This window comes from Microcoleus sp. PH2017_08_TRC_O_A, from assembly GCF_020738665.1.
GTDB lineage: Bacteria > Cyanobacteriota > Cyanobacteriia > Cyanobacteriales > Microcoleaceae > Microcoleus.
Genome location: NZ_JAEQCE010000001.1, coordinates 36,896 through 152,238, shown reverse-complemented (window position 1 = coordinate 152,238; position 115,343 = coordinate 36,896). Strand labels below are relative to the sequence as shown.

Sequence of the window (115,343 nt, the reverse complement as noted above, 5' to 3'; positions counted from 1 at the left end):
CAACCGGATATCGCTATACGGGTTCAGCATGAAGGAATATCGAGGTTTTAATTTGCCAATGTAAGTTTTAGACTTAGCCATCGCAGTAATCCCTGGAAAAATCAATGATTTAATGTTAGCAGCAAGACATTCGATCGGAGATAAGATGCAATCTTTGTTGCTTTTTGTATAGGCCCGATTGTCGATCGCGTTGCTCCTGATAAATACGATTTACTAGGAGGGTGGATTGCATTGCTGGGCGTTTTGGTGATTATGTACGCACCTCGCCGCTAGCAGCCGGAACCCGGGGAATCATACCATTTTCAATTATTGTAGAATGCAGCGGTATCGAAAAGTCGATCGCGCTCTGGACTTGTTCGCAAAGTCGATCGGCTAAAATTAAACTTGAACTCGGGCGCAGGAGTAGCTATGCAAAAAGTAGCAGTATTTGGCAACACCGGAGGCGGTAAATCCACTCTCAGCAAGAGATTATCGGACATCACTGGATTGCCCCTTCACATCTTAGACAAGATTCAATATCGATCGGGCGGCGCTGAGGTTCCAAAGGAAGATTTTAAGCGCGCCCATCAAGAAATTTTGCAGACTGACAGATGGGTTATTGACGGGTTTGGTTGCATAGAAACCCTCTGGCTGCGACTTGATGAGGCGGATACCCTGGTTTTTATCGATCTACCGCTATACGTGCATTTCTGGTGGGTGACTAAAAGACTGATGTCGGGTTACTTTAAACCACCCGCAGGCTGGCCGGAAAACACCCCAATATTAAAGAGTTCGCTTACCAGTTACCGCGTGCTTTGGTTGTGCGACAAATATTTGAACCCAAAATATCGCGAATATATCGATCGGGCACGAAGTACCAAAAATGTTTATCACATCACATCGACTGAGCAGATTTCGCAATTTTTTGAATCAATTGAAAATGAGTTTAACTTTGAAAATGGTGCAGCAGCCTCACAAGCGGACTAAAATTCTATCATCGTCGATCGAACTTGGAAATTATTGGCGAACTTCCTCGATAGTTTGTGCTTTGAAAGTCACTACATAGGCATAGAAAGCTTTGCGATCGTCTCTGTAGGTGAGAATGTATCGCTTTAATTTGCGATCGCTAATTCCAGCATAATTGACGTTATTCATGGCTCAATATTCCCATCTATTTATAATATAGTATCAAGGGCGATCGCTCTGCGAAAATACTCCTCTTTCGTTCGATCGAAGGCAAATCGAGGGCGATCGTATCCTATTTTTCTCACCTCCTCACTCAGGCGGGCCAAAGCGATCGGGCAAGTCATCAAGAGTTAACCCACGCGATCGCAAAAAATTTGCCAAAGCTTTCATTTGGGCAATTGTGAATGTCGGCACGTTATCTCCGGCTTAAGAGCGACTCACAGTCCGTACCGATGTCCCAATTTGCCGAGCAAATTCTTCTTGGGACATTCCTAACTCATCTCTCAGTTTTTTAAGCAGTGATTCGCCAGCTTCTTCTTGAGGTTGTCTTCGCTTTGTCATTACAAAATCTGACATTGTGTCTAGACCGCTTGACAAGACAATTTTGTCCAGACACTATGTCTATATAGACAGCAAAAGGGCAGAGTACGGGAAATCAGCCCTGCCTTTCTAGTGTCTCATTTTGCCCGCAATCTATGGCAGAACTAGGATGAACTACAAACAACAACTTTACCCGTGGGTGATTTACCGTCACCTGCCCAACCTGCAACGCCTGACTGTGGCGCGTTTTCGCCGCCGAAACGACGGCGAGGAACACTTGCGGATTATCAAAAGATTGCTGCCGCAAGTGGAGTTTGCGATCGCCTTTGAGGTGAATTCGCAGCAGCCAACAAATTGTGCAAGATAGTATAAGAGCGATCGCACTTTGGGAATAAAAGGGCGATCGCATTTCCCAGAATTGTAAATTGAGATATAATAGAGAGCAAGCAAAAACTCTTACAACCAAGTCTATGTTTACTTATAGCAAGGTACTGAATCAAGTTAAAAGCCTCACGCTTGCAGACCAACTGCGGTTATTAGAAGACTTGAAAAAAATGATTCAGTTACGAGAAGAAGTTGCAGAAGATGATGAAGTGATTTCAGCAGAAGAAATAGCAGAGAGTGAAGCTGCTTGGCAAGATTATAAAGCTGGTCGCGATCGGGGGATATCCTCCCAAGAACTCAAATTGAAGCTGTTGGTAGAAAAAATTGCAGCAAGTAATGTCTTTGAGGATATTAGCGATCCGGTGGAATGGCAGCGAGAGTTGCGTCAAGATCGTCCACTTCCTGGTAGGGATGAATAATATCGCACTTTGGAAAGATAAAGGCGATCGCGCTTCCCTAGCTCCTAAATTGCTATAATAACAATCAGCCAAAAAATCTCAACATAAAGCCTATGTCTACTTATAGCGAGGTACTGAGTCAGGCTCAAAGTCTCACTCCTGACGAGCAACAGCAGCTTTTAGAAGTATTGTCAGCTTTGATGCGCGATCGCCTAACAACCCATATTCAGGGTAGCAGTGAAAGATTGTCCAGGAAAAATTTAAAGAGATGGCGCGGTTTTTTGCCGTATCGTGTGGATGCTTTGGAATTCCAGTTGCAACTTAGAGCAGAATGGGATGAGTAAGAGAGGAAAGAAAAGGGGCGAGGCAGTCATCAAGAGCTATAATAATAAAAATAAAGAATAGTTGATATTAGCTATGCAGCGAATATTTGAGGCTATATTGAAGGGAAACCTTTTAGAATGGGCTAATGAGGTTCCAAAACAGGGCGATGAGCCTGTCAAAGTTTACGTTACTTTGCAAGAAGAGCGATCGACTTTAAGTGCTGAGCTTCGCCGTCAGAGAATAGTTGAAATATTGGAAAAAATTGCAGCAAGTAATGTCTTTGCTGATATTATCGATCCTGTGGAATGGCAGCGAGAATTGCGTCAAGATCGTCCACTTCCCTGGTAGGGATGAATAATATCGCACTTTTGGGAAAAAATGGCGATCGGCTCGCTGGTGAAAAGAGACAAGTTGCGATCGCCTATCTGATGACTTAAAATAGAAGAGACATATAGCTCTGTGGTCAAAATGGACAGAATCTCCGTCAACCCTCAAATTCACTTCGGTAAGCCTTGCATAGTGGGTACGCGCATTACTGTACAGAGCGTTCTCGAATTACTAAATGAAGGGCTTTCTTTTGGAGAAATTATCCGAGACTACTATCCCGATCTGGAAATGGATGATATTCGGGCGTGTTTGCGTTATGCGATCGCACTGGTGGCGGCGGTCGATGTGCATTTGGCATTAGCTTAAATTATGAAATTTCTGATTGATCAAGATGTGTATGCTGTTACCATAAAGTTTTTGATTGATGCAGGACATGATGTAATTGTTGTTGCTCAAATGGGTTTAGCGCAAGCAAGTGATGAAGAAATACTGAGAATAGCCCAAGCAGAAAATCGCATCCTGGTTACGCGAGACAGAGATTACGGAAATCTTGTTTTTGTGAGGGCGATCGGAACAGGTGTAATTTACCTTCGAGTCTTACCTAAAATGGTAAATGAAGTTCACAAGGAACTAGCAGGAGTTATAGAAAATTACTCTGAAGTAGAACTAAAAGGGTCATTTGTCGTTGTAGAACCTGATGGACATCGGTTCAGAAAACCTCTGAGATAGGGAGTTAATTAGTTTGGTCTTGGAATAAAAGGGCGATCGCACTTTGGTGAATTTCAGACTATCTGGTATAATCAGGCAAGTAGCTCTAATAATTTTCAATAGCTATGAACTATGAAAACTCAAGAACTTCGCCAGAACCTTAAGCAATCGATAGATAGCTTATCTCCTGAACGGCTGCTCGTTGTGGCTGATTTTTTAGCTTATTTAGCAGAACGTGAAAGCAATGAAGCTACGGTGGAATTATTGAAAATTCCAGGCTTTGTTGAAGCATTTAATAAAGCCAAAAAGGATGTAGCAGCAGGTAAGGTGACGACCGTTGAGCAACTCAAACGAAAATACTGATGAAAATCTGAATTTTTATTCAGTGGTTCTTAGCTTTGATGCTCAGGAGTTTTTTGAAGAAGCATCAGCTTCTTTACAACGCAAGCTAGATCGATGTTTTGAAATGTTGAAAACTGACCCTCGCAGTCATCCAAATATTAAGCAATTCAAAGGCGACTTAGCTGGATACTATCGCTATCGCGTTGGAGATTATCGGGTTGTTTATGACATTGATGAGGAGCAAAAGCGGGTGGTTGTGACTGTTATTGCTCATCGTCGTGAAGTGTATTAGGGCGCAATGCAGGGAAGATAAGGGCGATTTCCTACGGGATAGCTGCGATCGCGCGCAGTCCCCTCGATCCTAAATTGCTATAATGACAATCAGCCCAAAAATCTTAATGCAGAGTCTATGTCTACTTACAGCACGGTACTGAATCAGGTTCTCAAACTTGCACCAGATGAGCAAATGCGACTCATCTCTGAATTGTTTACACATATTCGTCAACGGGTGATTCTATCACCCAAGCGCAGTATTTTAGAATTATCAGGTTTGGGTAAGGAAATTTGGCATGGGATTGATGCTCAAGAATATGTCGATCGGGAACGAAATTCATGAAATGGATAGCTCAGTTACAGAGACAACTGTACTAAAGTTGCTATTATTTATTGATAATCCCACAGACTAGGAGATTAAGATGCAAGTCAAAGATATGACAGTTGAGCAACTGCGGGACTTGATTCGACATACCGTTGAACAGTGTTTAGAAGAATATTTGGGCGATGCTGATGCAGGTTTAGAAGTTAAGGAAGAAGTTAAGCTGAAATTGTTAGAGTCAATGAAGCGTAAACAATCAGGAGAAAACAGTCTTGAACCTGTGGAAGTTCATCAAAAACTCGGCATGAAGGCGATCGCACTTTAGGAAGATAAGGGCGATTCCCTACGGGATAGCTGCGCTTCACTCACTTCTCTCGATACTAAATTGCTATTCTGATGTACTACTTTAATGATGAACTGAAAGTATAGCCTATTTTTGCTGCCACACTGCAATTGTACTATCCTTACTGCCACTAATCAGAGTACGCCCGTCGGGACTGAAAACTACTGAAGTAACTGCTGCGGAATGTACGCGCTCCTTAAAAATATCTTTCTTACTTTGGAAATCCCAAATTTGGATATTACCGCCGTAGTCTCCAGTTGCAAACAAATTCCCATCAGAGCTAAAAACTACTGATGTAATGTCATAATCGAATTCCAAAACATTAGAATTATCGCCTGTTTTTACATTCCAAAACTTGATTGTGTGGTCATCACTTCCACTAAGAAGCGTTTGACCGTCTGGACTAAAAGCTAGTGAATTAACAGGCAGTGAATGTCCTTGAATAAGTATAACTTGTTTGTGAGTTCGTAAATTCCAGAGTCTAACTTCTCCCTTGCTGTCCCCACTAGCAAGAAACCAATTATTCAAATCAACAGCCAGACATTTTACCTGCCCAGCATGGCTTGACAGTGTACCAATTTCTAGCCCTTCTGCTCTAGCATCTAACAACTTAATCCTACTATCAGCACTCCCAATAATAACTGTTTTACTATCGGGGGTAAAGGCTACTGATGTAACTCTATGAGCCAAACCTATTCCTAAGTTTCCTATATCTTTATGTTCCCTTGCATCCAAGTCCCACACTTTGACTTTATTTTGATCGATGTTCTCAATCATAGCAGTTGTAAGGAAATGCCCTGTGGGGTCGATCGCGATCGGAGTGGGATACCCTCCTGTCAGCCCCCTTAAATTTGACAAGGAATAGAGTTCTTGTTTGTCCTGCACACTCCAAACAACAATTTTGCGATCGCCATATCGGATAGCAATATTTTTTCCATCTGGAAAAATTGCAATAGAGTGAATTGCACCTTCAAAACGTTGTGGTTCTGGATACAGGCGCTCCCACTTAGTAGCTGCAACCTTATTACCTGCGACGTAAGGCTTAAGTTTGTTATATTTTAAACCCGTTTCTTCTCCTTTGATCTGCAATGTAAAAGAGTCTGAAGCAACAGCAGAAACCGAATCCTCAGCCTCCCAAAACTTACTATAATCTCCTAAAACCCGCTTGTGAGCTTCTTCCAGATTGTTCGCAGTCGTCACAATATTTGGCACTATTCCTTTTAGAGCGATGCCTTCTATTAAATAAATTTCTCTACCAAAAAGGTCTTTGAGAACGCCGTTACCTGAAATGCCAGTATCTTCTGCTATTGCCTCTATTACTCGGAAAATCAAAGTTATATCTCCGACTTTAGAGTTATGAATTTCTCGGTAGAATGCTGTTCCTTTTTCCGTCAAGTCTCCTTCTGTTACTCTAGCAAGTAAACCAGCTATACCAGACTCACACATGAAATTTGGGGCGACCACTGTTCGGTAGTCAAGAGACTGATTACAACCAACCAAAAAACTCCAAGCTGTAGTATTTTTCATGGCAATTTTAAATCTGATTCTGGAAATTTGCGATAAAGGTCATTTTGAACAGATAGGAAACAATTAAGAGCGTATTTGAAAGCCGTTTCTTCATCCTCTACTTTCTTAAATAATTCTTCTCGTTCCTTACTTAATTCTTCGGATCTTCTATCTGCTGCTTCTTGCTTTTGCTTGGCTGGTGCTTCCGCATATTCACTAGCAAATTCAACCATCTTTAGGACTACATCCTGCAAGGCTGTATATTTTCTAGGTAGGAATAAGTCCCCTAGGATAGGTAGGATGTCTTGCGCTGCTTTTAGCCCTCCGCCAACAACTTGACCCACTTGCTCCCACCATTTTAGATTTGCCTTAACTTCGATCGGACTGTTAAGTTCTTCTCTCATTTTGTCTATGGCCTCTTTGCAATCAGCTTGAATTAAATCGGGCAGGATGCAAGCTAAAGGAATTTCTACTTGAAAGGGTTGGGGCAATATGTTCAGATTTTTTTCCATACTGCCATCTGGTTTCATAGTAACAAAGTCTTTACCCACTGCACTCACAGGAATTAATCTAATTGGTTTTCCAGCCTTGTTATAATTAAAGACTAAATTTTTAAAATGTGGAATTTCTTTCAGCAAACAATCCCGTATCTGTTCGAGGGTGTATTTCTTTTCTACAATATCCCACTTGCTGATTATAAAATGGATCGGTTTGCCAGTTTTTTGCATGATGCTGAGAATTCTAGGTAGCTCGTTGACTGCCCACTTTTGGCCTAGTTTTTCATTTTGCATCAACGCACAAAGTCTTTGACCATCCAGCAAGCCAAGTAAAGCATCTGCTTTCTTGACTTGCTCATCAAATTTCGGATCATCTTCGTCTGTCTGGTCAGTTAACAAACCACCTGCATAATCTAAATAGGTGAACTTGCAAGCTGGATAGATAGGCAGATCCTTCGTTTGTACGCGACAAGTGAAAGTCCATTCTGATACTTCGCTGCGTCGTGTTCCAAGTGGCCACTTTTCTTCAAAAGCTATTTGTGTATAAATATCGTGTAATTGTTTGCTTTTTTCTACACTTTCAAGCTCCAGAAAAAAGCCTCCTTCCCCTTGGGTACATAACTGATTGTACATACTAGCTAAAAATACCGTTTTGCCTGAGCCGCGTGGCCCTAGCATGATGACTGTATAAGTATTCATACTTGACCAATTAGAGGAATAATGAAGAATTATTAAGTATTTGTATATATTGTCTAGCAAAAGGTAACTCTTGTATATCGGTAATGTCGGGACTTTCCTCAGACAAGCAGATCGGAAATGTCGGAATCTTGTCGGAAATGTCGGAAAGATCGGATATAATACGACAAATCCCAGCACACGACTGACTTATGGACATCGCAGAAGTCTTAAAACTCGCCGACGAACTAATCTTCGCGAAGACGGGAGAACATATAGACTATCTGCAAAAAGCTATCCTTGAAGGGACATTCCAAGGTCGGACATACCCACAAATTGCTGAAGAGACTCATTCCAGCGAAGGTCATACCAGAGATATTGGTTCGGAATTATGGAAAATACTCTCAGAGGGATTCGGAGAAGATATTACTAAAAGAAATTTTCGAGCAATATTAGATAGTGGTAAAATTTACAATATTTCATCACCTATAGGCAAGAATTTTGTAGAAATTAATAACGTCAATATTTGCCAAGAAAGGGCGAGAAGTCCAACAAATTCCCAAAACTCCCCACAAACTCCTAAACAACTCCACATAGACTTAGGCGACGCACCGGAAATATTCACCTTTTTCGATCGCACTTCTGAACTCTCCACCCTCGAAAACAGGATAACGCGCGATCGCACACGCCTCATTGCACTCCTCGGAATCAGCGGAATCGGCAAAACAACCCTCTCCCTAAGCCTAATCGATCGCATCAAAACCCAATTCGATTACGTCATCTATCGCAGCCTCCGCTTTTCCCCAACCCTAGACGCAACCCTCACCAACCTGCTGCAAATCTTTTCCCAACCATCCGAAATTCCCCAAAACATCGAAACCAAAATTTCCCAACTCCTCGATTACCTGCGAAAATATCGATGTCTGATTGTCCTCGATGACGTACAGATGCTTTTTAGCAGCGGACAACTCGCGGGACAATATAAAACTGGATATGAAGATTATCAGTTATTTTTTAAACTTATTGCCGAAGTTTGTCATCAAAGTTGTTTGATATTGAATAGTTGGGAAAAACCCAGAGAAATTGCCAGATTATCAAAAGATAATCGTCCCGTGCGATGTTTTGTATTGGGAAGTTTAGGAGTAGCAGCTAAAGAGATTTTGAACTCCCAAAAGTTATCCGATGAGGAAACATGGGAAACTTTGATTGATATTTATCAAGGCAATCCTCTGTGGTTGGAGTTGACTGCAACCCTGATTCGAGAGTTATTTGGGGGGAGAGTTGCGGAGTTTTTGCAGTGCGAAATGCCGATTTTAGATGAATCGCTGCAATTTCAATTATCTCAACCTTTTGGGCGTTTGACTCCGGCAGAGTTGGCAGTGATGATTCACCTGGCTAATCAACCTGAACCCGTTGGTGTGTCGCAATTTTTCAACAAAATACCATTTTCCCCGTCAGAAATAGTCAATGCAGTGCGATCTCTGGGAAATCGGTTTTTATTGGATGCAATAGAAGATGAAAAGATAACTTTGTTTAGTTTGAATCCCGTGATGAAACAGTATGTGCAAAGATGAAACGGCGGTTGAAACCGCGTCTACACAAACGAAGTCCGCCTCCGCGGACTGAAGAAAATAAGATAATTTCAACTGCCCGGTCTTCTTCAACCCGCGGAGGCGGGTTTTGTCTGTATAGACGCGGTTTCAACCGCCGGGTATTATGCCGTGTTCGTATCCGTGCTCGCGCCGGAGGTGGCACTACCGTTTCCCTAGGGTAGCTGATTCTGTAAGCGCGATCGTACCCACTCTCTAAACTCTCTAATTCTCGCATTCTCTCCCTTTTCTGAGTCTAAATTCATAAACTGTGCGAGTTCTTTGACAGGAAACGAGGCAAATGCCAAACTCGTTTCCGACTCGGCATAACCCGTATCAGTTAAAATGTTAATTATTAGTTTTCCTTTCTTCCAAATCCAAACTTCCGGCACTTTAAGTTCCGCATAAACCGCCATTTTATTAATAGATGAGCTAGTCAAATCCATTTCCACAACTAAGTCTGGCGGCGGGTCATTTTTGAGATCGATAGTTAACTTTCCCCGCATTAAAGCTTCATTTTGGATATAAAAACATTCATCAGCTTCGTTGCCAGCTTTTTTCGGTTCCGAACGCCAAGTAGATGATTTTAATCCGATAATTTCAATCCCAATTTCCTCAGAAAGTGCTACAATTAGCCGCCCGAGAGTCCAGCTATACCTCTCATGTTCTGGTAAAGGTACCATGAGTTCTAAAGTTCCCTGATAGTAAGTCATGCGCGGCGTTGAACGTTCCGCAAATATTTCTAACAAGTGTTCGTAGGTTTCCCAACTGATATCATGTAAAACGAGGTGAGAACCTGCAAGCTCTTCTTTACTGTACGTCAGGGTTTGAACCATTGCCAATACTCCACGAGAACTTTAACTCTATTTTACTCTATTGAACATTGGACAGGTGCGATCGCACTTTACCAAATCGACTCAAGATTCAGCACAAATCCGGGGAGAACATCTTCACCTGATACAGTGACTGGAGATTCTAACACTTCAACTTCTTGATTCGGACGATAAATTTCTACTTGTCGAGACTTGCGATTAATTAACCAACCTAAAACAGCACCATTATCTCGATACTCTTTCATCTTATCCTGAGTTTCTTTCAAACTATCACTGGGAGACATTAACTCGACGACGAAATCAGGACAAATTGGGGGGAATTTCTTTTGTTGTTCGGGAGTCAAAGCATCCCAGCGTTCTAATTTTACCCAAGAAGCGTCAGGCGCTCTATTTGCATTATTAGGAAGTTTAAAACCTGTTGAAGAGTCAAACACTTTACCCAGTTTTTTTTGCTGATTCCAAATCCAAATCTGTGCCGTTAATCCTGCATTGCTGCTTCCAGTTTCTCCTCCTGCTGGTGACATGATAATTAATTCTCCCTTAGCCGTGCGTTCCAATCTAATATTTTCATTCTCCTGACAGAGTTGAAAAAACTGCTCGTCTGTCAGCTTGATAATGGGGTTTAGGTTGAGGGTGAGGGTAGTCATAGCGGTATTTTATCGTGGCTAAACGACCTTTATTAAGGATTGTAGCATTATTGAGTGAGTTGTGAGGGCGATCGTGCTTCGTAAGTAATGCTTTTGCTAAATGGTAAACCACAGGAATTGATACAGCATGATCCAGAGGATAATCCACATTTATTCACTGCTTTTTACGTGATGTTCAACATAAGACCGCAGCACAGCATTCATTAAAGATTGATAACCTTTCCCTTGACTTTTAAACCAATCTAATACATCGCGATCGACTCTTAAAGAAATAGCTTGTTTTGTTAGCGGTTTTACCAGTTTAGCTGTTTCCCAAAAACTCGCATCTAACTCAGAAATATCAGAGGTATCGATCGCAGATTCTGGAATATTTTCTAATTCTTCAAGTCGTTTGGGCGAGATAGTCATATTCAAACGGCAGAAATTGTATATACAAAACGTATCTACTTATAGAATAGCATAAAGGGCGATCGCTTCCTACTCATCTGCCTCCAATCCTGAAATGTCCGTGGCATAAGCGATCTGACAAGCGAACGCTAGCTTCAGCAACTCGATCTTAAAGTCCCTTGACACTATCAAATAGTTTGATATACCATTAGACATGAGATGAACATCAAATGACAGGAGAGTATGAAAAACAATCAAGATAGCATTTTTGATTTGTCGCCAAAAGAAGAAGCTGTACTCACATCAGTCTTTCACCGCGAACGTTACGGCCTGGAGATTATTGAGGCGGTGAAGGAGGCGAGTGGCGGGAAAATTAAACTCGGCTTTGGTTCCCTGTACCCAACCCTCCACAAGCTAGAGGAGAAAGGCTATTTAGAAGCACGCTGGGGTGATGAGACACCGGAAGAAAGAGGAGGTGCGCGGCGGAGGTACTACAGAATTACAGGGTTAGGTATGAAAGTTCTGGCAGATAAAAAGCAATTTCTCAACGATGTGGCTGGGTGGGAACCAGCTTGGGGAGGGGTATAAGATGAACGAGAAAACGTTGTTAACCAAAGACCAACTTATAATCGCCAGCATAGGTATCATCTCATTAATTTTCTTCAGCTTTATTATTGGTGATATGCTGGGTATAGTCTGCCTTTTATCTAATCATACCCTAGCAAAGACGCTATTTGGAATATTTCTGTTTTTTCCTGCCACTTTTATACTTGTTGTGGCACTTCTTTTTATGTCTTATGGAGTTTTTCATTATTTTTATGATGGTCGAGATACAGCGCTAGAAAAAGGCAGTAAAATGATTCTAAATTCCGTAGTTGCCATTTTTTTTCCTGGTATCTTCATTCTGGTGACTGATGTTATTTTTCTCAAAGTTCCGTTTGGCATCCATCTGTTGTTTAGTTACTGCTTCTTACAGCTTTTGCTATTTGGAACGAAGGTTTACATAGCACGGTCAGCCATACTAGAAGAAGATACGAATGCTCGGTTCATTGCTTTTATTGAAAATATCGTTCCAATACAATTTCAAGAAGAGTGGCTGGGTGATTTGCAAGAGCAGCATTATCAGTTAATCAAGGATGGCACTCCGCTGTGGAAGGTATATTTCATAACCTTACTCACAGGTTTAGGTTTAATTCAGTCTTATCTCTGGTTGGAATTCGATAAATTCGTTTCACGATGGATTACCAGAGCAAAAAAGGTTTTCTTGGGATAGACATTACAGCTAACAAGCAACGGTGAAAATTCTAGAAAAAAGGCACCGATAACTAACCTGGTGCCTTCATTGAAATTAAAACACACAATCATTCTAACATATGCCACAGATCAAACGTTTTAATGGTGTCAGAGTTCCCAACTCCCAACGCCGTCAGTTTTTAGCTACCCAAATTCTACTGGTCAAGATGGCAATTATTTGCTTTGCAGGTGGTGTGACTATTTACTATCAACAAAGTGTAATAGTAAGTACGTTTGCGTCAATGATTGCAGGTTGTACTGTAGAAATAATTGACGCTTACCGCGAACAACACAACGATCGCAAACCGCAAAAAAATGTGACTAGGGTGAAGTAATTTTGTGTTAGGGGTAAGGCACACCCTACCCCTATCCAAATAAGAAGTTGGCTATAAAGGTAGGTACTGAACGCGGTTAACTAAATCTTCTGGTTCGCTAACCTTAGCAACAATTTCTAAGTCACGAATGCAATCACCAAAAGTTACATTCTGTTGATGGGCATAGATAACGCCAGCAAAATTTACTGCTTCTTGCTGGCGGCTGTTACCTATGGCTAAAAAATCGTCGTCTTGTGTAAAAATAACACGCTGAAGATCCATTGCGCGATCGAGTATAATATGGTCTGGCGTGTTTTGATGGTTATCTTCTTGAGCTCTCAAAACATCTACATCTCTTTGTCTCAATCCCTTTGCAATCGGTAGAGGCACATTCTCATCCATGTACAAAGCTATAGTCATTTAATTAATCCTTGGGCGCGGAGTTTTTTAGCCAAAGGAGATTCGCCCGCTTCTAATCGCAACTTTTCGGCATAGTCGAATCGGCGCTGCATATCTGCATCAAGCTCTTGTTTATGATCCCAGTAGTAGGCTAAAGCAGAGTAAATTTTACTCAAAGTTAGGTGAGGATAGCTTTCCAGTAATTCTTCAGGACTCAAGCTGTAAGCTTTTACCGAAGTCATTAATTCAACTACTTTCATCGTAGTCCCTGTGATGATAGGCGTATTCTTCTCGTCTAATTCTACATATTTATATTCGGTTACAGTTAGTGACATAGTTTACCTCGTTAATGGAGCTAACTTAATTATAGGGTCGATCGGGTTCCTGTCCCAATTCTTTGCAAAACTCCAAATAATCATCGATCGAGTTTTGAAATTCTTGGCGCGCTTCTTCAATAGTTTGTGCTTGAAAAGTCACTATGTCATTAATGTCAAGCACTCGCCCGAAAAGAATTTCCGCTTCTAAATCTACTTCAATGTTAGCACTGTAACCTTTGTAAGTCATCATGGCTGTACCTGTTTTTTCTAGAATACTCCCTAAAGTCCGATTACGGGGAAAGCCGAGCAGCGATCCCTATACAAGCAAACATGAGGTTACTCTATGCTAAGATAATGGTTATTCCTTCAAAGGTTAACCAAAAATTATTATGGCAACTGCACCCAGAATTGAATCTCACAATTTAAGTATAGCCGATCTCTTTAAAGAGTTTTATGCAGTACCAGACTTTCAGCGGGAGTATGTATGGGCTGATGAAAATGTTGAAAAATTGCTTGTAGATATTATTGATGAATTATATGATAATGACGAACCACTAGAGGATAGCGAGTATTTTTTAGGCTCTCTTGTTGTCTATCCAGATAACGGAACTTTTCAATTAATTGATGGTCAGCAAAGGCTAACAACAATATATTTGCTTTTCTGTGCCATTCGAGATTTTGTGATTATTGAATCAGGAAAGACATCAAAAGCGATAGAAGGTTTAATAGCAGGAGTCGATCAAGATACTAAGACTGGTCTAGACATAGATAGATATCGACTAACTCTTCAATATGGAGATGGGGGCAAAGTTTTAGAAATTATTGCTGACAGTAAAAGTAATATTTCAAATATTGATAAAACAGCCTCTGAATCAGCTACTAAGCTGGTCGAGGCTTATGAAACAATTAGGGAATTCTTGTTGTCCCGTTTTGGGTCTAGTGTTGAAAAAAGGCTACAATTTTCTGGTACTTTTACCAGTCGAGTTAAATTAATTAGAATTGGAACGTTAAACTTGAAGAGTGCTCTTAAAGTTTTTGAGACAATCAACCATCGTGGAGTTGGGTTAAACTCTATGGACTTACTTAAAAACTACTTATTTATCAATACATCTAAACAAGAAAGTAAAGATTTAAAACTTCATTGGAAAGAGTTAAAAAAACGATGGGATAAAATGATTAATACGATTCATGATTCTAAAGAAGATCCTATGCGCTTCTTGCGTTACTATATTATGTCTCACTATGCAGTTAATTTGCAGAATAACTTTCCTGAAGAAGCTGTATATGATTGGTTTACTAAGGAAGGTAGCAGATATAAAATAGATAAATTTCCTTTGAAGTTTGTGGATACTTTAATCAAAGCAAGTGAAGACTTCAGCAACTTTACTAAATGTAAAAATGTTGATGGTTCTGATAATCAATTCTTGAAGAATATTAAAAAGCTACAAGGAAGGTATAGTCAACACTTTATCTTACTTCTTGCGGCAAGAGAACTGCCCAAGGATTTATTCACAGAATTATGTTATCACATTGAAAATCTTTTATTTACTTACACTATTACTCGTTCGACTCGTAAGGACATCAATATGATTCGTGATTTTTCCCAGTGGAGTCAAGACCTACTGCAAGTAAAAAATCGAGAACAATTTGAAGCTTTTATTGAATTTTATTTTATAGATAAATTCGTATCTTTATCTAATGAGTTTAATTCTGCTTTCCGTGAATTAACAGAATCTAAAATAGCTACATATCGTATTCGCTATGTACTAGCTAAAATAACTCAATTTGTGGACAACCAAGCTTACAGTAATGCTAGCCAGTTAGATAGATACTTAGATAAATCAATAACTATTGAACACATACTACCAAAATCAGTCAACCCTGAGCTGAGAAGTAAATTTGACAAACCGAATGAGTATGGTTCTTATGTTGAAAAGCTTGGTAACTTGGTTCTTTTAGAGAAGACAATCAACAGTTCTCTTTCTGACTCGACCTATGATGCTAAGAAAAGCGGTTATAAGCAGTCACAGCTTTTGCTCCCTCGTTCCCTTGTTGAAAAGCCTGGTGTAGGGAATAACACGCAATTAAACCGTACTGTAAATCATCTTAATCTTACTCAGTTTGATGTTTGGGATTCCAAAGCCATAGACAAGCGTCAAGAAATGCTCGTTAACTTAGCTAGGCTAGTATGGGGATTTGAAACACAAAATAAGTAGTTTATAGAGAATGTAGAGGCAGGCCCGAAAGCCTGCCTCAAACTATCCTATTCTACCCCCTCAATCCGATCCTCCACCTCCTGATACAACTCACGCAACCTGTCCAAATTACTCTCCGAAGTCTCCCAATAACCCCGGCCATTCACCTCAAGCAAAGTGCTCACAATCTTGCGGAATGAGTGAGGATTTAAGTTAAGCAAACGCTTCTGCATCTCCTCATCTTGGATAAACGTACCGTTCACATCCTCATACACCCAATTATCCACAGCGCCCGCAGTCGCACTCCATCCAGTCGTATTCACCAGACGCTTAGAAATCTCCCGCACGCCTTCATATCCGTGCGATAACATCCCCTCGTACCACTTCGGATTCAGCAGCTTTGTCCGCGAATCTAAACGCACGGTTTCTGATAGCGTCCGTACCTGGGCGTTGGCTGTTGTGGTATCAGCAACGAAGGATGTTGGTTGCTTACCGTCGGCGCGCAAACTGCCGATTAATTTGGTTGGATCGGAGTCGAAATAGTGCGATACGTCGGTTAGCGAAATCTCCGCAGAATCTAAGTTTTGGAAGGTGACTTCAGCAGTTTTTAAGGATGATTCAAAAATCTGCCTGTCTTGTTCCATTGTTCCGGGATTGTCGGAAGAAAAGGCGAAGGATTTGCGGGTTAAGTACATTTCCTGCAACTCGGCTTCGGTTTCCCAAGTGCTGTTTTCTACCGCTAAGTTGACGTTAGATGAATAGGAACCGGAAGCGTTGGAAAAGACGCGGGTGGCTGCTTGGCGCAGGTTGATTCCCATTTCTTCGGCTTGCTTCAATGCGTGTTTGCGGACGAAGTTCATTTCTAAGGGTTCGTCGGCTTCCGCTGCCATTTTCACTGCTTTATCTAACAGGTTCATTTGGTTGATGAACAAGTCGCGGAAGACGCCGGAACAGTTAATTACTACGTCGATTCGAGGCCGTCCCAACTCTTCTAAAGACAGCAATTCCAGTTTGTTTACCCGGCCTAAAGCGTCGGGTACTGGCTTCACTCCCACCATCCACATTACTTGGGCGAGGGATTCGCCGTAAGTCTTGATGTTGTCGGTTCCCCAGAGCACAACGGCGATGGTTTCGGGATAGTTGCCGTCGTTATCAGTGCGCTGTCTTTCTAATAGCCGATCGACTACAACCTTAGCAGACTTGATCGCCCCAGTCGTAGGGATTGACTGCGGGTCCAAAGCGTGCATATTCTTGCCAGTCGGCAAAACATCCGGGTTGCGAATCGGATCGCCGCCTGGGCCGGGGATAATGTATTCGCCCTCTAACGCGCGTAACAGTGCGCCTAATTCGTTGTCGGCGCAAACTTGCTGTAAGCAGAATTCGAGATACTCAAAGAGCGGTTTAATTAGCTCTACATCGACTTTTTTGTAACCGGCTGCGTGTAAGGATTCAATCCAAGGTGTTTTCTTGCCCATGTTGAAGAAATTCAACTTGGAAACTAGGGAAACTCGACCCTCAGCATCGGTTTGTTCTTTCACTAAAGCGCTAACAGCATCGCGACAGGCTAAGGTGATATTTTGCAGCAATTCGACATCTGCTAAAATGCCTTTGTCGTTGTTGGTGTAGATATCGTCAATATTCCGATCGCAACTTAGAGCAATAATCCGCGACAAACTGACTAATCCGTCTTCTTCCCGGTCTAAATTAGCGATATTGACGAGTGTTGCGATCGCCTCTTCCGCAGTCGGTGGCTTCCCAACAACGTGCAAACCACAAGGTAACAACCGCGATTCAATCTCCATCAACTTGCGGTAAACCAAGCCAACTAAATTGTCCCGATCCTCCGCAGTCATGCCCGCAGCAACGCCTCTTTCCTGTTCCGGAGGTAAGGTGATATCCTTGTCCAAATTGACCAAACGGCATTTTTCGACGATCGCATCCACGATCGGCACACCCCGGCCCGTATCCTTCAAAGTTTGATAGGAAGCAATCAACTCGCTGAGTTCCTGCAAACCTTTGTACAAACCAGCATTTTCTGCCGGAGGAGTCAGATAGCTGATGGTTTCAGCATAACTGCGGCGCTTAGCAATTGTTGCCTCGCTGGGATTGTTGGCGGCGTAATAATAAAGGTTAGGAATCTTGCCGATCAAACTGTCGGGATAACAATCGATAGACATTCCCATCTGCTTACCAGGCATGAATTCTAGGGAACCGTGAGTGCCAAAGTGCAGCACCGCATCCGCACCCCAAATGCGCTCTAAATAAGTGTAGTAAGCAGCAAAACCGTGGTGCGGACTTGCAGAACGAGAGAATAACAACCGCATCGGATCGCCTTCATATCCAAAGGTAGGTTGCACTCCGATAAATACGTTGCCGAAATGTTTGCCGAAAATCAGCAAATTTTGTCCGTCGCTGTTCAAATGCCCAGGAGGCGGGCCCCAATTTTCTTGCAAACGTTCCGAATAAGGAGTGAATTCTTCGTATTCAGCTACGGACATCCGGTAAGCAATATTTAATTCCGGACTTTGGTATTGGGCTGTTGCGTCGTGGATGACTTCTTGCATCAGTTTTTCGGCGGAATCCGGCAGTTCTGGCAAGTCGTAACCGTTACCTTTTAGGGCTTTCAATACTTCGTAAATTGAGCCGAAAACGTCCAAGTAAGCGGCAGTTCCCACGTTGCCTTTGTCGGGCGGAAAACTGAAGACTGTGATCGCAACTTTTTTATCTAATTTTGGTTTGCGCCGCAGCATTGCCCATTTCATGGCGCGCTGGGAAATTGCCTCAATTCGATCTTGTAGCGCGATCGCCTTTCCAGTTGCGCCATCTCTACCCGACAAAATAATTGGTTCGATCGCACCATCCAACTCAGGAATCGCCACTTGCAAAGCAACTTGAATCGGGTGCAAGCCCAAATCGCTATTTTCCCACTCTTCCGTCGTTTGGAAAACCAGCGGCAAAGCCACCATATAAGGGCAGTTGAGCTTTTTCAAAGTCTCGATCGCCTTTGGGTGATCTTGTTTCGCCGGGCCGCCAACCAACGCAAAACCAGTCAGAGAAACTACCGCATCTACGATCGGCAGCGGTGCCACACCTTTGGGCCCAACTTCCAAGAAAAAGCTTTCAACCGGTTTCGAGAAGTCCAAACCGCCTGCAAAAATCGGTAACACCCGCGCCCCCATTGCCTCCAATTCCTGCACAATTGCTACGTAGTGTGCGTCATCTCCAGTAACTAAGTGAGTGCGCTGCAACACTAAACCAATGCAAAGTGCGAGGGGATCTTTGAGATCTGCGGAAATATCTTTGCGGGCATTATACCAGTTCAGATATCCTTTGACATCCTCAAACATGGACGGTGCTAAAGGATGCCAAATCCCCATGTCGGGGTAGACAACAGGTTCTTGAAAAGTTAACTGTTCCTGGCCTTTGAATACATATTTATGTGACAGCATCAGCAAGAAGTTTTCCAAGTTTTCTTGGGAACCGCCCAGCCAATACTGGAAACTCAGCATGAAGTTGCGGGCATCTTGGGCTTTGTCGATCGGCAAATATTTCAGCACTTTCGGCAAAGTTTGCAGCAGTTTCAGCATTCCGTCTTGGAAGGAACTACCGGATTTTTCCTTCCGTTTTTTCATGAATTCGCCGATCGCGCTTTTGCTTTGTCCCAACTGCGCCATCGAGAAACTGCCCATTTTATTGAGTCGCATCACCCCAGGCATCGACGGGAAGACGACGGCGACATCCAAGCTGTCGCGCAGCGGTTCCACAGCCGCTACCACTTTTTCGGCCAAATCTTCGATAAAAATTAGAGAAGCAATAAATACATTGGCATCAGCCACATCCCGCTTGAAGGCCTCGTAATTTTCCGGGCTGCGGAGTTCTTCGATCAGATAGCCGCTGATTTCTATTGCCAGATTCGGATTTTTGTTATTTATCGCTCGAACCGCTGCGGAGAGGGCGCTTTGATACTGCGGTTCTAGTACGACATAGACCACCTTCATGAGCGATCGCCCCTGCAAGTTTTCCGGCACGACGTGGCGAATGGTGGGCTTGACGTGAGTGAACATCCGGTTAGGCTCCTTTAAGATGCTGTTTTCGGCAATCGGGAATTTTTTTGTCCCCTAAGCATTTTTACCAGAAAACGCTTGCCATTAGGCGATTCGATCCTGCTAATTACACAATTCGACAAATTTATTGCAATTTTTAGTTACATTATTTTACAAATTCCTTGAGCAAATGCTCCAAATTATCTTTACAAAAATTTACTTGACATATCTTATAAAATATGTTTAAAGCAAGCTATCATAAAAAAATCCCCAAAAATCAACAAACCTTTGAGAAAAAAAATCCCGAAACAAGCTCGAACTTTTGTATAACAGATCATACTTGCGATAGAGCAGTTAATTGAGGGGGAAAAGGCATAATCTATGAAGATAGAATAAAAAATTCTAGTAATTTGTATGTCACAAAACTCAATATTTGCCTAGGAACTTAAAACCATTTTATAACTTCTGAATTCTATACAGTATATGCCAGGTTTATGAAGTGCAGTAGGGACAAGGCAATGCCGTGTCCCTACCGGAATTTCTCGATCCGAGGCGTACTTCATAAACCTGGAATCTGCTGTAAGTTCCCGATCCGCGATCGAGTCAATGAAAAGCTAATTGGTATTCACAATCAAGCTCATCAAAACCATAGGTATAAAACATGGCTAACTACGCAATTTTCGACGAAAAATACTACCTCGCCCAATATCCTTGGGTCAAACCGGCCATTGATGCCGGAGTAATCGCATCTGGCAAAGAACACTTTGAAAAATTTGGTAGAGCAGGTGGCTTAACTAAAGTATCGCGTTATTTTGACGAAGCTACTTACCTTGCAGGCAACCCAGATCTCGCACCCTTTGTCAAAACTGTCAACCCAAACGCGCCTTTTGCCACCGGCCTCGATCACTTTATTCAGTTCGGTTACGATGAAGGACAGCGCCGCACTAAAGTATCGCCTGAGTACAACGAAGATTTTTATTTGGCAAATAACTCAGAATTGCGATCGTTTATCGGGGCTAATGCACCTTTCAAATCAGGATACCAGCATTTCATTCAATTCGGGGCCAAAGAAGGCCGTTTTGGGACTTCGTTTTTTGAACCGGAATACTTAAAGAAAAATCCTGATATTGTGCCATTTGTCAACTCTGGAAATTTGAAAACTGGTCGGGAACACTACTTCAATTTCGGGAAAAACGAGCCAAGCCGCGACGCAACTTTTGTTGGCAGCCGTAGCAACGACATTATCACAGGCGTTGGCGTGGGGAATACCGAACTTGTGGGAGTAGAAGTAGGTATCGATCGCAACGGAAACCGGCAGTATGAAAGCTTTGGAACTAATGAATTCGATGTCCTAATTGGCAGCCCGGGAGTTGATACATTCGTCCTCGGAGTTCCTGCATCAGCCGGGAATCCCTCCGCCGCAGCGCTGTATACAGGTAACGGTCAAGCTACGATTCGCAACTTCGACATAGAAAATGATTTGATCCAACTGCAAGGAAATTCTTTAAGCGGTTACAGCCTGACTCCTGTTGGTGGCAATTTGTCAATCCAGCGTTTTGGAGATGTACTCGGCGTGATTGAAGGAGGTGCAAACTTGAATTTGAGTTTCATCCAATCTAATGGTAACGGTACTTTCGCGATCGGTTAGTCATTGGTCATTAATCATTAGTCATTAGTCATTAGTCATTGGTCATTAGTTGATACTGATGATTGATGGCTTTTGAGTTTTCTTGCGATCGCCCTTTTGTGTCTACCAGCAAAAAAAATGCTGCTAGATAATACTTAACTTGACATAATGAGCTAGTAGAGTTAGTAATAGTGGGTTGATTTTAACAAACAAATCTGTAGACTAAAAATCAGGTAAATGGCATGACAAACTATGACATCTTCGACGAACAATACTACCTTTCACAGTATCCGTGGCTGAAACCAGCACTTGATGCAGGAATCATCAAATCTGGCAGAGAACACTTTGAAAAATTTGGTCAAGCTGGTGGCCTCACCGCAGTATCGCGTTACTTTGACGAACAAACCTATCTAGCTCAAAATCCAGATATTGTTCCCTCAATCCGCAACTCAAGCAATCCAAACGCGCCTTTTGCTTCTGGTTTAGACCACTTTATCCAGTTTGGTTACGAAGAAGGTCGCACGCGAGTATCGCCTGACTACGACGAAGCATTTTATGTAGCAAATAATCGAGATTTGTTACCGTTTATTCAAAATGGAACCTTTAAAAATGGTTACCAGCATTTCATTAAATTCGGAATCAAAGATGGTCTGTTTGCGACTTCTTTCTCTGAACCGGATTATTTCACTGGCGATATCAGGTCACTTGTCAATTCAGGAGTGTTTAAAACTGGCAGAGAACACTATCTGAAATTAGGACAATTTGATCCTAATCGTACTGCGACTTTTGTCGGAACTTCTGGTAATGATATTGTTACTGGTTTCGGGGCGGGGAATACCAGACTCATTGGAGTTGAAGTAGGTAGAAGTGTCCCTAATGTTCTCACAAGTGGGATCTTCACGGTTTATGAAAGTAAGGGCGACAATGAATTTGATACTCTGATTGGTGGTACAGGTCAGGATGAATTCCTATTGGGTACGACTACGCCAATGGGTATTAGATCTGCATTGGTCAACATTGAGGTTTTCTACAATGGGCCTGGTTTTGCTACAATTCAGAACTTTACACAAGGTCAGGACAGTATCCGGCTGGGAGGATATTTAGATTGGTACATTCTGTCTCCTATCAACAATAATCTAGATTTACAAATTCAAACAAAATTCTCAGATAGCTCATCTGGTGCGATAGTATTGGACACGATCGCCGTAATTAAAGGTGGCGGCAATTTGAACTTGAATCGATTGCCAGAATCATTAAATAGTTTTTCATACTTTTTATTAGGCTAAAAATCCAGAAGCGATTAATGAGTGGGTGTTGAATTTGATGGGTGGAATCGCCCATTGAAACAAAATGGCGATCGCGCTTTGCTATTCCGGCAACTCGCCAAAGCGATCGCGATATTGAGCCACCAATTCTTCAGCCGTCAAATACCTAGTACCTCGTTCGTCAAACCAGTACAAAACCTCCAACTGTCGTTCCCCATCGCTGTACCGACCTCGACCAATTCCTAAACCCACTTCCGGCATCCAAAAAGGTTCACCAATTTGCTGTTCGTACTCGCCATTTACCAAATGATAAACTTCAAAGGGTTGATGTTGGTCTCGCCGCCAGTAATAGGGATTGTAAATTACGTAGTAAAGCACGCCCAACTTCGCGTAAATATCAATCTTTTTATCGTATTCACCGCCGTAAGTTTGAGAAACAATCTCTAAGGCAAATATCGGGGGAATATTATTTTCTTCCCACAGGACGTAACTGAGGCGCAAAGTATCGCCTTTGAATCTTTCGACACCCAGACTTAGAAAGCCGTCAGGAACGATTGGAACTAGATGACTTACTCCCGTCGTGTGATAAACTCCCATATCCACCGCAAAAAACCAGTCATTCCGCTCGCGCCAGTGAAATTTGAGCAAGAATAACAGTAAGTTGGGAAGAAAGTTTTGATTTTCGTTATCCACGGGAGTATCATCCGAAGAAGGGAGTTCGGCGCTGGTTGGCAAACGCATTTCTCGATCGAATAGTACCATGATATAAAAATGGCAAATTTATTAATTAATTATATCATCCAGAAACCGGGTTTATTTGATAAACCCGGTTGCTAAGTTGTTAATGGCGATCGCGCGCCAGCTTCAAAACCTCAACCACATCTTGGTGCTTTTCCGAAGATGCCCAGATTAACGCAGTCCAAGTATTATTATCCTTGGCTTTGAGATCGGAACCTCGATCGATCAAAACCTGCACAACATCAGCGCGCCCGCTACCCGCTGCACTCATCAAAGCCGTCAAACCAAAAGCAGTTTTAGCATTCACATCCGCCCCCGCATCCAGCAAAAGCTGTACAATCTCGGTATGTCCGGCAGCAGCAGCACTCATTAACGGCGTCCAACCGTCATTATCCTGACTCTTAGCATCCGCCCCTGCTGCGAGCAATTTTTTGACAATATCAGCATTGCCAACCTCAGCCGCAGCCGTCAAAGCCGTCGCGCCTTCCTCATCTTTGGCGTTGATATCTGCACGTTGTTCGATCGCACATTCCACAGCCGCCACATCACCCATCTTGACGGCATCCATTAAATCTGTCATAGAATTCTCCCTTGTATCCTTTTAAATCTTAAATGCTATGACAGTCGATATTTTAATCCTTTCCAACGGGCCCGGAGAATTAGCAACTTGGGTGCGTCCCGCCGTGCAAGCATTGCGCCAGCAATTGGCAAACAGGGGCACAGAAGCGCGCATCTCCGTGGTGCTGTCCCCCTGTCCGCACGCCACGGGAAAAGAAGCAGAAATCGCATTGAGCTACCCAGAAGTGGATAGAGTGCAAGCACCGGAGCATTTTTTTCGATTTTTATTATCGGGCAAAACTGCCCAAAATTGGGATTGGTATGAAACGGGAGTTGTTTTGTTTTTAGGCGGCGACCAATTTTTTACGGTTGTTATTGGCAAAAGGCTAAAATATCGCACTGTTACCTATGCGGAATGGGACGCGCGGTGGTATCGCTGGATTGATAGGTTTGCGGCGATGAAACCGGAAGTTTTGGCTAAAGTTCCGCAAAAATATGCTGATAAATTTACAGTTGTGGGAGATTTGATTGCGGAAGTAGGCGATCGCAAATCGGAGACAAAAGACGGCGTACAACCCCGACGGGAAATAGAGTTAATTGGATTGTTACCGGGTTCTAAGGCGGCAAAATTAGCTTTAGGTGTACCGTTGTGTTTGGCGATCGCCCAATCGATCCATCGAGTCCGCCCTGAAACGCGCTTTGTAATTCCGGTTGCTCCGAGCTTAGATGTGCAAACTCTAGCACGTTTTGCCGACGCTGAACAAAATCCCTGCTTGCATTTATTTTCCAACGCTAGCGCGGAACTTCATTTAACAGAATCGCCGTTTTTGCAGACAGCAAATGGCTTACAAATAGAACTTTGGACGCAAACTCCTGCCTACGATTTGCTATCAGAATGCAGCCTGTGTTTGACTACTGTGGGGGCGAATACTGCGGAATTGGGTTCGTTAGCTGTACCGATGATTGTGTTGATTCCGACGCAGCAGTTGGATGCGATGAAAGCTTGGGATGGTTTGCCGGGATTGTTGGCAAATTTGCCGTTAGTCGGTTCTGTTTTTGCGACGGGGATTAATTGGCTGATTCTGCAATTGGGGAAGGGAAAGCTTTATGCTTGGCCGAATATCTGGGCGGGCGAGGAGATTGTGCCGGAGTTGATCGGGCGGCTGGAAGCGGATGTTGTGGCTGATTTGGCGATCGACTATTTGAGCCATCCTGATAAATTAGCACGGATTGGCGATCGGCTCCGCAGTGTGCGCGGCGAGTCTGGGGCGGCGCGGAAAATCGCTGAATTGGTTTGTGAAGAAGTCGATTTTTGCGATCGTTAATTGTGGTAGGGGCCCTTTCACCAACAATATCTAACGCCAACCAACAATTTACATAAACCCGCCCCCACCCCACAGAAAATATCAACCTGCATTATCTTAGCAATTTTCCTGATTTTCCCAAATATCGTAGGGGTGGGTTAACCAACAATATCGAACACCAACCAACAATGTAAATAAACCCACCCCCACCCCACAGATAATATCAACCTGCATTATTCCATGATAATCAAAATTGATGCAGCCTGTTAGTTATTTGTTGGGTTGGGGCGGGTTTATATATCCCTGCGCTGCTGACAGATATTGTTTGTGAACCCGCCCTTACAGGTCTTTTTGATATCAACCTAGCCCCGATCGTGCTTGGCAATTACCCAAATAGCGTGAACAACGCCGGGAATAAATCCCAAAAATGTCAGAACCAGGTTGATCCAAAAATCACCTCCAATTCCGACGGTCAAAAATACGCCCAGCGGGGGAATAAAAATTGCAGCGACTATGCGGATTAAACTGCCCATGTGAGTTACTCCAAACGACTTTTCTCTTTCAATTTAACTTCACTGACCGACAGACCCTTTCCCGAAAAATTTAGGCGGTGCTGCGATCGTGTAAACTTCGGTTTCCTCGGCGATTACTTTTCGTAAGTGACCGGGAACTTGCATCAGTCCCAACAGTGTAATCCCGTCTAACATCCGCAACCCACCAATTGTTTTGTCGGCGAGCAATTTGTCGGTAACTTCAGGTTCTGGCCGCGTGTTTATTTCTTGGCTGGAAGCTACCGCAAAACCCCAAGGAGCTCCGTAGGTAGAAATAAAGCTGGTGCAGGATTGAACGTTGGGGAAAACCGATTTCAGGGTGTTGACAATGCGGGCGTGCATTTTCATTTCTGCTGGAGAAACTGGGCCCGCTTGCACTACGAAATACCCGTTAGGTGACAGTATTTTGCGGACTTTCTCAAAATACTCCTTGGTAAACAACTGGAAAGATGGCCCTTCTTCAATGGGATCGGATAAGTCGGAAATCACAATATCCCAATCGTTATCTGTGTTGTCTAAATAGTCCAAAGCGTCGCCGATTACTACTTCGGAACGGGGGTCGTCAAAGGCGTTTTGGTGCATTTCTGGTAGGTGTTCGCGGCAAGCTTCTACTACTTCGCCGTCAATATCTACCATCACTACTTTTTCAACACTTTTCCAGCGCAACACTTCTCTAATTGTAGCTCCTTCGCCACCGCCGAGAACTAGCACTTTTTTGGGCGAACCGTGAGCAATCATGGCTGGGTGCACGAGGGGTTCGTGGTACAGAAACTCGTCGCCCGTACAAGATTGCCATTTCCCGTCCAAAACTAAGCCTTTGCCGTAGGTGCCGGTTTGAACTACGTACATTTCCTGATAGGCTGTTTTTTTGTAAGCGAGCACGCCGATGATGCCGTGAACGTAAATATCCCAAGGGGTAATGTACTCGCTCATCCAAAAGTCTGCACGGACTTCGCTACCTGACATTCAATACTCTCCCAATGTGAACTGCTGTGTCGATTTTCTCGCAAGTATTAATTCCTACCATAAAATGGCGCTGGTGTGTAAGTGCGATCGACACATGGGAGTTATAGCCTTTCCATCTCCCATATGAGGTACTCATGGGCATTGGGCAAACAGGGCATTTGGCAAACAGGGCATTTGGCAAACAGGGCATTTGGCATTGGGATACCTCAACTTGCATATCCACAATCTCACCGCGACGCACCTGACAAACTCTCTGCGGTGTAAATAATCATCCGTTTCACTCTTTCCCAACACTTCTTTTATCGCAAAACTCGATCGCAATGCTATTCATATCATTTATAACAAATCGTGCTACAAAACAATTGTTGGGCTTGCTCTACCCGATGGGTAAGGTGCGTCGCTATCAGATTTGCAATTCAATGCCAGTAATTTATCGCAAGCGACACATCCTACGAATACTTTTATCGCAAAACTTTATAAAACTGGTGTTAATACTTGTACCCACGCAGGTTGGCTACAAAGTTGTTGGTCACAGGTTATTTGTTGCAGGGCAATTATTCACTTTCAAGTCGCTGCTAGAAGTTGGCGATCGGTGTTTATATTGAATATATTGGTCAATATTGGCGATCGCACCACCTGAACTTAAGTGCTGACCAACAAGTATAATTTACTAATCAATAAGCAGGAGCTTACCTAAGTATATGCTGAAAAATCTTCTGATGTTTGACCTCAAGTTTTGGAAAAAAGTGAGCCGGAAACTAAAAAGCTTTATGCTTGGCATTGCGACAGTCACCCTGTGTACAGTGATATTAGCTAGTTGCACGAAAGCAGAAGCCCCTTTGCGAGTCGGTGCCAATGTTTGGCCTGGCTATGAAACTCTGTACTTGGCTCGCAGTTTAGGGTACTATGACAATACTCCTATTCGATTAGTAGATTACCCTTCAGGTACAGAAGAGGTACGAGCCTATCGAAATGGAGAAATTGAAGCAGCGGGCATATCCATCGACCAAGCTTTGGTATTGGCAGCAACCAATCCCGACGTAAAGATTGTAGTTGTAATGGATTTTTCTAACGGTGGGGATGTGATTCTCGGCAAACCAGAGATTCCAAATTTGCAAGGCTTAAAAAACCGACCAGTAGGCGTCGAATCTACTGCACTAGGAGCATTCATAATTACCCGTGCCTTAGAACAAAAAGGTATGTCACCTAAAGATATCAAAATTGTTTCTTTAGGAGTATCGGAACATGAACGAGCTTTTAAAGATGGAAAGGTAGATGCTGTTGTTACCTTTGGATATGCTCGGACAAAGCTGCTAGCAGTAGGCGCAAAACAACTGTTTGATAGTTCGCAAATCCCCGGTGAAATTGTCGATGTTCTGATAGTACGCGACGATGTAATTAACAAGCAGCCCAAGGCTTTGCAGGCTTTAGTTGACGGTCGGTTTCGTGCCCTAGATTACTTGACAAAAAATCCCCAGGATGCTGCTATTCGCATCGCTCCCCGCACAGGAGTGACTCCAGAACAATTCTTAGAATCTTTAAAAGGGCTGAGCAGTCCAAGCCTCCAAGAAAATCAAAAGTTACTAGGGAAAACAGATCCGTCATTGCTGAATGGCGTCAAGCGATTGTCTCAAGTGATGCTAGAAAACAAGTTGCTGCCAAAAGCTGTAAATCCTGCTCCTTTGTTGGACGACAGATTGGTCAAGAAAGTGAAATATTGATCGATTATAATTCTAGTTAGTCGGGAACAAATATGAGTTTTAAGTGACTATTGATTTGCATATTTTGGGTTGAAATTAGCAACAACAATCTAGGAACTCAAATTTATATCATTTCTAACTATGAAACAATTCCCTTTTTCTCTACGTTTATCAATTCCTTTAATCCTGTTGACTTTCGGCAGTTTGCTGGGTTTATTTTCTTTTGAACGAGAGGTACATCAGTCGTATCGGCGGCAAGAAGAAAAAGGAATTAACGATTTAAAGTTTTCTGCAAATCAAATCTCAGGAATGCTGGAATATTTGTACCGCAGAGGAGATGTTGAGCAAGTGGAAATCGCAATTAGCAAGTTGGGTAGCGAGCGAAATATCCGCTTAGCGTTGCTTTGTGATGAAAATAACCGAGTAATTTTGGCAACCCGTTACGAATTGCGGAATCACCCGATCGCCGAAATCTCGTTACCTAACTATTTGCCAGAAGAATTTTTCAAAGTTCGGGAAAAGATGTCAGGAGAAGTCAAGCTTGCTCAAAATAAAGAGAGTACCTGGGCAATTTATCCGGTTTTGTTGGGGGCCCAGCCGGGAGAAGTTCGCCCTTCGAGAGTCGGCATTCTTTTGGTAGAGTATGATATTTTGTTATTCAAGCAGCAATCTTATGCAGATACTTTGCAGCGATCGGCCGAAACGAGTATTGGGTTAGCTGTATTTTGCATAATTGTCTGGTTGTTTTTCGATCGAACCTTGACAGGGCGGGCTGCGAGGCTGGTAGCAGCGAGCAATAGCTTCAGCCAAGGAAAATTGGACGCGCGCGCGCAACTGGGAGGATCTGATGAACTTGCTCAGATTGCGGCCGCTTTTAACCAAATGGGCGATCGCATTCAGTCTGATACGGAGGTGCTCCAAGACAGCGAGAAACGTTTCAGAAGCTTGGTTTCCAATCTCCCGGGTGCGGTTTATCGATGGGTATTCGATGCCGACTGGACGATCGAGTTTATCAGTGATGCGATCGCAGATATTTCGGGCTACTCCGCCACCGATTTTATTGACAATCGAGTGCGAAGTTTTAACAGTATCATCCATGCTGAAGATGCAGCAATGGTACAGAAGATTATCGATAAAAGAATCTTGAAAAAACGGGATTATATCATCGAGTACCGCATTATTAGAGCGGATAAGACTGTGAGATGGGTGTCAGACAAAGGTCAAGGCATATTTAATGAAAACGGCGATCTTCTCTGGCTTGACGGAGTAATCTTTGACATCACCAAGCGCAAGCACGCTGAGGCAGAAATGCGTCAAATTTTAGAACTTAAGGATAAACTTGCGGCTACTGCTACTGCTCAATCTAAACAACTCAAACAAACTCTGCAAGATTTACAGAAAACCCAGGCTCAACTAATTCAAACAGAAAAAATGTCTTCCCTCGGTCAAATGATCGCTGGTGTAGCCCACGAGATTAATAACCCTGTTAATTTCATTCACGCCAATCTTTCTCACGTTAGTACCTACAGTCACAACCTATTAAGTTTAATCGATTTGTACCAGCAGGAATATCCGAATCCTAAGGCGGAAATTGCAGATTTGATTGAAGATAGCGATCTGGAGTTTGTCGGCGAGGATCTGCCGAAAATATTGTCTTCAATGAAAGTGGGTACTAATCGCATTCGTGAAATTGTACTAAGTTTGCGAAACTTCTCTCGCTTGGATGAATCAGACCTCAAACCAGTGAATATTCATCAAGGACTTGATAGCACGCTTTTGATTTTACAGAGTGCTGTCAAAGCCAAACCCAATTTTAAGGAGATTGAGATTGTCAAAGATTATGGAGATTTGCCACTCATTGAATGTTATGCGGGGCAGCTAAATCAAGTATTTATGAATATTTTGAGTAATTCTATATATGCTTTGCACAATCCCGAAAATCACGATTCCCAAAAACATCAAGCTCACTCTCAAGGTCAGATTATAATTAGTACATTTATTTCAAAAAACAATTTGGTAAAAATCAGTATTAAGGATAATGGGCCGGGAATAGATGACGCAGTGAAAACAAAAATTTTTGACCCTTTCTTTACGACAAAACCAGTGGGTACAGGTACAGGTTTGGGGCTATCAATTAGCTATCAAATTGTGGTGGACAAACACGGCGGGAGGTTGGAGTGCATATCGACAGTGGGAGAAGGGACTGAATTTGCGATCGAGATTCCGATCGCCAAATCCCGCAGTTAATCTAAGCTGTAGCCTTTCTCAGAAAGATGAGGTACTAATGGGCATGGGGCATAGGGCATAGGGCATAGGGCATAGGGCATAGGGCATAAGAGGGTGCATCTGGCGCAAGGCAAATATATCCGTAGGGGCGAAGCATGACCTCCGTCAATATGGGATTATAACTAATAACTTATATGCGGTCATGCTTCTTCAGGCTTCAAAAACCAGATGCACCCGCATAAGACTAGCGGGCATACCTCACTTTTTTGAGAAAGGCTATATTTTTAGTTGACTAATTTACAGATATCGGCTAATGAAACGGCGCCGCGAGCAAAGTGTGTCAATTTGAGCTGCGAATGTATTATCACTCTGCTGTCTGACTATTAGGATCTATATCCCCTCTAACCCCCTTAAAAAAGGGGAGTAGGGGGTGGGACAGGAGTATTCTCAAAGTCCCCCTTCTTAAGGGGGATTTAGGGGGATCTAGACTAAGTTAGAAGCGAGATTTTTCAGGGATTTTAGTCTTAATAAGCTAAACTGAGGGATAATAAAAACTCCCTATGACCGCGGCTCCTCCTAGTTTGATGTGAAACCCTATGTCTACTGTCACTTTTGGTTTATTAACCCCCTCCGCGGCAGAGGCCGGGGCATCCTACGGTAGCAGCCAACCGCCGCAACGCCCCACCACATCGGCACAGTGGATCGAGGTGTTGGTGGACTCTCCTTTCAGGGGCGCGGGGGACTCGCCGGGGGAGGAAAACAAGTTATTTACCTATCGCTTACCTGCGGAATTGAACGTGCAGCCGGGGGATATTTTGAGTGTACCCTTTGGCAGCCAACAGGTAGGGGCGATCGCAATTCGGTTCGTTTCTCAACTGCCGGCAGACTTAGATCCGGGGCGGGTGAAAGATGTCGAAGATGTTGTCAGTACGGGCTTTTTTCCGCCTACTTACTGGCAATTGCTCGAACGAGTATCTGCTTATTATTGTACAACATTAATTCAAGTAATTAGAGCTTCGCTGCCACCCGGTTTGTTAAGCCGTTCAGTGCGCCGGATTAGGTTAATTAAAGATGCTGTTTCTCCAAATGCCGAAACATTTTTGAATCCCGCCGCCAGTCAAATTTTGCAATTGCTGCAAGCTCAAAAAAAGGGCGATTACACTTGGCAATACCTTCAGCGCCAAGTCAAGGGAAGTTATCGGGGATTGAAAGATTTATTGCAACGCGGTTGGGTAGAAAGTTATTTAGAACCGCCCAATCCTCCGAAACCACAACTCAAACCGGCAGTGATATTAATCCCCAGCGCCTTTGTCACGGATTTAACTAAGCGCCAACAAGAAGTATTGGAAGTTTTGCGGCGCGGCGGCGGTGAAATGTGGATGAATGATTTGCTGAGAATTTGCAGCGCGGGTGCTTCGGTTGTCAAAAATTTGGAACAGAAAGGTAGCGTTGTCATCGATCAAAGGGAAGTTCTCAGGGGCGATCGCGGAATTGCTCAATTACCCGATGCACCGAAAAAGTTAACTCGTTTTCAAGCTGACGCTTTAGGGTTTATTAACAGTTTTTCGGGATTCCGTCAAGTGCTGTTGCACGGCGTTACCGGTTCTGGTAAGACTGAAGTGTATTTGCAGGCGATCGCCCCAATCCTCGCCAGTGGCAAATCCGCCCTCGTGCTCGTCCCGGAAATCGGGTTGACACCGCAACTGACAGACAGATTCCGCGCCCGGTTTGGCGAGCAAATTTGCGTGTACCACAGCGGGCTATCCGACGGCGAACGTTACGATACATGGCGGCAGATGCTCACAGGAACGCCACAAATTGTCATCGGCACGCGATCGGCCATTTTCGCACCATTACCGCACCTCGGCTTAATTATCCTCGACGAAGAACACGACAGCAGCTTCAAACAAGACCAACCAGCGCCCTGCTACCACGCCCGCACCGTTGCCAAATGGCGCGCCGAATTAGAAAATTGTCCGTTAATTTTAGGTTCCGCAACGCCAGCTTTAGAGACGTTGGTAGGGACGCGCCGAGATTATCACTCGTTACCAACTATCCATTATTTATCATTACCAACGCGCGTTTATTCCCGCCCGATGCCGCCCGTGGAAGTAGTGGATATGCGCCAAGAATTGCGGCAAGGGAACCGCTCAATTTTCAGCACTTCTTTGCAAAATGCCCTGGAACAATTGCAAGCAAGACAACAGCAAGGCATCCTATTTATTCACCGCAGAGGACACAGCACGTTTGTGTCTTGTCGGAGTTGTGGCTATGTGATGGAATGCCCGAATTGCGATGTTTCTCTATCTTATCACCAGGTCGGCGAAGGCACAGCAGAAATCCTGCGCTGTCACTACTGCAACCACACGGAAAGACATCCTCAAAATTGTCCAGAATGCAGTTCTCCTTACTTCAAAAACTTCGGTAGCGGCACTCAGCGAGTGGAACAGGAATTAACGAGATTGTTTCCAGAATTGCGGGCGATTCGGTTTGATAGCGATACTACTAGAAATAAGGGCGATCACCGCCGATTGTTAACTCAATTTGCGAATGGGGAAGCTGATATTTTACTTGGTACGCAAATGCTGACGAAGGGGTTAGATTTAGCTCAAGTTACATTGGTGGGAGTTGTGTCTGCTGATGGATTGCTGAATTTATCGGATTATCGCGCCAGCGAACGGGCTTTTCAAACTTTAACTCAAGTTGCGGGCCGTGCGGGTAGAGGCGACGATCCGGGGCGGGTAATTATTCAAACTTACACTCCCGAACATCGAGTGGTTCAAGCTGTGAAGCGGCACGAATATACAAGTTTTGTGGAAACAGAATTAGCAGAAAGGGCGGCGCTGAATTATCCACCTTCGGGGCGGTTGATTTTGTTGCGGTTGAGTAGTGTGGATGCGGCGGAGGTGGCGGTGACTGCGGTACAATTGGCGTCTGTTTGTCAACAGTATATCGATCGACTTTCGGTGACTGGCTGCGAGATGTTGGGGCCTGCACCGGCGGCGATTATGCGGGTGGCGAACCGCTATCGGTGGCAGATTTTGCTGAAGTTACCTTTGGATGAGTCGCTGGATTTGTCGGATTTAGTCGGGTTGCGCGATTCCCTTCGGGATAGCTTCGCTTCACGTACGCCGCGTTCTGTTAGTCTAACTATTGATGTCGATCCGTTGAATTTTGGTTGATTGGGGATGGAAAAGCGAGAGATGCAAAGATCAGACGGCGGTTGAAACCGCGTCTACACAAACAATGTCCGCCTCCGCGGACTCAAGAAAACAACATAAATTTTAACGGTAGCCTCTTCAACCCGCGGAGGCGGGTTTTGTCTGTATAGACGCGGTTTCAACCGCCCGGTATTCTTTTCCCAAGCGTATCAGATTATGAATAATTTTCCCCCGCGCCAGATTAATTGTGAAGCTGACTTAATTGCTACCCAAAATCGGATTAATTCTATTTTGGATCGCCGAAAACTGACACAAGATGACCGAGATTACTTAAATGTGCTGGGTATTCTTGTCTATGATTACGAACAAAAACATGAGCCAATGCCTGTGCTGAAGGGGATTAAATTGCTCAAGGCTTTGATGGTTGAAGCTGAGCTTTCAGAAAAAGACTTGGTTGATATTTTTTCTACTGAGTCTCTGGTGGCTGAGGTTTTGAATGGTAACAGGGAACTGACGGTGAGTCAAATTCAGAAATTAGCTGAGTTATTTCATTTATCGCCTGGGGCATTTTTTGAGTAAAATTAATCCGATTCCCACTCTCGATCGATTCTTTCTAAGTCTTTCACGGCTCCCAATTGTTGAAAGATTTGATGGGCTGTATTGTAATATTGTTGGGCAAGTTCTGGGTTGTTGCGCTGGCGTTCAAGTCGTGCTAAATCGTAGTTAGCCTCAGCAATTTTTGCAGATTCTCCCAGTTCTTGTAATTTCGATAAAGCATCTTTGATCAGCGGTTCTGCGGTTTCAAAATTGCCTCTAAGCATCTCAATTTCTCCCAAACAACCGATCGAAGTTGCCATCCCTTCGCGATCGCCCAATTCTGTCCTTAATTCCAAAGATTGTCGATACAACCTCTCTGCTTCATCCCAATTGCCACGATCTCGCTCTATATCTCCCAATAATCCCCAACTATTTGCCATCTGTTCGCGATCGCCCAATTCTATCTCAACTTCCAAACATTGCCGATACAGTCGTTCTGCTTCATCCCAATTGCCACGACATTGCTCGACATATCCCAATACTTTCCAACTATATGCCATACCAGAAAGATCACCCAATTCTATCTCAACTTCCAAAGATTGGCGGTACAATCTCTCTGTTTCATCCCAATTGCCGCGACATTGCTCGATATATCCCAATTCTTTCCAAATATATTTTATACCAGAGCGATCGTTATATTCGCTGAAAATTTCCAAAGCTTGTTGATAGTAACGCTCAGCTTCAGTCAAATTCCACATTTCTTTTGCCACCCATCCTAACTGCTGGTAGGTGCTTGCTTGAGAATATATATCTCCGATTGCTTGTTCAATGTCTAAACATTCCTGATAAAAAACAGTCGCCTGTTGCCAATCTCGCAAATCCTTACAGACATTCCCCAAATAATACAAAGCATTAGCTTCACCGCGACGGTTTCCCAGCGTGCGGCTAATTTCCAGCGATGCTTGATAGGCACTCATTGCTGCCAAAAATTGTCCCTCTTGCCGATAAGACGCACCCAATTCATTGTAAACTTCAGCTTGCAACGATAAATTTTCACTTTCCTTTGTTAACTCCAAGGCTGATTCTAAATACTCCCTCGCTTTAACCAGATTTCCTTGACTGAGATAAGCAACTCCTAATTGATGTAAAATATTGCTGCAACCACTAGGATTTTTTTCTGTTCCAGAATGACTCGGCTTGTAGTCCATCAACAAAGACTCTAAAAGTTCAATGCGTTCTTGCTTTTCAGGCGTTTCTAATGTCCTAAAACTTCTTTGCGAATCGAGAGTCCTAGCAACGGCATCATCTCTAGTAGCTTGAGTAGTTTTAAACAGAAATACTCCCGATCTCCACGCCCAAAAATCCGCTGCAAACTTCGCCAAACGAGTAATCGCATAGTCCGGCAAAACAAACAGCATCGGATGGGGAACGCTTTTCTTATAAGCATCTCGCACCCAATTAAGGTCTTGTAAAACCGGAGGATATTCGCCAAATTTGCCGATCGACTTTTCCAATCCCCGCACAATTAAAACTAATTTTTTATTGGGTTCTCGCTGAATAGTAGGTAAAATTTTGATAATTTCATCTCGGAGGAAACGCAAATTCTCATCAAAATTCAAAACTTCAAATTGAGTTTCTTGAGAAATCGGATGATTTTGCAATCCCTCAATTAGAAAATCAGCTTCCGTATTAAAATTAACTTCTACAAACCCAATTGTAAACTTATCCGAAAAATCAACAAACGTCAACAGTTGAGTAAATACCTGCGGATTTCGCGATATAAATTGCCTAATTTCTAAATCTCTATTATTCTGGGTTGACATTAGATTCTCTCGCATCTCGAAGAGCTTTTTTGAATTCTTCACTTTGCTTGACTACCGGATTCGGATAGTTCCATCGATTTTTGCCGTTGTATTCCAAAACCGAAGTATTGAATAACATTAATTGACCGACATCATCTTTAGTAATATTTTTTGTCAAACAAACTTCAGCTAAAACTGGGTAGTGACTTTGCGGAATAAACCGCTCAAAATTAAATTGCTCTTGTTTAATTGCATAAATAACATCTTCAGCATTTATTTTATCATGCTCGTTAGTGCTGGCAGTTAAACAAGCCGTCTGCATCATCTGCATGAGTTGGCGAACGTGCCCACCGCTGGCTTTTGCCAATTCCAGCAATTGTTCGCGAGACTCAAAGATTTTATCAACTTCAACCCGGCGCTCGATTAAACTAGCAATAGTATCTAAGCCTGTTTGGTTGTAATTTAAGTCACAATCATCTCGATTAAACTCATAGATATTGACCATCGGGACAATGTGAGGATTGCCAAAATTATTATTGAGGTTTTTAGTAGAAGAAAGAACTGAAAGGGGTACTGTGTAAACGATAGTACAATCTAGTTGTTGAAGTTGAGCCGCATAATCAAAAAATAAATGATTCGCTACCTCTGGAGGAACGCGGTCTAAATTGTCAAATATAATCAGAAATCCTTTATATCTGGGAAACTTTTTCCGCATTTTTTTGACAGCATCATTTAACAGTAAGTTGATATCTGCTTTTAAGCGAGAAATATCTTTTTCTAAAGTTTGGCGAATTGTTTTCTTCTGCTTATCAGAACCTTTGATTTGTGCCAGTAACTTTACTAACAACTTTGCTAAAAATGGAGCTTCTGGCCCCAAAGTTACTTCTCCTTCGACACTTACGGAACTTTCAACACTTCGTTCTGTTTCTTGGGTGACATCCTTAAACCAAGCCTCAAAATTCTCCATCAGCCTAGTATCTAATTTCAGTCCCAGCCGACGCATTTCAAACTCAACTTGCTTAATGGTGATCAAATAAAAATCTGTATAACCGACATCATTAATATCTGTCTCTTCGTTGACCTCCAGATAAATGACGCGATAATATTTTTCCCACTCCTTTTGAATTAGCTTCAATTCGGTACTTTTGCCGCAGCCCCGATGTCCTGTAAACAGAATTGTGGTATACTTTCCGGCTTCTTGAAAATCTAAACGGGTATTCACACTTGCGATCGCTGTTGTTTTGCGAACGCCTGATAAGTTAACATAATAGCGATCGAGGTCATCGCCTTCTAAGGGTTCGACATTACAAAGTTGATAGGCTGTTTTGAGGGTAGTGGCGCGGTTTATAGGAAGAGTAGTCATAGGTGTTTAATTTAGTAGATGTATTGCAGGCAACCTGAACAATGTATCAAAATTATGTTATTTATCTAATTCGATTTTATCACAATAGGTTCGTAGTGAGGACTTTAGTCCGCAAGCAAAGAAAGGACTGAAGTCCTTACTACGAACCTATCGATCGCATCAATCAACTACGGCAAATCGGTTTCACCCATCAAATAAAGGTCGCACTCCCGGGCCACGCCGCGCCCTTCATTAATCGCCCAAACCACCAAACTTTGTCCCCGGCGACAGTCCCCAGCCGCAAAAACTCCCGGAATACTGGTTGTATACTTTTCGTGCTCGGCTTTCACATTGCTGCGGGCGTCGCGTTCCAATCCCAGCGCATCCAACAGCGGCTGTTCCGGGCCCAGGAAGCCCATCGCTAGCAACACAACCTGCGCCGGCAACACTTTTTCAGTACCGGGAATTTGCTTGGGAATAAACTGCCCTTTCTCGTTTTTCGCCCACTCCACCTCAACAGTGTGCACGGCTTTGACGTTGCCGTTTTCGTCGCCCTCGAACTTCGTGGCGGTGGTGAGATAGCCGCGCGGGTCATCGCCGAATTTGGCTGCGGCTTCTTCTTGGCCGTAATCCAAGCGGTAGACTTTCGGCCATTCGGGCCAGGGATTGTTGGCTGCCCGTTCCGAGGGCGGTTTGGGCAGGATTTCTAGCTGTACCAGGCTTTTGCAGCCGTGGCGGATGGAGGTGCCCACGCAGTCGGTGCCGGTGTCGCCACCGCCGATAATCACCACATCTTTGCCTTCGGCGGAGATGAAGTTATCGTTGGTGCTCTTGTCTAATACTGCTTTGGTGTTGGCTGTCAAAAAGTCCATCGCGAAGTGGATGCCTTTTAATTCCCGCCCTTCGATGCCTAAGTCGCGGGGTTTGGTGGCGCCGGTACAGATTACAACTGAGTCGTATTCTTTTAGCAGTTGTTCGGCTGGTAAGTCTTTCCCGACTTCGGTGTTGCAGACAAATGTTACGCCTTCGTCTTCGAGGACTTTGAGGCGGCGCATCACGACTTGTTCTTTGTCCAATTTCATGTTGGGGATGCCGTACATTAACAGGCCTCCCGGTCGATCGGCTCTTTCGTATACAGTTACCAAATGACCGGCTTTGTTCAATTGCGCCGCAGCCGACAAACCAGCGGGCCCGGAACCGATAACAGCGATTTTTTTGCCGGTGCGTTTAGCTGGTGGTTCGGCGGTAATCCAGCCTTCATCCCAGCCTTTATCGATAATCGACGCTTCGATATTTTTAATCGTGACAGGCGGGTTGTTGATGCCGAGCACGCAAGCGCCTTCGCAGGGTGCGGGACAGACTCTGCCGGTGAATTCGGGGAAGTTGTTGGTTTTGTGCAGTCTGTCTAGGGCATCTTTCCACAATCCCCGATATACTAAGTCGTTCCATTCGGGGATGAGGTTGTTAATCGGGCAGCCGCTTGCCATGCCGCTGATGATGCTGCCCGTGTGGCAAAATGGGATGCCGCAGTCCATGCAGCGCGCGCCTTGGCTGCGGAGTTTGTCTTCCTCCATCGGTAGGTGAAATTCGTCCCAGTTGTGGATTCGATCGACTGGTGAGAGTTCGGAGGGCAATTCGCGCAAGAATTCGATAAAGCCTGTTGGTTTTCCCATAGTGCTGTTTTTGTTAGAATTTACTATTCTGATAATTTGTCAAAGCTGAGGCCTGTAGGCTTCTGAAATAACTATTGTGATATAAATTGCGGGCGATCGCACCTCAGATAGATCAATTCGTACCTTACATCTTCTATATTGCCCTAGCTACACATCATCTGGCCCAAAAACGCTGTTTGTTCTTTAGTCTGCTTGGCCTAGACGAGAGTTTGACTCTGACGTGGTTTCAAGCGTCGAGTTCGATTTTTTGGATATATGGCACTATTCTCAACAACAGGCGTTTTGCCTGTTCCACAAAGAATTAATTTGATTGTGGGCTGTCCCGCCCGCTTTTCAATAACTTATTGAGAATAGTGCCATATCTCAAATATTGCTGATACTCCCACATCTGGCAACTTTTCAGCGCAGTCCCATCGTGCTGCTCTCTAAATACTATAATACCAGTAGTTTTTATAATAAAAGTGGTTCTTAAGGAGGACTAAAGTCCTCAGGAAGAAGGACTAAAGTCCTGACTACGAACCTTTTTTGTGACGGGTGATTTACTAGAGATGGTATCAATGCTTTGTGCAATCAATTGGGGATAACAAAACTGCGCGAACTTACGGCGGCTGCAAAAATAAAAAAAATTACTCCCATCCCCAATAACCCAACAGCTAAACTGAAGAGAAATATCAACCCATCTGACGGTTCGTAGGTATTCTCATCAATTTGGCGGCGCACAATAAAGTATTGTTTAGTTGAGATTAACACGGTTGCTAAACCCACCAGAGAGAAGACTAAACCCAACTTCCAACCCGTGCCGTGACGGTGCTGTATGGGGATTTGCACGACGCGAAACCGCACGATCAGGACGCCAAAACCCATGAGGGCGATCGCACTTCGCATCCACGAGAGAAAGGTTCGTTCGTTTGCAGAGCGATCGATCGCCTTTGACAGATTTTCCTGCTTGAGTTTTTCCTCGTCTACTGTCATCGGCTTGAAGGAAATATCTGGGGCGATCGAACTTTTGGATATATTTAGGAAACACTCGGATTATTCGGGACTCATGAAACTAGCTGCGGTACCGGGAACTGAAAAGATAAAATAAATTACTCCCATGCCCAAAAGTACGATCGCCAAACTAAACAGCAGTACCCACCTGTCCGTAGGTTCGTAAGTATCGTAATCGATATCGTGACGCACAGCAAAGTAGTGCTGAGTGGAAATTAACACTGTCAGCAAACCCACCACAGAAAACAGCAAACCCAACTTCCAGCCATTACCCGGAGTCGGCAAAAGAGGCGGGTGGAAGGCTCGCAGGCGGACGATGACGACGCCAAAACCCATCAGGGCGATCGCTGTTCGCATCCACGCTAAATAAGTGCGCTCGTTTGCTAAATGATCGCGCACCCGCGAGGGATTGTGTCGCTTGGTTTTTTGCGTATCTGCTTTTGGCGATTTAAATGGTAACAGCATAGATCGAACTCTTAATTTTGGCTGGAAACCTGGAGGAATATTTATTTTTTTAGCTTCTTTTCTGGTTGTATCGGAATGATTTAACCACAGAGAACACAGAGGGCACAGAGAGGGAAGATAGAGATGAATACAGAACGATGGAATCGGATTTGATATCAGGGGGAACTTGTATGCGCTAAAGCAGAGATTTTATGTTAGCATTTTAAGTCAGTTTATCTCAGCTTAAACCATAAAATCTTATTAAAATTATCATAAATATTTATTACCCAAAACTCGTACATTATCTGTCTTGATAGAAAGCAAATTACAAAGGTTTTATTGATATTTATCGAGACACAAAGAGCGGCAGTAGCCGATAAGTAAGCTGTACTGAATTTAAATTGTATATTGCGATGACCATCAAAAATTCTCTCCTCCTTTCTTTACCCTCCGAGCGAAGCAGTTATAGTCCTCTCCCTCTCGAACAGCATACACAATCTAGATGCAGTACAGCTTATTTCCCCTCTACTAGCAACTCCTCAAAATCGGCGGCCGGCACGGGAGGGCTGAACAAATATCCTTGCATAGCATCGCACTCGTAGCGCCAGAGAAAATCTCTTTCTGCTTCTGTTTCAACTCCTTCGGCAACTACTTCAAGACAGAGACTGTGCGCCATTTCAATAATCGCTTTCACAATCGCTGCATTTGTGCAACCATCGGTAATGTTGCTGATAAAACAGCGGTCAATTTTTAAAACATCGAAGGGATATTGTGTCAGATAGCTTAAGGAAGAATAGCCTGTGCCGAAATCGTCAATAGATATAGAAACTCCTAAATCTTTCAATTGTTGCAAAGTAGCGATCGCACTTTCGGCATCCTTCACCATCATACTTTCGGTGAGTTCTAATTCCAAACTGCTCGGTGCTAAACCAATTTCTGCTAAAATTTCGGCAACTCTGCTGCTGAGATTCGCCTGGTTAAATTGGCGCGGCGACAGATTTACCGCTACTTGCTGCAAGGAAAAACCAGCGTTTTGCCAAAGTTGCATTTGCCTGCAAGCTGTTTGCAAAACCCACTCGCCTAATTGTACGATGAAACCAGTTGCTTCAGCATCTGGAATAAATTCGGCGGGCGAAATCAGCCCTTTTTCTGGATGCAGCCAGCGCACTAAGGCTTCGGCGCTCATAATTTGACCCGTCTGAACATCGATCTGCGGCTGATAGTAAACTTGGAATTCTTCTCGATCGAGGGCGCCGCACAGATTTGTTTTTATCTGCTCTAATTTATCTGCGGCTTCTTGCAGCAATTCGTTGCTTTCCGATCGCAAATTACTCTGCTGTTTGGCCAAAGCTGCTTGTTTTTTCAAGCGGCTCGATACGGCGCCCACAAGTTCAGCTTTAGTAAAAGGCTTAGTCAGGTAATCATCAGCTCCCAATTCCATGCCTTGGCGCATTTCAGAGCGCTCGGCTTTACCAGTCAGAAACACAAAAGGTACTGTAGCAGTAACAGGATGCGATCGCAATGCCGCCAGCACCCCATAGCCGTCAAGTTGCGGCATCATTACATCGCAAAGAATCACGTCAGGAAGATTTGACACCGCCGCATTTAAGCCGATCGCTCCATTTTCTGCACCCGTCACGTCGAAACCTTCAGCTTTGAGGAGTTTGAGAATATTCTCGCGAATTACTCTATCGTCCTCAATCACTAGAATCTTGTTCATATGTCATTCCCTGAAAGCGATATAATTGACCCTGTAGTTGAACCCGATCGGTGTGAGAATAGCTGAGAACGCACAGCTCGATCGACTTCACAGCGGAATATTTTCCGACAAAAATAGCAGACGCCCCTGAAAAACCCTCATTTTCCAAGGACAACTTGATTAATGTTTCTCTGCTTACTTAGCGCCGTCCGTATTATTACGAGGTTAGTTAATAAATCTCTAAACTTAATTTTAGGCGATCGACAGTTAGCAGCACCCTGAATAACTGCTAAACTGATTGTGCCACTAGAGCGATCGTCTGCAAACAATCTCAACCTATTTATAACAGTTGCCAAAAACAATGCAACTGCCCGCAAGTTTAAAACCCTTGCGGAGTAAGTCTTTCCTCATTGTTTAGTGTAAAACCTCAAATCAAACATCAAAAATGGTATTACCAAGTGGATTTCCTGAACCCGCAAATATTGGCGTCATAGAAGTTAAGCAATATCCTCAGTACCGCGCTGTCACCTACACCCACGCGGGCGATTTGCGACAAGCGACAGGAATCGCATTCAATCCTTTGTTTCAACACATCAGCAACAACCAAATTGCGATGACAACGCCAGTAGAAGCGCGCTACACTGCAACTTCCGAGCAAATCGATGCAATTCCTGTTGCAGAAGTTTCATTCCTGTATCCCGCACCAAATATCGCCCCCAGCAGCGTTAACCCTGCTGTGGAAGTCACGGATACTTCACCGATGACAGTTGTCAGTATCGGCGTGCGCGGCGCCTACACTTGGGAAAGCTACGAAAATAACCTCTCCCAACTCAAAGATTGGCTTCAACAACATCCCGAATACGAAATAGCCGGGCCGCCGCGCCGCTTTTTTTACAATTCGCCCATGACGCCGGAATCCACTAAAATCAGTGAAGTACAAATTCCTATCGAACGTTCTAATAAATAAAGTCAGCAGTCAGCAGTCGGTAGTTATTTGTTATTTGTTATTTGTTATTTGTAAGGGGATACCAATCACAAATGAGTAGCAACCAATTACCAATTACCAGTTACCGATGCCCCATGCCCCATGCCCCATGCCCCATGCCCATCCTGTCAACTGCCGCTGATGTGAACCACGAGTTCGCGAATGTGGCCCCGCTGGCGGTGTTCCCAAAGGTAAATTCCCTGCCAAGTTCCTAACAATAATCTACCGCGTGCGATCGGGATTTGTTCAGAAGTATGAGTCAGTACAGTGCGAATGTGCGCCGGCATATCGTCTGGGCCTTCCGCATCGTGAATGTAACTTGCGCCCTCCGGTACCAGTTTCGCCAAAAAATTAGCCAAATCCGTCAGTACATCCGGATCAGCATTTTCTTGAATCACCAAGCTAGCAGAAGTGTGGCGCAAAAACAAGCTACAAAGTCCTGTTTTAATACCTGAATTTGCTACCACATCTTCTATCTTAAGACTGATATTGTACAGAGACTTGCCTGTAGTTTTAATTTTGAGTATTTCTTGGTGATGAAGCATTCGATTTTAGATTTTAGATTTTAGATTTTAGATTTTTTGCATCAATCTTTAATTGATATGTCAACCGCAGATGTCAGGCAGATTAACACAGATAAACGCAGATAATTTCAAGATAGCAAAGCTTGGGAATGCAATTGTTCGTCTATTGTTGGTGTAGACGAGATTTCAATCGCCGTCATCCTAATCCTCATCTTTAAAATAGTCTACAACAGCTTGGGCGATCGCCTCCGTACCGTGCTTATCCAACTTATCCGACAAACGGGGCGGGTGCAGCGGCTTGTGCAAAAACCCCCAATCCCCCTCAAAAAACTCCGCCGCAGTCACAACTTGGTGTTCCGCATACTTTTCCAGCCACTCCAACAAGACAGCAGCTTCGGCAAAACCATCTCTCATGATAGAAACAACAGGTATTTCCAAGCGCAAAGCTTCCGAAAAAGTGCTGTATCCCGGTTTAGAAACCATGCGGCCGCAGACAGGCATCATATCGACCGGGCGCGGTAAAATTGGGAAAGATTGTGCAAACTGCTGATGTTTGACTCTAATCAAATTCGGCAAATCGGGAGCTCCCGCATCAAAAGTGATAAATTGCCAATCGCTAAATTGCTGTAAATTGTGATAAGGAATTGCCTCTAAACCCAGTCCGCCAAAAGTCAGCAACACAGTTTTTTCCGGCGGTGATTCAATTCCAAATACTTCCCGAATTTTATCATTACTGTAGCGAGGATTGCCGCCAGTCAAGCCGACATCTTCAATATTAGGAAAAGCTGGCATCGGTTCGTGTAAAGGAAGACGAAAAAGCCGATCGCACTTTCCGAAGCATTCACCAATCCAATCCGCCATTTCGTCAAATTCTCCGCCCCAATCTCGATAGATAAAGTCCCACCCAAAATTGCTCATCATCCAGCAAGGAACCCCAGCCGCTGCGGCCATTCGCGTTGCTAAAGGAGGAATATCTGCCAGCACCAAACCCACGCGATTTTGCTTAAGAAAATTCACTTCGCCTGCAATTAGTGAATTTTGCTTTTCCCGAATTTCCCGCAATTTTTCGAGAGTCGCCTCTTGATCCATATGCAAACTATCAGCCTGCACAACTCCGACATCAAAAGCGCGGGGACGGAGGATGAAATCACCAGTAATATAACATTCTAGCAGCCAACGAGGTGCAGTTGTGGTGATAATTAGTAAGATATCTGGGTTTAATTCTTGGATTTTTGCAGCTACGGAGGAAACTCGGACGGCATGGCCGAATCCATGATTGGTGATGGCAATATATAATGTTGGTCGAGACATTGGTAATGGGTAATGGGTAATGGGGAATGGGGAATGGGGAATGGGGAATGGGGAATGGGGAATGGGGAATGGGGAATGGGGAATGGGGAATGGGGAATGGGGAATGGGGCATTGGCCCGCGCAGGGCATCGGGCATCGATCCGAAGAGAATTTGTAGCAACTAACTAATGACTAATAACGTTCGCGAGCGGGGACGCTCGCACTATGACTAATAACTAATAACTAATGACTACTGCCAACTGCCAACTGCCAACTGCCAACTGCCAACTGACTACTGACTCATTACTCGATCGATAATTTCGCGTGCCATGTCTTGTAAGGATACCACTCGATCGGCAAAACCAGAATTAACCACACTTCCCGGCATCCCCCAGACAACGCTGCTAGCCTCATCTTGAACGATAATCTTACCCCCAGCCTCCCGGATATTCTGACAGCCCAGCAGCCCATCCTGCCCCATTCCCGTCAGCACCACACCCAAAACTCCAGCACCGTAAATCTTAGCAGTCGATCGAAACAGCACATCAACCGCAGGGCGGCAAGAATTTTCTCGCGCCTCTTGATGCGTGCGAATACGCACCCCAAAACCCTGTTTTTCCAAAACCAGATGGTAATCACCGGGCGCTATCCAAGCAACTCCTGGCTCAACAATACTTCCCGTCACAGCTTCCTCCACTCTAATCTTGCACTTTTCGGTCAGGCGATCGGCTAAACGCTTCGTAAAAACCGGCGGCATATGCTGCACAATCACAATTGGTACAGGAAAATTAGCCGGCAAATCCTGCAAAATAGTTTCCAAAGCATTTGGCCCACCCGTCGAAACCCCAATCGCTACAATTTCGATTTTAGATTTAAAATTGACCGCTGAATTCGACGAAATCAAACCCGATATAATTGGCAATTCTGTGGTATTATTGTGACCTTTAGCTACTTGAATATTCCCCACTTTTGGCATCTTGCCACCATTGCAAAAAACCTTAATTTTCGGAATCAATTGCTCGCGGATGTGTTCTAGCGCCGCTTCCTTGCTCTTCATATTATGAGGCTTAGTCACGTAATCCGTAGCACCCAGCGCCAGAGCATTTAAAGTAGCAACAGCGCCCAACTCTGTGAGCGCGCTAAACATAATTACAGGAATATTTTTGTCAAGTTTTCGGATTGCCACTAGCGTCTCCAAACCATCCATTTCCGGCATTTCCACATCCAGCACAATCAAATCTGGATTCACCTGAGAAATCTTGGCTAAAGCAATTCTACCATTGGGTGCAGTCCCCACAACCTCCAGTGCTGCATCGCCGTCGAGTACGTTACTTAACAATCGGCGCACCACTACCGAATCATCAACAATTAAAACCTTGATCTGGGACATTTTCTATTAAACTCGAAATAACAGATCGAGCAGTAAGCGAGCTTGAAAAAACAGAATTAAATCGCCTTCTACGCCAAGATCGATAATTTTAAAATGAGACATAAATAGTAGAATAGTTGAGCGCATATTAAAATTCATAGCGCTAAATATTTCCTCCGCCGAACCTTCTATATAGTGGGGAACTACATAACCGAGATTGTATTTTAAGGTATTACTAAAAGTGCCGACAATACCGCTAATAGCTAAATTGCCAATTTCCCCCAAGATGTCAGCCTTATCTTGCTTGAATTCCTCGCTGGTTACATCGCCGCCGCCGTTGAGAGCTAAAACAAGAGCATCAGCAGCCTCGCAGGAAAACAACATCTGAGCCGAACCTGATAAATTGCCGTTAAAATCAAGCTGCGCTACAGCTATTAGGTTTTTTCCCAAGGTTTCAATTAGGTTTTTTTGCAAAAATATCGGGGACAGCGCTTGAGATGAAGGCATTTCACATTCTACCTCACACGCAATCATTTCGCTCATCTGAGAAACTGCTGTGCCGATGGCTTTGTTGACAACATCCTGTAATTTTGTGTGTTTTCCGGTTTCGAGCTTGGCTAGGTTGAAATTCCGCAGTTGACTGTGAGAATTAATTGGATCGGCGTTATTTGGATAAGCCGCAGTTGCCACGGTGTGCCGCAATTCTAATTCATTGTTAGTTTTTTTGAGAGTTGCGAATATTCCTGCCAGCGACAAATACTGAATCATATTCCTTGCTAAGTCGTCGCTGAGAATTATCGTGGGTATTTGTAATAATTGCAAGAATTGGATAATTGCTAAATAATTGTGTTCTATGGCTGCAAAATTTAGGATGACAGCTTTGGGATGGTGGCACTCAGCAATATCTAAACAATTGTATAAATCTGTAGTTGCGGCAAATACATATTCGTCTGCTTTTAACGTTTCGCGCAATGTCTGATTTTCTGAATCCGAAAAGCCTCCAATCAGAATTAATGAAATTGGTTTTGAGTAGGTTTTCATTTGAGGAAATTGAGAATTGAGAATTGGTAATTGATATTAAGCAGTCTTGGACTAATCGTGTAGGGTTCGCAATGTGTACCTTAACTTTACCGTTGATGTTGATGTTATTCTGTCTCCTCCGTCTCGAATACAACGGCTTCATAAATATCGCTCACAGACATTTGTAGTCCCACAGAAGCAAAGGAAACTGTAGAAGTTTCTCCCTGATACTCCTGAAATAACCATTGTCCTGATTCATTCTTAATATACTGCTCAACCAAAAACTCATATTGATCGACTAAAATATACTCGCGTAACTCAGGAATCGATCGATAAAATCGAAACTTGTTCTCTCTATCAAAATCTTCTGTAGATTTAGAAAGCACTTCCACAATCAGCACAGGATTGAGGATTTCATCTTTACGTCCTTCGCTAAAAACTGGTTGTCCAGAAATTACCATGACATCGGGGTAAGTTCCCCGTCGGTATCGAGGAATCCACAACCGCAAATCGTTCATAAATGCTTCGGCATTATTTCCGCGCAAAGCATATTTTAAGAAGGCATAGATATTACCTGTTATCCGGTTGTGATTAATCGTGCCGCCTGTCATTGGTACAATTGCTCCATCGCGATATTCACTTCTGAATTCAGCAGTTTTTTCTAACTGCCGATACTCATCGGTCGTAGAAAATCGGTGCCGTGTCTCGGTTAACATTTCGATATCCTGCTCGTTGACTTTTGCTTCATGTTTAACTGGTTTCGAGGCAGAGCCTGGAAAGCATATCTTTCGGAGAGTAAAAAGCATTTTTGGGAGTGCTGTCCCCGCTCGTGTTTATATATAAACGCGAGCGGAGACAGCACTCATACAAAAGCAAAACTGAGAGGCTCCCAAGCCGGGAAACGAGAATAGCAACTGTCAACTGTCAAGTGTCAACTGACAAAATCAATACTTAAACTGATTGACAAGTCCTTGCAATTGAGCGGCCGTTTTCGATAGTTCGATCGCAGAATTTTGAGTATTGCTAGCACTGGTGGCGGTACTTCCCGCTGCATCGGCGACGCTGGTAATATTGCGGGCAATTTCGGAGGAACCGATCGCAACTTGGTTGACATTGCGCGCAATTTCGGTAGTTGTAGCCGTTTGTTCCTCCACTGCACTGGCGATCGTCGTTTGGAAATCGCTGATTTGGTTGATAATAGAAGTAATTTGGGCGATCGCCTGCACGGAGCTTTTAGTATCAGCTTGAATAGCCTCCACCTTCTTGCTGATATCCTCAGTCGCCGCCGCCGTTTGTTTCGCCAACTCCTTCACCTCATTCGCCACCACCGCAAAACCCTTGCCCGCTTCTCCAGCCCGAGCCGCCTCGATTGTAGCATTCAGAGCCAGCAAATTAGTCTGTTGGGCGATCGAAGTAATCACCTTGACAACATTACCAATCTCTGCACTACTAACGCCGAGTTTAGTAATAGTTTGATTCGTAGTTTCCGCCATCCTCACCGCCGAATTAGCAACCGTCGCAGCTTCCGAAGCATTCTTAGCAATTTCCTTAATACTCACATTCATCTCCTCGATGCCGGTAGCCACCGATTGAGTATTGCTATTAACTAAATCCGCCGCCGCAGATACCATCCCTGCTTGAGCCGAAGTTTCTTCAGCCGCCGCCCCCATATTTTGACTTTCGCTAATCAATTCCTCCGAAGCACTGCTAACTGCGATCGCAACTTGAGAAATTTGCTGCACCTGAGCGTTCAAATTAGCCGCCATCAGATTAACATTATCCGTCAAATCTTTCCAAGTACCGCTGATATCAGGAACAGTCGCCTGCCCTCCCAACTGTCCTGCAACTACCTGTTTCGCCAGCCCCGTTACTTCATCTGCAAAAGTATTAAGCTGGTCAACCATAGTATTCAACGTATTTTTCAGTTCCAGAACTTCTCCTTGAACTTCCACAGTAATTTGCTTCGACAAATCTCCCTTAGCCACAGCAGTAGAAACTTCCGCAATACTCCGAACTTGCTCCGTAAGATTAGCCGCCATAATATTCACATTACCAGCCAAACTCAGCCAAGTACCCGACAAACCATCAACAGTTGCTTGACCTCCCAATTTGCCCTCAACGCCAACTTCTCTAGCAACTCGCGTAACTTCTAAAGCAAACTCATTAAGCTGAACAGTCATTTCATTAATCGTATTCTTCAGATCCAGAATTTCCCCTTCAGCTTCTACAGTAATTTTTTTAGACAAATCTCCCTGAGCTACCGCCGTAGTAACTTCCGCAATATTGCGTACTTGATTGGTAAGATTGCTCGCCATTAGATTAACATTTTGCGTTAAATCTTTCCAGACGCCAGCTACTCCGTGAACTTGTGCTTGACCCCCAAGTTTCCCCTCAGTTCCCACCTCTTTTGCTACCCGCGTCACCTCTTTGGCAAAATCGTTGAGACTGTCAACCATTTGATTTAGAGTATCTTTCAATTGCGAAATTTCCCCTGCGGCTTCAACGGTAATTTTTTCATTCAAATCGCCGACGCTAATTGCCGTTGCAACCTTAGTAATATTTCGTACTTGATGAGTCAGATTTGCCGCCATCAAGTTAACACTTGCCGTCAGTTCTTGCCAAATACCCGATAGCCCTTCTACCTCTGCTTGGGTTCCCAATTTGCCTTCGCTACCAACTTCGCGGGCGACGCGAGTTACTTCTAAAGCAAAACTATTTAATTGGTCTACCATTTTGTTGAGAGTAGTCCCAATGCGGCGGAACAATCCTTTGATTGGTTTGCCTTCAAACTCTAAGCTAAATTTTTCGGACAAATCGCCTTTAGCTACAGCGTGCAGCACTCGCGCTATGTCTATTGTCGGCGCAACTAAGCTGTTTAGCGTTGCATTCACCGCGTCAATACTGCTAACCCAAGAACCTTTAAATTCTTTGATTTCTCTTGATTTTGGTACTTTGCCTTCTTCGGCAACTGCTTGGCTGACGCGCTCTATTTCGTCAGCAAATTTTTCATTGACACTCACCATTTCATTAAAGACTTTGGCAATTTCACCCAAGCCGTTGTCGGCGGGTAAACGAACGCTAAAGTCGCCATCTCTGACTGCTGCCAGAGCGATAATCAGTTGCTGTTGGTACTGGTTGCTGAAACTCTCTGCTGTTTCTGCAATTGTTGTCGCTACCAAATTGCTGGGTTCCGAGTCAATTTCGGAAGATTCTGAGGCTGTTGATTGATTTTGTGTATCCATGTTTTAGGTAGTTTTATACAATTTATCAGGGAGGGCGATTCCCTACGGGATAGCTTCGCACGCGCGTACTTTTACGTCACACATTCTCGGTACTGGCAGCCCGAAACCCGCTCTGTGCTTACCAGAAAGAATTGGTTGAAAGCCGTAACCCCGATCGGGAGAAATTAAAATCACACTATTCATTACTCCAATCCTCTTCCTTCTAGGTAGAGATCGCTCTCAAACTGTCAACTGTCAACTGTCAACTGTCAACTGTTGAAAGTCTGGGACACAAAACATCCGGTTTGCATGAGGAATATTTGCGGTATTTAAGATGCCGCGGCGATCGCCTTCAGCAGCATTTGAAACGAACCCACATCGAAAAACAGCAAAATGTCTCCTTGAATTTGCAGTTCTTCAATACTAAAGTGAGCTGGAGCCAACAGCACGCTCCCGGTATCGAGAGACTTTTCTTTTAACAGTAAATCCTCAATTTCTTCCTCTGCGTAATAGGGAACCTCATAGTCTAACGGTTGGTCTAGAACGTTGCCAATTGAACCCATGACACCGTTAATGATCATATTCCCCACCTCACTGAGGGTACTAATTTTGAGAGAATCAAGGTCAGGACTTCCCTTTTCTTCACCAGTGAGAACAGAAACTAAATTCACTGCACTTTCGGTAGGAAAAAGTAGCTGGGCGCTGCCGCTAAATGAGCCGTTAAAGCCTAGCTGCACCGTGGAAAGAGGCTCTATACCGAAGCGTTTTTTTAATTCGCTTCGCAGCTCATTGGCTGATACAAGGTCAATATCTGGAATCTGCAACTGGATGGGAAATTGAATCATTTCATTCAACATTCCAGCGGCACTTCCCACACCAATATTGATTAGCTCCTTCAAAGCATCTATTTCATCTGCTGTTAGCTCCACTCTGATATCTCCTATTTGCTATCCAGAGCTTTTTGGATTGCAGCCTGAATCTCGGGAGCTTTTGGGGGCTTTTTCAGCATCATAAATGCTCCCAATTCTTCGCACTTCTGCCTAGCGCTGTCTTGAATATCTGCTGAAAGTACGATGACTGGAATTTTAGAGCCTTTTTCGCCCAGGGCTTTTAGCAAGGCGAAACCGTCCATTTCTGGCATTAACAAATCTGTCATCATGCAGTCTGGCGACTTGGATGCAGCCATATCTAAGCCTTCTTGTCCGTTGGCTGCTTCTATCACTTGATGTCCGGCTTCTTCAACAGCTTTGCGAATCATCCGCCGAGAGAATGCTGCATCATCTACAATTAAAACTAAACCCATTTTGGCGCGCTCCTTAATAATTGGGAATTGGGAATTGGGAATTGGGAATTGGGAATTGGCTGAAAACCTTTGTATCTCTGGTTTATATCAGAGTCTAGATCTCCCTAAATCCCCCGATCGAAGCAGGGTAGTTTTATTGTCGGGAAAAGACATCTGAAACTACCGAAAACATCGCTCAAAGGTCGGATGGCCGATTAAACCCAACTGTCATATTAATCAAGGTACGTAGTTGGGCTTTAGCCCTCTTTAAACAGGGAGCATCTCAGTTTTGTGAAAAGCATTTTTTTTATTATAGTGCTGTCCCCGCTCGCGTATTCTACAAATCGCGAGTGGGGACAGCACTATAAATGCAAAACTGAGATGCTCCCTTTAAACATACCTGTATAGAGGGCCCAAGCCCAACTACGTACCTATTTCTATGATGACAATAAAACCGCCCTGCTTGTTAAGGGGGAGTAGGGGGCAAGCTAAGGGGGCATCTAGACCTAAGTATCAAACCGTTGATTGATACTACGTTTGAGGTATTTTTTGACCCTCATGTACGACTTCACATTAACCATTATTGATTACCAATTCATGCAGTACATCTGTTGAGATGTTCTGAACAATCTAAGAGGTAAGTTTTCATCTTACCTTTGCCTTTAACATCAATCATTCCTCTTTCTGCAAACAAATGTTTTGTTGACAACTGCTTGTAAGTGTCTTCTGTCACTTGAATGCAGCCGGGAAAACTATATTGTTCCATGCGGCTTGCCGTGTTTACCGTGTCGCCCCAAAGGTCGTAACTAAACTTTTTAGTTCCGATGACCCCTGCAACCACAGGCCCGGAGTGAATGCCAATTCGCAGGCTGTGAAATTCTTTTGTTTGTGTGTTTAGCCGCGTCATAGCTTGCTGCATGGCTAGGGCCATTTGCACGATCGCGTCAGCATGATCGTCCCGGAGGATGGGCAATCCAGATGCTACCATATAGCCGTCCCCAATAGTCTTAATTTTTTCTAAGCCGTATTCCTGAGTTAGCTGGTCAAATTCTGAGAAAATAGAATTGAGTTTGACAATTAATTCAATAGGAGGCATTTCTGAGGCAAGCTTGGTAAAGCCTACCATATCAGCAAATAAGACGCTGACATTGGGGAAGTGATCGGCAATTACTAAGTCTGGGGCTGATTCTTCTTGGAGCCGGAGTGCGATCGACTCTGGTAAAATATTCAGTAATAATTTTTGAGTTTTCTCTTGGCTTTCCATCAACTGCTGATACAGTTGAGACTGTTGAATCAAGCGCCGCACTCGCTGAATCAGCACTGGCCAGTGAATCGGCTTCGTCACATAATCTGTTGCTCCTACTTCAAAAGCTTGATTGACAGATTTTTTATCATCTAGTGCTGTAATCATCAGCACCGGGATTTTTTGCGTTTGGGGATTAGCCTGGAGTTGGGCGCAGCAAGTAAAACCGTCCATTACAGGCATCATCGCATCCAATAGGACAATATCTGGGAGAGTTTCTTGACAAATGTCCAAACATTCTTGTCCGTTTGATGCCTCAATTACCCGATAGCCTTCTTTTTCCATAATCCGGCGGGTAAATAGCTGCTGGGTTGCTTCGTCATCGACGATCAGAATTTGGGGCGTGGTTTGCGAGTTGATTCTAAAGTCAGCACTAATCATATTCTTGTGAAAATAGCATCAAGTTCTTAGTCAGCAGCAGATTTAATTTCTGCGTTGAAATGGATGAGTTCACTGTAGATCGATCGCACTCTGATGATTTTTAACAACTGTATAATCTCATACTCCATGGAATACTTAACTTTCGGCAACGGATAGGATAATCTGTCACTTTTTATACTGACATTTTGTTACAGTATCTGAAAAGTTAGCAATTGAGCCGTCACGTTGCTATTGAGATCGTGTTGAGAATTCTATCAGATTATGTCAGAACTTTTAAATTTTCGCAATTGGCTAAATGGCCTAAATGTTGAACATTTTGCGGAAAACGGGCGATCGATCGTCCCGCGCCACCGACACACCATATCGGGTTGCTTTTGTCAATTATTTTTGCTTTTTACACTCACACTCCTGGAGACAAGTGGCACTTTAAAAAAGGTACGTTGTTGCGCTTGAGCGCTCTATCGCAATAACGTACCTAAAAAACCTTTAAGTATTGTGATACTTGCGTACACGATTGACTCATTGAGATGCTGCAAATAAATCCGTTGCCGAACTTCCTTCTGCTATATCAATCAACTAGATGGCAAAGCCGCTTTTACCCGCTGATATTCGGCTGCAATTTTGCACATCAGAACCTCGCTACCTAAGAGAGTTTTCTTCCGGGCCATCTCTTCGAGCTGCGCGCACAATTGAAACAAAGGCATGGCTCCGACTGTCGTACAAGCACCTCTAAGAGCGTGAGCCGAGGCTTGAATTGCGGGAGCATTTAATTGATTGACAGCATCGGCGAGTTCCTGCAATTTTGGCGGTGCAACTTCCAGAAATTTCTCTACTAGCTCGATCCAAAATTCTTCAGCTTCTTCTCCCAGTAACTCCGTCAATTCTTCAAAAGTTTGACTGTCAAGAGGTGGCAATTCTATTTCCGATTGTGCTGTTTCGGGGAGAAAATTTTGCGGTGTGGCTGGCGGTAAAATTTGGGAGTTTTCTTCCTCTAATTTAGGAACTGTCACAGCAGGTAAAGTCGGAAATTTAATGTGATCAGTACCGACTACAATTTCCCCAGAATTAGGAGGAAAATTTCCCACTCCCGATTGACTTCCACCTTCAATTTGTGAAATCAAAACACCTGCGCGGGCGATTAAATGCTTTAACTCTTCCAACGCAGTTTCATCAACTGCGGGTGCAACATTTTTCATTTCGTTTCCAGGCTGAGCTTGGGAAGCAGAGTCTGTCGGCTGAGTCTGCCAATTGTTAAGCTCTGAATAGGATTTGGATCGCCCGGTTTGTCGATCGTACTGCGCGATCGCCTGAACGATCGCCTGGACTCGCACCGGCTTACTGATATAATCATTCATGCCAGCATCTAAACAAAGTTCGCGATCGCCCTGCATCGCATTAGCCGTCATCGCAATAATCCAAGGAGAAGTCGATTTTGGATTGGGAGATTGCTCGTCTGTTGCTGAAAATCCAGATTCTGGAGCGAGATTTTCTAATATTAAATTTCCCGAAAATCGCTGGCGGATCAGGCGAGTAGTTTCCAAACCGTCCATTTCTGGCATCTGCATATCCATAAACACAATATCGTATTCCGAACGCTCCAAAGCATCCAAAGCTGCTTGTCCGCTGCTGGCAAAATCTGCACTGTAACCTAACTTCTGCAACATCTGCCCTGCTACCATTTGATTGAGTTCTACATCGTCTACCAACAGCATTTTCAAAGGCAGTGTTTCGGCTAATTGTGAATTAAATTGAGGCTGCGAAAAACACGGTTGAATTGGGGTACATTCCCCGCCCAAGATGCGAAGCAAAACTTCATGGAGCTGTGCTTGCTTAATTGGTTTGTATACAAAAGCTGCGAATTCAACTCGCCCTTGAACTTCGCGGCGAGATGGCCTCCCCCCAGAACTCAAAATCATTAAAGGTAAATTTTTACCTTGAGGAAATTCTCGAATTTTTTCAGCTAAAGTAATGCCGTCCATTTCTGGCATATGAAAGTCTAGAATCGCTATGTCAAACATAGTTTCATATTGCAGCACTTTCAGCGCTTGCGCGCCAGATTTTGCTGCGCGGACAACCATTCCCCAAGACATAGCTTGCAGGGTAAGAATTTTGCGGTTTGTGGGATTATCGTCAACTAGCAGCAGTCGCAAACCTGCTAGTTGAGGCTGGGGTACATTCAGGTTTAATATTTCTTCATTAGCCGGTGCTGGCTGAGCTTTGATGCTAAAAGAAAATTTAGAACCTTTGCCGATTTCGCTTTCTACCCACATAGTGCCGCCCATGATTTCGCTGAGGCGTTTGCTGATGGCTAAGCCTAAGCCAGTACCGCCATATTTGCGAGTTGTGGAACTGTCAACTTGACTGAAGGCTCTAAATAGTATGTTTTTGCGATCGGGCGAAATTCCGATGCCTGTATCCCTCACAGTAAATTGAATTTCGTAGTTACTAATTTGTGATGGTTCTAGATATTTAGAATCGGCAGCATCAGAGTCTGACAGAGAAGAATTTAAAGCTGGTTTATGCCTGAATTTTTCGCTGTCAAGCCCAATATTTATTTGAGAAATTGAGTTAGTTTGCGTAACTTCTACAGCATTGTCGGCAATGGGTTTTGCTGTTACTTTAACTACCACTTCACCTGCTTCGGTAAATTTGGTAGCATTGCCGAGCAAATTTATCAATATTTGGCGAAGTCTGGTGACATCTCCGTACAGGAAGGCGGGAACACTGGCATCCAATTCGCAAGCTAAGTCTAGCTGTTTTTCCGCAGCTTTCATCGCGACTAAATCTAAAGCTTCTTCGACACAGTTTCTGAGATTAAACGGTTCTTGTTCTAAATCCAGCTTGCCTGCTTCTATCTTAGAAAAGTCGAGAATGTCGTTAATAATTGCCAGCAAAGAATCGCCGCTGGTACGAATTGTATTCACAAAATTGCGCTGGTTTGGCGAAAGTTGCGTATCTAGCAACAGCTCAGTCATGCCAATGACTCCGTTCATCGGCGTGCGGATTTCGTGGCTCATCATTGCCAAAAATTCACTTTTGGCTCGGTTGGCAGCTTCGGCGTCAGTTGTGGCGCGTTTAAGTTCTTCTTCTATTACTAATCGGTGTTTAATTTCTTGCTGATAGGTTTGGATGCGCTGCGTTACTTCGGAAACATCTTGAACCGCTATTAAAGCATAAAAACCTTCTCCTTTGATGGCTGGTATGGGAGTGACGTTTGTGTTGTGAACTCTCGGTTTGCCGTTGGGTAAATTTGATGAAATTAGGGGCTGGTGGAGTTGGGGAGAAAATACGGTGGGCAAGCCATTGTTAAATACTTGTTTTAAGCGAGTTTGATATTTAGGTTCTTCGAGTTGGGGAAAGTGAGTTTTGAGGTTAGTTCCGATTATTTCTTTTTTGAGCAGCTTTGTCCACTGCTCTAATGTGCGGTTCCAAAACAGCACGGTAAAATCGCGAGCGATCACGCACAATCCGATGGGAACGCGATCGAGGACGTTGAATCTTTGTTGCGCTTGTTCTATTTGTTCTAGCATTTTCTGTAGGTGGAAAAGTGACGAAATTTATGTATACTTCAGAAGTTATCAAAAAAAAGCTTGGGAGGCAACAATCCTGAAAAATTATATTCATTTATTCTGCCAGCTTCTATCCGATGGCTGGCTCAAGAAACCCGGTTTATACGATAAATAAGAGGTTTGGGGACAGGCCTTTAGGAAGAAACGGGGTTTGGGCGCGCTAAGAGTGTGTAAGTCGTGCATTTTCCTTGGCAGTTGCGGTAAACCCTGATACAGATTTTTTTGCCAGAGTTCAAAAACACGACTGCGGGGCTGCGATGTTAATAATTTTTGCTAATTCGTATAGATATAGTATACTTGTGAGGTCAAGTTGGCAATGATTTAGCTACGATCGCACGATCGCGAATAAAGCTGACCCCGCCCAATAACGGGTACCGTGCCACGTACACTCACGAGGGTCGAACTCAAAATTTTAGACAATAGTTCAAGCTCCCAGATCCATCTAGAGGAGTCGATCTAAAATCTAAAATCTAAAATCTAAAATCTAAAATCTAAAATCCACTGACTGGGGCACACTACAGTTTTCAACTATTCGATAATTTATTTTAAGAGTGCATTTGGTTTTTGAAGAGGGCGAAGCATGACCGCATATAAGTTATTAGTTATAATCCCATATTGACTACGGTCATGCTTCGCCCCTACGGATATATTTGCCAAAACCAGATGCACCCTATTTTAATCCAGCGTCAAACCGATGAATAAGGAACTGGCTCGATGGAAATTGATGAAGATGTAAAGGAATTTCTGATTGAAGGCTACGAATACTTAAACCAAATTGAGGAGGATTTAGTAGCTTTAGAAAAAAATGATGCCGATAGAGAGGTGATGAATCGGATTTACCGCGGTTTGCACACGATTAAAGGCAATAGCGGTTTTTTGGGGGTGGAAAAACTGGAGTCTGTGGCGCACGCAGGAGAAAATTTGCTCAGCCTCTTGCGCGATCGCACTTTGACGATGACTCCCGATATTACTAGCGCTTTGCTGGAGACAATCGACGCGGTACGATCGCACATGGAAGCCCTGGAAAAGACGGGAGAAGAAAGCCCCATCGCCCACACGGCATTGCTCGATCGACTTTTGCAACTCCAAGAATCCGGCGGTACTGCATCTGAATTGTCGTCGAGTGCGATCGCCGAATCCAACTCAGTAACTCCAGAAGTTGCGATCGAGGAACCAGAAGAATCAGAGTTGACACGAGAGCATTTGTATGCAGATGCTTTATTGTCGATCGAGCAATTGCTAATTCCCTCTGCTACGAATACTACCAGCCAACAGGTAAATGCTGCGGATACCGAGGGTGACAAATTCAAAATTTCCGATACTGCAATCCGAGTAGATGTCGGCTTGCTGGACAAACTAATGAACTTAGTAGGCGAACTCGTTTTGTGCCGCAACCAAATCTTAGAATTTGCCAATACCCAAACAGCAAACACCCAAAATGACGATACATTAAAATCAGTATCCAGCCGCTTAAACTTAGTTACTTCCGAACTGCAAGAAGGAGTAATGAAGACCAGAATGCAGCCAATTCGCACTATCTGGAACAAATTCCCCCGGGTAGTGCGGGACACAGCATTCAGCTTGGGCAAACAAGTACAGTTAGAAATGGAAGGCGAAGAAACAGAATTAGACAAAACCTTAATCGAGGCGATCGCCAATCCGCTAACTCACTTAGTCCGTAACTGCCTCGATCACGGCATTGAAACATCAGAAGTGCGAGTCGCCAAAGGCAAGCCCGCCTTCGGTAAACTGCTACTGCGAGCCTATCACGAAAGCGGTCAGGTAAACATAGAAATCTCCGATGACGGCGGGGGAATCGATCCAGAGCGGATTAAAAGTAAGGCAGTGCAAAAAGGAATGTTTTCTGCTGTTGACGCAGCGAAAATGAGCGATCGCGAAGCCCTAAATTTAATTTTCATGCCCAGTTTCTCAACCGCCGAAAAAATCACCAATATCTCCGGTAGGGGAGTAGGGATGGACGTGGTGCAGACACATATAGAAAAAATCAGCGGCACGATCGACGTTCAAAGTCAAGTCGGCAAAGGCACAACTTTTAAGTTAAAAATTCCTTTAACTCTGGCGATTATTCCGACATTAATTATTACTACCGGAGGATCTCGCTACGCAATTCCTCAAGTCAATTTGCTAGAACTGATGCGTTTGGAAGGAGAACAAATTAAAAAAATCGAAATGTTTCACGGAACGCCAGTCTATCGGTTGCGGGGGCGACTGCTGCCACTGATTTATTTGAATCGGGAATTACAGTTAGAAACAGGAATTGTAGAAAACGGCAAAAAATCGCAATTCGACACAGATGAGGCTTTAAATATTGTAGTAGTGCAAGCGACAGACAAACCTTTTGGGTTGGTGGTAGATGCCATCAACGACACGCAAGAAATTGTGGTTAAGCCTTTAGGAAAACAACTAAAATCTCTAGCTTGTTTTGCCGGAGCAACTATCATGGGCGACGGTAAAGTTGCTTTGATTTTGGACGTGCACGGGATTGCTCAGAAAACCCACATGACGGAGGCTCAGGAAAAGGCGATTTTAGCTGACGAAAACAGCCGCCGGGAATCTTCAGAACCTCCACAACAGTTGCTAGTATTTCAGGGCCCAGACTGTCGGCGGATGGCGATTCACCTATCGCGAGTTTGTCGCTTAGAAGAGTTTCCCCGCCATCTTTTGGAGCGAGTCGGGAAGCAGAATGTGGTGCAGTACCGCAACCAAATTATGCCGGTGATTTATTTGACGGCGGTGTTTGGTAGCGGCAGTGAGTCGGCTGATTGGGGGCCCAACGGTCTGGACGGGCGATCGCGCGCAGCAGATGATAAACTGCCGTTAGTCGTAGTGTCGATCGGCTCAGAACACCAAGTCGGTCTGGTAGTCGATCGCATCCTGGATATTGTAGAACAGGCGATCGACATTAAAGGTGCAGCTACCCAAGCAGGAATTTCATATTGTGCTGTGATTCAGGGTCAAGTTACTGAAATCCTCGATGTTGATGCAGTAATTAACAACAATTTATTCGGAGTCGAGCAGATGTTAGCAAGCGCCAGCTCGGGCTATTAAAGGAATAATTAAACAATGCCTGAAGAAACTCTACTTTGTACGTTTTTCGTTGACAGCTTATTTTTTGGCATAGAGGTTGAGAAAGTTCAAGAAATTATCCGCTATCAGGAGATGACGCGAGTGCCGCTAGCGCCCGCAGTAGTCGGTGGATTGATAAACTTGAGGGGACAAATTGTCACGGCGATTGATTTGCGGAGGCGGTTGGATTTGTGCGATCGGCCTGTGGAACAATTGCCTTTAAATGTGATAGTGAGAACTGGCGATGAAACAGTCAGTTGGTTAGTTGACGATATTGGAGATGTGCTAGAAGTATCTCAAGCTGATTTTGAAACTCCTCCAGATACTTTTACTAGCAAAATACGCCCGCTAATTCGAGGAGCGTACAAGCTACAAGGGCAGTTACTGCTATTTTTAGATGTTGATAAAGTTGTAGATTTTAGCAGTCAGTAGTCAGTAGCGCGAGCGTCCCCGCTCGCGGACGTTATCAGTCATTAGTCATCAGTCATTAGTCATGTTTTGCGAGAACTTAAGCTCGGAAACGTGATTCGTCATTAGTCTCTGCTCGCGAACCTTAGTCATTAGTGCGAGCTTAAGTTATCACTAACAGTAGTCATTAGTCAGGGATGCACGAATAACTGTTGGGAGCATCTCAGTTTGGCATTTATAGTGCTGTCCCCGCTCGCGTATTCTACAACTCGCGAGCGGGGACGCTCGCACTATAATAAAAAAAATGCTTTTTGCAAAACTGAGATGCTCCCTAACTGTTTTTCCCTCTTCCTTCTGTCAAGTGTCAACTGTCAACTGTCAACTGTCAACTGTCAACTCTTCCTTCAATTACCATGCCGATAAGTATTGCAGATTTTGATTATATCCGAAAACTTGTATACGATCGCACAGGTGTATTCCTATCCGAAGAAAAGATGTACCTCGTTGAATCGCGTTTAGGGATGGTAGCTAAAGAAGCCGGAGCAAACTCCATCAGCGGGTTAGTTGCAGAGTTAAAACAAATCAAACAACAGCGTTTTAACCAACTTCACGAATCGACAGTCGAAGCAATGATGACCAACGAGACATTTTTTTTCCGAGATATCAACCCCTTCGAGATATTAAAAACATCAGTATTTCCCGAATTGTTAAAACAGATCCAGGGCGATCGCACTTTGAATATTTGGTGTGCTGCTTGTTCCAGCGGCCAAGAACCCTACAGTATTGCGATGCTGCTGCGCGAATACTTTCCGCAGTTAGCGAGAAATCAAGTACAGATACTTGGTAGCGACATTTCTACAGCCATGCTGAAGCGAGCAAATTCTGGATGCTACGCGCAGCACGAAGTAGTGCGCGGTTTACCAACAGCATTGTTACACAAATACTTCCAGCAGTGTGGCAAGGAATGGCAGATTAAAGAACACCTCCGCAAGGCGATCGAATTTCGCCAGATTAACTTGACAGAACCCTTTGGATCGATGCCTCAAATGGACATTATTTTTCTGCGAAACGTCTTAATATATTTTGATGTTCAGACAAAGCAATCGATTTTAGCGAGAGTGCGGCGGGTGTTGCGCCCCAAGGGCTACTTATTCCTAGGGGGAGGAGAAACAACTGTAAATCTTGACCCGGCTTTTGAGTTGGTGCAATTTGAAAAAGGTATATGTTATCGATTGAGATGATGTGCGGTCGATCGACTATCATAAAATTGGTTCGTAGTAAGGACTTTAGTCCTCTCTTGATTAATAGACAAGATTGCAAAAGTCTTTTTAATCAAAATTTAGGACGGGCTAGAAGCCCATCCCACAAAAAAAATGTGGGATGGGCTGAGTGCATCTGGCTTTGGCAAATATGTGTGTAGGGGCGAAGCATGACCGCAGTGAATATGGAATGATAACTAATAACTTATATGCGGTCATGCTTCGCCCTCTTCAAAAAGCAGATGCACCCGATGGGATCTGAGCAGCGTCCTAATTATTTTTGCAATTCAAGTCTAATCTTTAGGAATTAAGAAGCAATACGGTTAATTTAAGAGATGACAACAGGGAAAACTCATAAAAAATAGATACGGAGATTGCTTCGTTCCTCGCAATGACCATCTTAAGCCAAGCGTATTGAATTAAGAAGGACTTCAGTCCTCTCTTTTGGCCGCACCCTCAGACCAAACAGGCAATTGATTAATCTTTTCCAGCGTGATATCTACATATTTTTTACCGTTCCCCGCCACATTTTCTCCAAAATATCCATCATCGCCGTCGTGCTTGTGAGGGCCGCTGAAAGCTTCTGCATAGCGGCCTTGCGAACGCGCTTGATTGAAAGGTGAAGTCGCGTACCAGTACCAGCGAGTCGGAAAAACGATGCCGCCAATATCCTCAATTGCATCGCGAGTGCCGCGAAAATGAAAAATGCGATCGGCTTCTGCAAAACCATTTTCTCCCGAAAACACGCCCCCAACCGAAACAACTGTAATTTCTGCATTCAGCCATTCTTTAAGATAGCGAGTAGCACCTAAAGCAACTTGTGCGCCCCCGCTAGTGCCAATTAAAATAACTTGCAAAGGTTTTTGAGGATTAGCTGAAATGGGAGATTGAGCATTCATGCGATCGATAATTACATTAGCAATTCCCTGATTGTATGCAAAACCGTAGCGATAATCTAGAGAAATTGCAAACCTCCAGAGATTGCGAATTTTGATAAATATATCGCCCGCAATTGGCCCGCTTTTTGCGTGTTCTGCAAACCGCCAAAAAGGAGCTAGCAACCGCTGTCCTCCTAAACTTTTGTTAGAAGCTGAATAAGGAAAAATATCCCCCACTGCTACGCACTGCGGGTGACTTTTAACTAAACGCTTGAGAAAAAACTCTTCTCCCGGCGTTAATTCGTTCCCCGAAAAATCGCCAACTCCCGGTAAAAAGATGATATAACAATTGATCGGCGAAGACTTGCGCGCTTCTAGATTGCCGTTGTTTGAGGGCAATATCCCCGGCGGACTTTTCTTGATACCCAAGGTTTCGGCACTTTGACCCAGCCACCAGATCACAGTTCCGATCGGCGAAAGAATGCCCCAAATTATCAGGATTACACCTGCGATGGTCAACAAATTTAAACTTCCCCCGCGCAGCCACGCAAGTATCTGCAAAATCAATCTTAGCATTTAATAAAATCTGGTAGAATGCCTGTTAATTACCTAATTACGTAGAAATAGTTCGGTGATTCTGCTGTATTAGAGCTTATTTTATCCAACTTGTCAACTATCTAGAGGAGCAGGGATTAAAGGTGAAGGGAGAAGATTCAATTACAGGTTTGCGGGCAACGCTTTGGAACGCACTTTCTTTGAACGGCAATTTTTATGAAAAAACTCCCTACACTGGCAGAACTAAGCGGATAGCTTTAACAATTGTAATTTTAGCAGCGGTGTCTCGGGTCTTGGGAAATGCCGTTATTTTGTTAATCAATCGAACTGAGCTATCTGTGTTATTTTTAGCACTTTGGATAGATGGTTTGGCAGTCGTGGGTGGTTATTTTTTTTGGAGTTTCACTATCTCGAAAATTGGGGACTGGCTGAAACCGGGTCACGTAACTTATGGGGAGTTGCTGGTGCCGATCGGATTTGCCTACGCCCCCCAAGTGCTAAATTTCTTAACGTTAATTCCGTTGCTGGGAGAAGGCATAGAGCGGATATTAGCTGTGTGGAGTTTGCTGGCTGTAATTGTGGCGGTTCGCCAAGGTTTGGATATTCAAACTCGCTGGGCGGCGTTAATTTGTCTGGTGGGTTGGCCGTTGATTCAAATTGCGATCGGCTTTGTGAAAGTTATTGAACAGTTGCTTGCACAATGGCTTTAAACAGTTGACAGTTGATGACAGTTGACAGTTGACAGTTGACAGTTGACAGTTGACAGTTGACAGTTGACAGTTGACAGTTGACAGTTGACAGTTGACAGTTGACAGTTGACAGTTCGAGAGCGAACTCTATCCTTAAGTCCGAGGATGGGAGTAATGAATAGTCTGATTTTAATTTCTGTCTCAAAGGGTTCCGGCTTTCAACCAATTATTTCCGGTAAAATGAGGAAAATATTATAAGTTAAAAGGCAAAATCACCGCAAAAAATGCTGAGTCTCAAGCCCTCTTAATTTATTGGGCAAGCAGGCGACTAATAGCAATTAAAAAACGCTGTCGATTTGGTCGCAGGCGATCGATCGCACGCAGCAGTCCCTTGACCGGTTAAAATAAAATTGCTTTAGGGTGCAATACTTTGGCTCAAAGCACGTGATTTGAAACAAAAGCATTCCCCGATCGCCCCCCGAGGCACTTTCGCTTGCTTTCTTTGAGAAAATGCTTGACACAGTGGCAGCCGCCAAGTAAAGTAAGATCCAACATTATTAGCCTTAATTTGCATTGCCACTTGTAGCTCGTATTGTACAGCGTACTCCGAGACGGCAACCACACCCCTGCTATTCGGCTCTCCCCACTGTCCGCCCCTAATTACTAGCGATACATTGTTAAAGAAGGAAATACACAAAAATTTACATATATAATTTGTGTAGTATTTCAAATCGCTCCTCACCAGCAGCGATACAGCCCTCGCCAAGACAGTAGGAAGGAAAAAATATGTTTGAACGCTTTACAGAACAAGCCATTAAAGCAATAATGCTAGCTCAAGAGGAAGCACGGCGCCTCGGTCACAATTTTGTAGGCACCGAGCAAATTCTTCTGGGACTTGTCGGCGAAGGCACTGGCATCGCTGCAAAAGTATTACTGGATATGGGCCTCAACTTGAAAGAGGCGCGCAATGAAATCGAAAATATCATCGGTAGAGGTTCCGGGTTTCTCCCGCCAGAAATTCCGTTTACACCCCGCGTCAAGCGCATTTTTGAGACGGCGCTGAATGAAGCGCGGCAGTTAGGCCACAATTACATCGGCACCGAGCACATTCTGCTTGGGTTGATTCAAGACGATGAAGGTGTGGCGGCGAAGGTGCTGCAAAACCTGGGAATCGATCGCCAGAGAGTTCGCACGCAGGTAATTCGTGCTGTGGGAGAAGTAGCGGCAATCCCCGGAGGCCGAGGAGATAGCGGTGGCGATCGCAAAATCCCGACTTTAGAAGAATTCGGCACTAACTTAACTAAGCTAGCAGCAGCCGGCAAACTCGATCCAGTCGTGGGTCGCGAAAATGAAATCGAGCGCGTGATCCAAGTGTTGGGGCGCCGCACGAAGAACAATCCAGTGTTAGTAGGCGAACCCGGAGTCGGCAAAACAGCCCTCGCCGAAGGCCTCGCCCAGCGGATTGTTAACAGAAACGTCCCGGAAATTTTAGAAGACAAACAAGTAATCAGCCTCGATATGGGTTCGCTGATTGCTGGTACAAAATTCCGAGGCGAATTTGAGGAACGGCTGACGAAAATCATGGCAGAAATTCGCGCTGCCGGCAATATCATTCTGGTAATCGATGAGATTCATACCTTAGTTGGTGCAGGCGCGATTCAAGGTAGCATGGATGCTTCCAATATGCTCAAACCAGCCCTCGCCCGAGGTGAATTGCAGTGTGTCGGCGCGACTACCTTGGATGAATACCGCAAGCACATCGAGCGCGATGCAGCCCTAGAACGCCGTTTCCAACCGATTAAAGTCGGCGAACCGAGTGTGGCTGAAACAATAGAAATATTGTACGGTTTGCGATCGGCCTACGAACAGCACCACCGACTGACAATTTCCGATGCAGCTTTAGAAGCAGCGGCTACACTGTCAGACAGGTACATTAACGATCGATTTTTGCCAGACAAGGCGATCGACTTAATTGACGAAGCAGGTTCCCGCGTGCACGTGCTGAACTCGCAAACCCCGCCCGAAGTTAAAGAACTCAAAAAACAACTTCCGGCCGTCAGTAAAGAAAAAGATGCTGCTGTGCGCGAACAAGACTTCGACAAAGCAGGCAAATTGCGCGATCGCGAATTAGAAATCGAAGCTGAAATCGCCGAAGCTACAATCAACAAAAGCCAAGTCAGAATCTCTCCCATCGTCACCGAAGAAGACATCGCCCACATCGTGGCAAATTGGACGGGAGTACCTGTTAGCAAGCTGACAGAATCGGAATCGGAATTGCTGCTGCATATGGAAGACACCTTGCACCAGCGTTTGATCGGTCAAGAAGAAGCTGTCAGCGCAGTTTCTCGGGCGATCCGCCGCGCGCGGGTTGGCTTGAAAAATCCCAATCGCCCGATCGCCAGCTTCATCTTTTCCGGCCCCACAGGCGTCGGCAAAACCGAACTGACAAAAGCCTTAGCAACATATTTCTTCGGTTCCGAAGACGCGATGATTCGGTTAGATATGTCCGAGTTTATGGAACGCCACACCGTTTCTAAACTCATCGGTTCCCCTCCCGGTTACGTTGGCTACGACGAAGGCGGCCAACTAACAGAAGCAGTCCGGCGCCGTCCTTACACAGTAGTCTTGTTCGACGAAATCGAAAAAGCTCACCCGGATGTCTTCAACATGATGCTGCAAATCTTGGAAGACGGCCGTTTGACCGATGCTAAAGGTCGCACGGTAGACTTCAAGAATACGCTGCTGATCATGACATCAAACATCGGTTCCCGAGTCATTGAAAAAGGCGGCGGCGGTTTGGGTTTCGAGTTTGCCGAAAGTGCCGCAGACGGTCAGTACAACCGGGTTCGCAGCTTGGTAAACGAAGAATTGAAACAGTTCTTCCGTCCCGAATTTATCAACCGCTTGGATGAAATTATCGTCTTCCGCCAGTTGAACAAGGCAGAAATCAAGCAGATTGCTGACATCTTGTTGCAGGAAATTTTCAGTCGCTTAACCGAACAGGGTATCACTTTGTCGGTGACAGACAAGTTCAAGGATTTGTTAGTTAAAGAAGGCTACAATCCCAGCTACGGTGCTCGACCATTGCGCCGCGCCATCATGCGGTTGTTGGAAGATGTACTGGCTGAGGAAATGCTGTCTGGGAAGCTGAAAGACGGCCAAAGTGCGATCGTAGATGTGGATGAAAACGGTCAGGTTAAGGTATTGCCCGGTGGCGAATCTGAACCCAGATTGCCGGAATTCGCATTGAGTCATTAAGTGCGATGACACGCAGATAAATAACGTCTGATTAAAAACCCGGTTTCTTGCAGGAACCGGGTTTTTAATTAAAAAATGCCAGTTTGTAAGGTGCAAAAGCAGTTTGTAGTGCGGACTGAAGTCCGCAAAAAGCTGCGGACTTCAGTCCGCACTACGAACTAAATCGCATTTTTTGGCATTAATCCTAATTAGATGAACAAACTAGGTGACACTTTAAAATAATCGCCGAGTGCCTTAGCTTGTGCTTTGCTAATTGCTCGTTTACCATTGACAACCTCAGACACTACGCCACTCGATCCAATGATGCCCACTAAGTCAGCTTGACGGGTGCCGCTGGCTTCCATGATGTGTTGCAAAATTTCGTGAGGTTCGGATTTGTCGATCGCATAGTTTTGATCCTCGTAAACTTCAATTAGCGTTACCAATAACTTGTGTAAAGCTTTTTCTTCGAGAGTGCGGTTTTTGGCGAACGTCAGCCCCTCTGCGACTGCTAGGAGGCGATCGTATTCTGCCTCGGTTTCGATCGCCCGTGGAGCGACTTCTGCCAGCAAATTGCTATAATTAGCTCGATCAAAAGTAAGGGTCATTTTTCCATTTGTTTTTATCGTATTCAGCGTGGGTTAGGAAATATTTGTAATAAACCGTTTGGCTCTCGTAGTCTATGCCGACGATCAGGCGATATTCGTTACCTTTGATATTAAAAACAGTGAAATTTCCCACTGCTTCGGCATCCCGGTAAATCTTGCGAAGATCGTCCAAGTTCTGGCATTCTACTTTCTTGACAGTCGCATACCAGCTATCAATTGGTTTTTTGACATCGGGATACATGGCAGCGTCGTCACGGAGAGTGCGAATTGAAATTAGGTGCATGAATTTTTAATATCTTTTGTTGAATTTTTATCATCGATTTGCTAACTTCCACGAAACACTACGTCTTTATTCTCTCATTTTGAGAGGTAGATGTCAAGAGCCGATCGCCCCCAATCTTAAAAATTCTCAGAATTAATAAATAATCTGTGGAACGAAGCGGCTAAATTCACAAAAGCCACAGAATAAAGAAAAGAGAGCAAGAGAGGCGATCGAGATATGAGAAAGAAATGTCGAGATCGGGCGATCGCACAAACTTTACTGTCGCCCCTGCTTTTCATCAGACAAAGACTGCTGTTTTAGCAGTTTCTCCTCATGGTCTACAAGAGCTTTCTCCAACAGGAATGCTGCCAAATTGCTAGTCGATCGACCTTCTTGTTTCGCCCATTCCTCAAGGCGAGTGTAAATTCCGTCTGCTAAATATGTTGATAAGCGTTTGGTCATCAGAGACTAAGTTTTTGTTTAAGCTGAGTGTCAGTATATCGTTGGTGATTTCATAGCAATTTTACTGTCGCCCCTGCTTTTCATCAGATGGGGGTGGTGGCTGTTTTTGGATTTTTTCCTGTTCTTCTCTCGCAGCTTTTTCTAAAAGGAATGCTGCTAAGCTGCTGATTGAACGGCGTTCTCGATCGGCCCAATCTTCAAGAATGTCATAGATTCCTTCAGCTAAATAAGTTGTCAAGCGTTTGGTCATCGGAGATTTAGTTTTGTTTAAGCCGATCTTAAGTGTGCTGCATTTAGGTCTTTATGTCTAACTGTCACGTATCCACTACATATGTGTGACTATTGCGTGCTATACTCGGAACAGTCAAAAGCCAGCGCGTCCCCTAGGAAAGTTCGTCGCTGGCCTGTGGCTTCCCAAATTCAGGAGACCTAAAACCATGATAGAACCTTCCAGCGACGGGAGCGAATTTTCCCGCGGCTATCAGCAGGCCTTAGACGACTTCGGCATTTCGCAACTGCTATCCTGCATCCGCAGCTACTCTGACGCGGATTTCGACGCGCAGCGGGTGCTGTTGCAGGAAAAAGAGGTCAAAAGTTTAGCGGGCCATCTCATCGAACAGTTGACGGCGAACCTCACAGGGAGTCTGATTAGCAGCTACCTCGACATTCTCCGAAAAGCAGGTGCAAAGATAATTGCCGAATATTCTCCAAATCGGCAATTTACTGTACAGCCGGAAGATAATCTGCAAGTTACGAAAACGTCCGATCTCTTCAGACAGGATTATGCTAAACCTTGGGTGATTGTGCGGGTTTTGCCTGATGCTCGAAACCACATTGTGGCGCGTTTCTGCAATCGCCAAGATGCAGATGACCATTTAAGGGCTTTACGTCGGTTTGTGCGATCGGGAATCTTTGAGATTGCGTTCGATAGAGCTGGCGATCCAGAGTTAGATTAAACAATTAATAGCTCTGCTTTACGGTGGGTTTCTGCCCACCTTTGCCTATAATTGTTTGCTGATTCTTGTTCATTTAGACTCTCAAGTCGCGCCACAAAAAAAATAGTATGAGTCCAGCTTTTTATCCCAACACATCAACTACAGCAATTTCTATATCTGGAAAAGCTAGAATAGATAAAATCTTACCCCGCTGGAATCTTTGAATATTTTGGTATCCCGATGGAGAAGGTTCGCGATAAACTACGACACATTGCTCGTTAATATCTACCAGCCAAACTTCTGCAATACCCGCTTCAGCATAAAGAGGAATTTTGATATTTCTGTCAGTTTCAGCGGTTGTATCCGCTACTTCCACAATTAGTAAAATATCCTCCGACTGAGGATGTCCCAATTCATAAAAATCATCGCGCCGCCGCAGTAAGGAAATATCCGGTTCAGGTTCAGAGCGATCGTCCAATTCTACCGGATCTTGGACTCCAATGGTTACTCTTGATAATAAGCGGATATAGAATAACTCTGTCAGGCGCTTGACATGGGATGTGTGCCTTCTACCGACGGCGGCCATTTGAACAATTTCTCCTCGAATCAATTCAACTCGATCATCTTTTGTCAAGATGCCAGATTCAATCATCTGATGATATTCTTTTACTGTGAACAGGCGCTTGATTAACTGAGTTGTCATCACTTATTTGGCGCTCCTTTTAGTTGCCCTTTTTCTGTTGCATCGCCTTTGCTGCTTTCACAATCTCAAATCGCGGCGCAAAAAAAAGGAATTTTTACCTATTGATTTTGGTTGATTTTTGCGCTATATTTTAGATAATGGGAGTAGTGACTCAAATTTTAAAATTGCCACCACTTCGATTATTATATGATACCTTTTTGAATCGGCAATGTCAAGCCTTTGACCCCAAAAAAAAGGGCGTTTTTTTTACATTTTATCGCAAAAAAAAATAGTTTTGGTAAACGCAGATATCCCCGCGTCAGAGGAGTTGATTAAGGGAAGACTCAATCCCACGATTGCAATTGTACAACCCAATGCTGGACAAAAGCTGAAATGCGATCGCGCCGCGTCTCAAAAGTAGCAGCAATCCAGATAAACACAATCCCGAAAGCCAAGCCGATCGCCCATTTAATCAGCGGATAGTCAAAAATCAGCACCACCAACTGATAGAAAACATTGATTAAGAAAATTCCTGTTCCCACAAACAAAAACGCCCGCACTCGCAGCCCCAAACCCGCAGCAATCGCCACCAAGCTAAAAAATCCTGCAACTAAACCGTGGTTGTGTTGAGTCAAAAGAGGTATCCCGCAAATCATCGCCGTGGCTAGCATTCGCAGATTGTGGCGCAGGGTTTTTTGGGCTGGTAGTTGCAAAGCGCGATCGTACTGAGCAACATAAAGGAAAGAAAGCCCTAAAGGAGTAAAATACCATTCGGGTTGAGTCAATCCGATTTGTCCAAACCAGCGCAGTAATACCCAGTCAACTATCGCCACACTCACGTAGGTAAAACGGACTTCGCGCTTTTCCCAAGCTAGGAAAACATAGAAGGCGGCAGCTATCAGAAAGCTAATCGGATAAAACTTAGCGGGAGATTCCACAATAGTGATGATTGGAATCAGAGAAGCGATTATCTTCCAGGGATTTTTTGACCAACCCCAGTTATCCCAAGGTAAGATGTAAATGAAATAGGCAAATAGAGAAGCAAAGGCAACTTTCCACGGCCCCAGTGGCCCGGAAATGTACTTGACTAAAGGTGTATTGATCCAGTAAAGCCGGATGCCAAAGGCTTCTAGCCAGCCTAAGTAAATCCAAATTTCTGCCCATTGGCGATCGAGATGATTTCGCCCTTGCAAGAAAGCATATTGCACTAAGAGGGTACCAGTGACTAATCCTAAATTTAGCCCGGATTTAATATAGTTGCCAGAAGCTGAAATCAGGAGTATACTGCTTAAAACCCAGTGCAGGTGAGCGAATATTTTTAATTCGGGATTGGTTAAATGTAAATAGCTGCTCAACCAAGGAGATAAAATGCGATAGATATAGGTTAATGTTGTGCCGAGAGTTGCTATCACAATTAAGCCGTCGCCAAAAGATCCTCCTCGTGTTTGGGAAAGTTGATATAGTAGGGATTCGTAGGCGGATGCTGATACGCCAATTAATCCTAAATAAACTAAAGGTTTAAATTCTTGCTGCCGCCTACCAATGCCGATCGCAATTAAAGACGCACCTAACGAGATTAAACCTGTACTATTGGTAAAGGTGTCCGATCGCAAAATCAAGCCCAATACCCCGTAAAGTAGAGGTATCACGTGAATGCTGGGTAAAATTTGGCGATAATCGGGGTTGCGGCGCCGCCACCAATCGCCCAACAATTGCGTAGATAAGCCCAAGGCAATATTCGCGACTGCCAAATTAATCATATTGCGTCCAATAAAGCTCAAACCGACTGCTGTCAGCAACTCCAAACTCCAAGCCAAGGCATAAATTGCCAGCGGGGAAAGTTGGCCCAAACTTCGGAAAACAATTGCAGCCACAGTTACCAAAGTAGCAGCCAACACTTGAGTAGAGGCTGGTAAACTCAAGGTACTGCGTGAATCGTAGAGTTGAAAGGAATAAAGAGTGATGTTTGTCAACAGCAAGCTGGTGACTAAGATTGCCCAACCATCCAAAGCTCGATCGTAAATTTCAGCCAAGGTCGAAGGTTCAGGCAACGTGCTAAAATAACGAACTATCGTGCTGCGAAGCAACCAGAGACACAAAAGTGCGATCGCCCCAGCAATTCCCCAAGCCCAACCAGACAAAAATCCTAATTGTAGAAGAGATGCGGCGGCGAAACTCAAGCCAAATCCGACGCCAATTGCAGCCGCTGGTTGTTCAATTAAATAGTAAGTATTGACGAACATCAACAGCGCAGCAAAACCCAAACCCATTAACCTGTATACCGGAAAGTCAAAAATCAGAAATTGTGCGATTATTAGCGCGATCGAACTCAAGGTACTTGCAAGTTGTTTGTGCGAAGTTTCACTATATTTAGCAACAGCAGTCAAAGCCAAAGGAGTCGCCAGCCACATCAAACCCCACTGAGAGTGCATATTACTGTACAGCAAGATAAAGCTCAATCCTGCCAACACCAATCCCAGATACCAGGAACTTTGGAATAACGCAGGATGCCAGCGAAAGAATGCAGAACTTTCTCTGGTATTTGCAGATTTCATCCAGACAAAAAATCCCCATTCAGCCACCATCAATATCAATAACATTCCTGCCCAAACATAGTCTCTCTGGTTTGGCAAAAACAAGTCAATTGCCGAAGTGAAGCCGCACAAACCAGTAATGTGAGTCAGCGAAACCCAAAATGCCGGATTTCCCTTGGTATCAACAGGAGAAACAGGCATCCCCACGAGTGGGGACTTCTGTGGAATTAGGTATTTCCAAGCGATCCAACCTAAAGTTACAGTAGAAATTAATAAATTGATCGATCGCCAAAACGGATTGACTACACTAATAATAGTTAAAACACTGCCCAAACCGAGAGCAAGATTTTCGCCAAAATGGGCAAGTGGAAACTTTCGCGATCGGTAGAGCCACTGCGCCGCACTTACGGTTAAAATTAAATAAGGCAACAGCAAAACACCCCAAAAAGCCCAAGGAGTTTGCCCAGAGTTGGTAAGCTGAGTTAAAAATGCAACAAATTGTGTTTTAATTCCTAAAGGAACCACTCGCCAAACCAGCCAAATGCTTTGAAGTCCAACGGCGAAAAGCATTAGCAAATCCAACTTTTGCCAAAACCGCACTAAGCGGTTATAAAAAAACCAAACAGCCAAGGCGCTAATGGCGATCGCCTGTAGAGGAATTTCGCGAAAACAAACCAGCCACCCCAAACCCAACAAACCCCCTCCGGCTAATTGCCAGTTAAAAAAGTTGCCGGGATTTGGCTCGTTAGATATATTGTTTCTAGTAGTTCCAGATGCAAGGGATTGCGGCCAATCTAGCCACGCTAACAGTACGCCACAAATTCCCAAAGCTAAACCCATTTCATGGATGTTGACATCCTTGACAAATATCGCCCGACCCAGTAAAATTCCCAAAGAATAAGCTACTAAAGCGGCTTTTCTGTAAGTCAGAAAATCTCTGCTGGAACTGAAAGCAGCGGCGGAAGTTTCAGTGTTTCCCCCGCGTGTGATAGATTGTACCCGTTGTTGCTGAACTTGATAAACTGTAGCAGCAGTAGTTCCCACCGTACCCAAGTAAACCGCAGCTAGGGCAAAGCCTGGAAATCCCCAACCCCAGTGCAAATAACTCAATCCCAAGTGATTTAGGGCGATCGAGGTAGTTACATTTTTCCCCCACAAACTTTGATACTGATCTTTAATAATTCTGCGCGTTATCCAAGTCAAAATAAATGCGGCGACGATGGCAACTGCCCAATCCCAAGGATATTTCCACAATCCAAAGGTGTCCATCGCCCAAAAATTTATCGGCACTAGCAACAGGGTAACTTCTTGCAAAGTTTGAGCAGTCAAGTGTAAATTAGGCTGTTTTTTTGCCCAACTGCCGATCGCCCAAAAAGTTAAAGTATAAGCTAACAAAACTCCATATTGTCCGGCAGCCGGAAATTTTTCCCACTGACTGGCAGCCAAGACTCCTGAGGAGACAACTACCATGAACACTCCTAAAAACAACAGCCACACGACGCTAATTTCGGCGATGAGGGACTGCAAAATTTGAGAGGCAAAAGTTGGGGTTTGAGGAGTTTCTGCGCGCTCGACAACGTTTTTTGTGGTTCTGGGTAATGCTTTTTGTGTTGCTAGAGCAGGTACTTTGGGTTCGGAAATAGGAGAACTCTGGCGATCGTCAATTTCAGAAAGGGCTACAGCGGGCTCGGGTATCGGGCAGACTAAATACTGTCGGCACAACTGCTCAACCTCAGCGGGCGAAATCAAACCCAGCCGCAGCCACGCATCTAAACCTGTCAACAACTCAGGATGCGACGCTAAGACGCTGAATTCTATTTTGCTCGATCGACCTTTAGGAGACGACATCGGCTTAAACTGCTACTAGCTACATTCCAGCTATAGCCTAGATTTCTGCCGATCGAACATCCGAGTATTCCGCCCTGAAAATTGGCACAATAAGTATCGATCGCAAAACCCAAAAATAACCGCGTACATCTGCGTGTATCTGCGGTTAAAAACTCCAAATTAGGAGACAGCATTGGAGCCAGAATTGCCGTGTTCTTACTTATTGATAGATTTCAGCAAAGTTTCCACACTAGCATTGTGGTCTATGAACGAAAACAAATGTTTAAATAGGAGTTTGCCCTCTGCATCCAAAACAAACTGAGCCGGCAAAGGAGCACCCAAAGCCTGACCGGTTTTATAGGCCCGAAACACTCTTACGCTTGGATCGGACAGCAGAGGCATTTTCAAGCCTAAATCTCTGACAACTATTTGGCTTTGCCTGTCGTCGGTGCTGGTTACCATCAATAATTCTATATTGCGATCGGCAAACTGTTCCCACTTTTCATTCAAAGCTTTAATGTGAGGAAAACAGAAAGGGCAATATTGCTTTTCAGTAAAAATCCGCGTAAAAGCCAGAACTACCGGCTTATCGCCCCGATAATTCGACAGCCGCACTAATTTGCCATTATTAATATCCGGCAATTCAAAATCTGGTGTCCTCTGTCCCAGCTTCAGAACATTAGTCGCGGGAACAGGCAATAAATTTTGGAAAAACCGCTGATTTAACAAGCCGCTAAAATCAGTAGAAGTCAGCATATTTGCTAATTTGGGAATGGGGAATTGAGCATTGGGCAATGGGCGAAGCGAAGCGGAGGGATTGGGCATTGCACCGAAAGTTTCGAGGGCGGGCACTCACAGGCGCCGCCCTACAACTCAAAACGATCGAGTTAGACAGCAGCAAAGAATACTTTCGACTTAACTGGATCGGGTGTCATGGTTTTGTCACCGGGCTGCCAGCCAGCGGGACAAACTTCATCGGGGTGAGACTGAACGTGTTGGATAGCTTGCAGAGTGCGGAGAGTTTCGTCTACGTTGCGGCCGAAGGCAAGGTTGTTGATAGTAGAGTGTTGGATGATGCCTTCTTTGTCGATGATGAACAGACCTCTGAGGGCAATACCTGCTTCTGGGTCGAGGACGTTGTAGTCGGAACTGATGGTTTTTTTGAGGTCAGCAACTAAAGGATAGTTGAGGTCGCCGACGCCGCCGGATTTGCGGTCTGATTGTATCCAAGCAAGGTGAGAGAATTCGCTGTCAACGGAGACGCCGAGGATTTCGGTATCGATTTTTTTGAAGTCCTCATGGCGATCGCTAAATGCTGTAATCTCTGTGGGGCACACAAAGGTGAAGTCCAAGGGGTAGAAGAACAGGACTACATACTTTTTGCCTTTATAGTCTGACAGTTTAACTGTCTTGAATTCCTGATCCACTACGGCTGTTGCTGCGAAATCGGGTGCAGCTTGACCAACCCGGAGGCATTCACTTGTCATAGATTTTGTTTCCTTTTTTACGAACTGTTACAAATATATCATACTCATAACGACTACAAGTATGTTCTCGGCAAGTCTAAAAAATCACGCTCTCAAAATAGAGAGCGTGATTTTTTCCATTAAATTATGGCTCAGGCGGGATTTGAACCTGCGACCTTGGGCTTATGAGTCCCCTGCGCTAACCACTGCGCCACTGAGCCAAACTTACTTCACGATTTACCATCGTAGCACGGTAGGTGGAAGTATGTCTGTATTCCCAACAACCGAATTTCTAATACCTTCCGATCTAAGTTATGAGTTTTGGTAATGATTCAAAACCCATAACTTGAGACCAGTCGTTATCGAGAAGCACTGGACGTATCGTTAGGCAGAAAAGCCATTGGATTGACAGCACCCTGTCCGGCGGGATGGATTTCAAAGTGCAAGTGCGGCCCGGTACTGAAGCCGGTGCTGCCCATTTCTGCAATCTGTTCGCCGCGATCGACCTGCTGACCCTTTTTAACCAAAATTCGGTTGTTGTGGGCGTAGATCGTTTCTGATCCGTCTGGATGGGTAATTTCCACCAGATAGCCGTACCCTCCGTCATTCCACTCTGCATAGGTAACCACCCCGCTGTCGGCGGCCACAATTGGCGTGCCGATCGGCCCTGCAATATCAATTCCCTTGTGCATCCGTCCCCAGCGCCAGCCGTAGCCAGAAGTGAGAACGCCCTTAGCCGGCCAAATCAATCCGTTAGCCGACTGCTGTTTGCCGCCGCCGTTAGGCAGATAAGTATCAGCGCCCGAAAGTGGAGGCAGTTCTGGAGAAACCATGCGTCCCAAAGACGGGTTGCTCAGGGGGTCATAACCCTCGGAACCCAAAGGAGCAGTTGCTACCACCGGCCGTTCTTGAGTAGAGGTAGGCGTTAGGTTGATCGGTTGCAGTTCGGCTGCACGAGCGGGATCGAAACGCTCTTGCTGCTGTTTCTGAACTTCCTGGGACCACCCTCTCGACGGCGGTCTGCCGATTTCATTCTGCACCGCTCCAGCGTATTCGGGGGTGTAGAGGTCGGGATTGACGCTTGGGAGTTCTTCAGACGGGTTGGAGGCGAGTTTCGCTTCTGGGCCCTCAGTTGGAGCCAGGGAAACCGCATTTGCCCCGATCGAATTGCGCTCGGCGCGATATTCCTCTCGCAGTCTGACAACTTCTGCTCTCAAGCGTTCGGAATAAGGGTTGAGAGCGGTAGCGGTGGGTAGATCCTCCGCATTCGACTCAATTACAGCGTTCGTGGGAGCGGGATTTAAACCCTGGGCGCTAACATTTTGCAAACCGAAAGGCTGCGGGTATGCAGCAGCGAGGTTGGTAGCAGTTGCACTTGCTGGCTGGGGCAGGGCGCTGGTGTCAACGGCACCTGTAAATGTTGGTTCGCCTTGAAGTTCCAGCTTTCTGTTGTCGCTAATGGTTTGAGAAACTTGAGTTAGCGGAATGCTGTTAATTTTGGGAACCATCGGCGCTGAAATATTGTTCAGACCTTCCAAGTTCGCCAAGGGAGAGACAACGGCCACTTTTGGGGCGGGTGCTGCAACGCCAGCACTGGTTATTTCCGAGGTAGACGAACTGGGGTTCAAAGATGCGGGAACCGAAGTCGCCGACCAGACAGATGTAGAGTTAGAGGCAGAATCAGATGCTGCCGCCTGCACCGCTGGATTATTTGACCGAACGTTGGGAATTTTCAGCCGTTGATTGACATTCAGCAAGTTGGGATTGCCCAGCTTGTTGATGGCGATCAGCTCTTTGGGCGATACCCGGTAATTAGAGGCGATCGCATCTAACGTATCTCCCGGGCGCACGTTGTAGAGCCCCTGGGCTGGCCCTGCGCTACTGCCTGCTGGGGACACTACCACAGCGGAGGGCAAACTAGGTGTTGCGAGAGACTGTTCAATGAACTCCAACGATCGATCGGGCGATGCTGCTTGACCCACCGAGGCATTGGGAATTACAGGTGTGGCCCTGAGGTCAGGAATTGCTGGCGAGGTGGCATATTCCGGGGATGCCAGCGTCGGTACAGCAGGTGTAGATGAATTTGGTCCCACCTCAGAGTCCAACAGGGGCCGACCTGATGCTGTAGTGCGGTTTTCCTGTTTTTTCAAACTGTCGATCGCCCCGTCTGCGTTCGGGCTGTCGATCGAGCTTTGTGTCGGTACAGTCGTCGCCATATCTGGCGCTTCCGTTGACTGACCGTACTGGGCTGCACTATCCAACGACTCGGAGCCAGTTAGATTTAATTTTTGTTCTGGATTGACTGTGGCAGTATTGCCAGGGTTCTCTTGTGGCGAGGCTTCTAGAGCCTCCGGAATTCTGAGTTCTTGGCCGACTTGGAGTGCGGTATCGGGTTTGATGCCGTTGGCAGTTGCTAGTGCCTTCGGTTCAATTTCATAGTCCCGAGACAGATCCCAAAGGGTTTGTCCCTGCTGAACCTTAACCCCTGCCTGTTCGGCTGAGGAGCCGTCAACTTGTCCGGTGGTAGCGGGCCCGTTGGTCGATACAGGCTTTAATTCAACGGTCGATTCTGCTGTCGGTGTGAGTTCAGACGCGCGAGCGCTGTCTCCGTTTCTCGGCAGCAGGATGCCAGAAGCACCTACCGATATTGCCAGCCCGATCGTGGCGAGAGAGCGAAAGGAGCCTGTGCTGAGCGTTGTCTGCTTGGACGGTTCCGCAGAACCGTCTCTGTCGATTTCACTAGCCTGAACAGGCTTATTTTTTTGGGGATATGTTCGTTTCAAAAAAACGACCTCCTACTGAGAAGCGCTAACTGTCCTTGGAAACACTCAAGGGATTGCATGATGCTGAATTTAAATCAACAACCAAAAATATTCTGATTGTTGAAAGCGATCGTGCTTAGGCAAGATTACCTTGCTTTTTTAATTTAGACAAGCTCGAACCGTAATAATTTTTTAAATTCTCGGTCAAACCCGCTGCAATTACACCCCACAAGCCTTACACCGCAATAGTTGGAACGAATACATAAAATATCCGTTCCCGCACAGGCTAAGACTCTCACCTATTGTCCGACTCTATGCTAATTTCCGGACAACCTACAACCGTATATTCACTAGATATCAATAGCCTTCAGGCACAATCAGGCGATCCCTGGCGCCTTAAATCGCTGAAATCCTCTGTTTTTGTGGCTACATCCTCGCAGCGACTAATTTGGTATTACTGATAACAATCTGTTTTTGGATGAATAAAATATATTAATCTCCGCTATCTAGATTTTCACCGCTTTGATACAAATTTCTTATATTTAAAGCGAAAGTTGGTTGTACCCGACAGCTATTAAATATCTATATATGTATGTATCTGTCGATCGCGATTTATCCGAGTTCGCCCAACTGTCGTTTAGCCTCAAATAAACCTACAGCGGCGCTGACAGAGAGATTCAAACTCCTGACTCCAGGCTGGCTCATGGGAATAAAAACTGTGGCATCGCAGGCATCCAAGACCAATTTAGGAATGCCGACAGTTTCTGAGCCAAACATCAACCAGTCGCTGGGCTGAAATTGGAATTGGGTATAACTGCATCGTCCACCAGTGCTGAATCCGATCGTTCGCCCTCCTCGCTCCTGCTGAAATATCTCAAAAGCAGCTAAGTCTTCGTGACAGTGGAGATTGACATAGGGCCAATAATCTAAGCCGGCCCTTTTCAGGTAGCGATCGCTAATTTCAAACCCCAGCGGGCCGACTAAATGTAATGTCGTGCCTGTGGCAGCGCAAGTGCGGGCGATATTGCCAGTATTCGGGGGAATTTGCGGGTGAATCAAGACAAGTTGGGGCATGAAGCTTTAAACAGTTGACAGTTGACAGTTGACCTGGGACAGTTGACAGCCCCCATCGCCCCAAGGATAGCAATGGTTTCAGCGATTAAACACGTCTTGGCAGTTGCTATCAAAGCAAAAAATACAGCTATTGGCACATTTAGAAATCTACCCAAAGGTAGATACTATTCATAGCTTTTATTTATAACAGGTGCCGGCTGCCATTGATTAAATATTCTGATTTGTTTTGCACTGCTACTGTTCAAGCGACTAACTGGCCGCACAAATTGTCTTCCAGCTCCCATTCCTGGTGAGCCATGCCATCAATCCCTTGCAGAATAATCGTGCGCGCATCCAAACCGCCCTCATACAGTTTCAACCACTGTTGGGCGGTGTTGCCTTCCCGGAGAATCTTTTTGAGCGGCGAGAGAAAGCAACTAAAGCCACGTTTTTTGGCGATCGGCCAGACTTCCTGGTAAATTTCCTCAATCCAATCTCGCGCCAAAATCTTTCTGCCGTCTTGCCAGTGAGTGAGTTCGGCATCCAAACTTTGCCGGGATGCAGCAATTTCGTTGGCGTCGGTGAGGGCAACTAAGTCTTGATTGCGGGTGGCGGCCGGTAAGGTGCTGAGTGCTAAGGGGTCTAAGCCGGGGTCTTCCATCATCTGCCAAATACGAGCTTCTAGCAAGGCAGTGATGGCCAACAAAGCCAGAGGATTGACTTCAAGATCGCAAATTCTCAATTCGAGGCGGTTGAGACAGTAGGGGCGACGATCGCCATTTGGCCGCACAGCAGACCACAAATGGCGGACGTTTTGCATACTGCCGAGTTCTAGCTGTTCTTCAGTCCACTGGATGTAATGCTTGTGACTTTCAAACAGGGGGACGATCGCGGGAGTTTTGGGAAACAAACCCCACCGGGTAGAATGATAGCCCGTGACTTCGCCGTCGAGGAACGGGGAAGAAGCGCTCAATGCCAAGTATAGCGGTGCTTCGACGCGGGCGAGGCGGATGGCGCGCATCAGCATTTCTGGTTCGGAGATGCCGATGTTGATGTGAATGCTGGCAGTGACGACTTTGGTGCCGTAGGTTTGCTCGATGTAGGTGTGATAGGGGTTGTTGGGATCCGATCGGTAAAATCGATCGCTCCCACCGAGAGATAGCGTACTTCCCGGGAGCAAGGTATAGTCGCCCAACTGTTTGAGATACTCGCGCAGCCGGACTCGCGGCTTGACTAGGGCGCACAGCAGGCGATCGTAGCTGCACAGCGGGGCCGTCGTGTACTCCACATTGCGACTATCAGGCTCCCGCACAAATCCCTCTAGATCGGCGACTATGCGATCGGAGAGACCGACAACCTCACCTTCGGGCGTGCCGGTATACATTTCTACTTCAAAGCCTTTTGATAGCAGCACGTTTGTTCCTCAGCTAAGTTGAGTGCTAATTTCTAGTATCCCAAAAATTGAGCTGTTCGTACTATCTGCCACAAGGCAGAGTTAAAATTTTTGGAGGCTGGGACTGAAACCGGGTATTTGGGCGCCAGCTTTGTTTGAGCGTTTGTGTGTTAGTTGCGGCACCCAAAGCGGCAAATGCTGGCACCGCCAAGAGTTTCCGAGGCGGTTTTCGGGTGTCAAAGGCTGTTTGTGCGATCGCCTTTGTGTTTGATGCGGCATTCGGGGCGCGATCGTACTTATCGTAAACAGAACCCACCCTTACCACAGACAGAAGTGAGAAAGCACTGCATTCTTCCCTCTTCGCTGTTCCTTCTTCCCTCTTCTTTCTGTCACAGGTCAACTATCAACTGTCAACTATTTCAAGATAACTTTATTCATCCGAGACTCAAGCAAAATCCGCTTAACCTCAATCCGGTAGTCGTATTTTTTGCACTGTGAGTAGGCGCGAGAGCGACAGGAATTTTAGGAATATTTCTGGCTATTCCGTTAGCGGGAGTGATAGTTAGCTGGTTTGAAATTGAACAAACGCAAGCGTAAGGCCAATTGATAAAGCCGTCCCATTTTAGAGAAAGTCAGGCTGAACAACCGGTTTTAAACTGCAAACTAGAAGTCCGATGCTCCAAAAACTATCCTGGGCGCAACGCGAAACTAAAAGTAAAGAGAAAAAGCAACCTAGGGTTTACGCGGAGCATACACTTTACTGCGTAGAGTCAATTCATAAATTGCAAGTCAGTAGGAAATCTTGCTTCTTCTGGTTGGGGATCGTAAATGTAATCGCAGTCAAAGCGCATAGCTTGAGAGTGGCGGCTGATCGAAAATCCGCAGTGAGTCACCATTTCTGTAGTAAAAGTAGCCATGACTAACTCGATAAGTTTTGTGTAAGAAATGTTAGGCTGTTGAACGTAATAAGCGCGTCTAGCAAAAAAGATTCTCTCATCTTTCGGTACAATTATGGCATTAATTTTGTGTGCGTGTTGAATTGGCTTGATATAGCTTTCAATAAACTGCGACTGATTTTTTTGAAGTCTGGCTAATCTTTCGTGTTGCAACCAACTCATTTGAAACACAATTTTAATAAATTCAAAACCCAAAATGTAGTTAAAAACATTATTCCGTTCTTCTGTACTCAATACGAAACGCAGTGCAGATTCTAAATATTGGTCTGTTTCCCGGAGCGCTTGTTGAGATGAGTGGATATAAAATTGTTTGATGTAGCTTCTTAAATCAGATTCGTTTAATTCTTTTTTGACTCGGAATCTGATTAAATACTCTTTAACTCGGTGTAGAGTATCTACATCTTCAAACATTTTTGAGACTAAGCCGTCGGCTGTGTACTCATCTAAAAATTTGGCTTGAAAATCGGGAGTAGATGCACACAATATGTAGGAGAGGGACAAAACGTAGCGTCGCTGGTTCCAAGGCAAGCTTTCTGCCCACTCCTTAACTTCTACAGGGAGTTTTTCCAGCACGGTATCTGTGTGGGGACGTTGAGAAAGGTCGGCATATTTATATTTTTGTTTAATCATTGCCTGAAACCTTGTATTAGTTAATTGACCGGGTAATATATGGCAGGTAAGTACAGTAAAGTAGAGGCCGGCAGTTACCACTTATGTAATTTTTTTATATACCTCTAAGGATACAGGATTTAGCGGGTAAAGGCGGTGATCTGTCTCACATTTTTGCGGACTTACTATCACAACTATGAACTTTATATATCACATTTTTGGGCCGCGAGTGTCACAGGAAATAATTATTCACGTCACTGGGATAACGGTGGGTTTGGTTGATGATGTAATCAGGGTGATTTATAACTTTTTGTTAATCCGGATTACTGAGGAAAATCATGAACTCGACTACAAGTATTTTACCTAAAAATCAGTGCCGATACTTAAGTTTTGGCCAGATCCTCGTTCAACCAGTGCGACACTGGTTTGATAGCATTGCAGTGGGCGATCGGCAAATAGCTAAGTGGTTGTGCCAAGTTATACCCGCACGGTGTCCTTTTGAGAGAAATATCCAGTTATTCGGACACCATTTTTTCCACATACCCCCGATGTGCAAGCTAAATCCTGTATATGAAGAATTAGTGGGGTTGCGTTTTCGCTCGCTGTCGTTTTTGGCTGATGTATCCGGGGAAGATGTAACGCCGTACTGCTGATTGAGGGGTTTCATACCTCGATCGCCGATCGATCGACCGTAGTGCATCTAGATTGTCTATGATAGTCGATGGAGAGGGGGAGAGACCTATAACAGCTTCGCTCTTCGGGTAAACAGGGGGAGAGCATTTGAGGCGTTTTAATTAGGCATTGAAATATACAATTTAAATGCTGTAGAGCTTATCAATTATTTATGGGTGCAGCACTATGCCAATTGTTCGATCGCCAATTTAGACCACAATCGTTAATATCAGTGGATGCTTTGGATGCTTTTAAATTACAGCGGGCTTCCATCATTACGGTCAAGTCAACAATAATATCAAACCGTAGCAGCGAAAACAACAGATATAACAATAATTTAACAAATTACTTTGCCTAATGGAAGTGAATATGTTTAACGCAACAGAACTGCTAATTAACGATTTTGTAAATCGGCTAATTGAAGGCTACCGGCACACCTACGGTGGCTTCAAATCTGACTATGGCGAAATTATTGCTTGGGTAGCCGATATGGCTTTGGAAAATATTGCTAATAGCGATGCTCTTTACCACAATGTGGAACACACTATTTTAGTGACATTGGTGGGACAAGAGATTCTGCGCGGGAAGCACATCCGCGAGGGCGGTGTTTCCTGCGAACATTGGCTGCATTTCCACATTGCTTTGCTGTGTCACGATATCGGGTATGTCAAGGGTGTTTGTCGGCAAGATAGAACAGATTTAGGAGTGTATGCGACGGGAATAGGTGACACGAATTTAACGCTACCGAGAGGGGCGACTGATGCGAGTTTGACCCCTTATCATGTCGATCGGGGAAAGATGTTTGTTGAGGAACGCTTTGGGGGTCACAGACTGATTGATGCCAACCTGGTTAAGCAGAATATTGAGTTAACTCGTTTCCCGGTTCCTCGGGATGAAGACTATCAAGATACTGTGAATTATCCGGGTTTGGTGCGGGCGGCGGATTTAATTGGTCAGTTGAGCGATCCGCGATATTTGCAAAAGGTGACTGCGCTGTTTTATGAATTTGAGGAGACTGGTCAAAATCAGGTGTTGAAGTATTGCAATCCGGCGGATTTGCGGGAGGGGTATCCTAAGTTTTATTGGAATGTGGTTTATCGGTATGTCAAGGATGCGATCGGCTATTTAGAATTGACGCAACAGGGGAAACAAATTGTTGCTAATCTGAACGCAAATGTGTTTCGGGTGGAGCATTCTGAGGCGGGAGTTGAGGAGGTGGCTTCTGTTAGTTAGGCTTGGAGTTGACTTGGGGCGGGCGCTCTGGTTGCTGATCCGAGCGAAAGGGCGATCGTCCTATTTAATGTTAAGCTTGTGAACTGTGCTCGATTGGGCGATCGCCATATAGTAAAATATAGCTATACCCACAGCCGCCAGCAAATTTTAAAATATTTTGATTGTCATTGCTCGATAGATTGACTCGTTCAATTCTTAAGAAATAGAGAAAAATCACCATGAGATTCATTAACCCCAAAACCGATTTCGCCTTCAAAAAAATATTCGGTGGCAAGGAAAGCAAACCAATATTGATCAGCTTTCTCAATGCCCTAATTTACAAAGGCCATCCCACCATCACCGATTTAGAAATTATCGATCCGTATTTACCATCAAGAGTCTCATATCTTAAAGAGTCTTACCTGGATGTCAAAGCAAAGCTTGCATTAGGTCAAACTGTAATTATCGAAATGCAAGTTTTAAATGTGGCATCTTTTGCGAAGCGGGTGATTTATAATGCTGCAAAAACTTACTCTACTCAACTGATTCGCGGTGAAGGTTACTTTAACTTAAAACCTGTAATTGCTTTGACCATTACAGATTTTGAAATGTTTGAAAACGACCGAGAAGTAATTTCTCACTTTGTGTTCAAGGAGAAAAAGCGTTTATTTGAGTATCCAGATCCAGGAATGGAAATGATATTTATTGAATTGCCGAAATTCAACAAACAATTGGATCAGTTGGAAACTTTGACTGACAAGTGGGTTTATTTTATGAAAAATGCCCCCAGTTTGGAAGTAGTACCGTCAACAATGGAAAATGTCTCGGAAATACAACAAGCTTTTGCGATTGCTAATGAAACTAACTTGAATCCTGAAGAGTTGAAAGATTTAGAAGATCGCGAGAGGTATATTATGGATCAGCAGGGAATCTTGCGAAAGGGAATTCAAGAAGGCAGAGAAGAAGGACTCGCACAAGGGCGAGAAGAAGGCAGAGAAGAAGGCAGAGAAGAAGGACTCGCGCTAGGAATGAGAGAAAAGGCTCTGGAAATTGCTAGGCAACTTCTCAATGTGCTTGACAATCAAACTATTAGTCAAACTACTGGTTTGAGTGTAGAAGATATCGAAAATTTGCGGGAGGAATAGGAAGGAAGGACTGAAGTCCTCACTACAAACTACATCAAATTGGTTTGTAGTGAGGACTTCAGTCCTCATCCAACGAGAGAGGACTGAAGTCATCACTATGAACCTATAGACGACTCTGCCATCTGTCTAGAGGAAGATTTTATTAAACGAGTAAATTACGTATTATGCTGTAAAAGTCAGGCAGAGGGAAAAGCTATCTCCGACTCTCACTCCCAATAGCTGACCAATCTTACAGTATAAAAAATAAATCTCATGACACCAGTCACTCCCAATCAAACTTCATCTCAATACGAAACTACCCAATCTGAAGAAAAAATTGACTCTCTGGTAGAAGAAGTTAAGCCAGAAACCGAACTCGATTTAGAATTCCTGTACACCAGAGATATTGAATTCCGCCAAGAAACAATTTATTTCATTGTAGTCGATCGCTTCCACGACGGCGACTCCGCAAATAATGCAGGCCCAAACCCAGAACTTTACGATCCAGAAGGCAAAGATTGGGGCAAATATTGGGGCGGCGACTTGCAGGGAGTTATCGACAAACTCGACTACTTAAAAGATATGGGTGTTACAGCAGTTTGGCTGACTCCGCTTTTTGAGCAAGTAGAAGCATTATTTGTCGAACAAGCTGCGATTCACGGCTACTGGACAAAAGATTTTAAACGACTAAATCCCCGATTTATTGCTAAAGGTGATAATCCTTCTGTCAACCAAACACAAGAAACTAAAGATACCGTATTTGACAAATTAGTAGACGAGTTGCACCAGCGAAAAATGAAACTTGTACTCGATATTGTCTGCAATCACAGCAACCCAGATTTTAGTGGAAAAAAAGGGGAGCTTTACGATGATGGTGTCAAAATAGCTGACTTTAACGATGACAAAGATAACTGGTATCACCATTATGGAGAAGTCCAAAATTGGGAAGATGAATGGCAAGTTCAAAACTGCGAACTGTCTGGCTTGGCTACTTTCAATGAAAACAATATTGCCTATCGCAGTTACATTAAGTCAGCAATTAAACAGTGGCTAGATAGAGGTGTTGATGCTTTGCGGGTTGATACAGTTAAGCATATGCCGATCTGGTTTTGGCAAGAGTTTACTGCGGATATTTTGACACATAGACCTGATGTTTTCATCTTTGGGGAATGGATTTACAGCGATCCTAGAAATGACCTTTCTGTGGAATTTGTCAATGAGTCGGGGATGACTATTTTAGATTTTGGGCTGTGCGTGGCAATTCGAGAAGTATTGGGACAGGGTGCGGAAGCCGGATTTCAGTTAATTCAGGATGTGCTGAATTTGGATCACCGCTATTACGGGGCGACGGAGTTGATTACTTTTATTGACAACCACGATATGCCGCGGTTTCAGTCGTTGAATGCCGATCGACAAATGCTCCGGTTGGCGATAAATTTAATCATGACAAGTCGTGGCATTCCGTGCCTTTATTACGGCACTGAACAGTACCTGCACGATGATACAGAAGGGGGAAATGACCCTTACAACCGCCCGATGATGGAAAAGTGGGATACTGATTCGCCGATTTACCGCGATGTGCGGTTGCTGTCTGGGTTGCGGCGGCTGAATCCTGCTATTTCGATGGGGAGTCAGTGGCAAAAATATCTAACTGCTGATGTTTATTGTTACGTCCGCCGCTATCGCGATTCTGTGGTGTTTGTGGCGATGAATCGGGGCGATTCTGTGACTGTTGAAGCGGTTGATACGGAGTTGCCGGATGGAGAGCATACGGAGGTTTTATCGCGCCGCAAGTTTGAAGTTAAAGACGGGATGCTGTATAATTTGGAGTTGGGCGATCGCGAAGTAATGATTTTTAGCCGCGTGGGAGAGCGAGTTAAGGGGAAAACTATTGTGCGGGCTCAGCTTAACAGTGTTAAAAGTCAGCCTGGGGAAAGAATTGTGGTGGTTGGAGATTGTCCTGAATTGGGGAATTGGGATATTAGTAAGGCTTACCCGCTGGAGTATATCAATACTAATACTTGGTTTGGGGAAATTCCTTTTAATGAAAGTGCGGGGAAGTTGATTTCTTATAAGTATGCGCTGCTGCGGGAAGGAAGGTCGCCGCTGCGAGAAAATTTGGTTTGTCGGCGCTGGGTTTTGGCTTCGGAAGGGACTGTGAAATGGCGCGATAAGTGGGTTTCGGGACGGGAGTCTTGACAGTTGACAGTTGACAGTTGACAGTTGACAGTTGACAGTTTGGAAATTTTAACAATATCAATGCAACCGGAAACGATAGATTATTGATTGTTGACTGTTGGGAAATTTGAATAATACCCATGCAACCGGAAACGATATGAGTAGGGTGCGCCGAAGAGCATCTGATCGCCATAAGTAGTGCGTCAAATTAATTTTTGCGCCTAGGGCTGACACCCGGGCGCCAATCTTGTAAGAGTCAAAAATAGTCACAGGGGTCGATCGCTCGATTCCAATGACTTAAGCTTTTATGCTGAAGTTAGCTGAAGCATTTATGTTTAACCTGATGTATATTTCTCCAGAGCAAGACCAAAAAATTCGCTACATCATCCGAGAGTGCGGTCAAGAAGCCCACAAGCTTGCAGCGGAACCTTTTGAAGTTTCCGAGAAAGGCCCAGATGACTACGTGACGAGTATCGATCGCTACTTAGACGGAAAACTATCAGCAGCATTTAGCGCTTTGTTTCCTGAAGATGGCAGGATCACGGAGGAAAACACGTCCTCCAGAGCAGCTTACCAGGCAAATTACCAGCGCCTCTGGTGCATCGATCCCCTCGACGGGACGGAGGGATTTATTCAGGGAAAACAGCACTACGCTGTGATGGTGGGGCTGCTGTTGGAGGGGGAACCGGTGGCCGGCTGGATCTACGCCCCGGCTTTTGACCAAATGTATTTTGGCGGTAAAGATTGGGGATTGTTCCAAACTGTGGGAACCTCTTCGCCGCAGCCGATCGGCCTTTGCAAACCCCCCGCTCCGACACCGTTCAATTGTAAAATTATTCTCGGCGACAGAGACCAGAAAAACTATGCCGGGGCGATCGCCCAAAGCATCCCAGGAGTAGAATTTTACTCGCTGGGAAGCTTTGGCTTAAAAGTTATGGAAATCATACAAGGTCGAGCCGGTTTGTACCTGTATTTCAACGGTAGAGTTAAAGTGTGGGATACCGCCGGCCCTCTGGCCCTAGCAAAGGCAGCCGGATTGGTCTGTTGCGACTTGCAAGGTCAACCGCTGAGGTGGACGGCAGACGCCATAGAGCCGGAGTCTCTGGCCCACACGCAGTCGATCGCGATCGGCTGGCCGGATTATATAGAAGCTCTGTTGGGGAAAGTTCAACAGGCAGTGGGACGCCTGTAAACCCGTTTAAGATTGAAAAATCTGCCCATAATTTTAGGTGAAGCGGGCCCCTGTACCCTGATTGGAGAATTGGGTTTTAAACCCCATAGTTCTAGGACAGCTTTGCATTAAAATTGAAATGTCTACAGGCTCAAGACACGTTGAAACAGCTACGGTGAGAGCGCACCTAGACAGCTAGAGGGGCAATGGTTGACTCCAACCCTGAAGGCATACAAGCATTTGACTTGTGAGGAAAACAAAAAGTCAACCTAGGGCATTGGGAGACTTAAAACGAACGTGGAGACTGAGTGAGACTTGCTTCTTGCAAGCATTAGTCTGTGAAGCGTTAAGGAATCCTCTCTCATTCAGGAAGAGGAGGTATGTCAAAGGAGCTATGAGACGAAGTAAGTTTCGCCTGTGTCTGAGATTTGCGTCTCGTTCGCTTTGTGTCAATCTTATGTAGCAGCAACAGATTGTTTGTTTTCTCAAACAGCGATCGTTCCCTAGCTATTGGGTGTCGCCTAATCTAATTTCCCACCTCCGCGAGTTTGCATGAAGACAGAAGCTTTCAGTGAGCTGTTCCCTCTATTTAAGGGTGCTAACCCAGAAACCTTGGGAGGGCTGCTATCCAATGCCGTTAAGCATGAGTATCCCCCAGGCCGAGCTGTGGTGATGGAGGATTCTTGGGGTAACGCAATTTATTTTGTTGTGTCGGGCTGGGTCAAAGTCCGCCGCCTGTCAAACGATCGAGCTGTATCAATGGCTATTTTAGGACGGGGAGCTTTCTTCGGCGAAATGGCCATTCTTGATGAATCTCCCCGATCGAATGACGTACTTGCTCTATCGCCCGTGCGGCTGATCAGTGTCACGGCTCAGCGATTTATCCAAACCCTGTTTAAAGATCCGCAATTGCATCACCGGATGCTGCAACTGATGGTGCGGCGCCTGCGCCAAACCAATCTCCGCTCTCAACTCCAGAACCGCCAGCCAGCGGTTAAACTAGCAAATACTTTAGTTGAGCTGGGAGAAAACTACGGTCAGAAAACTGCTGAGGGCAGAGATATCTTCAATATCCCTTATGAAGATTTAGCTGACGTGACAGGTATCGCCCTAGATGAAACCAGCAAAATTATGGAAAAACTAGATAGTAAAGGCTGGATCAAAATCGATCCAGAGCACCAAACTATCCATTTGATCAACCTCAAGCACTTGATGAATTTGGCAAGTCAATGACCGATGTCACTTATGAGGATACCTCGTCCGCTGCCGATCGCGCGATCGGACAACTAACAGCACCGACCATTCACTATTCGGTGGCGATGCCCAATCCTGAATCCCACCTGTTTGAAGTGACTTTGCGCGTGCAGGGTTGGTCGGAGCCGGTGCTGGATTTAAAAATGCCTGTCTGGACTCCCGGTTCTTACTTGGTTCGAGAGTACGCCCGCCACCTGCAAGATTTTCGATCGCTAGGAGGCGATCGAGCTTTACTTTGGCGCAAGATTAGCAAAAATCACTGGCAAATCGAGACAAATTCAGTGTCAGATGTCACGGTTTGCTACCGGATTTTTGCCAACGAACTGACAGTACGAACCAATCATTTAGACTCGACTCACGGTTATTTTAATCCAGCGGCTCTGTGCTTTTTCTTGCCCGGTTTTGAGCGCAACTGCTATACGGTGACAGTGGTGCCACCGCAGCCGGAATGGCGCACAGTTACTACTTTGCCGCCTGTTTCTGGGGAAGATTTTACTTTCGCTGCTGCGGATTTTGACACCCTTGTCGATAGTCCTTTTGAGATTGGCTGTCACGAGTCCTACGATTTTGAAGTGATGGGAAAACCCCATCAGCTTGTAGTTTGGGGACAAGGCAATTTAGAACCAGAACGGGCAATTCAAGATATCAAGAAAGTCATTGAGGTAGAAGCAGAAATGTTCGGCGGTTTGCCTTACGACCGCTATGTGTTTTTGTTGCATTTGTCTGGCTCTGGTTTTGGCGGATTGGAACACAAGGATAGTTGCACTCTTAACTATTCGCGTTTTGGTTTTCGGAACAAGGACAAGTACGAACGGTTCATTCAATTGGTGGCTCACGAGTTTTTTCACCTCTGGAATGTCAAGCGCATTCGACCGAAAGCTCTCGAAATATTTGACTACGAACAAGAGAATTATACTCCTTCTTTATGGTTCTCTGAAGGCACGACCAGTTATTACGATTTGCTAATTCCTTTTCGAGCGGGTCTCTATGGCGTGAAAGGTTATTTCCAAAATCTTGCCAAAGAAATCACTCGCTTGCAGACGACTCCGGGGCGGAACGTGCAGCCTGCGAGCGAGTCGAGTTGGGATGCTTGGATTAAACTTTATCGGAGGGATGCTAATAGCGATAATTCGCAGATTTCCTATTATTTGAAAGGGGAATTAGTTTCGTTTCTGCTGGATTTGTTGATTCGAGCTAAACACGGCAACGCGCGATCGCTCGACGATGTGATGCGTTTGATGTGGCAGCAGTTTGGCGGTTGTTCTCCTGAAAATGAAGATTTTGACCAGAAGTCGGGAACAGAGGCAAAGCCTGCGTATCTGACATCAAATGGTAAGTTAAATGCTCGCTCGCGGACGGCAGAAATAGGCTTTACTCCCGAAGAGTTGCAAAGTGCGATCGAGTCTGTAGCCGGCATGGATTTGAGTGACTTTTTTGCGCGCTATGTAGACGGCACAGAAGAGTTGCCTTATAACGAATATCTGGAACCTTTCGGGCTACAAATTTGGGTAGATGAAAGCGAGCAAACGCCTCGGATGGGTTGGACGTTGGGAGCGGAAAACGGGCGGCAAATGGTTAAATTTGTCGAAGCAGGATCTCCGGCACAATTGGCCGGAATTGACGCTGGAGACGAGTTGCTGGCGATCGCAGGTTTTCGAGTAAATGCCGAACAAGTGGCAGAGAGGCTGAAAGACTATCAGCCGGGGGACACGGTAGAAGTGACAGTTTTTCATCAAGACGAACTGCGGACTTGTTCTGTTACTCTCGCCCAGCCGCGCCCCGGCCGTTATTCGATCGTACCAGTCGATCGGCCAAGCACTATTCAGAAACAAAACTTTACTGGATGGCTGGGTGTTCCTCTGTCGAATTTGTGACATCATTGTTAGTAGTTAGTTGTTATTTGTTACTTGTTACTTGTTGGTTGTTATTTGTTAGTTTTAATAACCAATAAGATTGTGTCCGGTTAATTACCTATCATAAATTTTGTACTGAGAGCGCTCGTCCTCACTGCAAAACTATAGGCCAATCGGGAAGGACTCAAGTCCTTACTAAAAAAGACTTTTATGATGGTTGTCTCACCGGATATGACATAAAAAATCAGCAATAACCAGTAACAAATAACTCATAACAAATAACCCATTAGCAATCACCAATTTTAATTATGCAAACCCCACCTCCTCCATCAATTACGCCTCGCCAGATGAACCTGCTGCGAATCGTTTCCTCTATGGCCTGGGCTGATGGCGAACTCGCAACAGAAGAAGTTAATTTAATGCTCGATCGCTTTTGCCGTTTGTTTGCCGCAGATGACGACGCCCAACAAATGCAACAGGAACTGCGGGATTACATCATGCAAAATATTCCCCTTGATGAGCTGATTCACCAACTAGAAACTCAAGAGGAAAAAGAATTAGTCTTGCAACTCGGCTATGAAGTGATTGCATCTAGTTCTCGCACTCCCGACGAACCAAACATTAACTCTGACGAAGCCGCAGCTTATCAAAAATTAGTGCAGTTGCTGAATCTTCCAGAAGATGCTGTCAAGCGTATTGAAGCAGAAGCATCATCGGCGACACATACTTCGGAGGGAATTATAGAGAAGATAGCTCACAAATTAGAACAGTTCATCAAACGCTAGTTTGTGACTGGCGCGCGGCTGATTCCTGGTTGATTCCTGTATTTCTAGTTACTAAACCTGAAATTTTTAAGAGCAACCGGGAATAATTCGCCATAGGTAAGTCTTTTTTACTTAATACTTTTGGACTGGGTAATATAGCCCTTCTCAGATAGGTGAGGTACGTTGTTGGGCTTCAGCCCTCTTCGTTTGGGCTTCAGCCCTCTTCGTTTAAGCGGTTATATAAGCAGTCAGTCATACCTCATCTTTCTGATAAATGCTATACAATTTTTCCCAAATAATGTAACCTAACAATTGTTGTGCAAGAGTGTTAGGGAAAGTTGTTGATTCTCCCGGATGTGTAAGATCAAATCCGGCTGTACCAGAATGATTAAACCGCAGAGGGCGCAGAGGACACAGAGGGAGAAAATAGAGAGAGGTACTCATGGGTATAGGGCATAGGGCATAGGGCATAGGGCATAGGGCATAGGGCATAGGGCATAGGGCATAGGGCATACCTCACTTTTTTTGAGAAAGGCCATATCATCTTCGGGTAAAGATCGATCTTATGATTGTTGAGAATATTCTCAAGTAAGTGACTAATAACTAATAACCAATAACCAATAACTAATAACTAATAACTAATAAGCAATAACCAATAACTAATAACTAATAACTAATGACTAATAACTCTTTAAAATTATTGTTCCTATCAACTTCTGTAGGTCAACTCGGTTCTGGGTTGGGCGGCGGAGTCGAACTTACAGTCTTGAATATTGCTAAAGAATTGCAGCGCCGAGGTCATAAAATAACAGTTGTAGCGCCGGCAGGTTCAGTCTTAGAATCAATTCCAGTCATCGAAATCGCGGGGGATTTGCAAGTAACTGCCCAAACACAAGATTACCACGATCCGATTGTGATGCCTGCCGATTCTGTGCTGGCAAATATGTGGGAATACGCTCGCCAAGTTCAGGATGATTGGGATCTGATTGTTAATTTTGCCTACGATTGGTTGCCTTTTTATTTGACGCCATTTTTTAACACTCCGATCGCACATTTTATCAGTATGGGCTCCATGTCGCGATCGTTCGATCGCATCGCCGGACAAATCGCCACCAAATTTCCCGGTACGCTGGGAGTTTGCACCCTTACCCAAGCCCAAACCTTTGCCTTTGCTAGCGAGTGCGAGTTGGTGGGAAACGGCGGCATCGATTTATCGCTGTACGACTTTTGCAGCCAACCGGAACCAAAATTAGCTTGGCTAGGCCGCATCGCCCCGGAAAAAGGCTTAGAAGATGCTGTGGCGGCTGCAAAAATTACAGGCATTCCCCTAAAAATTATGGGCAAAATGCAAGATGAGGATTATTGGCACAAAATTTGTACAGATTACCCGGATGCTCCGGTAGAATATTTAGGGTTTCTGACAACAACCAAAATGCAAGAACAAGTCCGCCAGTGCCGAGCATTGTTGATGACGCCGCGCTGGGTGGAAGCTTTCGGAAATGTGGCGATCGAGGCTTTAGCGTGCGGTGTGCCTGTGATTGCTTACGAGCGCGGGGGGCCGGCGGAAATTGTGCGAGACGGGCTGACGGGCTTTTTAGTGGAACCTGATAGTGTAAATGGCTTGGTAAGTGCGATCGACCGTTTAGACAAAATTGACCGCAGTGCTTGCCGGCGACAAGCAGAGGTAGAATACAATTTAGGAGCCGCGGGCGATCTTTTTGAACGCTGGTTCAAGTCTATTGTAAAATTGAGTTAAATAAACTCTTAATTGACCACAACAAAAGACCACAAAAATAACTATGGCAACTGAACGTTTAGTGCTTTTATCGAGCAGAGAAATCGAAAAAATGCGTCAAGCTGGCAGCTTAGCAGCTCAGCTTCTTCTGCATCTCGAACCAATGATTAAACCGGGTGTCAGCACTCTGGCAATTAACGACGAAGCGGAACGCTGGACTTTAGCCCACGGTGCAAAAAGTGCTCCGTTAGGTTATAAAGGATTTCCGAAATCTCTGTGTGCTAGTGTCAATGAAGTTGTCTGTCACGGCATCCCGAATGCAAAACAAATTCTCAGAAAAGGTGACATTATTAACATTGATGTAACGCCTTTAGTTGATGGCTATCACGGCGATACTTCTAAAACTTTTTTTGTTGGGGAACCTTCACCTGTAGCTAAAAGGTTAGTTGAAGTAACTGAGGAATGTCTCAGAAGAGGAATTGCGGAAGTTAAGCCTGGTGCTCGTACCGGTGATATCGGTGCGGCGATTCAAGAATATGCTGAAGCGCAGGGTTTTTCGGTGGTGCGAAATTTTGCGGGACACGGCGTGCATCGCGTTTTTCACACTGAACCGGAAATTTTGCATTACGGTAAGCGGGGGACGGGAAAGAAGCTCAGACAAGGTATGGTTTTTACGATCGAGCCGATGATTAATGAGGGTACTTGGGATGTGGAAATTTTGGCGGATGGTTGGACTGCTATCACTAAGGATAAAAAGCTTTCGGCTCAGTTTGAACACACTCTGGCTGTGACTGATTCTGGGGTGGAAATTCTGACTTTGCCGTAGGTATGAAAGGTGGAATTCCGCCGAATCGAATTCGGAATTAGGTACGTAGTTGCGCTTCAGCGCTCTTAGTATTATATACGGAAAGAGCAATCCTAAATCATTTTCAAGCTCGGGAAATTATCAAATCCTTGCTATAAAATGAGTTTAGCAAGACGAGAGGTAGTCGTACCTTGAAACTTAGATAGGATGCAACTACGTACCTTTGAGCGCTGAAGCGCAACTACGTACCTTTGAGCGCTGAAGCGCAACTACGTACCTTTGAGCGCTGAAGCGCAACTACGTACCTTAATAGATAATTATTAATATGAAATGGCTGCAACCGGGAGATTTGCTGCGGGCGATCGCACCTAGCGGCGCGCTGCGAGAATTGACTAATTTTGAACGCGGTTTGGAAATTTGGAAATCCCGCGGCTATCGAGTTGAATTAACACCGGGTTTTGCCGATCGCGCTGGCTACTTGGCCGGTTCCGACGAAAACCGCGCCCGACAGCTCGCAGATGCCCTCAGTGACCCGGATTGTCGCGGTATTCTGTGTGTTCGAGGCGGTTTCGGTAGCACTCGACTTTTGGAAAAAGGTAAGGTGGGCGATCGCACGAATTCCGGGTTTCCGACTCCCGATTCCCATGGGCCGAAATGGTTGATCGGCTTTTCCGATATTACGGCTTTGCTGTGGAATGACGACAAATTGGGGATTTGGGGGGTTCACGGGCCGCTGCTGACAACTTTGGGCGCGGAACCGGATTGGTCGGTCGATCGACTTTTTGACTGCGTAGAAGGCCGTCCGTTACAATCTTTGCAAGGTAAAGGATGGGCTGGTGGAAAGGCTTCGGGGCGGTTGTTTCCGGCGAATCTGACGGTGGCTACTCATTTGCTCTCCACCCCTTATCAACCGGATTTGACTGGTACTATTCTCGCATTTGAGGATGTTTCGGAGGCTCCTTACAGGGTCGATCGGATGTTGACTCAGTGGCGGATGGCGGGGGCTTTTGCGGGGGTGCGGGGGATTGCTTTGGGACGGTTTAGTCGCTGCGAGGTTGGCCCGGATAGTCCTAGTTTTACTATAGAAGAGGTTTTGCGCGATCGGCTCTTTGACTTAAATATTCCCATTGTCTCGGATTTACCGTTTGGCCATGAAGGGGTTAACGCTGCTTTACCGATGGGAATTGAGGCGAGTCTCGATGCTGAATCGGGATTGCTGATTTGTGGGGATACATCGCAACTTTAGATGCGGCATCAACGTCTGTAAGTTGGTAGGGTGCGTCAGGGAGAAATTATTAGTCTGTGATTAAAACACTCAGCCCTGACGCACCGTACAGTTGGTAGTCAGTTGGTAGAGTGCGTCAGGGAGAAATTATTAGTTGGTAGGGTGCGTCAGGGGAAAAATAATTAGTCTGTGATTAAAACACTCAGCCCTGACGCACCCTACGATAATTCCTAAATAGTCCAGTTGGGTGAGGTTAACACGGTTGGCATAAATTAGATTTAAAATAGAGTGTGTATGCAAATGTCGGCGCCAACAAGGCAAAAAGATTTTAAAACTTTTGAGAGGTTGATATGAAAGCACACAACTTGTTAAACAGTATTGCTGCCGCAGTCCTAGTTACCGGATTGGCACTTACGGCGATTCCGTCAAGTGCGGTTGCCGAATCGATACAAAATAACGATCGCATAGATGGAGTAATCCGCCGCACTTCCCCGATTTACCGTTTCCGAAATATGTGGACGCCCGGAACTCCGACGGAAGAATTGCGCGGTCAAGAATATACTTTCACTGCGCGGGAAGGCGATAACATTCAAGTGTTTTTAGATACGGATAGAAGTCGCGGTTTTACTCCCGTTATGGTACTATTTTACGGGAACAACAAGCAAGTCGCTTTTACCCAAGACCGTTCTTTTAATTATGTGATTCCCCGCAGTGGCGATTACAAGCTTTTGGTGTTAGCGAAAGATGCTGCGAGGGGCGGTAGCTACACGGTGGAAGTTGCGGGAATTGATGGCGGCGACAGACGTGCTAGTAATAATAGATGGGATGACAGAAGCGACAGGGGCCGTAACAGCAGCAGCTACGATGGAGAACGGATTTTGCGTGATGATTTTGGCTTAAACCCGATCGACTGTCGCCTCAGACGTACTATGGTAAGAGTAAGATTTGACGATACCGGGAGAGACGGGACTTATTGCGCTGTACCGACTAGGGCTGTTCCGGCGGGCGATTATTATTACAATGCGCGGACTAGAGATTTAGATTCGGCGAGGGCGGATGATGGTAGATTCGATCGATCTAATGATAATAGCAGGTTCGATCGTCCCGAGCAATGTCGCGTATCTGTAGGCGGAGTGTGTGTGACTAGGTAAGCCCGAAAAAATCATCTTTTCCGAGGAATTGTAAGGGCGGGTTCACCCTGATTTGTAACTCAAATCAACAATATCTATAAACCCGCCCCAACCCAACTAGGTAAGCCCGAAAAAATCATCTTTTCCGAGGAATTGTAGGGGCGGGTTCACCCTGATTTGTAACTCAAATCGACAATATCTATAAACCCGCCCTAACTTGGAGTGATGGGTGGGGGCGGGTTTTTGAGTCCGTCGATTTCATTGTAGATTTGGGTGAACCCGCCCCTACAAATCTTGGTATTTTAGATGTAATTTTGTATTCCTGAATCAGTTGCTGGTTACCAGCTAAAATTTGTGAGGCAATTAATTCAGTTCCAAAAATAATGGATACTATTGATATTTAAGGCTTCCGTTTTCATTGTATTCAAGTTCATGATACTTGCCACCTAAACCTAAATCATGTAAGCACCTCTGGTAGTTTTTGGGGTCCATATCAAAAGCATTAGTCTGATTCAATCTTGCCCATTCAGCTACTTTTAGCTGGCTAGTTACCCCTGAAGCATCAACTACAGTTTTGACAATCCAATCAAACATCTTTATTTACTCTTTAAGTTCGTATAATTTAATTATATTCCTATTGATTTTTTTGGGTCAAGTTTCCATTCAATTATTTTCCCCAGCGAGTGGGGAGATTTGCAAGGGTTCCCAAAATTATCCGTCAAAACTCCTTCAACCCCGCAGAAAAACTCGCTGAAACCCTTGCCCAGCAATGCTGCGAGGGTTAGAACGAAACAGCGTATTTTCAGCCATTTTCCCGACCCCTCGCAAACTACCACAGTTCGATCGCAAATCAAGCTCTACCAATTAATGAATTAATTCAGTCCAGAAAACAGAAGCGCTGAAAAAATAGATGCGGAGATTGCTTTCATAAGAGATCGCTTCGCTAACGTTCCTCGCAATGACAGATAGTGCCTCGCAATGATAGATAGTAGGGAATTTACCCATCAAACCCAAAGAAACCGGGTTTTTTTGCGAATCTGCCGACTGCGACGAAGAATTATCGCCAAAAACCCGGTTTCTGAGCCCCGCGTCAGTCCGAATACACATACAGACATCAGACAATAGCTGCTGCGGGCCGATCGCCGAATTTTCGATCGAAAAGGACGATCGCACAGTGGTAAGCTACCAAAGACATTAAAAGATCTAAATTCGAGAAAAGTTAAGATGTCATCATTAAATGAAGTTCCCTTGCTGTTGCGGGCAGCCCGCGGCGAAACCCTAGACCGCCCGCCCGTGTGGATGATGCGCCAAGCCGGTCGCTACATGAAAGCCTATCGAGATTTGCGAGAAAAGTATCCCTCCTTTCGCGAACGTTCTGAAATTCCCGAAGTTGCGATCGAAGTTTCCCTTCAGCCGTGGCGCGCGTTTCAACCCGACGGCGTAATTTTATTTTCCGATATCGTCACCCCAATGCCCGGTTTGGGCATCGACATGGACATCGCCGAAGGTAAAGGCCCGATTATCCACGCACCCATCCGCACTCAGCAGCAAATCGACAACCTGCAACCGCTGAACCCGGAAGAAAGTTTGCCTTTTATCAAAACTATCCTCAAATCCCTGCGCGCGGAAGTCGGTAACAAATCCACCGTGCTCGGTTTTGTCGGCGCGCCCTGGACTTTAGCAGCCTACGCCGTTGAGGGCAAAGGTTCCAAGGATTATGCCGTCATCAAAAACATGGCATTTTCCGATCCAACTTTACTGCATCAGTTGCTGTCAAAATTCGCCGATGCGATCGCAGTTTACGTGCGCTATCAAATCGACTGCGGCGCCCAAGTAGTGCAAATGTTCGATTCCTGGGCCGGCCAACTGTCCCCGCAGGATTACGACACCTTCGCTCTACCATACCAAAAACAAGTATTCGAGCAAGTCAAAAAAACCCATCCCGACACACCGCTAATCCTATTAGTCACAGGTAGCGGTGGCCTTCTCGAACGCATGGCTACATCCGGCGCAGATATCGTCAGCGTCGATTGGACGGTTGATATGGCCGACGCGCGCAAGCGTTTGGGCCCCAACATGAACGTTCAGGGAAATCTCGATCCCGGCGTATTGTTTGGTTCTCAACCGTTTATTCGCGATCGAATTCTTGATACAATTCGCAAAGCGGGCGATCGCGGACACATCCTCAATTTAGGACACGGCGTATTGCCGGGAACCCCCGAAGATAACGTGCGTTTCTTCTTTGAAACCGCCAAACAAGCCGACAAATTGCTCGCAGTTACCGCTTAAATTTGACAGGAATTCAAACCCCAAAAACCTCATTCTCCAAAATCCGTAGGGGCGGGTTCACCAACAACCTTAAAAGTTGCAAACAGGTGAAATAAACCCGCCCCCACTACTTAAATTTGACAGGAATTCAAACCCCAAAAACCCGTAGGGGCGGGTTCACCAACAACCTTAAAAGTTGCAAACAGGCTAAATAAACCCGCCCCCACCCCACCGAAAATCCCTGTTAACTACTGGTAACGAATAGAACCCGGAGATCCCCCTAACCCCCCTTAAGAAGGGGGGGACAAGAGCATTCAAAACCTCGGTTTTTAAGACGGGACAAGTATTCTCAAAGTCCCCCTTATTAAGGGGGATTTAGGGGGATCAAACCTCAACTGTCACCCAAATCTATGGCCGACTAAAGCCTCAAATTCAAACCAATAACTCCCCCTCTCCCCCTCTCCCTCTCTCCCCACCTCCCCCCCTTCCCCTTCTGCAAATGACAAAAAAAATTTTCATAACGGGTGCAAGTGGCTGTATCGGTCACTACATGGCCGAAACCTTGATTCAACAGACAAACCACGAACTCTACCTATTAGTTCGCAACCCCGATAAGCTAAAATTTGACTGGAAAGCGCGATCGGGCATCAATATCATACAAGCCGACATGAAAGATATTGAGCAATTTGCGGAACTGCTGCAAACAATAGACGTAGCAATTTTAGCAGCCACAGCTTGGGGAGGAACCCAAGAAGTTTTTGATGTCAACGTCACCAAAACTCTGCGCCTCATTCAACTACTTTCGCCCCAGACTTGCCAACAAGTAATATACTTTTCAACCGCCAGCATTCTCGGTAGAGATAACAACTTACTCAAAGAAGCCGGAGAACTGGGGACAGATTATGTTCGCTCCAAATACGATTGCATGACGCAATTATCAACGTTAACAAACGTGCCTCCAATTACCGCACTTTACCCAACCTTAGTATTAGGAGGAGATGCCGAAAAACCAGTTTCTCACCTATCATCCGGTTTGCCGCTTGTCGCCAAATGGATTGGTTTGATTCGCTGGCTGAAAGCAGATGGCAGTTTTCACTTCATCCACGGTGCAGACATTGCCACAGTAGTTAATTACTTAGTCGAACATCCGTCCGATTCCGAAGAACCGCGACATTTTGTACTCGGAAATCCGGCGATTACCGCGAACGAAGTTGTCGAACAAGCTTGCAAGTATTTGCATACAAAAATATTTTTTCGGATTACTCTGTCACCTTGGCTTGCCGATTTCTTTATTTGGTTGTTCCGAATTCAGATGGCTGCTTGGGATAGATTTTGTATCAGCTACCGCCATTTTACCTATCAAAATCTGGTCAATCCCGAAAGCATTGGATTGCCGAGTTACTGCGGCACAGTTGCTGATATGTTAAGAACTAGCGGAATTCCAGATAAAAATACAAAGTAGTCCGTACACTCCGCACCAATAATCGGACAGGCTAGAAGCCCATCCCACAATCTTTCTTGTGGGATGGGCTTCTAGCCCGTCCCTAATTCTTTATCCTATTCAACTCTACTATTTCAAATTCTTTTTTGCCTGATTCGGGCACTTTTGAAGCGATTATCGTCAATCAATGGTGAGATACGATAAGATATCAACATTTGCCAACTATAACAGGGAACTGCAAGCTAAAAATTGCGCCCATTATCTTTGTGTTAGGGGGTGTCGCCCCTTTCTAGATAGTCGATCGCGGGCAAGATCGTAATTTTAGCCTTAACATTAAATATTGAGAGTCGATCGAACTCTCAAACGCCAGCCAGATCGCAAGTCTTTTAGTGATGTGAGGTTTAACATACTATGCGAGTGCTTCTAGTTTACCCCCTGTTCCCGAAAACATTCTGGTCTTATGAGAAAATCCTAGAATTAGTCGATCGCAAAGTGCTGCTTCCACCGCTGGGTTTGGTCACAGTAGCAGCCATTCTACCCCAAGAATGGGAATTCAAGTTAGTCGATCGTAACATCAGACAAATCACCGAAGCAGAATGGGAATGGGCAGAGCTCGTTATTCTGTCGGCGATGATTGTCCAAAAAGAAGACTTGTTAGACATCATCCGCGAAGCCAAACGGCGCGGTAAATCCGTAGCCTGCGGTGGCCCTTACCCAACTTCCGTACCCGAAGAGCCCCAAGCAGCCGGCATCGATTACCTGATTCTCGACGAAGGCGAAATCACCCTACCGATGTTCGTCGCAGCCATCGCGCGCGGTGAAAAAAGTGGAATTTATCGATCGGACGGCGTAAAACCCGATGTTACCACAACCCCTGTTCCCCGCTTCGACCTGCTGGAATTAGACAGCTACGACTCAATGTCGATTCAATTTTCCCGAGGCTGTCCCTTCCAGTGCGAATTCTGCGACATCATCGTCCTCTACGGGCGCAAACCCCGCACCAAAGAACCCCAACAATTAATAGCAGAACTAGACTGTCTCTACAACCTAGGTTGGCGGCGCGGCGTCTTCATGGTAGACGACAACTTTATCGGCAACAAACGCAGTGTCAAACTATTGCTAAAAGACTTAGAAGTCTGGCAAATAGAACACAAATTCCCCTTCAACTTCAACACAGAAGCATCCATCGACTTAGCCCAAGACCAAGAATTGATGGACATGATGGTGAAATGTCATTTCAACGCCGTATTCCTAGGAATTGAAACCCCCGACGAAGAAAGCTTGCAAATGACCAAAAAATTCCAAAATACTCGCAACTCCCTGATAGAATCAGTAGAATTAATTGCCAAATCAGGTTTGCGAGTAATGGCCGGATTCATCATCGGATTCGACGGCGAAAAACCGGGCGCAGGCCAACGCATCGTCAACTTCGCCGAAGCAGCAGCAATTCCCAGTACAACCTTTGGAATGCTGCAAGCTTTACCGCACACTGCATTATCGCACCGACTAGCAAAAGAAGGCAGATTGCGCGACAAATCCGGCAACTTGAATCAGACTACATTGATGAACTTCATTCCGACGCGGCCGCTAGAAGACATCGCGAGAGAATATGTTCAAGCATTTTCTGACGTGTACGATGCTGAGAAATATTTAGACCGCACCTACCGCCACTTCTTGATGTTAGGTGCACCTACAGCAAATATACCATCAAGAATCCCCAGTTGGATCGACTTGCGAGCACTGCTAACCGTAGTTTGGCGCCAAGGAGTCAAGCGTTCAACTCGCTGGAAGTTCTGGCATCATTTGTTCAGCATTCTCAAACGCAATCCTGCCGTTTGGGATCACTATTTAACAGTGTGCGCCCACAACGAGCATTTCCTGGAATACCGCCAAATTGTGCGGGATGAAATCGAGGCTCAATTAGCCGAGTTTTTGGCTAATGAGTCTCAGACAGTGTATCAACAACCTGTTGCTACTGAGGAAAAGGAAGTGCAAGTGGTTTAGGGTTGAAGAATTCAACCGAATAGCCAGATATCCGACTTATTTAATTAAGAAGTCGGATATCTAAAAGAAGAGCATTTTACGGCGAAACTGTAGTCTAACTAATTAAGTAGCGCGATCGCAGTCAAACCCCATTGATTTTTCTTTTTATCAAACCTTTTGACAACAGCAAGATTAACTGTTTGATCATTTTGCAACTGAGAAGCTAATTCATGAGGAACATGAACATCCTCTACAAACCCAAAACCCTTTTGATGCAAGCGAAACCGACCTGTTTTACAAGACATACTATCAAATAGTTTGCCCGATTCGCGTTTCTCAACAGCAACCACCGTTAGCCGATCGCCATTCTCATCAACAGTCACTATCACCGGCGCGCCCATTAGTAGATTTAAATTCTTCAGCATTCCTCGTTCTGGACTAACAACTTCTTCAGATACACTATCAGAATGCAATCCAAACTTGAGCATCATCTTGCCAGTTTTTGCTGTAAACGAGCCGAGGTAGTTAGCATTCAATTGCGGGCAATTTTGCCAAATCACCTTTTCGGCATCAGCAGCTATATTTTCTAACACTTCCTCTGCGTTAGATATATTTCCAGCACCAGCATACCAACTAGCAGTCAAGAGATTACGGAGCGATTGGGGGATTTTCCATTTGTTACTGTTACGAACATTAAAAGCTCGATCGGCAGCCCATTTAGCCACTTTCCATTGTCCTTTATTTGCTGCGAGTCGGCTGAGATCCTCAAAAACGCCAACACCAAAATTTTCATCCCTGCAAGTCAAACACGCTTTTGCACAAAGTGCCAATGCTAGTGTAGGATCAGAGGTTTCCACGACTTTAGCTAATGCGTGCCACGCCCAGTAATCGCTACGCTTCTGCTTCACAAAGGAAACCAGAAGTTTTTGAGCTTCTGTCGATCGCCCCAAACGATTTAGCAATAAAGCCTTGCGATAATTTAGCCATTCCGGTTTTTGAACTTTGGCGCGATCAAGTGCAACATCGATCAATGTAATGGCAAAATTTTGTAATTCTGTTGCATCAAGATAATCTTGAACAGTCAATTCACAAGCAATCTTTCCTACTTCTCTTGCTGTTTTCTCAACCAGCGAATCAAAAACTTTACCATCATTAGCAGTAGAAACCTGAAAGTCTTCCGCTTGAAAACTATCAACACCAGCCCATTTTAGGAACTTTGGTAAAAACTTGATTTGCTTTGGAAATCGTAGAATTTGGGATAGCAAACGACTAAATAGCAAATCCGGTCGATTCAGCTTGAGTTTGTAATATTCTCCCAATATTTCCTTGATCTGGCTGACAGACGACTCTGTATCTATGGATTCAGATTGATTAGCTGTATCTACCAGTTTTTTTACTTTGTCGTAGAGAACCCAACCAACACTGCTAGCCAGAAATTTGTCGTTTGGATGCTGTTTTAGCAGTTCGTACCCTCTGGAATAAGCTTCATCTATCTGTCCAGCTTTTCTCAAATTTTTGATTTCTTCTGTTAAATTCGACATTTTTATAACTCCAGTGCGAGGTGAACTAATTCTACAACTTGTACATTTGTGTATCCGATCGGGAAAACTTGCGTCACAAAACCATCTCCATCGTAGAAAACTTGCATTTTGAGAGCGCCCATGTCTGATTTGAGATAGTAAATTTCGTGATAATCATGGTGTTCAATTCCCTGAATTACTATTTTGTGTGGGTCGAGTTTGGCTTTAATTAGATCGTGAACTGTTTGCTGAAATTCATTTCCTAATCGCAGTTTTGATGTGATAGCATCCACAACGACAGTGGCAAATTCCATCGGCTCAGATTTCACAGTTTCAATTCGCGTCACCTGAAATTTGCCATTATAATGCAAGCGAAGAGAACACATTTCTGTATCGTCTTCTGAGCTAAAACCATAAACTTCCTGATAACTATTATGCTTGTATGAAATTACCTGAATTCTATGAAATGTAAGACTTTCCGCGATATGCAAGTAAAGATTTTTTAAAGGTTTTTCCAGGATAGGGAAAGCCGAAATATTTGCATTACCTGATTCTGAATCAGGGTCAAATGCAATGATATCCTTGAAAACAACAGAATCTAGCTTGCCTTGACTGCCGTTCCAAGTTGCTTTAAAAAATGGTGTAATCGAGGGAAAATTCAGGATAAAAAGTCGATTTTGAACTACAGAAAACAAGGTATAAACCAATCGAAAATAAGTGGCATTTGTTTGTCCCTGGCCAGTCTCCATATTCGCGATCGCAGTTTTAAACTTCTGCCCCTGGGCGCGATGCAGAGTCAGCGCGTAACCAAACCTCAGACGCGCTGCGTTTAAGTACGGATCGTTGCGTAGAAACTTTGCTTCGCTAGAATTGTCCGATTCGTCTGATTCTCTTACCTGTTTCTGCTGTTGTCTAAATTTGCTAATTGCTGAAACCCGCAGAGCTACAAGTGTGTCCTTGTCAAATTCTGGTTTGTCCGCATATAAATAATCGCTCAAGCAGAGGAACTCGACCTCTTTACCGTTCTCAAGTAGCCGCACTCTAATCCGCAAAAAATTTATCTGAATTGGCTGTTCGCGTCCTTTCAGCGGTTGGATTAAGGGTGTATTGGGATTAACTTCTATGACTTCAGCAAAAGAGTTATTTGATATATAAGTTTGCTCTAGCTTTTGTTCATCTACTTCGACAGGACTATTGTGGATATGTACAATATCACCTGCAACGATCTCTTTACCTCGACCAAAAAACTCTTGTCTAACCTGATGATTAATGCGGTTAACCAATTCGTTGGTGAAAACTATAAACTTGGTAAATCGGGAATCTTCCAGGAATACAGCTTTCGATATCTCCTGTTGGCGATCGCGATCGACTATTTGGATGCAATTCGAGTCATCGGCGATCGCTCTGAGCTGATTAAATCTGCTAAAATGTATGCTTTGAGCGATTTTTTGACAATTTTTGACAAACAAATTTTGCTGTTGGTCTGGAAGTATAAACTCAAGATTGATGCGATCGATCTCACCGTCTATCGCAGCCTGCAATCGCTCGTAACACAGTGCAGATTCATCTGTTTTGCCTCTCGTTAGCTGAAACGGATCGCCCAGAAAAATCACCTGTCTTTGAGTCTTTTCAATTTCCGTATATTCCAAAAAATCCGTGAGAAGTTTCCCACTACCGTAACGAAAAACATCAGTTTCAAACTGTGAATCGGATATCAGGTGGGCCTCACCGACGATGTAAACCTGTTGCTCTGTATCCTGATTTTTGTTCAATCCATAGATCAGCTGCTCCTTCTCTACTTTATAGTTTTTTGTGAAGATATGCGAGTAAATACTCTTTGACTCTACTGGATAAAGAGACGCAATTTTACTATTAGGAGCAAGAACAGAGTAATTTCGGCTTAAGGATATAGATGTATCGACCATAGCTTTTTGTAGAAGATGCAGGCCAGTTCCAATCATGCCAGTAACGATTAAAATCTTCTTTGAGGAACCTAAAAATTCCTCAACGCGAGCGAATACAGATTCTAGAGACTCAGGTAACTCAAGTTTAGCCATAGCTCAATGACGATTAACTTTACTAGCCGAATATTCTCACAGGTTGAGTAGCACTAGCAATAGTTTTCAGGAAAAAGCTGTTTTTCTCAGTAATTCAGTAACCATCTCAATTTTTTTGTAGCCTATGTTACATGGAACTATCGGATTATTTGTGGCGGGCAAAAGTGCGGAGGTTCCCGCAATCCTAAGAGCTGTAAACCTTAGCTGCGAGACAAATCCGGCGTTCCGACTCGCATCGGAACGGCAGGTTGATCGGCATAGGAGTTACCTCGGAGCGCGCGGTGTCCGTTGATACTGGTTGGTCGGGCAAACGGCTGAACTCACCCGCATACTAAAAAACGCAGATGATTTAGAATCATCTGCGTTCATATGCGGTTTAATTAAACAGGAATTACGCACTGCGAATAAAGAAACCGGGTTTTTTACCGAATCTGTCGCTTACAGCGCGTCTTCTCGCAAAAACCCGGTTTCTGGGATTCCACTCCGAATAAAGAAACCGGGTTTTTTCCGAATCTCTCGGCTACAGCCAATTATTCTGGTAAAAACCCGGTTTCTGGACCCTCATGGGCAAGTCCGACTCAACCCTGTGAAACTCAAGCCGCAACCTGATCTAAAGGCCGCACTTCAGCCAGTAATTTGTGCAAAGCCTCACCTTCAACTACTTCAGTTTCCAACAGCTTCTGCGTGATTGTTTCCAACAATTCCCGATTAGTTTTCAGAATATCCAAAGCTTGCTGATGTGCAGTTTCGACAATTTCTTTGACTTCTTGGTCGATCGCCTCAGCAGTCTGGGCACTCACCGCACGGCGCGCATTTCCCATACCATCGCCGAGGAACGATTGTTGAGCGCGATCGTACGCTAGAGGCCCCAACACCTTGCTCATCCCGTAAGTTGTCACCATCCTTTCCGCTAAATCAGTCGCCCTTTGCAAGTCATTTGAAGCGCCGGTAGTGATGCTACCAAACACGACTTCCTCAGCCGATCGCCCGCCAAGCAGTGTAGCAATTTGCCCGCGCAACTCCGATTCATCCAACAAGAAACGGTCTTCAGTCGGTAATTGCAACGTGTAACCCAATGCAGCCATACCGCGCGGGACGATCGAGATTTTCGCCACTTCGCCGCCGCCAGTCATCACAGCGCCAACCATGGCGTGCCCGACTTCGTGGTAAGCCACAATCTTTTTCTCTTTTTCGTTGAGCACCCGGCTTTTCTTTTCCAAGCCAGCTACAACGCGCTCAAACGCTTCATAAAAGTCTTCTTGCGCTACAGTGAGACGCTTGTTGCGGGCAGCTAGCAAGGCAGCTTCATTGACCAAATTTGCCAAGTCTGCGCCCGAAAAACCGGGGGTACGAGTGGCGACTGCCTTCAAGTCAATATCCGGGCCCAACTTCACTTTTTGAGAGTGAATGTTCAAAATTGCTTCGCGGCCGGATAAGTCCGGGCGATCGACTAAAACTTGGCGATCGAAACGGCCTGGGCGCAACAAAGCAGCATCCAAACTTTCCGGGCGGTTAGTTGCAGCCAGCACAATTACCGTAGTATTGCCCGCAGCAAAACCGTCCATTTCAGTTAATAGTTGATTGAGAGTTTGTTCACGCTCATCATTGCCGCCGAATGCCGCATTTGTGCTACGAGATTTGCCGATCGCATCCAATTCATCGATGAAAATAATACAAGGAGCCTGTTTCTTAGCCTGCTCAAATAAATCTCGGACTCTCGCAGAACCAACACCGACAAACAGTTCGACAAACTCCGAACCAGAGATGCTAAAAAACGGCACACCAGCTTCACCAGCCACTGCTTTTGCTAACAGAGTTTTGCCAGTTCCCGGCGGCCCGACTAACAGCACGCCCTTCGGAATTCGCGCGCCAATTGCCGTGAATCTGTCGGGAGTTTTCAGGAACTCAACAACTTCGACTAATTCAGTTTTAGCTTCCTCTACTCCGGCGACATCAGCAAAAGTAATTTTCGCAGATTCGCCTTCTACGTAGACCTTAGCCTTGCTTTTGCCGATCGACAGCGCGCCCTGTGGCCCGCCACCGCCCCGGTTCATGAAAAATTGAAATATTGCTACAAAAATCAGTGGCGGAACGACCCAGCTTAAAACACTGCCGATCCAGCCATTTTTAGAAGGCGGAGTTGCCGCAAATTCAACGCCTTTTTCTTGCAAAAGTTTAGGCAGTTCCAGGTCAAAAATTGGCGTAGTTGACAAAACTTGTCCTGGTTTGTCGCCTTCGCCTTTGAGTTGGTAGCGGATTTCATTTTGACCTACCGAAGCTCTGACTACATCTTGTTCTTGGACTTGATGGACGAACAAACTGTAAGGCACTTGGGGAATTTGTGGCCCTAACAAATTGGGCAAAAAGATGTTTGCTAGCAGAAACAAGCTTGATAGCAATAACACGATATTGCTGATTTGGCGAAAACGAGGGGGTTGGGGCTGGTCTTTAATTGCCATTGATAAGTGTCATCCTTTTAGTTAATTTTGTTTTATTCATATATTTTGCCATCAAAAGTGCGCGGAGTGCTAAGCGGATTTCCTCACTTGATTAGTCGGTTAACCGGGCTGCACTGATTGGGCATGAAAAACGAACCGCGAAGACGCGAAGAACACGAAGGAAGAGCAGAAAGTTATAGTTATAAATTATTGGTTGATAGTTAATGAATGGTTTTTACTTCAGAATCCCTTTAAGATTCTCTCGCTCTTTTCTTGCTTCGCGCCCTACCCTACGGGAACGGCTTCGCCGAACGTGTCTTCGCGGTTCGATATATTAGAATTCTGGCTAACCGCCCGAGACATTCTTAGCAAACTCTTCGCGTCCAGAAACTAAATTAGCTGGAACGCCGTTAGGGAAACTTTGCGCGATTAAAGCTTGCAACTTTTCAACTCGATTCTCAGGATTCGGGTGAGAGCTCAAAAACTCCGGCGGCGCTTCGCCCTGCCTCGCAGAACCGAGAATTTTCATCACCTCAACAATACCTCTAGGATCGTAACCCGCTTCTGTCATAAACTGAAAACCGAGCCGATCGCTCTCAAGTTCATCTGCTCTACCGTACCGCAAACCGACAACTTGATTGACAGCTTGAGCAATTAATGCTGCTTGTTGTCCGCCACCGCGATCGTCAGTAGTCGCCACCCCAACCGCCGTTACCAAAGACCTGCCCAACTGCTGTTTTGCAAGGTGTTCCGCAGCGTGTCGCCCCACAACGTGACCGCTTTCGTGCCCCAGTACAGCCGCCAACTGAGCCTCTGAATTCAGCAGCCGCATCAGTCCGGCGGTAATGAAAACTTGTCCCCCGGGGAGAGCAAAAGCATTGACAGTTTTGGAGTCTCGCAGCAGGTGGAATTCAAACGGATAACCGGCTTTTTTCGCCTCTGAACCGTTGACAACTCGTTCTCCTACTCGATCGACATATTGTTGAATACTCTGGCCCGGATAAAGCCCGCCGTATTGAGCCGCCATTTTGTCTCGCGCCTCCAATCCCAAAACTACCTCTTGGCGGGGAGAAAGCTGCACCCGCTGTTTCTCTCCAGTGACGGGATTTTGTACGCTGCTGGTAAAATAGGTGATAGCCCCAAAAAATGCCATTAATAAGCCGATCGCGAATCGGAATAAAAATCTACTCACAGGCGTTTACCTAAAAAGTTTAGCCTGTACGCTACCAGAGAGACAGCTACCTCCACATCTATCTGAAGTATCAACAATGAAAATTGGTTCGTAGTGAGGACTTTAGTCCGCATTTTTCCGAGGACTAAAGTCCTGACTACGAACCGTTTTGAGTGCGGGTAATTTACCAATTCCCAATTACTAATTCCCAATTCCCAATTCCCAATTACCAATTCCCAATTCCCAATTCCCAATTACCAATTCCCAATTCCCAATTACCAATTACCAATTACCAAATTTCCCATGTTTCAAACTACTCGCCGCCGCCTTGCTATTTGGTATACTGCCGTTACTGCTGTATTGTTACTTGTATTCGCCACTGGTTTCTATTTCTACGTTCGCAATACTTTGATCGATCGCATTGACGACACTCTCAATCACGTTGTAGAAATAGTAGAGCGAACTCTCGCGATCGAACCGGTAACTTCCCCGAGTAAGGGTGCTAAAACTAAGTTGCAAGTTAATATTCAAACGAGTTTTCGAGATAGCAGCGACGCAGTAGAAGACGACCACATCGATCTAGAATGGTTCAGTCCTACGGGCGAGTTGCTGTGGTCTACTTTGTCGGAACCGCTGAATGTTCCGATTCGCGCTAACCGCACGGGCGAAACGGTTTGGATAATTAATAATAAGTTGCAGCCGGATCAAAACTATTCTCTCAGACAAGTTACGCAGCGTGTGGAAATCGGCCGCCAAGTTTTGGGATATTTGCGAGTCAGCCATCCTTGGTTTGAAGTGACAAAACCGATCCGACAATTAATTTTTGATTTGATTTTGGGCGCGAGTTTAACTTTAATTTGTGTGGCGGCTATTGGCTGGTTGCTGTCGGGATTGGCGATCGCACCTGTGAGAGAATCTTACAGTCGTCTTAAACAGTTTACTGCCGATGCTTCCCACGAACTCAGAAATCCGATCGCCACTATTCAAACAAATGTCCAAGTAGCCTTGGCAGAACCGGACATCGAACCGCAGCAACACCAACAGCTACAGGTTATCGAACGCCTGACGCGCCGTTTGGGGCGGTTGGTTGACGATTTGCTATTTTTGGCCAGACAAGACAGCGGAATCGTGCAGCAGCAGTGGGTTGATGTTCCTCTCGATGCTTTGTTGATGGAGGTAATTGAAGAACAAATGGCGATCGCCCTTACCCAAAAAATCTCTCTCTGTTTGGAAATAATCGATTCGCCCGACACTGAAAATAACTTTACAGTTTTAGGCGACTGGGATCAACTAGCGCGACTGTTTACCAATCTTGTCAGCAACGCCGTGCAGTACACGCCATCGGGCGGCGAAATTGAAGTAGAATTGCAGTTGGCAGCTAAAAACAAAAGAAATTCGTCGGCGATCAATTCTGCACTGCAAATCAAAGTCACAGACACCGGCATGGGGATTGCCCCGGAAGCGCTACCGCATTTGTTCGATCGATTTTACCGCGCCGATCCCGCCCGCACCCACCGCAGCGCCGCCGGTTCTGGTTTAGGATTAGCCATAGCCAAAGCCATTGTCGAAAACCACCGCGGCCAAATCCGGATTGACAGCCAAGTCGATCGGGGAACCGCTGTTACCGTCACCATCCCCGCCCACAAATCAGCAGAAATCCGCCTCTAAACCTCTCTTCCTCTGTGCCCTCTGCGCCCTCTGCGGTTGATCCAAAAAATCTATCCCTCAAACCCTGATTCTTTCTACCTTGCGCCCAAACCCAGCTATTAAAATTCAATTCGGGCATAGATTAACATAAACTTTGTTGGAAATCTCGATCGAACTCGTGAGGAGTTATTTATGTTTCGCCACAATCTACCGTTCAAAAAAATCAGCTTGCTAGCAGCCACCTGCGGCGGTTTACTCGTCAGTCTCGCAACACTTGGACAAGCCGGCGGCCCCCCGCCCCAACCAGGAAAACCCGTATCCCAACCCGCAGCCACTCCCGCACCTGGAAAGCCTGTCAGCGAACCGAGTCCCGCTGCGAGTCCCAGCCCCGCTGCGAGTCCCAAGCCCAGCGGGATGCCCGCCACACCCCAAGATGCCCCCGCCCGATTCCCGATGCCAAGTGCGCGAGTTACGCCGATGGAGGGCATGGTAGTAATTAAACTCGTGAATACCACCAATGCCGTCATCAATTATCAAGTCATTGGTGTTACTCCACCGCGCACTCTGGGCGAACAATCGGAAATTTTACTGAAAAACATCAAAGTACCAATCACCTTCACTTACCAGCGCCCAGACGGCGGATTGCTGTTGGTGCGCCCGCAAGCAACCGCTACGCCGGGAATGTTGCAAGTCAGCTTTGGCGCAACAACAGACTTGGGCGTTGATACAAAATCGATGGAAATTCAGGAAGATGGCAAGGTAATTTTGAATTAAGTTGACTGGTTGACGGTTGACGGTTGACGGCAAAAGAGGAGACGGCATTGCCGTTTCCCTACCTTGAAATAATCATTAATATTCCATAACAGATGTAACCATCGCCCGATTAATTGTAGGGAAACGGCACTGCCGTATCCTGATTTCAGGTAATGGTAAAATCAACCGAATTGGATGATAAAGTTGCCCTCAGTGCGATCGAATATAACCATCAATCGCACGGCAGAAGAGGAGACGGCGATGCCGTTTCCCTACCCCAAAATAATCCATCAAACTCAATGACATCTGTAATCATCGCCCGATTGATTGTAGGGAAACGGCACTGCCGTGTCCTGATTTTTGCCGTGTCCTAATTTCTACCTAATTTCTGCCGTATCTTTCAATCAGCTAGTGACAAAGGAGGTAACTTAGTAAAAGGTAAATCCTCATTAACTGCATCAATTTCTTCCTGTTCTCTTTCATTAATTTGACCGATATAAGACTTAAGAATTTGCGCCAGACGGTTGTTATAAAATCGGTGCAAACTATAATTTGGCGTAGCTGGAAAGCCGCGCCGTTTTTTGTGCCGCCCGCCCGCACCGGGATCGAAGGTTTGGATACCCCGATCGATCGCCCATTCGATCGGTGTATAGTAACAAGCATCGAAGTGTAAGCAGTCAATTTCCTGCAAACTGCCCCAATAACGTCCGTACATTCGATCGCCCTTATACAGGCAAAAAGACATTCCCATCGGCTGTCTCTCGTCTTCCTTATCATAGGCGGCGACAAATAAAACGCGATCGCGATAATTGTCATGCAACTGTTCAAAAAACCGCTTAGTCAAATACTTGCTTCCCCACCAGCCAAACTTGTCGCAAGTATTCTCATAAAAAGCATACATTTGCCCAAACATCGCTTGGGGAATTTCATCACCAGTCAAAGTTTTCACTAACAAACCTGCTGTTTCCACAGCCTTGCGTTCGCGCTTGATATTGCGGCGCTGGTTGGCATTAAATGCGCCTAGATAGTTGTCAAAATTTTGATAGCTTTGATTTTGCCAAATATAGCTGTGGTGCAGCCAAGCGCTAAAACCGTGTTGTTCCATTCTTGTGCGCCAGACAGGATCGACATACAGGAAATTGCAACCAGAGATATTATGCCGATCGCAAAAATGGTCGATCGCACTTACCATTATGCCAGTTAACTCATCTTCATCTTCCCCCGGCGCAATCAAAAAACGATACCCTTCCGCCGGAGTAAACGGCGTCATTCCCATCAATTTCGGATAGTATTCAATACCCAAACGTTGAGCTAAATCGGCCCATTGATTATCGAATACAAATTCGCCGTAACTGTGACTTTTGACATAAAGCGGCGCACAAGCAATCAACTCTTTGTCTCGCCAGACAGTCAAGTGATGCGGTAGCCAACCGTTTTTACCTGTCGCGCTACCGGAAGTTTCGAGATTATTCAGCCAATCCCATTCGAGAAAAGGCGTTTTTAGCGGCATCGCCAAGGCATCCCAGGATGCTTGCGGGATGTCTGCTAGTTTGCTAATCCAGGCTACAGAATATTGAGGCTTGGTCTGTTTCAGCATAGGGAGATTTGAACGTAGAGCGATCGAACTTTATTTAACTTAATACAATTTCCCCTGCTTGTGTAATTACTCGCCACAGGCAAGATGCCTGTGCCACAAATGTTGTGGGGTGGGCTTCTAGCCCGCCCCAACTCTATAATGCAAAAACACCTCACCTCCCACCTGTTTAACCGTCAAAAGCTCTAATTTCGGCGCTAAATCGGCTAAAAAACCCTTTCCCTCCACAGGTGTCGGTGCATCCACGCCACCCAAAATTAGCGGGCATACCGTCAGCCAGAGCTCGTCTATCAAGCCCGCAGCGAGCACAGACGCGACGAGTTTTCCGCCTCCCAAAATTGCCAAACGTTTGATACCGAGGGTTTCTAGCTGCTGAAACGCATCAATCCAATCGATTTCTCCCTCGATGGTGTTGGTTGTTAAAGTGCGATCGAACTTACCGATTGCACCATTTTCAAGAACAGGCAAGATGCCTGTTCCACAAGACAATTCATCTATTGTGGAACGGGCTTCTAGCCCGTGCTCAGCAACAGGCAAGATGCCTGTTCCACAAGACAA

At 44.9% G+C, this 115,343-nt stretch carries 108 protein-coding genes and 1 tRNA gene; 50 read left to right on the top strand and 59 right to left on the bottom strand.

Going from position 1 to position 115,343, the window contains the following annotated elements; all coding sequences use genetic code 11:
• The first annotated feature begins 150 nt into the window (after positions 1-150).
• Complete coding sequence (locus JGK22_RS00680) at positions 151-273, top strand: hypothetical protein (RefSeq protein ID WP_293196790.1); 123 nt, start codon at positions 151-153, stop codon at positions 271-273.
• 135 nt (positions 274-408) lie between these two features.
• Entirely contained in the window at positions 409-966 is a 558-nt protein-coding gene (locus JGK22_RS00675) for an adenylate kinase (RefSeq protein ID WP_293189120.1), read from the top strand.
• 30 nt (positions 967-996) lie between these two features.
• On the opposite strand, the gene JGK22_RS00670 is transcribed toward JGK22_RS00675, so the two are convergent.
• The 3 genes from JGK22_RS00670 to JGK22_RS00660 form a co-directional block, all read right to left on the bottom strand.
• Positions 997-1,134, bottom strand: coding sequence for a hypothetical protein (locus tag JGK22_RS00670; protein WP_293206812.1), 138 nt, complete (start codon positions 1,132-1,134; stop codon positions 997-999).
• A gap of 20 nt (positions 1,135-1,154) precedes the next feature.
• On the bottom strand, positions 1,155-1,289 hold the full coding sequence (locus JGK22_RS00665; RefSeq protein WP_293189124.1) for a hypothetical protein: 135 nt from the start codon (positions 1,287-1,289) through the stop codon (positions 1,155-1,157).
• A gap of 82 nt (positions 1,290-1,371) precedes the next feature.
• Entirely contained in the window at positions 1,372-1,506 is a 135-nt protein-coding gene (locus tag JGK22_RS00660) for a helix-turn-helix transcriptional regulator (RefSeq protein WP_293189126.1), read from the bottom strand.
• Between the two features lie 148 nt (positions 1,507-1,654).
• Between JGK22_RS00660 and JGK22_RS00655 the strand changes: the two genes are divergently transcribed.
• The 10 genes from JGK22_RS00655 (at position 1,655) to JGK22_RS00610 (ending at position 4,888) form a co-directional block, all read left to right on the top strand.
• The gene (locus JGK22_RS00655) at positions 1,655-1,852 is read left to right on the top strand and encodes a hypothetical protein (RefSeq protein ID WP_293189128.1); all 198 of its coding nucleotides are present in this window, start codon (positions 1,655-1,657) and stop codon (positions 1,850-1,852) included.
• A gap of 103 nt (positions 1,853-1,955) precedes the next feature.
• A complete protein-coding gene (locus tag JGK22_RS00650) occupies positions 1,956-2,288 on the top strand; it encodes a hypothetical protein (RefSeq protein ID WP_293176700.1) in 333 nt (110 codons plus the stop codon).
• 92 nt (positions 2,289-2,380) lie between these two features.
• On the top strand, positions 2,381-2,611 hold the full coding sequence (locus JGK22_RS00645) for a hypothetical protein (RefSeq protein WP_293189130.1): 231 nt from the start codon (positions 2,381-2,383) through the stop codon (positions 2,609-2,611).
• Positions 2,612-2,684: 73 nt separating this feature from the next.
• Positions 2,685-2,939, top strand: coding sequence for a hypothetical protein (locus JGK22_RS00640; RefSeq protein ID WP_293213140.1), 255 nt, complete (start codon positions 2,685-2,687; stop codon positions 2,937-2,939).
• A 120-nt stretch (positions 2,940-3,059) separates the two neighbouring features.
• A complete protein-coding gene (locus JGK22_RS00635; protein WP_293206823.1) occupies positions 3,060-3,284 on the top strand; it encodes a DUF433 domain-containing protein in 225 nt (74 codons plus the stop codon).
• 3 nt (positions 3,285-3,287) lie between these two features.
• Positions 3,288-3,647 carry a DUF5615 family PIN-like protein gene (locus JGK22_RS00630; RefSeq protein ID WP_293206825.1) on the top strand — a complete coding sequence of 120 codons (360 nt, stop codon included), beginning with the start codon at positions 3,288-3,290 and terminating at the stop codon, positions 3,645-3,647.
• 111 nt (positions 3,648-3,758) lie between these two features.
• Positions 3,759-3,989, top strand: coding sequence for a hypothetical protein (locus tag JGK22_RS00625; protein ID WP_293176694.1), 231 nt, complete (start codon positions 3,759-3,761; stop codon positions 3,987-3,989).
• Positions 3,964-4,260, top strand: a complete 297-nt coding sequence (locus JGK22_RS00620; protein ID WP_293176692.1) for a type II toxin-antitoxin system RelE/ParE family toxin — start codon at positions 3,964-3,966, stop codon at positions 4,258-4,260. Before JGK22_RS00625 ends, JGK22_RS00620 begins: the two co-directional genes overlap by 26 nt.
• Positions 4,261-4,377: 117 nt before the next feature.
• Positions 4,378-4,584 (top strand): hypothetical protein, encoded by a 207-nt coding sequence (locus JGK22_RS00615; protein ID WP_293176690.1) that lies wholly within the window; start codon positions 4,378-4,380, stop codon positions 4,582-4,584.
• A 79-nt stretch (positions 4,585-4,663) separates the two neighbouring features.
• On the top strand, positions 4,664-4,888 hold the full coding sequence (locus JGK22_RS00610) for a hypothetical protein (RefSeq protein ID WP_293176688.1): 225 nt from the start codon (positions 4,664-4,666) through the stop codon (positions 4,886-4,888).
• 105 nt (positions 4,889-4,993) lie between these two features.
• Here the strand turns inward: JGK22_RS00610 and JGK22_RS00605 are convergent, their stop codons facing one another.
• Complete coding sequence (locus JGK22_RS00605) at positions 4,994-6,433, bottom strand: WD40 repeat domain-containing protein (RefSeq protein ID WP_293176686.1); 1,440 nt, start codon at positions 6,431-6,433, stop codon at positions 4,994-4,996.
• A complete protein-coding gene (locus tag JGK22_RS00600; protein ID WP_293176684.1) occupies positions 6,430-7,608 on the bottom strand; it encodes a hypothetical protein in 1,179 nt (392 codons plus the stop codon). Before JGK22_RS00600 ends, JGK22_RS00605 begins: the two co-directional genes overlap by 4 nt.
• A 188-nt stretch (positions 7,609-7,796) precedes the next feature.
• Between JGK22_RS00600 and JGK22_RS00595 the strand changes: the two genes are divergently transcribed.
• The gene (locus tag JGK22_RS00595; protein ID WP_293196778.1) at positions 7,797-9,158 is read left to right on the top strand and encodes an ATP-binding protein; all 1,362 of its coding nucleotides are present in this window, start codon (positions 7,797-7,799) and stop codon (positions 9,156-9,158) included.
• Between the two features lie 191 nt (positions 9,159-9,349).
• On the opposite strand, the gene JGK22_RS00590 is transcribed toward JGK22_RS00595, so the two are convergent.
• The 3 genes from JGK22_RS00590 to JGK22_RS00580 form a co-directional block, all read right to left on the bottom strand.
• A complete protein-coding gene (locus JGK22_RS00590; protein WP_293176680.1) occupies positions 9,350-10,009 on the bottom strand; it encodes a Uma2 family endonuclease in 660 nt (219 codons plus the stop codon).
• Positions 10,010-10,077: 68 nt separating this feature from the next.
• Complete coding sequence (locus tag JGK22_RS00585) at positions 10,078-10,653, bottom strand: Uma2 family endonuclease (protein WP_293176678.1); 576 nt, start codon at positions 10,651-10,653, stop codon at positions 10,078-10,080.
• A gap of 150 nt (positions 10,654-10,803) precedes the next feature.
• Positions 10,804-11,061, bottom strand: coding sequence for a BrnA antitoxin family protein (locus JGK22_RS00580; protein WP_293196779.1), 258 nt, complete (start codon positions 11,059-11,061; stop codon positions 10,804-10,806).
• A gap of 222 nt (positions 11,062-11,283) precedes the next feature.
• On the opposite strand from JGK22_RS00580, the gene JGK22_RS00575 reads away from it, so the two are divergent.
• From JGK22_RS00575 to JGK22_RS00565, 3 genes are all read left to right on the top strand, one after another.
• Positions 11,284-11,628, top strand: coding sequence for a PadR family transcriptional regulator (locus JGK22_RS00575; protein WP_293196780.1), 345 nt, complete (start codon positions 11,284-11,286; stop codon positions 11,626-11,628).
• 1 nt (position 11,629) lies between these two features.
• Entirely contained in the window at positions 11,630-12,313 is a 684-nt protein-coding gene (locus tag JGK22_RS00570) for a hypothetical protein (protein WP_293196781.1), read from the top strand.
• Between the two features lie 100 nt (positions 12,314-12,413).
• Positions 12,414-12,668: a hypothetical protein gene (locus tag JGK22_RS00565; RefSeq protein WP_293196782.1), complete on the top strand. Its 255-nt coding sequence runs from the start codon at positions 12,414-12,416 to the stop codon at positions 12,666-12,668.
• 51 nt (positions 12,669-12,719) lie between these two features.
• Here JGK22_RS00565 and JGK22_RS00560 read toward each other — a convergent pair whose 3' ends face one another.
• From JGK22_RS00560 to JGK22_RS00550, 3 genes are read right to left on the bottom strand one after another with little or no spacing between them, the layout of a single operon-like run.
• A complete protein-coding gene (locus tag JGK22_RS00560) occupies positions 12,720-13,067 on the bottom strand; it encodes a DUF5615 family PIN-like protein (RefSeq protein ID WP_293196783.1) in 348 nt (115 codons plus the stop codon).
• Entirely contained in the window at positions 13,064-13,381 is a 318-nt protein-coding gene (locus JGK22_RS00555) for a DUF433 domain-containing protein (RefSeq protein ID WP_293196784.1), read from the bottom strand. Before JGK22_RS00555 ends, JGK22_RS00560 begins: the two co-directional genes overlap by 4 nt.
• Positions 13,382-13,406: 25 nt before the next feature.
• A complete protein-coding gene (locus JGK22_RS00550; RefSeq protein ID WP_293196785.1) occupies positions 13,407-13,613 on the bottom strand; it encodes a type II toxin-antitoxin system HicB family antitoxin in 207 nt (68 codons plus the stop codon).
• Positions 13,614-13,752: 139 nt separating this feature from the next.
• Between JGK22_RS00550 and JGK22_RS00545 the strand changes: the two genes are divergently transcribed.
• A complete protein-coding gene (locus JGK22_RS00545; protein WP_293196786.1) occupies positions 13,753-15,579 on the top strand; it encodes a DUF262 domain-containing HNH endonuclease family protein in 1,827 nt (608 codons plus the stop codon).
• Between the two features lie 47 nt (positions 15,580-15,626).
• Here JGK22_RS00545 and JGK22_RS00540 read toward each other — a convergent pair whose 3' ends face one another.
• On the bottom strand, positions 15,627-19,622 hold the full coding sequence (locus tag JGK22_RS00540; protein ID WP_293312161.1) for a magnesium chelatase subunit H: 3,996 nt from the start codon (positions 19,620-19,622) through the stop codon (positions 15,627-15,629).
• Positions 19,623-20,262: 640 nt separating this feature from the next.
• Here JGK22_RS00540 and JGK22_RS00535 point away from each other — a divergent pair.
• Together JGK22_RS00535 and JGK22_RS00530 are read left to right on the top strand one after the other, a co-directional pair.
• On the top strand, positions 20,263-21,249 hold the full coding sequence (locus tag JGK22_RS00535) for a calcium-binding protein (RefSeq protein WP_293176662.1): 987 nt from the start codon (positions 20,263-20,265) through the stop codon (positions 21,247-21,249).
• A 221-nt stretch (positions 21,250-21,470) separates the two neighbouring features.
• Positions 21,471-22,514, top strand: coding sequence for a calcium-binding protein (locus JGK22_RS00530; RefSeq protein WP_293206851.1), 1,044 nt, complete (start codon positions 21,471-21,473; stop codon positions 22,512-22,514).
• A gap of 81 nt (positions 22,515-22,595) precedes the next feature.
• Here the strand turns inward: JGK22_RS00530 and JGK22_RS00525 are convergent, their stop codons facing one another.
• Positions 22,596-23,255: a Uma2 family endonuclease gene (locus JGK22_RS00525; protein ID WP_293206853.1), complete on the bottom strand. Its 660-nt coding sequence runs from the start codon at positions 23,253-23,255 to the stop codon at positions 22,596-22,598.
• 79 nt (positions 23,256-23,334) lie between these two features.
• A complete protein-coding gene (locus JGK22_RS00520) occupies positions 23,335-23,811 on the bottom strand; it encodes an ankyrin repeat domain-containing protein (protein WP_293218039.1) in 477 nt (158 codons plus the stop codon).
• A 37-nt stretch (positions 23,812-23,848) separates the two neighbouring features.
• On the opposite strand from JGK22_RS00520, the gene JGK22_RS00515 reads away from it, so the two are divergent.
• Positions 23,849-25,114 (top strand): lipid-A-disaccharide synthase, encoded by a 1,266-nt coding sequence (locus JGK22_RS00515; protein WP_293189163.1) that lies wholly within the window; start codon positions 23,849-23,851, stop codon positions 25,112-25,114.
• Positions 25,115-25,455: 341 nt separating this feature from the next.
• Here JGK22_RS00515 and JGK22_RS00510 read toward each other — a convergent pair whose 3' ends face one another.
• Positions 25,456-25,626 (bottom strand): YqaE/Pmp3 family membrane protein, encoded by a 171-nt coding sequence (locus JGK22_RS00510; RefSeq protein WP_293205156.1) that lies wholly within the window; start codon positions 25,624-25,626, stop codon positions 25,456-25,458.
• A 39-nt stretch (positions 25,627-25,665) separates the two neighbouring features.
• Positions 25,666-26,610, bottom strand: coding sequence for a fused MFS/spermidine synthase (locus JGK22_RS00505; protein ID WP_293176650.1), 945 nt, complete (start codon positions 26,608-26,610; stop codon positions 25,666-25,668).
• Positions 26,611-27,311: 701 nt separating this feature from the next.
• Between JGK22_RS00505 and JGK22_RS00500 the strand changes: the two genes are divergently transcribed.
• From JGK22_RS00500 to JGK22_RS00485, 4 genes are all read left to right on the top strand, one after another.
• Positions 27,312-28,331 (top strand): ABC transporter substrate-binding protein, encoded by a 1,020-nt coding sequence (locus tag JGK22_RS00500; protein ID WP_293176648.1) that lies wholly within the window; start codon positions 27,312-27,314, stop codon positions 28,329-28,331.
• A 120-nt stretch (positions 28,332-28,451) separates the two neighbouring features.
• Entirely contained in the window at positions 28,452-30,557 is a 2,106-nt protein-coding gene (locus tag JGK22_RS00495) for an ATP-binding protein (protein ID WP_293205155.1), read from the top strand.
• A gap of 575 nt (positions 30,558-31,132) precedes the next feature.
• Positions 31,133-33,718, top strand: a complete 2,586-nt coding sequence (gene priA / locus JGK22_RS00490) for a primosomal protein N' (protein WP_293312159.1) — start codon at positions 31,133-31,135, stop codon at positions 33,716-33,718.
• Between the two features lie 195 nt (positions 33,719-33,913).
• Complete coding sequence (locus JGK22_RS00485) at positions 33,914-34,276, top strand: transcriptional regulator (protein WP_293218030.1); 363 nt, start codon at positions 33,914-33,916, stop codon at positions 34,274-34,276.
• Between the two features lie 2 nt (positions 34,277-34,278).
• Here the strand turns inward: JGK22_RS00485 and JGK22_RS00480 are convergent, their stop codons facing one another.
• From JGK22_RS00480 to JGK22_RS00455, 6 genes are all read right to left on the bottom strand, one after another.
• Entirely contained in the window at positions 34,279-36,057 is a 1,779-nt protein-coding gene (locus JGK22_RS00480; protein ID WP_293312157.1) for a tetratricopeptide repeat protein, read from the bottom strand.
• Positions 36,041-37,399, bottom strand: coding sequence for a P-loop NTPase fold protein (locus JGK22_RS00475; RefSeq protein ID WP_293312155.1), 1,359 nt, complete (start codon positions 37,397-37,399; stop codon positions 36,041-36,043). The genes JGK22_RS00480 and JGK22_RS00475 overlap by 17 nt, the downstream gene beginning before the upstream one ends.
• A 167-nt stretch (positions 37,400-37,566) precedes the next feature.
• Entirely contained in the window at positions 37,567-39,051 is a 1,485-nt protein-coding gene (gene gltD, locus JGK22_RS00470) for a glutamate synthase small subunit (RefSeq protein ID WP_293218022.1), read from the bottom strand.
• Between the two features lie 570 nt (positions 39,052-39,621).
• On the bottom strand, positions 39,622-40,023 hold the full coding sequence (locus JGK22_RS00465) for a DUF202 domain-containing protein (RefSeq protein ID WP_293176632.1): 402 nt from the start codon (positions 40,021-40,023) through the stop codon (positions 39,622-39,624).
• A gap of 60 nt (positions 40,024-40,083) precedes the next feature.
• Positions 40,084-40,506: a DUF202 domain-containing protein gene (locus JGK22_RS00460; RefSeq protein ID WP_293176630.1), complete on the bottom strand. Its 423-nt coding sequence runs from the start codon at positions 40,504-40,506 to the stop codon at positions 40,084-40,086.
• 493 nt (positions 40,507-40,999) lie between these two features.
• Positions 41,000-42,205 (bottom strand): EAL domain-containing response regulator, encoded by a 1,206-nt coding sequence (locus tag JGK22_RS00455; RefSeq protein WP_293176628.1) that lies wholly within the window; start codon positions 42,203-42,205, stop codon positions 41,000-41,002.
• A gap of 424 nt (positions 42,206-42,629) precedes the next feature.
• On the opposite strand from JGK22_RS00455, the gene JGK22_RS00450 reads away from it, so the two are divergent.
• Positions 42,630-43,151 (top strand): heme-binding protein, encoded by a 522-nt coding sequence (locus JGK22_RS00450; RefSeq protein WP_293197757.1) that lies wholly within the window; start codon positions 42,630-42,632, stop codon positions 43,149-43,151.
• A 146-nt stretch (positions 43,152-43,297) separates the two neighbouring features.
• On the opposite strand, the gene JGK22_RS00445 is transcribed toward JGK22_RS00450, so the two are convergent.
• Both JGK22_RS00445 and JGK22_RS00440 read right to left on the bottom strand, forming a co-directional pair.
• Positions 43,298-43,714 (bottom strand): secondary thiamine-phosphate synthase enzyme YjbQ, encoded by a 417-nt coding sequence (locus JGK22_RS00445; protein WP_293197760.1) that lies wholly within the window; start codon positions 43,712-43,714, stop codon positions 43,298-43,300.
• 180 nt (positions 43,715-43,894) lie between these two features.
• Positions 43,895-45,004, bottom strand: a complete 1,110-nt coding sequence (locus tag JGK22_RS00440; RefSeq protein ID WP_293197762.1) for a glycosyl transferase — start codon at positions 45,002-45,004, stop codon at positions 43,895-43,897.
• Positions 45,005-45,016: 12 nt separating this feature from the next.
• Here JGK22_RS00440 and JGK22_RS00435 point away from each other — a divergent pair, with 12 nt between their 5' ends.
• Positions 45,017-45,172 (top strand): hypothetical protein, encoded by a 156-nt coding sequence (locus JGK22_RS00435; RefSeq protein WP_293312153.1) that lies wholly within the window; start codon positions 45,017-45,019, stop codon positions 45,170-45,172.
• 103 nt (positions 45,173-45,275) lie between these two features.
• Here JGK22_RS00435 and JGK22_RS00430 read toward each other — a convergent pair whose 3' ends face one another.
• From JGK22_RS00430 to JGK22_RS00390, 9 genes are all read right to left on the bottom strand, one after another.
• On the bottom strand, positions 45,276-46,373 hold the full coding sequence (locus JGK22_RS00430; RefSeq protein ID WP_293176620.1) for a chemotaxis response regulator protein-glutamate methylesterase: 1,098 nt from the start codon (positions 46,371-46,373) through the stop codon (positions 45,276-45,278).
• Between the two features lie 6 nt (positions 46,374-46,379).
• A complete protein-coding gene (locus JGK22_RS00425; RefSeq protein WP_293205147.1) occupies positions 46,380-47,393 on the bottom strand; it encodes a hypothetical protein in 1,014 nt (337 codons plus the stop codon).
• 104 nt (positions 47,394-47,497) lie between these two features.
• The gene (locus tag JGK22_RS00420; protein ID WP_293205145.1) at positions 47,498-48,088 is read right to left on the bottom strand and encodes a Uma2 family endonuclease; all 591 of its coding nucleotides are present in this window, start codon (positions 48,086-48,088) and stop codon (positions 47,498-47,500) included.
• Between the two features lie 228 nt (positions 48,089-48,316).
• Positions 48,317-50,614: a HAMP domain-containing protein gene (locus tag JGK22_RS00415; protein ID WP_293312151.1), complete on the bottom strand. Its 2,298-nt coding sequence runs from the start codon at positions 50,612-50,614 to the stop codon at positions 48,317-48,319.
• Between the two features lie 42 nt (positions 50,615-50,656).
• Positions 50,657-50,797, bottom strand: coding sequence for a hypothetical protein (locus JGK22_RS00410; protein WP_293176614.1), 141 nt, complete (start codon positions 50,795-50,797; stop codon positions 50,657-50,659).
• Positions 50,798-50,922: 125 nt separating this feature from the next.
• A complete protein-coding gene (locus JGK22_RS00405; RefSeq protein WP_293145984.1) occupies positions 50,923-51,522 on the bottom strand; it encodes a chemotaxis protein CheX in 600 nt (199 codons plus the stop codon).
• An 11-nt stretch (positions 51,523-51,533) separates the two neighbouring features.
• Entirely contained in the window at positions 51,534-51,896 is a 363-nt protein-coding gene (locus JGK22_RS00400) for a response regulator (RefSeq protein WP_293176612.1), read from the bottom strand.
• A 574-nt stretch (positions 51,897-52,470) separates the two neighbouring features.
• Positions 52,471-53,559 (bottom strand): adenylate/guanylate cyclase domain-containing protein, encoded by a 1,089-nt coding sequence (locus tag JGK22_RS00395; RefSeq protein ID WP_293176610.1) that lies wholly within the window; start codon positions 53,557-53,559, stop codon positions 52,471-52,473.
• Between the two features lie 572 nt (positions 53,560-54,131).
• The gene (locus JGK22_RS00390; protein WP_293312149.1) at positions 54,132-57,089 is read right to left on the bottom strand and encodes a response regulator; all 2,958 of its coding nucleotides are present in this window, start codon (positions 57,087-57,089) and stop codon (positions 54,132-54,134) included.
• A gap of 753 nt (positions 57,090-57,842) precedes the next feature.
• Here JGK22_RS00390 and JGK22_RS00385 point away from each other — a divergent pair.
• The 3 genes from JGK22_RS00385 to JGK22_RS00375 all read left to right on the top strand — a co-directional run bounded on the left by JGK22_RS00385 (position 57,843) and on the right by JGK22_RS00375 (position 61,864).
• The gene (locus tag JGK22_RS00385) at positions 57,843-60,197 is read left to right on the top strand and encodes a chemotaxis protein CheW (protein ID WP_293312147.1); all 2,355 of its coding nucleotides are present in this window, start codon (positions 57,843-57,845) and stop codon (positions 60,195-60,197) included.
• A gap of 15 nt (positions 60,198-60,212) precedes the next feature.
• Positions 60,213-60,647 carry a chemotaxis protein CheW gene (locus JGK22_RS00380; protein WP_293145970.1) on the top strand — a complete coding sequence of 145 codons (435 nt, stop codon included), beginning with the start codon at positions 60,213-60,215 and terminating at the stop codon, positions 60,645-60,647.
• Between the two features lie 389 nt (positions 60,648-61,036).
• Positions 61,037-61,864 (top strand): protein-glutamate O-methyltransferase CheR, encoded by an 828-nt coding sequence (locus JGK22_RS00375; protein ID WP_293205133.1) that lies wholly within the window; start codon positions 61,037-61,039, stop codon positions 61,862-61,864.
• A 449-nt stretch (positions 61,865-62,313) separates the two neighbouring features.
• Here JGK22_RS00375 and JGK22_RS00370 read toward each other — a convergent pair whose 3' ends face one another.
• Positions 62,314-63,336 carry a hypothetical protein gene (locus JGK22_RS00370; RefSeq protein ID WP_293189199.1) on the bottom strand — a complete coding sequence of 341 codons (1,023 nt, stop codon included), beginning with the start codon at positions 63,334-63,336 and terminating at the stop codon, positions 62,314-62,316.
• Positions 63,337-63,458: 122 nt separating this feature from the next.
• Between JGK22_RS00370 and JGK22_RS00365 the strand changes: the two genes are divergently transcribed.
• Positions 63,459-64,025, top strand: a complete 567-nt coding sequence (locus JGK22_RS00365; protein WP_293176600.1) for a hypothetical protein — start codon at positions 63,459-63,461, stop codon at positions 64,023-64,025.
• 394 nt (positions 64,026-64,419) lie between these two features.
• Here JGK22_RS00365 and JGK22_RS00360 read toward each other — a convergent pair whose 3' ends face one another.
• On the bottom strand, positions 64,420-64,734 hold the full coding sequence (locus tag JGK22_RS00360; RefSeq protein ID WP_293312145.1) for a hypothetical protein: 315 nt from the start codon (positions 64,732-64,734) through the stop codon (positions 64,420-64,422).
• A 56-nt stretch (positions 64,735-64,790) separates the two neighbouring features.
• On the opposite strand from JGK22_RS00360, the gene JGK22_RS00355 reads away from it, so the two are divergent.
• Positions 64,791-67,262, top strand: a complete 2,472-nt coding sequence (locus JGK22_RS00355; protein ID WP_293176598.1) for an ATP-dependent Clp protease ATP-binding subunit — start codon at positions 64,791-64,793, stop codon at positions 67,260-67,262.
• A gap of 188 nt (positions 67,263-67,450) precedes the next feature.
• On the opposite strand, the gene JGK22_RS00350 is transcribed toward JGK22_RS00355, so the two are convergent.
• The 4 genes from JGK22_RS00350 to JGK22_RS00335 form a co-directional block, all read right to left on the bottom strand.
• A complete protein-coding gene (locus JGK22_RS00350; protein ID WP_293176596.1) occupies positions 67,451-67,849 on the bottom strand; it encodes a transcriptional regulator in 399 nt (132 codons plus the stop codon).
• Entirely contained in the window at positions 67,833-68,132 is a 300-nt protein-coding gene (locus JGK22_RS00345) for a type II toxin-antitoxin system HigB family toxin (protein ID WP_293176594.1), read from the bottom strand. The genes JGK22_RS00350 and JGK22_RS00345 overlap by 17 nt, the downstream gene beginning before the upstream one ends.
• A gap of 255 nt (positions 68,133-68,387) precedes the next feature.
• Positions 68,388-68,573: a hypothetical protein gene (locus tag JGK22_RS00340; RefSeq protein ID WP_293176592.1), complete on the bottom strand. Its 186-nt coding sequence runs from the start codon at positions 68,571-68,573 to the stop codon at positions 68,388-68,390.
• A 61-nt stretch (positions 68,574-68,634) separates the two neighbouring features.
• Entirely contained in the window at positions 68,635-68,823 is a 189-nt protein-coding gene (locus JGK22_RS00335; protein WP_293189205.1) for a hypothetical protein, read from the bottom strand.
• 187 nt (positions 68,824-69,010) lie between these two features.
• Between JGK22_RS00335 and JGK22_RS00330 the strand changes: the two genes are divergently transcribed.
• The gene (locus JGK22_RS00330) at positions 69,011-69,529 is read left to right on the top strand and encodes a hypothetical protein (protein ID WP_293189207.1); all 519 of its coding nucleotides are present in this window, start codon (positions 69,011-69,013) and stop codon (positions 69,527-69,529) included.
• A 121-nt stretch (positions 69,530-69,650) separates the two neighbouring features.
• Here JGK22_RS00330 and JGK22_RS00325 read toward each other — a convergent pair whose 3' ends face one another.
• The 11 genes from JGK22_RS00325 to JGK22_RS00275 form a co-directional block, all read right to left on the bottom strand.
• Positions 69,651-70,211 (bottom strand): Uma2 family endonuclease, encoded by a 561-nt coding sequence (locus JGK22_RS00325; RefSeq protein ID WP_293205130.1) that lies wholly within the window; start codon positions 70,209-70,211, stop codon positions 69,651-69,653.
• Positions 70,212-70,534: 323 nt separating this feature from the next.
• Positions 70,535-74,572, bottom strand: coding sequence for a hypothetical protein (locus tag JGK22_RS00320; protein ID WP_293312143.1), 4,038 nt, complete (start codon positions 74,570-74,572; stop codon positions 70,535-70,537).
• Positions 74,539-74,745, bottom strand: a complete 207-nt coding sequence (locus tag JGK22_RS00315) for a hypothetical protein (protein WP_293176582.1) — start codon at positions 74,743-74,745, stop codon at positions 74,539-74,541. The genes JGK22_RS00320 and JGK22_RS00315 overlap by 34 nt, the downstream gene beginning before the upstream one ends.
• A gap of 22 nt (positions 74,746-74,767) precedes the next feature.
• A complete protein-coding gene (locus JGK22_RS00310) occupies positions 74,768-75,307 on the bottom strand; it encodes a redoxin domain-containing protein (RefSeq protein WP_293176754.1) in 540 nt (179 codons plus the stop codon).
• A 131-nt stretch (positions 75,308-75,438) separates the two neighbouring features.
• Entirely contained in the window at positions 75,439-76,038 is a 600-nt protein-coding gene (locus JGK22_RS00305; RefSeq protein WP_293176580.1) for a peroxiredoxin, read from the bottom strand.
• A 127-nt stretch (positions 76,039-76,165) separates the two neighbouring features.
• Positions 76,166-76,238, bottom strand: a tRNA-Met gene (locus tag JGK22_RS00300).
• Positions 76,239-76,376: 138 nt separating this feature from the next.
• The gene (locus tag JGK22_RS00295; protein ID WP_293198191.1) at positions 76,377-78,800 is read right to left on the bottom strand and encodes a peptidoglycan DD-metalloendopeptidase family protein; all 2,424 of its coding nucleotides are present in this window, start codon (positions 78,798-78,800) and stop codon (positions 76,377-76,379) included.
• 591 nt (positions 78,801-79,391) lie between these two features.
• Positions 79,392-79,853 carry a tRNA (cytidine(34)-2'-O)-methyltransferase gene (locus tag JGK22_RS00290; RefSeq protein WP_293145927.1) on the bottom strand — a complete coding sequence of 154 codons (462 nt, stop codon included), beginning with the start codon at positions 79,851-79,853 and terminating at the stop codon, positions 79,392-79,394.
• Positions 79,854-80,094: 241 nt separating this feature from the next.
• Entirely contained in the window at positions 80,095-81,246 is a 1,152-nt protein-coding gene (gene gshA, locus JGK22_RS00285; RefSeq protein WP_293176576.1) for a glutamate--cysteine ligase, read from the bottom strand.
• 61 nt (positions 81,247-81,307) lie between these two features.
• The gene (locus JGK22_RS00280) at positions 81,308-81,625 is read right to left on the bottom strand and encodes a hypothetical protein (protein WP_293176574.1); all 318 of its coding nucleotides are present in this window, start codon (positions 81,623-81,625) and stop codon (positions 81,308-81,310) included.
• A 370-nt stretch (positions 81,626-81,995) separates the two neighbouring features.
• Positions 81,996-82,811 carry a cobyrinic acid a,c-diamide synthase gene (locus JGK22_RS00275; RefSeq protein ID WP_293176572.1) on the bottom strand — a complete coding sequence of 272 codons (816 nt, stop codon included), beginning with the start codon at positions 82,809-82,811 and terminating at the stop codon, positions 81,996-81,998.
• A gap of 317 nt (positions 82,812-83,128) precedes the next feature.
• Between JGK22_RS00275 and JGK22_RS00270 the strand changes: the two genes are divergently transcribed.
• From JGK22_RS00270 to JGK22_RS00215, 12 genes are all read left to right on the top strand, one after another.
• Positions 83,129-83,443: a Mo-dependent nitrogenase C-terminal domain-containing protein gene (locus tag JGK22_RS00270; protein ID WP_293176570.1), complete on the top strand. Its 315-nt coding sequence runs from the start codon at positions 83,129-83,131 to the stop codon at positions 83,441-83,443.
• Positions 83,444-83,831: 388 nt separating this feature from the next.
• Positions 83,832-84,695, top strand: coding sequence for an Npun_R2479 family HD domain-containing metalloprotein (locus JGK22_RS00265; RefSeq protein ID WP_293198187.1), 864 nt, complete (start codon positions 83,832-83,834; stop codon positions 84,693-84,695).
• A gap of 218 nt (positions 84,696-84,913) precedes the next feature.
• Positions 84,914-85,819 carry an Rpn family recombination-promoting nuclease/putative transposase gene (locus JGK22_RS00260; protein WP_293189215.1) on the top strand — a complete coding sequence of 302 codons (906 nt, stop codon included), beginning with the start codon at positions 84,914-84,916 and terminating at the stop codon, positions 85,817-85,819.
• Positions 85,820-86,071: 252 nt separating this feature from the next.
• Positions 86,072-87,997 (top strand): alpha-amylase family glycosyl hydrolase, encoded by a 1,926-nt coding sequence (locus JGK22_RS00255; protein ID WP_293176564.1) that lies wholly within the window; start codon positions 86,072-86,074, stop codon positions 87,995-87,997.
• A 286-nt stretch (positions 87,998-88,283) separates the two neighbouring features.
• Complete coding sequence (locus JGK22_RS00250; protein WP_293205124.1) at positions 88,284-89,168, top strand: inositol monophosphatase family protein; 885 nt, start codon at positions 88,284-88,286, stop codon at positions 89,166-89,168.
• Between the two features lie 531 nt (positions 89,169-89,699).
• On the top strand, positions 89,700-90,380 hold the full coding sequence (locus tag JGK22_RS00245) for a Crp/Fnr family transcriptional regulator (RefSeq protein ID WP_293145897.1): 681 nt from the start codon (positions 89,700-89,702) through the stop codon (positions 90,378-90,380).
• Positions 90,377-92,275 carry a M61 family metallopeptidase gene (locus tag JGK22_RS00240; RefSeq protein ID WP_293176560.1) on the top strand — a complete coding sequence of 633 codons (1,899 nt, stop codon included), beginning with the start codon at positions 90,377-90,379 and terminating at the stop codon, positions 92,273-92,275. Before JGK22_RS00245 ends, JGK22_RS00240 begins: the two co-directional genes overlap by 4 nt.
• Before the next feature lie 287 nt (positions 92,276-92,562).
• Entirely contained in the window at positions 92,563-93,039 is a 477-nt protein-coding gene (locus JGK22_RS00235) for a TerB family tellurite resistance protein (protein WP_293176558.1), read from the top strand.
• A gap of 655 nt (positions 93,040-93,694) precedes the next feature.
• On the top strand, positions 93,695-94,774 hold the full coding sequence (locus JGK22_RS00230) for a glycosyltransferase family 4 protein (protein WP_293176556.1): 1,080 nt from the start codon (positions 93,695-93,697) through the stop codon (positions 94,772-94,774).
• A 43-nt stretch (positions 94,775-94,817) separates the two neighbouring features.
• Positions 94,818-95,579 carry a type I methionyl aminopeptidase gene (gene map / locus JGK22_RS00225; RefSeq protein ID WP_293176554.1) on the top strand — a complete coding sequence of 254 codons (762 nt, stop codon included), beginning with the start codon at positions 94,818-94,820 and terminating at the stop codon, positions 95,577-95,579.
• Between the two features lie 295 nt (positions 95,580-95,874).
• Positions 95,875-96,804, top strand: coding sequence for an LD-carboxypeptidase (locus JGK22_RS00220; protein ID WP_293205161.1), 930 nt, complete (start codon positions 95,875-95,877; stop codon positions 96,802-96,804).
• 329 nt (positions 96,805-97,133) lie between these two features.
• The gene (locus JGK22_RS00215; protein ID WP_293217992.1) at positions 97,134-97,934 is read left to right on the top strand and encodes a hypothetical protein; all 801 of its coding nucleotides are present in this window, start codon (positions 97,134-97,136) and stop codon (positions 97,932-97,934) included.
• 369 nt (positions 97,935-98,303) lie between these two features.
• Here JGK22_RS00215 and JGK22_RS00210 read toward each other — a convergent pair whose 3' ends face one another.
• Both JGK22_RS00210 and JGK22_RS00205 read right to left on the bottom strand, forming a co-directional pair.
• Positions 98,304-98,507 carry a hypothetical protein gene (locus JGK22_RS00210; RefSeq protein ID WP_293185475.1) on the bottom strand — a complete coding sequence of 68 codons (204 nt, stop codon included), beginning with the start codon at positions 98,505-98,507 and terminating at the stop codon, positions 98,304-98,306.
• Between the two features lie 270 nt (positions 98,508-98,777).
• Positions 98,778-99,086 carry a hypothetical protein gene (locus tag JGK22_RS00205; RefSeq protein ID WP_293185476.1) on the bottom strand — a complete coding sequence of 103 codons (309 nt, stop codon included), beginning with the start codon at positions 99,084-99,086 and terminating at the stop codon, positions 98,778-98,780.
• 51 nt (positions 99,087-99,137) lie between these two features.
• On the opposite strand from JGK22_RS00205, the gene hemE reads away from it, so the two are divergent.
• The 3 genes from hemE (at position 99,138) to JGK22_RS00190 (ending at position 103,626) form a co-directional block, all read left to right on the top strand.
• Entirely contained in the window at positions 99,138-100,202 is a 1,065-nt protein-coding gene (gene hemE / locus JGK22_RS00200; RefSeq protein ID WP_293189225.1) for a uroporphyrinogen decarboxylase, read from the top strand.
• A gap of 478 nt (positions 100,203-100,680) precedes the next feature.
• Positions 100,681-101,643, top strand: a complete 963-nt coding sequence (locus JGK22_RS00195; protein ID WP_293205112.1) for an NAD(P)-dependent oxidoreductase — start codon at positions 100,681-100,683, stop codon at positions 101,641-101,643.
• Positions 101,644-102,033: 390 nt separating this feature from the next.
• The gene (locus JGK22_RS00190; protein ID WP_293312141.1) at positions 102,034-103,626 is read left to right on the top strand and encodes a B12-binding domain-containing radical SAM protein; all 1,593 of its coding nucleotides are present in this window, start codon (positions 102,034-102,036) and stop codon (positions 103,624-103,626) included.
• Positions 103,627-103,724: 98 nt separating this feature from the next.
• Here the strand turns inward: JGK22_RS00190 and JGK22_RS00185 are convergent, their stop codons facing one another.
• From JGK22_RS00185 to JGK22_RS00165, 5 genes are all read right to left on the bottom strand, one after another.
• Positions 103,725-105,146: a hypothetical protein gene (locus JGK22_RS00185; protein WP_293189229.1), complete on the bottom strand. Its 1,422-nt coding sequence runs from the start codon at positions 105,144-105,146 to the stop codon at positions 103,725-103,727.
• Positions 105,147-105,148: 2 nt separating this feature from the next.
• Positions 105,149-106,897 carry a hypothetical protein gene (locus tag JGK22_RS00180; RefSeq protein WP_293189231.1) on the bottom strand — a complete coding sequence of 583 codons (1,749 nt, stop codon included), beginning with the start codon at positions 106,895-106,897 and terminating at the stop codon, positions 105,149-105,151.
• Positions 106,898-107,775: 878 nt separating this feature from the next.
• Positions 107,776-109,641: an ATP-dependent zinc metalloprotease FtsH4 gene (gene ftsH4 / locus JGK22_RS00175; RefSeq protein WP_293189233.1), complete on the bottom strand. Its 1,866-nt coding sequence runs from the start codon at positions 109,639-109,641 to the stop codon at positions 107,776-107,778.
• A gap of 325 nt (positions 109,642-109,966) precedes the next feature.
• Positions 109,967-110,812 (bottom strand): M48 family metalloprotease, encoded by an 846-nt coding sequence (locus tag JGK22_RS00170; RefSeq protein ID WP_293185493.1) that lies wholly within the window; start codon positions 110,810-110,812, stop codon positions 109,967-109,969.
• Positions 110,809-111,045, bottom strand: a complete 237-nt coding sequence (locus JGK22_RS00165) for a hypothetical protein (protein ID WP_293185494.1) — start codon at positions 111,043-111,045, stop codon at positions 110,809-110,811. Before JGK22_RS00165 ends, JGK22_RS00170 begins: the two co-directional genes overlap by 4 nt.
• Positions 111,046-111,094: 49 nt before the next feature.
• On the opposite strand from JGK22_RS00165, the gene JGK22_RS00160 reads away from it, so the two are divergent.
• From JGK22_RS00160 to JGK22_RS00150, 3 genes are all read left to right on the top strand, one after another.
• Entirely contained in the window at positions 111,095-112,459 is a 1,365-nt protein-coding gene (locus tag JGK22_RS00160; protein ID WP_293185496.1) for an ATP-binding protein, read from the top strand.
• Between the two features lie 171 nt (positions 112,460-112,630).
• The gene (locus JGK22_RS00155) at positions 112,631-113,212 is read left to right on the top strand and encodes a hypothetical protein (RefSeq protein WP_293189237.1); all 582 of its coding nucleotides are present in this window, start codon (positions 112,631-112,633) and stop codon (positions 113,210-113,212) included.
• A gap of 152 nt (positions 113,213-113,364) precedes the next feature.
• Entirely contained in the window at positions 113,365-113,565 is a 201-nt protein-coding gene (locus JGK22_RS00150; protein WP_293185499.1) for a hypothetical protein, read from the top strand.
• A 26-nt stretch (positions 113,566-113,591) separates the two neighbouring features.
• On the opposite strand, the gene JGK22_RS00145 is transcribed toward JGK22_RS00150, so the two are convergent.
• Positions 113,592-114,788, bottom strand: coding sequence for a GNAT family N-acetyltransferase (locus JGK22_RS00145; protein WP_293185500.1), 1,197 nt, complete (start codon positions 114,786-114,788; stop codon positions 113,592-113,594).
• Between the two features lie 117 nt (positions 114,789-114,905).
• The coding region (locus JGK22_RS00140; protein ID WP_293185501.1) for a dihydrofolate reductase family protein at positions 114,906-115,343 on the bottom strand (438 nt) is incomplete at its 5' end.

Bases quoted from the DNA above. Each gene is read 5' to 3' on its own strand.
- JGK22_RS00675 (WP_293189120.1), top strand. From the start codon at position 409: ATGCAAAAAGTAGCAGTATTTGGCAACACCGGAGGCGGTAAATCCACT.
- JGK22_RS00670 (WP_293206812.1), bottom strand. From the start codon at position 1,134: ATGAATAACGTCAATTATGCTGGAATTAGCGATCGCAAATTAAAGCGA.
- JGK22_RS00665 (WP_293189124.1), bottom strand. From the start codon at position 1,289: ATGACTTGCCCGATCGCTTTGGCCCGCCTGAGTGAGGAGGTGAGAAAA.
- JGK22_RS00660 (WP_293189126.1), bottom strand. From the start codon at position 1,506: ATGACAAAGCGAAGACAACCTCAAGAAGAAGCTGGCGAATCACTGCTT.
- JGK22_RS00655 (WP_293189128.1), top strand. From the start codon at position 1,655: ATGAACTACAAACAACAACTTTACCCGTGGGTGATTTACCGTCACCTG.
- JGK22_RS00650 (WP_293176700.1), top strand. From the start codon at position 1,956: ATGTTTACTTATAGCAAGGTACTGAATCAAGTTAAAAGCCTCACGCTT.
- JGK22_RS00645 (WP_293189130.1), top strand. From the start codon at position 2,381: ATGTCTACTTATAGCGAGGTACTGAGTCAGGCTCAAAGTCTCACTCCT.
- JGK22_RS00640 (WP_293213140.1), top strand. From the start codon at position 2,685: ATGCAGCGAATATTTGAGGCTATATTGAAGGGAAACCTTTTAGAATGG.
- JGK22_RS00635 (WP_293206823.1), top strand. From the start codon at position 3,060: ATGGACAGAATCTCCGTCAACCCTCAAATTCACTTCGGTAAGCCTTGC.
- JGK22_RS00630 (WP_293206825.1), top strand. From the start codon at position 3,288: ATGAAATTTCTGATTGATCAAGATGTGTATGCTGTTACCATAAAGTTT.
- JGK22_RS00625 (WP_293176694.1), top strand. From the start codon at position 3,759: ATGAAAACTCAAGAACTTCGCCAGAACCTTAAGCAATCGATAGATAGC.
- JGK22_RS00615 (WP_293176690.1), top strand. From the start codon at position 4,378: ATGTCTACTTACAGCACGGTACTGAATCAGGTTCTCAAACTTGCACCA.
- JGK22_RS00610 (WP_293176688.1), top strand. From the start codon at position 4,664: ATGCAAGTCAAAGATATGACAGTTGAGCAACTGCGGGACTTGATTCGA.
- JGK22_RS00605 (WP_293176686.1), bottom strand. From the start codon at position 6,433: ATGAAAAATACTACAGCTTGGAGTTTTTTGGTTGGTTGTAATCAGTCT.
- JGK22_RS00600 (WP_293176684.1), bottom strand. From the start codon at position 7,608: ATGAATACTTATACAGTCATCATGCTAGGGCCACGCGGCTCAGGCAAA.
- JGK22_RS00595 (WP_293196778.1), top strand. From the start codon at position 7,797: ATGGACATCGCAGAAGTCTTAAAACTCGCCGACGAACTAATCTTCGCG.
- JGK22_RS00590 (WP_293176680.1), bottom strand. From the start codon at position 10,009: ATGGTTCAAACCCTGACGTACAGTAAAGAAGAGCTTGCAGGTTCTCAC.
- JGK22_RS00585 (WP_293176678.1), bottom strand. From the start codon at position 10,653: ATGACTACCCTCACCCTCAACCTAAACCCCATTATCAAGCTGACAGAC.
- JGK22_RS00580 (WP_293196779.1), bottom strand. From the start codon at position 11,061: ATGACTATCTCGCCCAAACGACTTGAAGAATTAGAAAATATTCCAGAA.
- JGK22_RS00575 (WP_293196780.1), top strand. From the start codon at position 11,284: ATGAAAAACAATCAAGATAGCATTTTTGATTTGTCGCCAAAAGAAGAA.
- JGK22_RS00570 (WP_293196781.1), top strand. From the start codon at position 11,630: ATGAACGAGAAAACGTTGTTAACCAAAGACCAACTTATAATCGCCAGC.
- JGK22_RS00565 (WP_293196782.1), top strand. From the start codon at position 12,414: ATGCCACAGATCAAACGTTTTAATGGTGTCAGAGTTCCCAACTCCCAA.
- JGK22_RS00560 (WP_293196783.1), bottom strand. From the start codon at position 13,067: ATGACTATAGCTTTGTACATGGATGAGAATGTGCCTCTACCGATTGCA.
- JGK22_RS00555 (WP_293196784.1), bottom strand. From the start codon at position 13,381: ATGTCACTAACTGTAACCGAATATAAATATGTAGAATTAGACGAGAAG.
- JGK22_RS00550 (WP_293196785.1), bottom strand. From the start codon at position 13,613: ATGATGACTTACAAAGGTTACAGTGCTAACATTGAAGTAGATTTAGAA.
- JGK22_RS00545 (WP_293196786.1), top strand. From the start codon at position 13,753: ATGGCAACTGCACCCAGAATTGAATCTCACAATTTAAGTATAGCCGAT.
- JGK22_RS00540 (WP_293312161.1), bottom strand. From the start codon at position 19,622: ATGTTCACTCACGTCAAGCCCACCATTCGCCACGTCGTGCCGGAAAAC.
- JGK22_RS00535 (WP_293176662.1), top strand. From the start codon at position 20,263: ATGGCTAACTACGCAATTTTCGACGAAAAATACTACCTCGCCCAATAT.
- JGK22_RS00530 (WP_293206851.1), top strand. From the start codon at position 21,471: ATGACAAACTATGACATCTTCGACGAACAATACTACCTTTCACAGTAT.
- JGK22_RS00525 (WP_293206853.1), bottom strand. From the start codon at position 23,255: ATGGTACTATTCGATCGAGAAATGCGTTTGCCAACCAGCGCCGAACTC.
- JGK22_RS00520 (WP_293218039.1), bottom strand. From the start codon at position 23,811: ATGACAGATTTAATGGATGCCGTCAAGATGGGTGATGTGGCGGCTGTG.
- JGK22_RS00515 (WP_293189163.1), top strand. From the start codon at position 23,849: ATGACAGTCGATATTTTAATCCTTTCCAACGGGCCCGGAGAATTAGCA.
- JGK22_RS00510 (WP_293205156.1), bottom strand. From the start codon at position 25,626: ATGGGCAGTTTAATCCGCATAGTCGCTGCAATTTTTATTCCCCCGCTG.
- JGK22_RS00505 (WP_293176650.1), bottom strand. From the start codon at position 26,610: ATGTCAGGTAGCGAAGTCCGTGCAGACTTTTGGATGAGCGAGTACATT.
- JGK22_RS00500 (WP_293176648.1), top strand. From the start codon at position 27,312: ATGCTGAAAAATCTTCTGATGTTTGACCTCAAGTTTTGGAAAAAAGTG.
- JGK22_RS00495 (WP_293205155.1), top strand. From the start codon at position 28,452: ATGAAACAATTCCCTTTTTCTCTACGTTTATCAATTCCTTTAATCCTG.
- priA (WP_293312159.1), top strand. From the start codon at position 31,133: ATGTCTACTGTCACTTTTGGTTTATTAACCCCCTCCGCGGCAGAGGCC.
- JGK22_RS00485 (WP_293218030.1), top strand. From the start codon at position 33,914: ATGAATAATTTTCCCCCGCGCCAGATTAATTGTGAAGCTGACTTAATT.
- JGK22_RS00480 (WP_293312157.1), bottom strand. From the start codon at position 36,057: ATGTCAACCCAGAATAATAGAGATTTAGAAATTAGGCAATTTATATCG.
- JGK22_RS00475 (WP_293312155.1), bottom strand. From the start codon at position 37,399: ATGACTACTCTTCCTATAAACCGCGCCACTACCCTCAAAACAGCCTAT.
- gltD (WP_293218022.1), bottom strand. From the start codon at position 39,051: ATGGGAAAACCAACAGGCTTTATCGAATTCTTGCGCGAATTGCCCTCC.
- JGK22_RS00465 (WP_293176632.1), bottom strand. From the start codon at position 40,023: ATGACAGTAGACGAGGAAAAACTCAAGCAGGAAAATCTGTCAAAGGCG.
- JGK22_RS00460 (WP_293176630.1), bottom strand. From the start codon at position 40,506: ATGCTGTTACCATTTAAATCGCCAAAAGCAGATACGCAAAAAACCAAG.
- JGK22_RS00455 (WP_293176628.1), bottom strand. From the start codon at position 42,205: ATGAACAAGATTCTAGTGATTGAGGACGATAGAGTAATTCGCGAGAAT.
- JGK22_RS00450 (WP_293197757.1), top strand. From the start codon at position 42,630: ATGGTATTACCAAGTGGATTTCCTGAACCCGCAAATATTGGCGTCATA.
- JGK22_RS00445 (WP_293197760.1), bottom strand. From the start codon at position 43,714: ATGCTTCATCACCAAGAAATACTCAAAATTAAAACTACAGGCAAGTCT.
- JGK22_RS00440 (WP_293197762.1), bottom strand. From the start codon at position 45,004: ATGTCTCGACCAACATTATATATTGCCATCACCAATCATGGATTCGGC.
- JGK22_RS00435 (WP_293312153.1), top strand. From the start codon at position 45,017: ATGGGTAATGGGGAATGGGGAATGGGGAATGGGGAATGGGGAATGGGG.
- JGK22_RS00430 (WP_293176620.1), bottom strand. From the start codon at position 46,373: ATGTCCCAGATCAAGGTTTTAATTGTTGATGATTCGGTAGTGGTGCGC.
- JGK22_RS00425 (WP_293205147.1), bottom strand. From the start codon at position 47,393: ATGAAAACCTACTCAAAACCAATTTCATTAATTCTGATTGGAGGCTTT.
- JGK22_RS00420 (WP_293205145.1), bottom strand. From the start codon at position 48,088: ATGTTAACCGAGACACGGCACCGATTTTCTACGACCGATGAGTATCGG.
- JGK22_RS00415 (WP_293312151.1), bottom strand. From the start codon at position 50,614: ATGGATACACAAAATCAATCAACAGCCTCAGAATCTTCCGAAATTGAC.
- JGK22_RS00410 (WP_293176614.1), bottom strand. From the start codon at position 50,797: ATGAATAGTGTGATTTTAATTTCTCCCGATCGGGGTTACGGCTTTCAA.
- JGK22_RS00400 (WP_293176612.1), bottom strand. From the start codon at position 51,896: ATGGGTTTAGTTTTAATTGTAGATGATGCAGCATTCTCTCGGCGGATG.
- JGK22_RS00395 (WP_293176610.1), bottom strand. From the start codon at position 53,559: ATGATTAGTGCTGACTTTAGAATCAACTCGCAAACCACGCCCCAAATT.
- JGK22_RS00390 (WP_293312149.1), bottom strand. From the start codon at position 57,089: ATGCTAGAACAAATAGAACAAGCGCAACAAAGATTCAACGTCCTCGAT.
- JGK22_RS00385 (WP_293312147.1), top strand. From the start codon at position 57,843: ATGGAAATTGATGAAGATGTAAAGGAATTTCTGATTGAAGGCTACGAA.
- JGK22_RS00380 (WP_293145970.1), top strand. From the start codon at position 60,213: ATGCCTGAAGAAACTCTACTTTGTACGTTTTTCGTTGACAGCTTATTT.
- JGK22_RS00375 (WP_293205133.1), top strand. From the start codon at position 61,037: ATGCCGATAAGTATTGCAGATTTTGATTATATCCGAAAACTTGTATAC.
- JGK22_RS00370 (WP_293189199.1), bottom strand. From the start codon at position 63,336: ATGCTAAGATTGATTTTGCAGATACTTGCGTGGCTGCGCGGGGGAAGT.
- JGK22_RS00355 (WP_293176598.1), top strand. From the start codon at position 64,791: ATGTTTGAACGCTTTACAGAACAAGCCATTAAAGCAATAATGCTAGCT.
- JGK22_RS00350 (WP_293176596.1), bottom strand. From the start codon at position 67,849: ATGACCCTTACTTTTGATCGAGCTAATTATAGCAATTTGCTGGCAGAA.
- JGK22_RS00345 (WP_293176594.1), bottom strand. From the start codon at position 68,132: ATGCACCTAATTTCAATTCGCACTCTCCGTGACGACGCTGCCATGTAT.
- JGK22_RS00340 (WP_293176592.1), bottom strand. From the start codon at position 68,573: ATGACCAAACGCTTATCAACATATTTAGCAGACGGAATTTACACTCGC.
- JGK22_RS00335 (WP_293189205.1), bottom strand. From the start codon at position 68,823: ATGACCAAACGCTTGACAACTTATTTAGCTGAAGGAATCTATGACATT.
- JGK22_RS00330 (WP_293189207.1), top strand. From the start codon at position 69,011: ATGATAGAACCTTCCAGCGACGGGAGCGAATTTTCCCGCGGCTATCAG.
- JGK22_RS00325 (WP_293205130.1), bottom strand. From the start codon at position 70,211: ATGACAACTCAGTTAATCAAGCGCCTGTTCACAGTAAAAGAATATCAT.
- JGK22_RS00320 (WP_293312143.1), bottom strand. From the start codon at position 74,572: ATGTCGTCTCCTAAAGGTCGATCGAGCAAAATAGAATTCAGCGTCTTA.
- JGK22_RS00315 (WP_293176582.1), bottom strand. From the start codon at position 74,745: ATGCTGTCTCCTAATTTGGAGTTTTTAACCGCAGATACACGCAGATGT.
- JGK22_RS00310 (WP_293176754.1), bottom strand. From the start codon at position 75,307: ATGCTGACTTCTACTGATTTTAGCGGCTTGTTAAATCAGCGGTTTTTC.
- JGK22_RS00305 (WP_293176580.1), bottom strand. From the start codon at position 76,038: ATGACAAGTGAATGCCTCCGGGTTGGTCAAGCTGCACCCGATTTCGCA.
- JGK22_RS00290 (WP_293145927.1), bottom strand. From the start codon at position 79,853: ATGCCCCAACTTGTCTTGATTCACCCGCAAATTCCCCCGAATACTGGC.
- JGK22_RS00275 (WP_293176572.1), bottom strand. From the start codon at position 82,811: ATGATTAAACAAAAATATAAATATGCCGACCTTTCTCAACGTCCCCAC.
- JGK22_RS00270 (WP_293176570.1), top strand. From the start codon at position 83,129: ATGAACTCGACTACAAGTATTTTACCTAAAAATCAGTGCCGATACTTA.
- JGK22_RS00265 (WP_293198187.1), top strand. From the start codon at position 83,832: ATGTTTAACGCAACAGAACTGCTAATTAACGATTTTGTAAATCGGCTA.
- JGK22_RS00260 (WP_293189215.1), top strand. From the start codon at position 84,914: ATGAGATTCATTAACCCCAAAACCGATTTCGCCTTCAAAAAAATATTC.
- JGK22_RS00255 (WP_293176564.1), top strand. From the start codon at position 86,072: ATGACACCAGTCACTCCCAATCAAACTTCATCTCAATACGAAACTACC.
- JGK22_RS00250 (WP_293205124.1), top strand. From the start codon at position 88,284: ATGCTGAAGTTAGCTGAAGCATTTATGTTTAACCTGATGTATATTTCT.
- JGK22_RS00245 (WP_293145897.1), top strand. From the start codon at position 89,700: ATGAAGACAGAAGCTTTCAGTGAGCTGTTCCCTCTATTTAAGGGTGCT.
- JGK22_RS00240 (WP_293176560.1), top strand. From the start codon at position 90,377: ATGACCGATGTCACTTATGAGGATACCTCGTCCGCTGCCGATCGCGCG.
- JGK22_RS00235 (WP_293176558.1), top strand. From the start codon at position 92,563: ATGCAAACCCCACCTCCTCCATCAATTACGCCTCGCCAGATGAACCTG.
- JGK22_RS00230 (WP_293176556.1), top strand. From the start codon at position 93,695: ATGACTAATAACTCTTTAAAATTATTGTTCCTATCAACTTCTGTAGGT.
- map (WP_293176554.1), top strand. From the start codon at position 94,818: ATGGCAACTGAACGTTTAGTGCTTTTATCGAGCAGAGAAATCGAAAAA.
- JGK22_RS00215 (WP_293217992.1), top strand. From the start codon at position 97,134: ATGAAAGCACACAACTTGTTAAACAGTATTGCTGCCGCAGTCCTAGTT.
- JGK22_RS00210 (WP_293185475.1), bottom strand. From the start codon at position 98,507: ATGTTTGATTGGATTGTCAAAACTGTAGTTGATGCTTCAGGGGTAACT.
- hemE (WP_293189225.1), top strand. From the start codon at position 99,138: ATGTCATCATTAAATGAAGTTCCCTTGCTGTTGCGGGCAGCCCGCGGC.
- JGK22_RS00195 (WP_293205112.1), top strand. From the start codon at position 100,681: ATGACAAAAAAAATTTTCATAACGGGTGCAAGTGGCTGTATCGGTCAC.
- JGK22_RS00190 (WP_293312141.1), top strand. From the start codon at position 102,034: ATGCGAGTGCTTCTAGTTTACCCCCTGTTCCCGAAAACATTCTGGTCT.
- JGK22_RS00185 (WP_293189229.1), bottom strand. From the start codon at position 105,146: ATGTCGAATTTAACAGAAGAAATCAAAAATTTGAGAAAAGCTGGACAG.
- ftsH4 (WP_293189233.1), bottom strand. From the start codon at position 109,641: ATGGCAATTAAAGACCAGCCCCAACCCCCTCGTTTTCGCCAAATCAGC.
- JGK22_RS00160 (WP_293185496.1), top strand. From the start codon at position 111,095: ATGTTTCAAACTACTCGCCGCCGCCTTGCTATTTGGTATACTGCCGTT.
- JGK22_RS00155 (WP_293189237.1), top strand. From the start codon at position 112,631: ATGTTTCGCCACAATCTACCGTTCAAAAAAATCAGCTTGCTAGCAGCC.
- JGK22_RS00150 (WP_293185499.1), top strand. From the start codon at position 113,365: ATGGTAAAATCAACCGAATTGGATGATAAAGTTGCCCTCAGTGCGATC.
- JGK22_RS00145 (WP_293185500.1), bottom strand. From the start codon at position 114,788: ATGCTGAAACAGACCAAGCCTCAATATTCTGTAGCCTGGATTAGCAAA.